Here is a 113,126-nt window from a genome sequence, read left to right on the forward strand (position 1 = left end):
GTGGGTCAGCTCGGTGTGGACCATGCCGACGACCAGGGTGTTCACGCGCACCTGCGGGGCCCACTCCACGGCCATGGACCGGGCGAGATTCTCCAGTCCCGCCTTGGCCGCGCCGTAGGCGGCCGAGCCGGGCGAGGGGCGGCTGCCGCTGACGCTGCCGATCATCACGACCGAGCCCCGCGCGCGCGTGAGGTGGTCGTAGGCGGCGAGGGACACGGTCAGGGGGGCGAGGAGGTTGAGTTCGATCACGCGCGCGTGCCGTTCGGCGTCGGCCTGCGCGAGGGGGCGGTAGGGGGCGCCGCCGGCGTTGTTGACGAGGACGTCGAGTCGGGGCAGCCCGGCGAAGAAGTGCCGTACGGCGTCGGCGTCGCGCACGTCCAAGGGCGCGAACTCGGTTTTCCCGACCGGGGCTTCGGGCGGCCGGCGGGCGCAGACCACGACCTCGGCGCCCGCGCGTGCGAGGGAGCGCGCGATCCCGGCGCCCACTCCGCGGGTGCCGCCGGTGACGACGGCGACCTTCCCGTCCAGCTCCATTCGCTGCTACCTTTCACCTAACAAACGTTTGGTGGAAAGGTAGCTGATGCTTCCATGGGTGTCTCCACCTCGTCCCCCGAAAAGGGGATTTCTGTTGTCACCGTTGACGTTCCGCCCGTCAACGCGCTGCCGGTGAGCGGCTGGTTCGCGCTGGCCGACGCGGTGCGCACGGCGGGCCGTGATCCGGGGACGCGGTGTGTGGTGCTGGCGGCCGAGGGCCGCGGCTTCAACGCGGGCGTCGACATCAAGGAGATCCAGGCACACGGCCCGAGCGCGCTGATCGGCGCCAACCGCGGCTGCTTCGAGGCGTTCGCCGCGGTGTACGAGTGCGAGGCGCCCGTGGTCGCGGCCGTGCACGGCCACTGCCTGGGCGGCGGCGTCGGACTCGTGGGCAACGCGGACGTGATCGTGGCGAGCGAGGACGCCGTGTTCGGGCTGCCCGAGCTGGACCGGGGCGCCCTGGGCGCGGCCACCCACCTGGCCCGGCTGGTCCCCCAGCACCTCCTGCGCGCCCTGTACTACACCGCGCGCACGGTCACGGCGGCCGAGCTGCACGCGCACGGCTCTGTGTGGCGGGTGGTGTCGCGCGAGGAGCTGCGCGCGGCCGCCCTGGCGCTGGCCGGCGAGATCGCCGCGAAGGACGGTGAGCTGCTGCGCCTGGCCAAGGCCGCTCTCAACGGCATCGACCCGGTCGACGTGCGCCGCAGCTACCGCTTCGAGCAGGGCTTCACCTACGAGGCGAGCGTCGGCGGGGTGGCCGACCGGGTCCGCGCCACGTTCGGCCAGGACGCCAAGGACGCCAAGAAGGGCGAGGAAAGGCAGGAGGGGGGATCGGGTGAGTGACAAGACGATGACCGCCGAGGAGGTCGTGTCCCGGCTGCACAGCGGCATGACCCTCGGCATCGGCGGCTGGGGCTCGCGCCGCAAGCCGATGGCCCTGGTCAGGGCGCTGCTGCGGTCGCAGGTCAGCGACCTCACCGTCGTCTCGTACGGCGGTCCGGACGTCGGGATGCTCGCCGCGGCCGGGCGGATCCGCAAGCTGGTGGCCGCGTTCGTCACCCTCGACTCGATCCCCCTCGAACCGCACTACCGCGCGGCGCGCGAGCGCGGGGCCTTCGAACTGACGGAGGTCGACGAGGCGATGTTCATGTGGGGTCTGCGCGCGGCGGCGAACCGGCTGCCCTTCCTGCCGGTGCGGGCGGGCCTCGGTTCGGATGTGATGCGGGTCAACCCGGGCCTGCGGACGGTGACGTCGCCGTACGAGGACCAGGAGACGTTCGTGGCCATGCCCGCCCTGCGGCTGGACGCGGCCCTGGTGCACGTCAACCGGGCCGACCGGCTGGGCAACGGGCAGTACCTGGGCCCGGATCCGTACTTCGACGACCTCTTCTGCGAGGCGGCGGACGCGGCCTACATGTCGTGCGAACGGATCGTCGACACGGCCGAGCTGACGAAGCAGGGGCCGCCGCAGTCGCTGCTGATCAAGCGGCACACGGTGACGGGGGTCGTGGAGGCGCCGAACGGGGCGCACTTCACGTCCTGCGCGCCCGACTACGGCCGCGACGAGGCGTTCCAGAAGCGGTACGCGAGCACGCCCTGGCCGGAGTTCGCGGCACGGCATCTGGCCGGGGACGAACAGGCGTACCAGTCGACGGCCGGGGAGGACGCATGACCACGCGTGCCGAGTACTGCGTGATCGCCTGCGCCGAGGCCTGGCGCGGCGCGGGTGAGATCCTGGCCTCCCCGATGGGCCTGATCCCGTCCGTCGGAGCCCGGCTGGCCCGGCTCACGTTCGCGCCGGACCTGCTCCTCACCGACGGCGAGGCGACGATCGTCCGCGCCGACGGCACCGTCGAGGGCTGGCTGCCGTACCGGCAGCACCTGGCCCTCGTCACCGGGGGGCGACGGCACGTGATGATGGGCGCGAGCCAGATCGACCGGTACGGCAACCAGAACATCTCCTGCATCGGCGACTGGGCGAAGCCGAAGCGGCAGCTGCTGGGGGTGCGGGGCGCGCCGGTCAACACCCTCAACAACCCGACGAGTTACTGGATCCCCAGGCACTCCCGGCGGGCCTTCGTCGAGCGGGTCGACCTGGTGTGCGGGGTCGGGTACGACCGCGCGGCCGGCGCACGCCATCACCGCATCCCGCGGGTCGTCTCCGACCTCGGCGTCTTCGACTTCGCCACCCCCGACCACTCCATGCGGCTCGCCTCGGTGCATCCCGGGGTGAGCGTCGAGCAGGTCCGGGAGGCGACGGGCTTCGAGCTGGTGATCCCGGGGGAGGTGCCGTGCACGCGTGAACCGACGGCACAGGAGCTGCGGTTGATCCGCGAGGTGCTCGATCCGGGGGCCGCCCGCGCGCGGGAGGTCGCCGCCTGATGGAGACGGCACTCACCCGGCTGGTCGGGATCCGCCACCCCGTCGTGCAGACCGGGATGGGGTGGGTGGCGGGTCCGCGCCTGGTGTCGGCGACGGCGAACGCGGGGGCGCTGGGCGTCCTGGGCTCGGCGACGATGACGGTCGACGGGCTGCGGGAGGCCGTACGGGAGGTCAGATCCCGCACCGACGCGCCGTTCGGGGTCAATCTCCGCGCGGACGCGGCGGACGCCGGCGACCGGGTGCGGATCATCCTCGACGAGGGGGTGAGGGTCGCGTCCTTCGCGCTGGCCCCCTCCCGCGAGCTGATCGCCGAGCTCAAGGAGGCAGGGGTCGTCGTGATCCCCTCGGTCGGCGCCCGCCGGCACGCCGAGAAGGTCGCCGCGTGGGGGGCGGACGCGGTCGTCGTGCAGGGCGGCGAGGGCGGCGGACACACCGGCGACGTGGCGACGACGGTGCTGCTGCCGCAGGTGGTGGACGCGGTGGACATCCCGGTCGTGGCGGCGGGCGGCTTCTTCGACGGGCGGGGGCTGGTGGCGGCGCTGGCGTACGGGGCGGCGGGCGTGGCGATGGGGACGCGGTTCCTGCTGACGTCGGACTCGACGGTGCCGGACGCGGTGAAGGCGCGGTATCTGGCGGCGACGGTCAGGGACGTGACGGTGACGCGGGCGGTCGACGGCCTGCCGCATCGCATGCTGCGCACGGACCTGGTGGCCTCGCTGGAGCACTCCTCGCGCGCGAAAGCCCTGGTGCACGCGGTCCGGCGGGCGGCCGGCTTCCGGAAGCTGTCGGGGCTGACCTGGCGTCAGCTGGTCCACGACGGGCTGGCGATGCGGCACGGCAAGGACCTGACGTGGAGCCAGGTGCTGCTCGCCGCGAACACGCCGATGCTGCTCAGATCAGCGATGGTGGAGGGCCGTACGGATCTGGGGGTGATGGCGTCCGGGCAGGTCGCCGGGGTGATCGACGACCTGCCGTCGTGCGCGGAGCTGGTGGAACGGATCATGAAGGAGGCGGAACAGGTCCGGGAGCGGCTGACGCCCCCACGATGAGCGTCACAGCCCCTCCAGAACAGTCAGAGCCTCTCGCCGGCCGTCAAACCCCTCGGCGACCGTCAGGCCTCCCGCTGACCCGTCAGGCCCCTCGCCGGCCGTCAGGCCCCTCGATGACCGTCAGGCCTCCCGCTGACCCGTCAGGCCCCTCGATGACCGTCAGGCCTCCCGCTGACCCGTCAGGCCCCTCGATGACCGTCAGGCCTCCCGCTGACCGTCAGGCCTCCCGCTGACCGTCAGGCCCCTCGGCGACCATCAGGCCCCTCGATGACCGTCAGGCCCCTCGATGACCGTCAGGCCTCCCGCTGACCATCAGGCCTCCCGCTGACCATCAGGCCTCCCGCTGACCGTCAGGCCCCTCGGCGACCATCAGGCCCCTCGATGACCGTCAGGCCTCCCCCTGGCCGTCAGGCCTCCCCCTGGCCGTCAGACGCCTCGCCGGCCGTCAGGCCTCCCGCTGACCGTCAGAGCCTCTCGATGATCGTCACGTTCGCCTGGCCTCCGCCCTCGCACATGGTCTGGAGGCCGAAGCGGCCGCCCGTGCGCTCCAGTTCGTGCAGCAGGGTCGTCATCAGCTTCGCGCCGGTCGCGCCGAGGGGGTGGCCGAGGGCGATCGCGCCGCCGTTGACGTTGACCTTCTCCGGGTCCGCGCCGGTCTCCTTCAGCCAGGCCAGGACGACGGGCGCGAACGCCTCGTTGATCTCGACGAGGTCGATGTCGTGGATCGACAGGCCGGTCTTCTTCAGGGCGTGCGCGGTGGCCGGGATCGGGGCGGTCAGCATGCGGATGGGGTCCTCGCCGCGCACGGAGAGGTGGTGCACGCGCGCGCGGGGCGTCAGCCCGTGCTCGCGCACCGCCTGCTCCGAGGCCAGCAGCAGGGCCGCCGCGCCGTCGGAGACCTGCGAGGAGCAGGCGGCGGTGACGGTGCCGCCGTCGATGACGGGCTTCAGCGCGGCCATCTTCTCCAGGGAGGTGTCCCGGCGCGGGCCCTCGTCGGCGCGGACGTCCCCGTAGGCCACGGTCTCCCGCTCGAACCGGCCCTCGTCGAGCGCGCGCACCGCCCGCCGGTGCGAGCGCAGGGCGAACTCCTCCTGGTCCTGCCGGCTGATGCCCCACTTGGCGGCGATCATCTCGGCGCCGGCGAACTGGTTCACGGGCCGGCTCCCGTACCGCGCGCGCCAGCCCTCGCTGCCCGCGAAGGGGCCCTGGGTGAAGCCGAGGGGCTCGGCGGCCTGCCGGGTGGCGAAGGCGATCGGGATCTGCGACATGTTCTGCACGCCGCCCGCGACCACCAGGTCCTGCGTCCCGGACAGCACGCCCTGCGCGGCGAAGTGCACGGCCTGCTGCGAGGAGCCGCACTGCCGGTCCACGGTCACGCCCGGCACCTCCTCGGGCAGCCCGGCGGCCAGCCAGCAGGTCCGCGCGATGTCCCCGGCCTGCGGTCCTACCGCGTCCAGGCAGCCGAAGACGACGTCCTCCACGGCCGCCGGGTCGACGCCCGCGCAGGCGACCAGTTCCTTGAGCACATGGGCGCCGAGGTCCGCCGGATGCGCCCCGGCGAGTCCTCCCCCGCGCCGCCCGACGGGCGTGCGGACCGCTTCGACGATGTAGGCCTCGGCCATGGCAGACTCCCTCACTGGAACCGGAAAGGGCACTTGGATCGGCTATTCACGTACGGCGATCCCGTCCAGCACCATCGACAGGTACTGCCGGGCGATCTCCTCCGGGCTGTGCTGTCCGCCGGGCCGGTACCAGGACGCGGCGACCCACACCGTGTCGCGGACGAACCGGTAGGCGAGCCTGACGTCGAGGTCGGCGCGGAAGGCCTGCTCGGCGACCCCGCGCTCCAGCGTGGACAGCCACGCCTTCTCGAACCGGCTCTGTGAGTCGGCGAGGAACGTGAACCGTTCCTGCGCCACGAGCTGTCTGCTCTCCTTCTGGTAGATCGCGACGGCGGCGCGGTGCCGGTCGATCTCCCGGAACGACTCGGTGACCAGGGCTTCCAGGGTCTCGCGGGGGCCGAGGCGGGCGGCGAGCACGGCGTCGTAGCCGCCCCACAGCTCGTCGAGGAAGGTGCGCAGGATCTCCTCCAGCATCGACTCCTTGGAGTCGAAGTGGTAGTAGAGGCTGCCCGCGAGCATGCCCGCGTGGTCCGCGATCTTGCGCACGGTGGTGGCGTTGTAACCCTGCTCGGCGAAGACCTCGGCGGCGGTGTCGAGGAGTTCGGCGCGGCGCGCGGGCGCGGCGGTCACCTGGGGCTTCTTCTTCGTAGGAGGCACGGGTCCATTGTCGTCCTAGGCGTGCTGGCTGCTGACGGGGACGACCTCGCCCGTCATGTACGAGGAGTAGCCCGACGCGAGGAACACGATCACGTTGGCCACCTCCCAGGGCTCGGCGTACCGCCCGAAGGCCTCGCGCCGCGTCAGTTCCTCCAGCAGGTCGGGCGAGGTCACCTTCACCAGGTGCGGGTGCATGGCGAGGCTGGGCGCGACGGCGTTGACGCGTACGCCGTACGGCGCGGCCTCGATCGCCGAGCACCGGGTCAGCGCCATCACGCCGGCCTTCGCGGCGGCGTAGTGCGCCTGTCCGGCCTGGGCGCGCCAGCCGACGACGGAGGCGTTGTTGACGATGACGCCCCCGCCGGCCCCCCGCATCAGCCGCAGGGCCGCCCGCGTGCACCGGAACGTGCCGTTCAGCGTCACGTCGAGCACCCGGGACCACTGGTCGTCGGTCATGTCGACGAGGTCCGAAGTGCCGCCCAGACCGGCGTTGTTCACGACGATGTCGAGGCGGCCGTGCAGCCGTGCGGCGGTGTCGAAGAGGGCCTGCACCTGGCTCTCGTCGGTGACGTCGCAGGGGAGAGCCGCCACCGCTCCCTCGAACTCCGCGGCCAGTCGGTCCTCGTGCTCCTTGAGCCGGCGTGCGTGCGCGTCGCTGATCAGCACGCGTGCGCCCTCTTCCAGGAAGCGGCGGGCGGTGGCCCCGCCGATCCCGGCGCCCGCGGCGGCCGTGATGACGGCGGTGCGCCCGCTCAGCAGCCCGTGTCCGGGTTCGTACACCGGACTCTCGACGCCTGTCATAGGCCCACGCTAACCTACCAAACACTTGTTAGGGAAGGACTGCCGCTGATGGACCTCGACCTCACGCCCGCCGAGGAAGCGTTCCGCGCCGAGGCTCGCGCCTGGCTGCACGCGCACGTGCCGTCCGCCCCCCTCCCGTCGCTGGAGACCGAGGAGGGGTTCGCGGCGCACCGCGCGTGGGAGGCCGAACTGGCCGCGGACCGCTGGTCGGCGGTGAACTGGCCCGCGAGCTACGGCGGGCGGGACGCCGGGCTGATCCGCTGGCTGGTCTTCGAGGAGGAGTACTACGCGGCGGGCGCGCCGGGCCGGGTCGGCCAGAACGGCGTCAGCCTGCTCGCGCCGACCCTCATCGACCACGGCACGGAGGAGCAACGCGCGCGCGTGCTGCCGCCGATGGCGACCGGCGAGGTGGTCTGGGCGCAGGCGTGGTCGGAGCCGGAGGCGGGCTCGGACCTGGCCTCGCTGCGGTCCCGGGCGACCCGCGCGGACGGCGGCTGGCGGTTGAGCGGCCTGAAGACGTGGTCGTCGCGGGCGGCCTTCGCCGACCGCGCGTTCGGCCTGTTCCGCAGCGACCCGGCGGCTCCCCGCCCCCACCAGGGCCTGACCTACCTGATGTTCGACCTGCGCGCGCCCGGCGTCACGGTCCGGCCGATCGGCCGCCTCGACGGAAAGCCGGCGTTCGCCGAGCTGTTCCTGGACGAGGTGTTCGTGCCGGACGAGGACGTGATCGGCGCGCCGGGCGAGGGCTGGCGGGTGGCCATGTCCACGGCGGGCAACGAACGGGGGCTGACGCTCCGCTCCCCCGGCCGCTTCCTCGCCGCCGCGGACCGCCTCCACCGCCTCTGGCTGGAGCGGGGCCGCCCCGCCTGGGCACAGGACCGGGTCGCCGACGCGCTGGCCGGCGCCCGCGCCTACCAGCTCTTCGCCTACGCGGCCGCCTCCCGCTTCCTGGACGGCGAGTCGATCGGCCCGGAGTCCAGCCTGAACAAGGTCTTCTGGTCCGAGTACGACATCGCGCTGCACGAGACGGCCCTCGACCTGCTGGGCGAGGAGGGCGAGTCGGCGGACTGCGCCTGGGCCGAGGCGTATGTGTTCGCCCTCGCCGGACCCGTCTACGCCGGCACGAACGAGATCCAGCGCGACATCATCGCCGAGCGCCTGCTCGGCCTGCCGAAGGGCCGCCGCTGATGCGTTTCCTCCTCGACACCGAACAGCGGGCGTTCGCCGACTCGCTGCACGCGATGCTGACGGCCGCCGAAACGCCTTCGGTCGTACGGGACTGGAGCCGGGGCGAGCAGACGAGCGGGCGTGCCCTGTGGGCGCGGATCGCCGAGGCCGGCGTCTTCGCCCTGGCGATCCCGGAGGCGTACCAGGGACTGGGGCTCCGGCCGGTCGAACTGGCCGTCGCCTTCGTGGAGTTGGGGCGGCACGCGGTGCCGGGCCCGCTGGTGGAGACGGTCGCCGCGGCGGCCCTGTTTGCCGATCCGGGCCCGGCCGGGCGGTTCCTCCCGGCGCTGGCAGCGGGCGAGTCGATGGCGACGGCGGCGTACGAGGGGGCGTATGCGCTGGACGGTGACGCGGCGGCCGTGCACCTGGCCCTGGGCGCCGGCGGCCTCCGGCTCGCGCCGGGGCACGACGGCACGGTCCGTCCGTCGCTCGACCCCGCCCGTCGCCTGACCCGCCTGTTGCCGGGCGGCGAGCTCCTGGCCGCGGAGCCGCCCGTGGAGCGCGCCCTGCGCTGGGCCCGCCTCGCCACCGCGGCGCAGGCGCTGGGCGTGGGCCTCGCGCTGCTGGAGCGGACCGTGGCCTACGTCGGGCAGCGCGTCCAGTTCGGGGCGCCCATAGGCTCGTTCCAGGCGGTGAAGCACCGGCTGGCGGACGCGAAGATCGCGCTGGAGTTCGCCCGGCCCCTGGTCCTGGGCGCCGCCGTCACGATGGCCCCGGCGGATGTCGCCGCCGCGAAGGCGAGCGCCTGCGAGGCGGCGTACACGACCGCGCGCGCGGCACTCCAGTTGCACGGCGCGATCGGCTACACGGCGGAGTACGACCTGTCGCTCTGGCTCACCAAGGCCCGCGCCCTGCGTACGGCATGGGGCGCCCCGCAGGACTGCCGGGCGGAGATACTGAACGGCCGCGCATAGCCTCGGCCGGCGCGGCAATCGGTGCTTCAACCGGCGCTTCAGCCGGCGCTTCAGCCCGTCACCTTGGCGATGAACGCGGCGAGGTTCGCCACGGTCCGGTCGATCTTCTCCTCCAGCGTGATCGTCTCGTGCAGCCGCGCCCCGACCCCGGCGTCCCGCTTGCCGCGCACGTACAGCGAGCAGGCGAGGTCGCTGCAGATGTAGGCCCCCACCGAGTTGCCCTGCTGGCCGGCCCGGCCCGCCTTCGGCGCGACCATCAGCGAGACGCCGCCGGAGTGGGTGGTCAGGCACAGCGTGCACATGCTGCGCCGGGTCTGCCAGGAGCCGGAGGCGGAGGAACGCAGCGCGAGAGCCTTCAGCCGGCCGTCCAGCTCGACGGCGAGATAGGCCCGGTCGGGGGCCTGGGGATCCCGCCAGCCGAGGTAGTCCAGGTCGCCCCATGGCTGATCGGCCAGGTCGCGGGGCACGGAAAGGCGCTTGGCCTCCCCCTTGGTGCAGTTCACGAACGCGGCACGGATCTCTTGCTCGGTCATCGGCTTCATAGATGCAGGCTAATTTGCCTAGGCTTCCTAGGCAAATGCTTAATCGCTTTCGCCAGTCCGGCGAGACACGTCAGGGCATGGCAGGGTGGCCTCGGTGATCGAAGCGGGAGGACGGCCATGGGGCGCGTAGGGCTGAGCACGGAACGCCTGGTACGGGCGGGTGCGGAGCTGGCCGACGAGGTCGGCTTCGACCAGGTGACCGTCTCGGCGCTCGCCAGGCGCTTCGACGTCAAGGTCGCGAGCCTGTACTCGCATGTGAAGAACTCCGACGACCTCAGGACCCGGATCGCCCTGCTCGCCCTGGAGGAGCTCGCCGACCGGGGCGAACTCGCGCTGGCCGGGCGGGCGGGCAAGGACGCCCTGACGGCCCTGGCCGACGTCTACCGCGACTACGCCCGCGAGCACCCCGGCCGCTACGCCGCGGCCCAACTGCGGCTCGACCCGGAGGCGGCGGCCGCGAGCGCGGGCGGGCGTCACGCACGCATGACCCGGGCGATCCTACGCGGCTACGACCTCACCGAGCCGGACCAGACCCACGCCGTGCGCCTCCTGGGCAGCGTCTTCCACGGCTACGTCAGCCTGGAACTCGGCGGCGGCTTCAGCCACAGCGCCCCCGACACCCAGGAGACCTGGACCCGGATCCTGGACGCCCTCGACGCCCTGCTGCGCACCTGGCCGCCCAAGGAATGACCGAGCAGGGGGCCGGTCAGCGGGTACGGCCGACGTCAGTTCCCGTGGCCGTGCCCGTGTCCCTGCCCGTGGCCGTGCCCGTCGGTCAGTTCGCGGTACTCCTGGGGCGTCGGCTTCGGGATGTGGCTGTCGGTCCCGAACATGGCCCGGGCCAGCCGCGCCCGCACCCGCTGGGACACCGTGACCGGCCGCCGCACCCCGTTGTGGTCGACGAGCGGCCCGATCTCGTACGGCGGGGCCTGCTCGTGCTGGGTGAGGGTGAACAGCTGGGCGCGGTCCAGGGGCGCGTGGACCTCCATGTACTCGCCGTGCGGGAGACGCTTGATGGTGCCGGTCTCACGGCCGTGCAGCACCTTGTCCCGGTCTTGGCGCTGCAGCCCGAGGCAGATCCGCTTGGTCACCATGAAGGCGACGACGGGCCCGACGAACACGGACACCCGCACGAACCAGGTGATCGAGTTGATGGACAGATGCAGATGCGTGGCCACGATGTCGTTGCCGCCGCCGATCAGCAGCACCACGTACAAGGTCAGCCAGGCCACGCCGAGGCCGGTGCGCACGGGCGCGTTGCGCGGCCGGTCGAGAATGTGGTGCTCCCGCTTGTCGCCGGTGATCCACGCCTCGACGAACGGGTAGAGGCCGATGGCGAGCAGGATCAACGGGAACAGCGAGAAGGGGATGAGGACGCCCAGCTCCAGGGTGTGGCCCCAGGCGTTGATCTCCCATCCCGGCATCACCCGGATCAGCCCCTCGGAGAAGCCGAGGTACCAGTCCGGCTGGGCGCCGGTCGTCACCAGGTCCGGCCGGTACGGTCCGAACGCCCACACGGGGTTGACGCTGGCGATCCCGCCCATCACCGCCAGCACGCCGAAGACCAGGAAGAAGAACCCGCCCGCCTTCGCCATGTAGACCGGCATGAACGGCATGCCGACCACGCTCTTCTGGTCGCGCCCGGGCCCCGGGTACTGGGTGTGCTTGTGGAAGAACACCAGGATGAGATGGGCGACGACGAGCCCCAGCATGATCCCGGGCAGCAGCAGGACGTGGATCGGGAAGAACCGGGAGATGATGTCGTGGCCCGGGAACTCCCCGCCGAAGAGGAAGAACGAGATGTACGTCCCGACGATCGGGATGGACAGGATCGCGCCGTCGGCGAACCGGACGCCGGTGCCGGAGAGCAGGTCGTCGGGGAGCGAGTAGCCGGTCAGACCGGTGAGGATGCCGAGGAACAGCAGCAGCCAGCCGAACAGCCAGTTGACCTCGCGCGGCTTGCGGAACGCGCCGGTGAAGAACACCCGCATCATGTGCACGAGCATGCCGGTGACGAAGACCAGCGCCGCCCAGTGGTGGATCTGCCGGATCAGCAGCCCGCCGCGCACGTCGAAGCTGATGTGGAGCGTCGACTCGTACGCCTTGGTCATCGTGACGCCGTTGAGCGGGGTGTACGAGCCGTGGTAGACGACCTCGGCGCTGCTCGGCTCGAAGAACAGGGTGAGGTAGACGCCGGTGAGGAGGAGGATGAGGAAGCTGTAGAGGCAGATCTCGCCCAGCATGAAGGACCAGTGGTCGGGGAAGACCTTGCGCAGGTTGGCCTTCGCCAGCGCGTACAGTCCCAGTCGGCCGTCGGCCCAGTCGGCGAGCCTCTCGCCCTTGCCGGGCTCTCCCCTCGGCCTCGAACTCCCGCTGTCCGCAGTCTCGTTCACCGTTCGCACGCCGTCACTCATACGTCGCCGCCTCCCCGTCGGACCAACATCAGAGTGGCACGAAGGGCCCGGCAAGCCAACGGTGCGACAGGAGCCGGAAAGCGGCTACGGCCGTACGATCCCCGCTGCCCGGGCGGCCACCAGCCACTTCGGGAACTCGCCCACGAGCCGGTCGTACAGCTCCGCGTCCGTCACCTTCGCCGGATCCGAACCGGCGTGGAAGAACCCGGCGTTGTCGACCGCCCGCTTCCCCGGCACAGGCAGCTCGTCGAGCTTGCGCAGGAAGTCGAACTGCTTGCTGCCCCGGTCGCCGAAGCCGATGAACTGCCAGAACAGGGGCAGCTTCGACGCCTTGCACAGATAGCGTTCCGCGGCGAGCTTGTTGATGGGGCCGCCGTCGGTCTGGAAGACGACGAGCGCCGGGTGCGTCGACCCGCTGTCGAGGTAGTGGTCGATGACGGCGTCCATGGCGAGGTGGTAGCTGGTCTTGCCCATGTGTCCGAGCCCGGCCACGATGCGGTCCACCCGCCCCTGGTGGTCGGCGAGGGCGATGTCGGTGACGGCGTCGACGTCGGTGGAGAAGAAGACCACCGGCACCCGGCCGTCGTCGTCGAGGTGCGCGGACAGCCCCAACACCCGGTCGGCGAGCGCCTGCACGCTGCCGTCCTGGTAGTACGGCTTCATCGACCCCGAGTAGTCGACGACGAGGTAGACGGCGGCCCGCTGCCCGTCGAGACCGTGCTTGGCGAGCGAAACCCCGGCGCTCTTGTACAGGTCGACCAGCGCGGGGGCGGTCTCCTGAACCTTGGTGAGACTGATCGCGACCATGGCGCACAGCCTCCCACACCCACCGGGTTCGCCCTTTTGTTCGGTCAGCTGCGTATTAGTATGGAATGACAAAGAACGCGACATTCCGGCCTTAAAGTGTGCGGCATGAAACGTGCCGCCGCCCTGGTGTGCGCCGCCGTAGCGTCGACGGTGTACCTGCTCGCTCCCGCACAGCCCGCCCAGCCCGCCCAGCCGACGACCGACGTCCTGGTCACCCCGCCGGGCCTCGCCGCCCCGGCGCAGAAGGAACTCGCCCAGCAGATCGTGGCCAGCGCCGAGAACGGCACCCTCGACTGGCGCGCCGCATACGGCTATGTCGAGGACATCGGCGACGGCCAGGGCTACACGGCGGGCCTGATCGGCTTCTGCACCGGCACCCACGACCTGCTCACGCTCGTCGAGGGCTACACCCGCGCGCATCCGGGAAACGCCCTCGCCCGCTACCTCCCGGCGCTGCGCCGGGTCGACGGCACCGCCTCGCACGCCGGTCTGGACCCGGGGTTCCCGGCGGCCTGGCGGGCGGAGTCGACCGTGCCCGCCTTCCGCGCGGCCCAGGACGCCGAGCGCGACCGCGTCTACTTCGACCCGGCGGTGCACCGCGGCCGGGCGGACGGCCTGGGCGCGCTGGGCCAGTTCGTCTACTACGACGCGCTGGTCTTCCACGGCCCCGGCACGGGCCCGACCAGCTTCGACGGCATCCGCGCCCGCGCGATGCGGCAGGCCCGCACCCCCGCGCAGGGCGGCGACGAGGCCGACTACCTCAACGCCTTCCTCGACGCCCGCCGCCGCGCCATGCTGACCCGGCACCCCGGCATCGACACCTCCCGCGTCGACACGACCCAGCGCCGCTTCCTCCACGAGGGCAACCTGGACCTGCGTCCGCCACTGCAGTGGCAGGTGTACGGGGAGACGTACCGGGTGCCCTGACTCGGGACATGCGGCGACGCCTGCCCGGTCGTCCGGTCGGGGACTGTTGGGCAGGCGCCGTCTGTGTTCCGTACGCCTTTGTACGGGACGTCTGTGAAGTGGCCGTCAGACCATCAGCGAGCGGTCCGTCGGGCGGATCGGGGCCGGCAGTTCGCTCGCGCCGGTCAGGAACCGGTCGACGCCACGGGCGGCCGAGCGGCCCTCCGCGATCGCCCACACGATGAGGGACTGGCCGCGGCCCGCGTCACCGGCGACGTACACGCCGGGGACGTTGGTCTGGAAGTCGGCGTCGCGGGCGACGTTGCCGCGCTCGTCGAGCTCCAGGCCGAACTGCTCGACCAGGCCGTTCTCCCGGTCGGTGCCGGTGAAGCCCATGGCGAGGGTGACCAGCTGGGCGGGGATCTTGCGCTCCGTGCCCGGCTTCGGGGTCAGCTTGCCGTCGACGAACTCGACCTCGGTGAGGTGCAGCCACTGGACGTTGCCGTCCTCGTCGCCCTCGAAGTGGGTGGTGGAGACGGAGTAGACCCGCTCACCGCCCTCCTCGTGCGCGGAGGTGACCTTGTACAGCATCGGGAAGGTCGGCCACGGCTGGCCGGCGCTGCGGTCCTCGCCCGGGCGGGGCATGATCTCCAGCTGCGTGACGGAGGCCGCGCCCTGGCGGTGGGCGGTGCCCACGCAGTCGGCGCCGGTGTCGCCGCCGCCGATGACCACGACGTGCTTGCCCTCGGCCGAGACGGGCGACACCACGTAGTCGCCCTCCTGGACCTTGTTGGACAGCGGCAGGTACTCCATGGCCTGGTAGACGCCCTTGAGCTCGCGCCCCGGCACCGGCAGGTCACGGGCGGTCGTCGCGCCGGCGGCGATGACGATCGCGTCGTAGCGCTTCTTCAGGTCGGTCGCCTTGAGGTCGCGGCCGATCTCGATGCCGGTGCGGAAGCGGGTGCCCTCCGCGCGCATCTGCTCGATGCGGCGGTTGATGTGCCGCTTCTCCATCTTGAACTCGGGGATGCCGTACCGGAGGAGACCACCGATGCGGTCCGCGCGCTCGTAGACGGCGACGGTGTGGCCGGCCCGGGTCAGCTGCTGGGCGGCGGCGAGGCCCGCCGGGCCCGAGCCGATGACCGCGACGGTCTTGCCGGACAGCCGCTCGGGGGCCTGCGGGGCGACGTCACCGGTCTCCCACGCCTTGTCGATGATCGAGACCTCGACGTTCTTGATGGTGACGGCCGGCTGGTTGATGCCCAGCACACACGCCGACTCGCAGGGAGCGGGGCACAGACGGCCCGTGAACTCCGGGAAGTTGTTCGTGGCGTGCAGCCGCTCGGAGGCCGCCGTCCAGTCCTCGCGGTAGGCGAAGTCGTTCCACTCGGGGATCAGGTTCCCGAGCGGACAGCCGTTGTGACAGAACGGGATGCCGCAGTCCATGCACCGGCTGGCCTGCTTGCCGATGATCGGCAGCAGCGAGCCGGGGACGTAGACCTCGTTCCAGTCCTTCAGACGCACGTCGACGGGACGGGACTTGGCGACCTCGCGGCCGTGGTTCAAAAAGCCCTTCGGGTCAGCCATTGGTCGCCGCCTCCATCATCTTCTCGGTGATCTCGGACTCGGAGAGTCCCGCCTGCTCGGCGGCGTCCTTGGCGGCGAGCACTGCCTTGTACGCACTGGGGATGATCTTGCTGAAGCGCTCCGCGGAGGCGTCCCAGTCGGCGAGCAGCTTCTCGGCGACCGTCGAGCCGGTCTCCTCGGCGTGGCGGCGCACCACGTCGTGCAGCCACTGCTTGTCGCTGTCGTCCAGCGCCTCGACGGCGCCCAGGTTGCCGACGTTGACGTTGTCGCGGTTCAGGTCGATCACGTAGGCGATGCCGCCGGACATGCCGGCCGCGAAGTTGCGGCCCGTCTCGCCGAGGACCACCGCGTGACCGCCGGTCATGTACTCGCAGCCGTGGTCGCCCACGCCCTCGGAGACGACCGTGGCGCCGGAGTTGCGGACGCAGAACCGCTCACCGGTGCGGCCGCGCAGGAACAGCTCGCCGCCGGTCGCGCCGTAGGCGATGGTGTTGCCCGCGATCGTCGAGAACTCGGCGAGGTGGTCGGCGCCCCGGTCGGGGCGGACGATCACCCGGCCGCCGGAGAGGCCCTTGCCGACGTAGTCGTTGGCGTCGCCCTCCAGGCGCAGCGTGACGCCGCGCGGGAGGAAGGCGCCGAAGGACTGGCCGGCGGAGCCGGTGAAGGTGATGTCGATGGTGTCCTCGGGCAGGCCCGCACCGCCGAACTTCTTCGTCACCTCGTGGCCGAGCATCGTGCCGACCGTGCGGTTGATGTTGCGGATGGAGACCTGGGCGCGCACCGGCTGGGCGTCGGTCGCGGAGTCCGCGGCCAGGGCGTCGGCGGCGAGCTTGATCAGCTCGTTGTCGAGCGCCTTCTCCAGGCCGTGGTCCTGCGCGATGATCTGGTGCAGCGCCGCGCCCTCGGGCAGGGCGGGCACGTGGAACAGCGGGGCCAGGTTGAGGCCCTGCGCCTTCCAGTGGTCGACGGCGCGCTCGACGTCGAGGACCTCGGCGTGGCCGACGGCCTCCTCGATCGAGCGGAAGCCCAGCTCGGCCAGCAGCTCGCGGACCTCTTCGGCGATGAACTTGAAGAAGTTCACGACGTATTCGGCCTTGCCGGCGAAGCGGTCGCGCAGCACCGGGTTCTGGGTGGCGATGCCGACCGGGCAGGTGTCCAGGTGGCAGACGCGCATCATGACGCAGCCGGAGACGACGAGCGGCGCGGTCGCGAAACCGAACTCCTCGGCGCCGAGCAGCGCGGCGATGATCACGTCACGGCCGGTCTTCAGCTGGCCGTCGGTCTGCACGACGATGCGGTCGCGCAGGCCGTTGAGCAGCAGCGTCTGCTGGGTCTCGGCGAGACCGAGCTCCCAGGGACCGCCCGCGTGCTTGAGCGAGGTCAGCGGCGAGGCGCCCGTGCCGCCGTCGTGGCCGGAGATGAGCACGACGTCCGCGTGGGCCTTGGAGACACCCGCGGCGACCGTGCCGACGCCGACCTCGGAGACCAGCTTCACGTGGATCCGCGCCTGCGGGTTCGCGTTCTTCAGGTCGTGGATCAGCTGGGCCAGGTCCTCGATGGAGTAGATGTCGTGGTGCGGCGGCGGGGAGATCAGACCGACACCCGGGGTGGAGTGACGGGTCTTTGCGACCCACGGGTACACCTTGTGGCCGGGCAGCTGGCCGCCCTCGCCGGGCTTGGCGCCCTGGGCCATCTTGATCTGGATGTCGTCCGCGTTGACCAGGTACTCGCTCGTCACGCCGAAGCGGCCGGAGGCGACCTGCTTGATGGCGGAGCGCCGCGCCGGGTCGTACAGCCGGTCCGCGTCCTCGCCGCCCTCACCGGTGTTGGACTTGCCGCCCAGCTGGTTCATGGCGATGGCGAGGGTCTCGTGCGCCTCCAGGGAGATGGAGCCGTACGACATGGCGCCGGTGGAGAACCGCTTGACGATCTCGGAGACCGGCTCGACCTCGTCGATCGAGATCGGCTCGCGGCCGGACTTGAAGCCGAACAGTCCGCGCAGCGTCATCAGGCGCTCGGACTGCTCGTTCACGCGGTCCGTGTACTTCTTGAAGATGTCGTAGCGGGCTGTGCGCGTCGAGTGCTGGAGGCGGAAGACCGTCTCCGGGTCGAACAGGTGCGGCTCGCCCTCGCGGCGCCACTGGTACTCGCCGCCTATCTCCAGGGCGCGGTGGGCCGGCGCGATGCCGGACGCCGGGTAGGCCTTGGCGTGGCGGGCGGCGACCTCCTTGGCGATGACGTCGATGCCGACGCCGCCGATCTTGGTGGCCGTGCCGTTGAAGTACTTCTCCACGAAGGCGTCGTCGAGACCGACGGCCTCGAAGACCTGGGCGCCGCGGTAGGAGGCGACGGTGGAGATGCCCATCTTGGACATGACCTTCAGGACGCCCTTGCCGAGCGCGTAGATCAGGTTGCGGATCGCCTGCTCGGGCTCCAGGCCGTCGATGAAGGTGCCGGCGCGCAGCAGGTCCTCGACCGACTCCATCGCCAGGTACGGGTTGACGGCGGCGGCGCCGAAGCCGATCAGCAGGGCCACGTGGTGGACCTCGCGGACGTCGCCGGCCTCGACGAGCAGGCCCACCTCGGTGCGCTGCTTGGTGCGGATGAGGTGGTGGTGGACGGCCGCGGTGAGCAGCAGCGACGGGATCGGCGCGTGCTCGGCGTCGGAGTGGCGGTCGGAGAGGACGATGAGGCGGGCGCCGTTGTCGATGGCGGCGTCGGCCTCGGCGCAGATCTCCTCGATGCGCGCGGCGAGGGCGTCGCCGCCGCCGTGCACCCGGTACAGGCCGGAGAGCGTCGCGGCCTTGAAGCCGGGCATGTCGCCGTCGGCGTTGATGTGGATGAGCTTGGCCAGCTCGTCGTTGTCGATCACCGGGAACGGCAGGGTGACCGTCCGGCAGGACGCGGCGCTCGGCTCGAGCAGGTTGCCCTGCGGGCCGAGGGAGGAGCGCAGCGAGGTGACCAGTTCCTCGCGGATGGCGTCCAGCGGCGGGTTGGTGACCTGCGCGAACAGCTGGGTGAAGTAGTCGAAGAGCAGCCGGGGGCGCGCGGAGAGCGCGGCGATCGGCGAGTCGGTGCCCATCGAACCGATCGGCTCGGCGGCGGACTTGGCCATCGGCGCGAGCAGGACGCGCAGCTCTTCCTCGGTGTAGCCGAAGGTCTGCTGGCGGCGGGTGACCGAGGCGTGCGTGTGCACGATGTGCTCGCGCTCGGGCAGGTCGACGAGCTCGATCTCGCCGGCCTCGAGCCACTCGGCGTAGGGCTTCTCGGCGGCGAGGTTCGCCTTGATCTCGTCGTCCTCGATGATGCGGTGCTCGGCGGTGTCGACGAGGAACATCTTGCCGGGCTGGAGGCGGCCCTTGCGGACGACCTTGGCGGGGTCGATGTCGAGGACGCCGACCTCGGAGCCGAGGACGACGAGGCCGTCGTCGGTGACCCAGTAGCGGCCGGGGCGCAGGCCGTTGCGGTCGAGGACGGCGCCGACCTGGGTGCCGTCGGTGAAGGTGACGCAGGCCGGGCCGTCCCAGGGCTCCATCATCGTGGAGTGGAACTCGTAGAAGGCGCGCCGGGCCGGGTCCATGGAGTCGTGGTTCTCCCACGCCTCCGGGATCATCATCAGCACGGAGTGCGGCAGCGAGCGGCCGCCGAGGTGGAGCAGTTCGAGCACCTCGTCGAAGGACGCCGAGTCGGAGGCGTCCGGCGTACACACCGGGAAGATCCGCTCGATGGACTTCTCGTCCTGTCCGCCGTGCCCATGGTCGGCGGAGCCGAACAGGTCCGAGACCAGCTGCGACTCGCGGGCGCGCATCCAGTTGCGGTTGCCCTTGACGGTGTTGATCTCGCCGTTGTGCGCGACGAAGCGGTACGGGTGCGCGAGCGGCCACGACGGGAAGGTGTTCGTGGAGAAGCGCGAGTGGACGAGCGACACGGCCGAGGCGAAGCGGCGGTCGGACAGGTCCGGGAAGAAGGGCTCGAGCTGGCCGGTGGTCAGCATGCCCTTGTAGACGATCGTCCGCGCGGACAGCGAGGGGAAGTAGACGCCGGCCTCGCGCTCGGCGCGCTTGCGCAGCACGAACGCCTTGCGGTCGAGGTCGATGCCCTGCGAGGCGCCGTCGGTCACGAAGACCTGGCGGAAGGCGGGCATCGTGGAGCGGGCGGTGGCGCCGAGGAGCTCGGGGGCGACCGGGACCTCGCGCCAGCCGAGGACGGTGAGGCCCTCGTCGTCGGCGATCGTCTCGATCTGCGAGACGGCGTCCTGCAGGCCGTCCTCCGGGAGGAAGGCGATACCGACGGCGTAGCCGCCGGCCTCGGGCAGCTCGAAACCGGCCACCTCGCGGAAGAAGGCGTCGGGGACCTGGGTGAGGATGCCCGCGCCGTCGCCGGAGTCCGGCTCGGAGCCGGTGGCGCCGCGGTGTTCGAGGTTGCGCAGAACGGTGAGCGCCTGCTCGACCAGCGTGTGGCTCGCCTCGCCGGTGAGGGTGGCCACGAAGCCGACGCCACAGGCGTCGTGCTCGTTGCGGGGGTCGTACATACCCTGCGCAGCAGGGCGAGCATCCATGAAAGACCAGTTCTGGCCATTCGCGGAATGCTGGGACGGCTGGCGCGGCGTACGCATCGGCTCTCCCGTCGTCGTCTCAAGTGGCATATCTGGCGTGCGAAGGGACGACGTTGGCCCTCTGCGTGAGCGCAAAATTTCGTGCAGGTTACATGATGGAGCGGTTCTCGGGAACCGGATACTCCGTTCCAACATGCGGACGCCACGAGCTCGCGAAGGGGGTCTCGCGCACGTGGCTGAAAGTTATGGGGACCGGACGGGACGAGATCGATCAGATCGGCGCCTGTCGGCCCGGAGGGCGGGGGGAGCGGCGTCGTTCACCCCGCAAGTGCGCCGCAGGCCTCATTGCCCACAGCGCTTACGGCTCATGCCCGCTGGTTAAGCATCCGAAACCAGTCAGTAACGGCTACTTATGCGGCCCATCGCATAAGTAGCAGCCGATCTATCCTACGGCCGTTCCGAACAAAGTGCCCAGGGCGTACGTCACACCGGCCGCCGCACCTCCGAGCGCGAGCTGCCGCAGCCCACTGAACCACCAGGTCCGCGCGGTCACCCGAGCCACCACGGCGCCGCAGCCGAAGAGCCCGAACAACGCCAGCAGCACGGCCGGCCACAGCGAGGCGGCCCCCAGCAGATACGGCAGGACGGGCAGCAGCGCGCCGAGCGCGAACGCCCCGAAGCTCGACACGGCGGCGACCAGCGGCGAGGGCAGATCCGAGGGATCGATGCCCAACTCCTCACGGGCGTGTATCTCCAGGGCCTGCTCGGGATCGCGCGAGAGCTGCTGCGCGACCTGCCGGGCCAGCGCGGGCTCGACCCCCCGGGACTCGTACAGCGCGGCGAGCTCGGCCTCCTCGTCCTGCGGGTGCTTCCTCAGCTCCCTGCGCTCCACGTCGAGCTCCGCCTCGACGAGTTCACGCTGCGAGGCGACGGAGGTGTACTCACCGGCGGCCATCGAGAAGGCGCCTGCGGCGAGACCCGCCAGCCCGGTGATGACGATGGTCTGCTGCCCGACGGACCCCCCCGGCGACACCGGTCATCAGCGCGAGGTTGGAGACCAGGCCGTCCATCGCCCCGAACACGGCGGGCCGCAGCCAGCCACCGTTGACATCGCGGTGCGTGTGGTTGTCGCGGTGCGCCTCGTGCAGTGTGGCTTCGGTCTCGATGATGGCCATGAAGATCCCCCAGATAGCTAAGGCAAAGCTAACTTTAGACAAGTTCCAATCTCTGACAACGCCAAAGATACGCTTCACCATTCCCACCCGCCAGGAAGGCGAGGATGCCCTAACCTGCACCTTTACCTTCGATCGCTCATTCGATCGGGGGTCCGCCCACATGTCGACCGGGTGACATGAGGAGGTTTCAGGCTCAGGTCAACCGCCGATGGTGGGACACATCCGCAAAGGGTTCCGCGCCCGTGCGGAGCCCCGGAGGAGAGGCCGTGCATGGCATCGATCCGTGAACGGGCCCGCGGCGCCCTGCTCGGCCTCGCCGTCGGGGACGCGCTCGGCGCACCCGCCGAGAACATGAAGCCCTCCGAGATCCGCGCCCGATGGGGCCGCATCACGGGCTACGTCAGCGAGAAGCCGGCCGGCACGGACGACACGGAGTACGCGATCTTCTCCGGCCTGCTCCTCGCCCGCCACGGCTCCGCACTCACCCCGGCCCACGTGGAGGCCGCCTGGCACCAGTGGATCGCCGACCGCGACGAGGGCCCCTTCCGCGGCGCCGGCTTCAGCGAACGCGGCACCCTGGAGAACCTCCGCCGAGGCCTCGCGGCGCCCATCTCGGCACAGCACCGGCACGCCTGGAGCGACGGTCTGGCGATGCGCGCGGCCCCCTTCGGCGTCTTCGCCGCGGGCCGCCCGGCGGAAGCGGCCCGGCTGGTCGCGATCGACGGCGCGGTCAGTCACGACGGCGAGGGCATCTACGGCGGCCAGGCGGTCGCGGCGGGCGTGGCGGCGGCGATGGCGGGAGCGCCGACGATCGCGGTCGTGGCCTCGGCGCTGGCGGTGATCCCCGAGGACTCCTGGACGGCCCGCTCCCTGCGCCGGGCGGTGACGGTGGCCCACCGGGGCGAACGGGCGGTCCGCTCCGCCGTCGTCATCGGCGGCTACCCCTGGACCGATCTGGCCCCCGAAGCCGTCGCCCTCGCCTTCGGCGCCTTCGCGGCGGCCGACGGCGACTTCCGCGAGGCCGTCCTCACCGCCGTGAACATGGGCCGCGACGCGGACACGACGGCCGCGGTGGCCGGCGCGCTGGCCGGCGCGACCCAGGGCGCCTCGGCGATCCCCCCGCAGTGGGCGGCCGCCATCGGCCCGGCCCGGGGCAGCTGCCTGCCCTCGATGGCGGGCCACCACGTCCTGGACGTGGCGGAGCTGCTGGTGCCCGAAGAGGGCGGCAAATGGGGTGAGGGCATGATCGCCGAGGATCTCGTCCCCACCTTGATCACCCTGCCGGCGACCGACAGAACGGAGGCACGACGGTGAGACCACCGGCCCCATGGGACGAGGGAACGACCGGCGCGACCACGACGCTCCCGAACACCCAGGCAGCCGCCGACGGCGAGGACGCCCCACAGGGGCCACCCGCACCCGACGACGAAAGGTCCACGGGCGGTGCGGCGGGGAGCAACGAGGCCGAAGGCGTGGCCGAGGCCGTTTCGGCCCGCACCCACCCTCACCGCGTCGAAGGCCTCCTGCTCGGCCTGGCCGCAGGCGACTCCGCCGGTTGGCCCGCCGCCCGCCACCGAGCCGCCCGCATGCCCGAGTGGACCCGCCGCCTCACCCGGGAACTCGACACCTTCGCCGAACACAACGCCACCACCACCCTCCCCGTCCCCATCGCCCTCAACCAACCCCCCGAGCCCCTCCGCCTGGGCCCCTCCGACGACGCCGAGTGGGCGGCGTTCGCCGCCGAGGCGGTCCTGCGGGCGGGCGACGACACCGCCCTCGGCGACCTCAGCCGGGAACGCCGGATGCGCGCCGCCATCGACCTCACCTGGAACGCGATCGCCGGCGAGGTCGCGGCGGCAGCGGACCGCGCGCCCGAGGTCGAGTCCGCCGTCCTCCCCCTGCGCGCCCGCATCTCCGTCCGCGCCGGCCTCGGCAACCTCGCCGCCGGACTGCGCCCGCCCGCCACCGGCCACGACAACCCCCACTACTTCGACGACGCGGCCTGCGTACGCGCCTGCGTCCTCGCGGTGGCCCACCCCGGCGACCCCCGGCTCGCCGCCGACCTCGCCGAGTTCGACGCCCGCTACACCCAGGACGGCGACGGCGTGCACGGCGCCCGCGCGATGGCGGCGGCCCTCGCGCTGGCCCTCGTCGGCGCGGACCCGGCCCGCTGCGTCACCGCGGCCCTCGCCGAACTCCCCGACCACACCGAGATCGGCCGCAACGCCCGCCACGCGCTCGAACTGGCCCACGACGCCGACAGCGCCTTCGCGCTCATCCCCCTCCTGGAACACCAGATCGTCGACCACGTCTACAGCTACGGCATCGCCGCGGCGGAGACGGTCCCGGTCGCCCTGGCCCTGGTGACGGCGTCCGGCGGCCGTATCGCCGAAGCGGTACCGGCGGCGGCCTGTCTGTCCCGGGTCGCGGACTCGGCCCCGGCCCTCGCGGGCGCGCTGACGGGCGCGTTGGGCGGCGGCCCCGCGATCCCGGCCGCGTGGCGCGACAGCTGCCGCACCCTCTCCGGCTGCGTGCTCCCCCGTCTCACCGGCACCGACCTGGTGGAACTCGCCGAACTCCTGGAAGCCGCACAACCGGCCCCACCAGGAGGATGATTCGGGGCATGAAGCCCAAAGCGCGAAAAAGCACCACAGCGCAAGAAGGCGCCAACGCACCTGAGAGCAACGGCGCGACCCTGGAAGAACGCATCACCGGCGCCCTCGTGGGAGCCGCCGTCGGCGACGCCCTCGGCGGCCCCGTGGAGGGCTACTCCCCCGACCAGATCCTTGAGCGGCACGGCGGCCGCGTCCACGGCGTCGTCGGCCCCTGGAACGGCGACGACTGGCGCACCGCCCGCCCCATCGCCCCGTACCACAAGGGCGACGGCCACGTCACCGACGACACCTTGATGACGCACGCCCTCATCAGGGTCTACGCCACGGTCCGCGACCACCTGGACGCCTACGCGATCGCCGAGCACCTGGTCCCGGACCTGATGGGGAACCCCCGCTGGATCCCTGAACTGGAAGCCGAGGCCCTCCCCCTGCACCGTCTCTTCCTGGCGGAGAAGTGGCTGGTCACGCGGCTGCACTACGGCCATGTCGACCCCCGTGAGGCCGGCGTCGGCAACATCGTCAACTGCGGTGCGGCGATGTACATGGCCCCGGTGAGCCTGGTCAACGCGGCCGACCCGGCGGGCGCGTACGCCGAGGCGCTGGACATCGCGGGCGCCCACCAGTCGTCGTACGGCCGGGAGGCGGCGGGGGTCTTCGCGGCGGCGGTGGCGGCGGCCTGCGCACCGGACGCGACCCCGGAGTCGGTGGTCGCGGCCTGCCTGTCCCTGGCGAAGGACGGCACGCGCGCGGCGATCGAGAGGGTCTGCGAAGAGGCGGCCCGGCACACCGACTTCGAGTCCGCGCTGTCCCCGCTGCGGGCGGCGGTGACGCCGTACGACACCGTGGGCCCCGACTACCGCCGGCCCTCGCTGGGCGCCCGCCGCCCCTCCCGTCTGCACGCGATCGAGGAACTCCCCGTCGCCCTGGGCATGTTGCTGGTGGCGGGCGGCGACTGCCGGCAGGCGGTCCTGGGCTCGGTGAACTACGGCCGCGACTGCGACTCCATCGCGACGATGGCGGGAGCGCTGGCGGGCGCCCTGGGCTCTGCGGTCCCGGACGAGTGGTCGAAGCAGGTCGCCGAGGCCAGCCGCCTCGACCTGCGGGAGCCGGCGGTGACGCTCGCCGAGGTCGCCCGGGAGATCTTCGACCGCGACGTGCGCCGTCGCCGCACCCACGAGCAGGCGTTCGCCGCCCTCGGAGGCCCGCGATGCTCCGACTGACCTGGGTCCAGCCGGAGGACCTCGTCGGCCATGAACTGCGCCAGGCGGCCGAGGACGGCCGGGAACCGTGGGCGATCGCCGCCCGCTGGAAGGCGGCGGGAGGCTGCGAGGCCCCGCCCCGGGCGGGCGCCTCCCCGGGGCGGTCCTCCCGCTACCTGCGTCTGCTCGCGGAAGACCTCCTGGACGAACTGACGGACCTGCCCAGCAGGTTGACGGAGGACGAGCCGACGAAGCTGGAGAAGATCAGGGCCCTGTGCCCCGGGTGGCCGGTCCGACCGACCGATGCGCAGCCCGCGGCCCCTGCCCGGGCCCGTCTGGAAGCGGCCTGGCTGGGCCGGGCCGTCGGCTGCCTCCTCGGCAAACCCGTCGAGAAGCTCCCCCTGGACGCCATCCGCGCCCTGGCCCGCGCCACCGGCAACTGGCCCCTCACCGGCTACTTCACAGCCCGCGGAGTCCCCCAGGACCTGCTCGAAGCCCACCCCTGGAACCGCCGCTCGGCCCCCACCTCCCTCGCCGAGAACATCGACGGGATGCCCGAGGACGACGACCTCAACTACCCCCTCCTCAACCTCCTCCTGCTCCAGCGCCACGGCAGCGACTTCACCACCACGGACGTGGCCCGGCTCTGGCTGGACGAACTCCCCGCCGGCCGCGCCTTCACCGCCGAACGCGTCGCCCTGCGCAACCTCCTGACCGGCATCGAACCCCCGCACACCGCCCGCCACCGCAACCCCTTCCGCGAGTGGATCGGCGCCCTCATCCGCGCCGACGTCCACGGCTGGACCAACCCCGGCGACCCGGCCGCCGCAGCCGAACAGGCCCACCGCGACGCCACCCTCACCCACACCGCCAACGGCGTCTACGCGGCGATGTTCACGGCGGCCGTCATCGCCACGGCAGCGACCGGCGCCCACGACGTCCACGCCTGCCTGCGCACCGGCCTGACCGTCGTCCCACCCCGCTCGCGCCTCGCCCGGGCCATCACCCACGCGATCCGACTGGCGCAGGAACACGCCGACTTCGACACCGTCGTGGACGAACTCCACGCCACCCACAAGGCGCACCACTGGGTCCACGCGATCCCCAACACCGCCCTGATCGCCGCCGCCCTCACCCACGCCGACGGCGACTTCAGCGCCTCCGTCTGCCGTGCCGTGTCCGGCGGCCTGGACACCGACTCCAACGGCGCGACGGCCGGCAGCGTCGCCGCCCTCCTCGCCGGCGACCCGGCCGCCCTCCCCGACCGCTGGACGGCCCCCCTCAAGAACCGCCTGGCCACCTCCGTCGCCGACCTCAGCGGCGTCGGCTTCGACACCCTGGCCCACCTGACCTGGTCCCTCACCCACCGGGAGGCTTCCCGCCCATGACCGACATCGTCGTGCTCGGCAGCACGAACATGGACCTCGTCGCCTACGTCGAGAAACCCCCGCAGCGCGGGGAGACCGTGACGGGACGGGAGTTCCGCACCATCCCCGGCGGCAAGGGCGCCAACCAGGCGATCGCCGCCGCCCACGCGGGCGCCACCGTCTCGATGATCGGCGCGGTCGGCAACGACGCCTTCGGCGCCCGTCCGCGCTCCACCCTGGAGCTCCCCCACTCTCGGCTTCGCTCGAGCGGGGGGACCCCCATCGGCGTGAACACCGACCGCCTGCGCACGGTCGAGTCCCCTTCCGGCACCGCGCACATCGTCGTGGACGACGAGGGCGGCAACGCGATCGTCGTCGTCCCCGGCGCGAACGGCACCGTCGACCACCTCGTCCCCGGCGACGAAGTCCTGATCTCCTCCGCCGACGCCCTCCTGCTCCAGCTCGAAGTCCCCCTGGCGGCGGTCGTCGCGGGCGCCCGGGCAGCCCGCGCCCACGGCGTCCGGACGATCCTCACCCCCGCCCCCGCCCCCGCCCAGCCCCTTCCGCCCGAACTCCTCGCCGCCCCCGCCCTGTTGGTCCCCAACGAGCACGAGGCCACCGCCCTCACCGGCCGCACCGACCCGCGCGAGGCGGCCACCGCCCTGCTGGACGGCGTCCCGGAGGTGGTCGTCGCCCTCGGCTCGGCCGGCAGCCTCTACGCGGCCCGCGGCACAGAACCCCTCACCGTGCCCGCCCCGCACGTCGCCGCCGTCGACTCCACCGGCGCGGGCGACACGTTCGTCGGCGCCCTCGCCGATGGGGGTCCCCCCGCTCGAGCGAAGCCGAGAGTGGGGGACCTCGGCGAGGAACGCCCCGTACGGGAGGCCTTGGCCTGGGCCGCAGCCGCGGCCGCCCTCTCGGTCCAGCGTCCGGGCGCTTCCGCTTCGATGCCGTACCGCTCCGAGATCGACAAGCAGTACGCCTCATGACCGGGACGACCCCTCCCCTGCGCGGGCTTCGCGTCCTCGATCTCGCCACCCTCTTCGCCGGCCCGCTCGCCGCGACCATGCTCGGCGACTTCGGCGCCGAGGTCATCAAGGTCGAGCACCCCAGCCAGCCGGACCCCTCCCGGGGACACGGCCCGTCCAAGGACGGCGTGGGCCTGTGGTGGAAGCTCCTCGGCCGCAACAAGCGCACCATCACCCTGAACCTCTCCCGACCCGGCGGGCGCGCCACCCTCCTGCGTCTCGCCGAAACAGCCGACGTGATCATCGAGAACTTCCGTCCCGGCACCCTGGAGAAGTGGGACCTCGGCTGGGAGGACCTGTCGGCGGCCAACCCCCGCCTGGTCCTCACCCGGGTGACCGCCTTCGGCCAGTTCGGCCCCTACGCGCACCGCCCGGGCTTCGGCACCCTCGCCGAGGCGATGAGCGGCTTCGCCGCGATCACCGGCGAACCGGACGCCTCCCCGACCCTCCCGCCCTTCGGCCTGGCCGACTCCATCACGGGTCTGGCCACCGCCTATGCCGTGATGACGGCCCTCGCCGCCCGCGAGCGCACCGGCGAGGGCCAGGTCGTCGACATGGCGATCATCGAGCCCATCCTCACCGTCCTCGGCCCCCAGCCCCTCTGGTACGACCAGCTGGGCTATGTCCAGGCCCGCACCGGCAACCGGTCGGCCAACAACGCCCCGCGCAACACCTACCGCACCGCCGACGGCGACTGGGTCGCCGTCTCGACCTCCGCCCAGTCGGTCGCGGAGCGCGTGCTGCGCCTCGTCGGCCGGCCCGACCTGATCGACGAGCCCTGGTTCGCGACGGGCGCCGACCGGGCCGCCCACGCCGACGTCCTCGACGAGGCGGTCGGCGCCTGGATCGCCACCCGCACCCGCACCGACGTCCTCGCCGCCTTCGAGAAGGCGGAGGCCGCCATCGCCCCGGTCCAGGACGTACGGGACGTGATGACGGACCCCCAGTACCAGGCCCTCGACACGATCACCGCGGTCGACGACCCGGAGCTGGGCCGGATCCGCATGCAGAACGTTCTCTTCCGGCTCTCCTCGACCCCCGGCGCGATCCGCTGGACCGGTCGCCCGCACGGCGCCGACACGGAGACGGTGCTCACCGAACTCGGCCTGAACCCGACCGAGCTGACGGCCCTCCGCGAAGAGGGCGCACTATGACGATCTCCCCGACGACACCCCCGCTGACCTGGCTGTACGCCCCCGGCGACCGCCCGCAGACCGTCACCAAGGCGCTCGGCTGCGGCGCCGACGTCGTCATCATCGACCTGGAGGACGCGGTCGCCCCGGACCGCAAGGAGTACGCCCGCACGGCCACCGCCGAACGCCTGTCCGACCCCCAGCCGGTCCCGGTCCATGTCCGGGTGAACGCCCTGGACAGCCCTTTCGCCGCGGCGGACCTCCGCAGCGTGGCCGCCCTCCCCGGGGTCGCCGGCCTGCGCCTGCCGAAGGTGACGTCCCCGCACCAGATCACCCGGGTCGCCGAGACCGTGCCCCGGGCCGACCGAGTCACCCCCCTCCACGCCCTCCTGGAAACAGCCCTCGGCATCGAACACGCCTACGCCATCGCCTGCGCCCACCCCTGCCTGCGCGGCATCGCCCTCGGCGAGGCGGACCTGCGCGCCGACCTGGGCCTGCGCGACGACGCGGGTCTCGACTGGTGCCGCTCCCGGGTCGTCGTCGCCGCCCGGGCCGCGGGCCTGGCGTCCCCGCCCCAGTCGGTCCACCCCGACATCCGCGACCTGGAAGGCCTGGCCACCACCTGCGCCCACGGCCGCACCCTCGGCTTCCTGGGCCGCGCCGCCATCCACCCGCGCCAGCTCCCGATCATCGAACGGGCCTACCTGCCCACGGAACGGGAACTGGAGGAGGCCGAGACGATCGTCAAGGCCGCGGCCCGGGACCAGGGCGCCCAGGCCCTCCCGGACGGCCGCTTCATCGACGCGGCGGTGGTCGCGACGGCACGACGCACCCTGTCCCTGGCGCCCCGCAAGGGCTGACCCCCCGCCCCCCGCCGCACACACGACGAGGGCGCCCGGCGAACCCGGGCGCCCTCGTCGTGTGTGCGGTCAGCCGTCAGCTCTTCTTGCCGGCCGACTCGGCTTCGTCCTTGACCTCGGTCTTCACCTCGGCAGGCTCAACGGCCTCGGCCTCGGCCGCGCCCTTCGCTCCGGCGTCGGCCTTGTCCTTCACCTGGGCCTTGTCCTCGCCCTTGGCCTTGGCGCTTCCATCGACCTTGGCCTTGGCGCTTTCATCTACCTCGGCCTCGGACTCTTCCTTGGCCTCCGCCTTGGCCTTGGCCTTTTCCTCGCCCTCGGCCTTGCTCTTGTCCCTGTCCTCGGCCTCGGCCTTGTCCGCGTCCCCGGACTTGTCCTCGTCCTCGTCCTCGGAGACCTCCCCGGCCTCACCGCCGGAGGCGCCCTCGGCGGCGCCCGGTTCCACGACCGCCTCACGCCCCGGCCGCTTCTTCGCCGAGATCACGATGTACGTCACGGCGAGCAGGAACACGACCATCGCGGTCCAGTCGTTCAGCCGCAGGCCCAGGATGTGGTGGGCGTCGTCGACGCGCATGTACTCGATCCACGCCCGGCCCACGCAGTACGCGGCGACGTACAGCGCGAAGGCCCGGCCATGGCCCAGCTTGAAGCGGCGGTCGGCCCAGATGACGAGGAGGGCGACGCCGATGCACCACAGCGACTCGTACAGGAACGTCGGGTGGTAGTACCCGGGCACCCGGCCGTCCGCCGAGGACGTGATGTGCAGGGCCCAGGGGAGGTCGGTCTCCTTGCCGTACAGCTCCTGGTTGAACCAGTTGCCCCAGCGGCCGATCGCCTGAGCGAGGGCGATGCCGGGCGCGATGGCGTCGGCGTACGCGGGCAGGGCGATGCCCCGGCGGCGACAGCCGATCCATGCGCCGACCGCTCCGAGCGCGATCGCGCCCCAGATGCCGAGGCCGCCCTCCCAGACCTTGAAGGCGTCCACCCAGTCACGGCCCTCGCTGAAGTACAGCTCGTAGTCCGTGATCACGTGGTAGAGCCGGCCTCCGAGCAGCCCGAAGGGCACCGCCCAGACGGCGATGTCAGCCACCGTGCCGGCCCGCCCGCCCCGGGCGACCCAGCGCCTGTTGCCGAGCCAGACCGCGACGAAGACGCCGATGATGATGCAGAACGCGTAGCCGCGCAGCGGAATGGGGCCGAGGTACAGCACCCCGTGCGACGGGCTGGGAATGTAGGCAATTTCCATGGCAAGGTCGACGCTACCGTGCCGGACCGGGCCGACGGCAGGCAGCCCGGCTACGGCTCCATAACGGGCAGGTGTGAAAGGGCCTTACCCCTTGTCACCCTTTGTCGGCCTCCTCCACCATCTGCTTCAGCTTCGCCGGCGTCATCGACTGGTCCGCGTAGATGTTCTTGCCGTTGAACAGCACCGTCGGGGTACCGCCGAAGTGGCCGTTCTGGAAGGCCTGGTTGGACTTCACGACCCAGCTGTTGTGCGTGCCGTCCTCGACGCAGGTGCGAAACGCGGGCGTGTCCAGGCCGTCGACCTGGCCCGCGAGCTCGATGAGCTTCGCGTTCTTGGCGTAGGCGTCGTTCGTTTCGTCCGGCTGGTTCTCGTACAGCACGTCGTGGTAGGCCTGGAACTTTCCGGCGTCCTGGGCGCAGGCCGCGGCGTTCGCCGCGTTACGGGAGCCGCTGCCGCCCATGTTGCCGTCGATGAGGGTGGCCAGGTGGTATTCGACCTTGAGCTTTCCGGCCTGAGTCAGCTCGTGGATCGTCGGACGGTACGCCGACTCGAAGGCCTTGCAGGCCGGGCAGCGGAAGTCCTCCCACACGGTGAGCGTGGACTTGGCGCCGTCCTTGCCGACCGGGATCGCCAGCGCGTCCTCGCCCTGGGCCCCTGAGGGCGCCACGACCGGGCCCGCCTTGTCGCTGCTGTCGTCCTTGCCGGAGTTCGCGGCGACGACGCCGATCACCGCCGCCAGACCCAGCACACAGACCACGCTCGCGCCGACGATCAGTGTGCGCCGCCGCCGCTCGGCGGCCTTCTGCTTCTCGCGCTCCGCCGCCAGCCGTTCCCGGGCGTTGCGCTTTCCGTCACGATTCTTCTCGCTCACACCCCCAGAACGAACCGGGGAGGCGCATTGCGCCTCCCCGATCCCAGGTCCACCCGTTCGGGTGAGCGAGCCTCCCGTCACACCTGTCGGCGCACGCCCTTCGCCAGCTCGCCCGCGAGCGCGCGGACGGCCTCGACGCCGGCCGCGTCGTCCGGCGCGTCCAGCATCCGCTTGACGAAGGCCGAGCCGACGATCACGCCGTCGGCGAAGCCGGCCACCTCGGCGGCCTGCGTGGCGTCGGACACGCCGAGGCCGACGCAGACGGGCAGCCCGGTGCCGGTGGCCCGGGTCCGCTCGACCAGGTTCTGGGCCTGCGCGCCCACCGACTCCCGGGTGCCGGTGACGCCCATCAGCGACGCCGCGTAGACGAAGCCGCTGCCCGCCTCGGTGATCTGGGCGAGCCGCGCGTCCTTGCTGCTCGGCGCCACCACGAAGACGGTCGCGAGGCCGTGCTTCTCGGCGTGCTCCCTCCACAGCGCCGACTCCTGCACGGGCAGGTCGGGCAGGATGCAGCCCGCGCCGCCCGCCTCGGCCAGCTCGGCGGTGAACCGCTCGACGCCGTAGCGGTCGATCGGGTTCCAGTACGTCATGACGAGGACCGGCTTCCCGGTCGCCTCGAAGGCCTCGCGGACCGTGCGCATGACGTCCGCGATCCGCACCCCGCCCCGCAGGGCGATGTCGTCGGCGGTCTGGATGACCGGTCCGTCGAGGACGGGGTCGCTGTGCGGCAGACCGACCTCGACGACGTCCGCGCCGCCGTCGAGGACGGCCTTGATCGCCTCGATGCCGCCGTCCACGGTCGGGAACCCGGCCGGGAGGTAGGCGATGAGCGCGGCGCGGCCGTCCGCCTTGGCGGCGGCGAGGGTGTCCGACAGCAGCTGGATGGTGCCGCTCACTTGGCGTCCCCCTCGATCTCGGCGGTGTCGGCGGTGTTGGCGGCGACCTCGGCGTCCACGCCGTTGTCGTACAGCCCGAAGTAGCGGGCGGCCGTGTCCATGTCCTTGTCGCCGCGACCGGACAGGTTGACGATGATCAGCCCGTCCTTGCCGAGCTCCCTGCCGACCTCCAGAGCCCCGGCCAGCGCGTGCGCGCTCTCGATGGCCGGGATGATGCCCTCGGTGCGCGACAGCAGACGCAGCGCCTGCATGGCCGCGTCGTCGGTGACCGCGCGGTACTCGCCGCGGCCGCTGTCCTTGAGGTAGGAGTGCTCGGGGCCGATGCCCGGATAGTCCAGGCCGGCCGAGATGGAGTACGGCTCGGTGATCTGGCCTTCGTCGTCCTGGAGGACGTAGGAGCGCGAACCGTGCAGGATGCCGGGCTCGCCCGCGGTCAGGGTCGCCGCGTGCTCGCCGGTCTCGATGCCGTGGCCGGCCGGCTCGCAGCCGATGAGGCGGACGGAGGCGTCCGGGATGAAGGCGTGGAACAGGCCGATGGCGTTGGAGCCGCCGCCGACGCAGGCGACGGCCGCGTCGGGCAGTCGTCCGGCGCGCTCCAGGAGCTGGCGGCGGGCCTCGACGCCGATGACGCGGTGGAAGTCGCGGACCATCGCCGGGAAGGGGTGCGGTCCTGCGACCGTGCCGAACAGGTAGTGGGTGTGGTCGACGTTGGCGACCCAGTCTCTGAACGCCTCGTTGATGGCGTCCTTCAGGGTGCGGCTGCCGGACTTCACGGCCACGACCTCGGCGCCCAGCATGCGCATCCGGGCCACGTTGAGGGCCTGGCGCTGGGTGTCGATCTCGCCCATGTAGATCGTGCACTCGAGCCCGAAGAGGGCGCAGGCAGTGGCCGTGGCCACGCCGTGCTGGCCCGCGCCGGTCTCGGCGATCACGCGCGTCTTGCCCATGCGCTGGGTGAGCAGCGCCTGACCGAGCACGTTGTTGATCTTGTGGGAGCCGGTGTGGTTGAGGTCCTCGCGCTTGAGGAACATCCGGGCGCCGCCCGCTTCCGCGGCGAAACGGGGGACCTCGGTGAGGGCCGAGGGGCGGCCGGTGTAGTTGACGAGCAGGTCGTCGAGTTCGCGGGCGAACTCGGGGTCGTGCTTGGCCTTGTCGTACTCGACGGCGACCTCGTCCACGGCGGCGACGAGGGCCTCCGGGATGAACTTGCCGCCGAACGCGCCGAAGTAGCCTTCGGCGCTGGGGACTTGACCCTCCGGGTCGGGAATGAAGAACTCGCTGGGCATGCGGAAACCTCACGGTGAGTTTGCGGAAGGAACCAATCGCCGTGGGGGCAGGGGTTGTCGTACGACCTCAGGCCGTCTGTGGCTGGTCGCGCCCGTGCGGCGGTAGCCGCACATCAAACAGAGCCCCGCGCCCCTTGTCGGTCCGCTGCTGCCATCGCATGCCGTTCACTTGGCCCGGCTCGTCTCCGATGACGTACCGCACCCTGCGGCCGTGCACCCTGCGAGCGGGCGCGCGACAGCCACGCGGGCGGCAGCCGCGCGCGAGGCGGGCGTACCGGTCCGCAGTCGTCGCGGGGGTCGTCGGAGTCATCGGAGGCAACTCTACCGAGCCGTCAGCCGCGGCCGTGACGCAGTGCCGGGTGTTCGCCTGCTGCCACCAGGTCGGCGACCGCCGTCTTGGGATCGCGGCCCGTCACCAGGGACTCGCCGACCAGGACCGCGTCGGTGCCGGCGTTGGCGTACGCGATGAGGTCGTGCGGGCCTCGGACGCCGGACTCGGCGACCTTGACGATGCGGGCCGGGATCTCGGGGGCGACGCGGTCGAAGGTGCCGCGGTCCACCTCGAGGGTCTTCAGGTTGCGCGCGTTGACGCCGATCACCTTGGCGCCCGCGTCGACGGCGCGCTCCACCTCGTCCTCGTCGTGGACCTCGACGAGCGGGGTGAGACCGATGGAGACGGCGCGCTCGATGAGCGACTCCAGGGCGGACTGTTCCAGGGCGGCCACGATCAGCAGCGCGAGGTCGGCGCCGTACGCGCGGGCCTCCCACAGCTGGTACGAGGTGACGATGAAGTCCTTGCGCAGCACGGGGATGTCCACGCGCGCGCGTACCGCTTCGAGGTCGGCCAGCGAGCCGCCGAAACGGCGCTGTTCGGTCAGGACGGAGATGACGGCCGCGCCGCCCGCCTCGTAGTCGGCGGCCAGGCCGGCCGGGTCGGCGATGGCGGCCAGCGCGCCCTTGGACGGGCTGGAGCGCTTGACCTCGCAGATGACCTTGACGCCGTCGCCGCGGAGGGCGGCCACGCCGTCCTTGGCGGCCGGGGCCTTCGCCGCGCGCTCCTTGAGCTCGTCGAGGCTGACGCGCGCCTGCCGCTCCGCGAGGTCGGCACGGACTCCGTCGATGATCTCGTCGAGGACACTCACGCGAGCGGCCTCCTTCCGGCAAGCGGTGGAAAACGATGGTCACTGTGATGGTATCCGGAGGAAGGCGAAGGCCTCACATCCGGCTGACGGCGGTCCCAGTACCTGGACATTCGCCGGTTGATCAAGGATGAAGCCAGCCGCCGAACGGCAGGTTCCGGACAACCGTGAAGATCAGCAGCGTCGCGCCCAGCGTCCAGAGCCGCACGGGGGTGAGGTCGACGCGCAGGGGGCGTCCACGGGCCGCGCGGGCCACCCAGACGGTCCACAGCACCGCGAAGGCCAGGTAGGCGGCGACGGCCGGCGCGTTGTCCTGGAGGGCGGCCTGGAAGTCCCCGTGCGCGAAGGCGTGCGCGCTGCGCAGGCCGCCGCAGCCGGGGCAGTACAGGCCGGTGAAGCGCAGGAGCGGGCAGGCCGGGTAGTGGCCGGGCTCGTTGGGGTCGACGGTCGCTACGTAGGCGAAGGCGCCGACGACGGCCGCGAGGATCCCGGCGGGTACGGCGAGTCGTCCCACGGTCGTCGATGTCACCCTCTGGCTGTCGGCGTTCACGCCTCGCATTGTGCCCCGGCAGGGCGCAGCGCGCGCGTGAGGGGCGGCCGGTTCCGCACCGGCCGCCCCTCACGAAGTCGTACGGGACTCAGCCCTCGGCGCCCGCCGGCTCGGGGGTCGCCGCGACCTGGTGCACCGGGTGCACGTCCTTCGACTGTCCGAGGCCCGCGGCGCGCATCGCCAGGCCGACCACACCGGAGAGGGCCACGATCGCCATGCCGGCCCAGAACCCGAGCGGCTCGGCCATCACCATGAACGCGCCCGCGACGGTGAAACCGATGATGGCGATGATGACACCGGTCCAGGCGGCCGGGGTGTGTCCGTGGCTGCTGCCCGCCATGACTTGCTCCTCATTGCTGTCTCTGTGTCCGTCCGAGCCGGACGCTCGTCGTCCATTGTCCCGTACGCACGCGCGTGCCGGACGCGGGGGTGGTATCCGGTCGCGTCTGATTCACCACATCGGGAACCGGGGACGGCGACCTGGTCGGACCGGTTCAGGCCGGGCCCGTGCCGGTGGGGTCCTCGCCGCGGTCCAGGGCCTTCCACATGTCCTCGGGCCGGTCGGGGTCGACGGGCCCCGGCGCACGCCGGGGGCGCGGGGCGCCGTCGCGTTCGTAGCGGCCGGACATGGCGGGCCACAGGCGGCCGTAGCGCAGGGCCAGCAGGCCGGCCAGGAGGATCAGGGCGCCGCCCGCGGCCGCCGCGTAGGGCCAGGCGGTGTGGGTGAACGAGGCGACGGTGGCCGAGGTGTCGCCGGACGCCTTCGCCGCCTGCTCGTCGAGTGCGGAGTCGTCGGAGGCGCCGAGCAGGGCGGCGGTCATGATGCCGGCGCCGGAGAGCGCGAGCAGGGCGGAGACCGCGAAGCGGCCGGCCCTGCGGACGGCGAAGACGGCGACGAGCGCGGCGAGGCCCACTATGGCGAGCGCCGCGGGCACGCCCGTGACGTCGCTGCCCTTGGCGGTCAGGGGAAAGGCGCCGCCGGCCACCGTCGCCGTGCCCTGCGACCAGCGCTGCCGGGTCGACAGCAGGGCCACGGCAGCGCCCAGCGCCCCGCACAGCAGGGCGAGGGCGAGGCTGCGGCGGCCGGACCGGGCGGCGGCGTCGGATGCGGAACGGGGGTGCGGAACAGCAGTCACGTACCCCACTATCGCCTGAACCCCGGGCGAACCGTCACCCGGGGCGCACGTGAGACGCGTCCTACTGTGCGGGAAGTCGTCCGAAGTCGTCCGAAGTCGTCCCGAAGCCGCCCGGAAAGCGCCCTACTCGCGCGCGGGCCGCCCGAGACGGTTGGCGGTGTGGACGGCGCGCAGGACCGCCGCGGCCTTGTTGCGGCACTCCTGGTCCTCGGCGACCGGGTCGGAGTCGGCGACGATGCCGGCGCCGGCCTGGACGTAGGCCGTGCCGTCGCGCAGCAGGGCCGTGCGGATGGCGATGGCGGTGTCGGAGTCGCCCGCGAAGTCCAGGTAGCCGACGCAGCCGCCGTACAGGCCGCGTCGGGAGGGTTCCAGCTCGTCGATGATCTGCATGGCGCGCGGCTTGGGGGCGCCGGAGAGGGTGCCGGCCGGGAAGCACGCGGTGAGGACGTCGAAGGCGGTGCGGCCGGCGGCGACCTTGCCGGTGACGGTGGAGACGATGTGCATCACGTGCGAGTACCGCTCGACGGACATGAAGTCGACGACCTCGACCGAGCCCGGCTCGCAGACCCGGCCCAGGTCGTTGCGGCCGAGGTCGACGAGCATGAGGTGCTCGGCGCGTTCCTTGGGGTCCGCGAGCAGTTCGTCGGCGAGGGCCTGGTCCTCCTGCGGGGTGGCCCCGCGGTGCCGGGTGCCCGCGATGGGGTGGACCATCGCCTGTCCGTCGGCGACCTTGACGAGCGCCTCGGGGCTGGAGCCCACGACGTCGAAGCCGTCGAAGCGGAAGAGGTACATGTACGGGGAGGGGTTGGTGGCCCTCAGCACCCGGTACACGTCCAACGCGCTTGCCGTGCACGGGGTTTCGAAGCGCTGGGAGGGGACGACCTGGAAGGCCTCGCCCGCGCGGATGCGTTCCTTGACGTCCTCGACGGCCTCCTGGAAGTCGGGGCCGCCCCACAGCGCGGTGTACTCGGGCAGTTCGGAGGGCGGGAGGACGGCCGGGGGCTGGGCGACCGGGCGGGAGAGGTCGGCCTCCATGGCGTCCAGGCGGGCGACTGCGTCCGCGTGGGCCTCGTCGACGCCGGTGTCGAGGTCGTTGTGGTTGATCGCGTTGGCGATCAGCAGGACCGAGCCCTCCCAGTGGTCCATGACGGCGAGGTCGCTGGTCAGGAGCATGGTCAGCTCGGGCAGTCCGAGGTCGTCGCGCTCGCCGGGGCCGATCTTCTCCAGGCGGCGCACGATGTCGTAGCCGAGGTAGCCGACCATGCCGCCGGTGAAGGGCGGCATGCCCTCCTGGTGCGGGGTGTGCAGCGCCTCGATGGCAGCGCGCAGGGCGGCCAGCGGGTCGCCGTCCGTGGGGACCCCGACGGGCGGGGCGCCGAGCCAGTGGGCCTGGCCGTCGAGCGCGGTGAGGGTGGCGGCGCTGCGGACGCCCACGAAGGAGTACCGGGACCAGGAGCGGCCGTTCTCCGCGGACTCCAGCAGGAAGGTGCCGGTGCGCTCGGCGGCGAGCTTGCGGTAGAGCGCGACCGGGGTGTCGCCGTCGGCGAGGAGCTTGCGGGTGACCGGGATGACACGGCGGTCGCCGGCCAGCTTGCGGAAGGTCTCGAGGTCCATGGCGGCTGACCTTACTGATCCGAGGCCGGTACGCCGGAATCCGTCCCGACTCTGTCGGCGCCGTCCTTCAGGAGGACGTCGGCGTCGAAGCAGGTGCGGGCGCCGGTGTGGCAGGCGGCGCCGACCTGGTCGACCTGGACGAGCACGGTGTCGGCGTCGCAGTCGAGGGCGACGGACTTGACCCACTGGAAGTGGCCGGAGGTGTCGCCCTTGACCCAGTACTTCCGGCGGCTGCGCGACCAGTAGGTGCAGCGGCCGGTGGTGAGCGTGCGGTGCAGCGCCTCGTCGTCCATCCAGCCGAGCATGAGCACCTCACCGGTGTCGTACTGCTGGGCGATGGCGGGGACGAGCCCGTCGGCGCTGCGCTTGAGGCGCGCGGCGATCTCGGGGTCCAGGCTGCTGGGCGTGGGCGTACTGGTCATGCTGCCATTCTGCCGCGCGCCACTGACAGTGACGGGACGGTGTCCACTGACTGGAAAGGGCGGCGCGGAGCACCTCGGTGAGGGGTGGTGGGCCGGGAGACGGGTGGGCGGACCTTCCGCACGGTCGTAGGCTGACTGCATGTCGACTTTCGCCAAGCGTGAACGGCTTCTGCTCGCCGACCTCTTGGAGACCGCGGGTCCCGAGGCGCCGACCCTCTGCGAGGGCTGGCAGACCCGGGACCTGGCCGCGCACGTGGTGGTGCGCGAGCGCCGCCCGGACGCCGCCGGCGGCATCCTGATCCCGCAGCTCGCGTCCCGGCTGGACAAGGTGATGGAGGAGTTCGCGGCCAAGCCGTACGAGGAGCTCATCCAGCTGATCCGGACCGGTCCGCCGCGTTTCTCGCCCTTCCAGCTCAAGCAGATCGACGAGGCGTCGAACACGATCGAGTTCTACGTCCACACCGAGGACGTCCGCCGCGCCCAGTCGGACTGGACGCCGCGCGAGCTCGACCCGGTGTTCCAGGACGCGCTGTGGTCCCGGCTGGAGCGCACCGCCCGCCTGATGGGCCGCAGCACCCCGACGGGGCTGGTCCTGCGCCGCGCGGACGGCCGTACGGCGGTCGCCAACCGGGGCACGCCGGTGGTGACGGCGACCGGGGAGCCGTCCGAGCTGCTGCTGTTCCTGTACGGCCGGCAGAGCGCCGCCAAGGTGGAGCTGGTGGGCGAGAAGGACGCGATCGAGAAGCTGCACGGCGGCAAGCAGCTCGGGATCTGAGGGCCGCGCCGCTCGTACTCCGCCTCTGCGGGGTGGCGTCAGCGCGGGAGTTCGGCGCGGCGCAGGCCGGGGACGCACAGGGCCACGATCCCGCCGAGGCCGCAGACCGCGGCGCTGCCGACGAACACGGGGCCGGTGCCCCAGGCGCCGATGGCCGCGGCCGACAGCGGCATGCTGAGCGGGGTGAGGCCGAGGCTGACGAGGCTGGAGACGGCGGTGACGCGGCCCAGGTAGGCGGGGTCGGCCTGGGTCTGCAGCAGGGCGCCGCACATGGCGCCGCTGAGGCCGGCGAGAAGCCCGATCAGCAGGGCCGTGCCGACGGCGGCGGCGACCGTCGGCGCGTACGCGAGGGAGCCGATGGCCAGCGAACCGGCCAGGATCGAGCAGCCGGCGACCTGTCCGGCGCGCGGGAGCCGCCCGCGCAGGGTCAGCAGCAGCGAGGCGGCGCCCGCGCCGACGCCGAACCCGGAGAGCACCCAGCCCATGCCGGAGGCGCCCCACCCGCGTTCGTCGGCCAGCAGGGTCAGGCCCACGTTGAGCGGTCCGACGAAGCCGAGGTCGCCGAGGGCGATGGCCGCCATCAGCGGGGCGAGGACCCGGTGGCGGCGGATGTATCCGAGACCGGCCACGAGGTCGGCCCAGGCGGTCGCGTTCGGCGCGGCGTCGGCGGCGGTGGCGGTGGCGGTGGCGTCGTGCGGCGGAAGGTCGCGTATCCGCACGCAGAGGAGCAGCGGCACCGACACCGCGATGAGCAGCCCGGCGATGGCGAAGGCGGCCGCCGCGCCGCCCGCCGCCACGCCGAAGCCGCCGAGCGGGGCGCCGACGACGCTCGCGAACCGGATCGCCAGTCCGCGCATGCCCTGCACGCGCGCGAGCTGGTCACGACGCGTCACGCGCGCGGGCAGGGCGCCCACGGCCGGCACGAACACGGCGTCGACGGCGCCGAAGACCAGCGCCAGCAGGGCCAGCGGCCACAGGCCGGGAGAGGTCGCGTACAGCAGCGCGGCGACCGCGAGGACGGCCGCGCAGCGCACGGCGTCGCTGCCGACGACGACCCGGCGCGGACCCAGCCGGTCGGCGATCACTCCCCCGCCCAGCATCAGCAGGGCCCGCGGCAGAGCGCTCGCCGTCATCACGAGCCCGGCCTGTGAGGGCGTACCGGCCTGTACGGCGGCCCAGGACAGGGCGATGTAGTAGACGCTGTCGCCGACCATCGAGGCGGTGTAGGCGGCGAGCCAGCGCAGCACGTTGGGGTCGCGGTGGGCCGGCGGTTCGGAGGCGATCGGCTGAGCGCTCTCGTGCGCGGTCTCGTGCGCGGTGGCGGTCACGGGCGGCCTCTCTCAGATCCGGAACGGGAACGCGTACGTGTGCACCGCGACGTTCTCGCGGCCTTCGGTGTCGCCGGCGGTCTCGGCGGCCCGGCCCCGCTCGTCGTACTTGTGGAGGAGGGCGAGCATCTCCTGGGTGAGCTCGGCCAGTTCGTTGGCCGTGAGGCGCAGCGTGCCCTCGGCGGACTCGGCCGTCCGGTTCCACTCGGGGCCCCAGTGGGCGCGCTCGTCCAGCCAGCGCCGGTACATGTCCATGCGCTGTTCGGCGAAGAACCTGCTGGCCGCCGTGTGGGCGGCCGCCTTCTCGGGGGCGTCGCGGAAGTCCTCGTCGCGGATGCTCACTCCGTCGGAGGCGGGCTGCCACCAGCGCTCCCGGCCGTCCCCGCTCTGTGGCGCGGCCTCCTCGATCAGGCCGTGCTCGGCGAGCTTGCGCAGGTGGTAGCTGACGAGCGAGACGGCCTCGTCGACCTGTTCGGCGAGCTGGGAGGCGGTGGCGACCCGGGCGACCGTCAGGCCCCGGTACAGCTTCATCCGCAGGGGGTGGGCGAGGGCCTTGAGGGTGCCCAGGTCCGTGATCCGGCGGTCTCTCTCCTTGTCTGTCATGCCCCCACCCTAGACAGGAAAGAAAAGTTGCGCAATTTATTTTGCGCAACTTCTCTTTCTCATCTGGGCACGAGTAAGCCCCGACCACCAGGTGGCCGGGGCTTACCCCACGTCATCACCCGCCCGAAGGCGTCACCGCACGGGGTGTCCCGCCCCCCGCAGCGTGTCCTTCACCTGCCCGATCCGCAGGTCCCCGAAGTGAAACACCGACGCGGCCAGCACCGCGTCCGCGCCCGCCTCGACGGCCGGCGGGAAGTCGGCGAGCCGGCCGGCGCCGCCGGAGGCGATCACCGGGACCGTCACATGCCTGCGCACGGCCCCGATCATCTCCAGGTCATAGCCGTCCTTGGTGCCGTCGGCGTCCATCGAGTTGAGCAGGATCTCCCCCGCGCCCAGCTCGGCCGCCCGGTGCGCCCACTCGACCGCGTCGATCCCGGTGCCCTTGCGGCCTCCGTGGGTGGTCACCTCGAAGCCCCCCGAAGGGGTCCGCCGGGCGTCCACCGACAGCACCAGCACCTGGCGGCCGAACCGCTCGGCGATCTCCTTGATCAGCTCCGGGCGGGCGATCGCGGCCGTGTTCACGCCCACCTTGTCGGCGCCCGCGCGCAGCAGCTTGTCGACGTCCTCGGGCGTGCGCACCCCGCCGCCGACGGTGAGCGGGATGAACACCTGCTCGGCGGTGCGGCGCACCACGTCGTAGGTGGTCTCGCGGTTGCCGGAGGAGGCCGTGATGTCCAGGAACGTCAGCTCGTCGGCGCCCTCGGCGTCGTACACCTTGGCCATCTCGACGGGGTCGCCCGCGTCGCGCAGGTTCTGGAAGTTGACGCCCTTGACGACCCGGCCGTTGTCCACGTCCAGGCAGGGGATGACTCGGATCGCCAGGGTCATGACGGCACTCCCCGGAACGCCTCCACCTCGACCTCGACGACCAGGGACGGGTCCACGAAGCCGGAGACGATGATCATGGATGCGGCGGGCCGGACGGAGTCGAACAGCTCCTTGTGGGCGCGTCCGACGTCGTCCACGTCCCGCGCGTGGGTGATGTACATGCGCGTCCGCACGACGTCGTCGCGTCCGAGACCCAGCTGCTCCAGCGCCGCGAACGCGACGTTGAAGGCGTTGACCGTCTGCTCGTAGGGGCCGCCCCCGGCGATCTCCCCGTCCACTATCGAGGTGCAGCCGGAGACCAGCACCAGGCCGTTCGGCAGCTCCACCGCGCGGGAGTAGCCGAAGGCCTCCTCCCAGGGCGCGCCCGTCGTGACGCGTCGTACGTCGCTCACCGGGCCACCGCCTCCAGGGCCTCTTCCAGGGTGAACGCCTTGGCGTAGAGCGCCTTGCCGACGATGGAGCCCTCGACGCCGAGGGGCACCAGCTCGGCGATGGCCCGCAGGTCGTCGAGGGAGGACACGCCGCCCGACGCCACGACCGGCCGGTCCGTCGCCGCGCAGACGTTCCTCAGCAGCTCCAGGTTCGGGCCCTGCAGCGTGCCGTCCTTGGCGATGTCGGTGACGACGTACCGCGCGCAGCCCTGCTTGTCGAGGCGCTCCAGCGTCTCGTAGAGGTCGCCGCCGTCCCGGGTCCAGCCACGCCCGCGCAAGGTCGTGCCGCGGACGTCGAGGCCGACGGCGATCTTGTCGCCGTGCTCGGCGATGACCTCGGCGACCCACTCGGGCGTCTCCAGGGCGGCCGTGCCCAGGTTCACCCGCGTGCAGCCGGTGGCCAGGGCGGCGGCGAGGGTGTCGTCGTCGCGGATGCCGCCGGACAGCTCCACCTTGATGTCCATCGCCCCCGCGACCTCGGCGATCAGCGCGCGGTTGTCGCCGGTGCCGAACGCGGCGTCCAGGTCGACCAGGTGCAGCCACTCGGCGCCCGAGCGCTGCCAGGCGAGAGCGGCTTCCAGGGGCGAACCGTAAGAAGTTTCCGTCCCCGACTCGCCGTGCACGAGACGGACGGCCTGGCCGTCGCGGACGTCGACGGCGGGGAGGAGTTCGAGCTTGCTCACAGGGTTCCGATCCAGTTGGTGAGGAGCTGGGCTCCGGCGTCGCCGGACTTCTCGGGGTGGAACTGCGTGGCCCACAGCGCGCCGTTCTCCACGGCGGCCACGAACGGCTTCCCGTGCGTCGACCAGGTCACCTTCGGAGCGTGCAGCAGCGGGTTGTGCACGTCCAGCAACCAGTCGTGGACGGCGTAGGAGTGCACGAAGTAGTAGCGCGCGTCCGCGTCCAGGCCGGCGAACAGCTCGGAGTCGGCCGGGGCCTCGACGGTGTTCCAGCCCATGTGGGGCACGATCTCGGCCTGGAGCGGCTCGACCGCGCCGGGCCATTCGTCCAGGCCCTCGGTCTGGACGCCGTGCTCGATGCCGCGCGCGAAGAGGATCTGCATGCCGACGCAGATGCCCATGACCGGGCGGCCGCCGGACAGCCGGCGGCCGATGATCCAGTCGCCGCGGGCCTCCTTCAGGCCCTTCATGCAGGCGGCGAAGGCGCCGACGCCCGGCACCAGCAGCCCGTCGGCGTTCATCGCCGTGTCGAAGTCACGGGTGATCTCCACGTCGGCGCCGGCGCGCGCGAGGGCACGCTCGGCGGACCGCACGTTGCCGAAGCCGTAGTCGAAGACCACGACCTTCTTGGCGGCTCTCGCCTTGCCGGCGGTGCTCAATTCCACACCTCCAGCCTCACCACGCCCGCGACGAGACACATCGTGGCCCCGATCGAGAGCAGCACGATCAGGCTCTTCGGCATCTGCTGCTTGACGAAGGAGTAGATGCCGCCGGCCAGGAAGAGGCCGACGACGATCAGGATGGTCGACAGTCCGGTCATGGCTTTACAGCGCGCCCTTCGTGGAGGGGAGGATGCCGGCCGCGCGCGGGTCGCGCTCGGAGGCGTAGCGCAGGGCCCGGGCCAGCGCCTTGAACTGGCATTCCACGATGTGGTGCGCGTTGCGCCCGTAGGGCACGTGCACGTGCAGCGCGATCTGCGCCTGGGCGACGAAGGACTCCAGGATGTGCCGGGTCATCGTGGTGTCGTACTCGCCGATCATCGGCGCCATGTTCTCGGGCTCGGTGTGCACGAGGTAGGGGCGGCCGGACAGGTCGACGGTCACCTGGGCGAGCGACTCGTCCAGCGGGACCGTGCAGTTGCCGAAGCGGTAGATCCCCACCTTGTCGCCGAGGGCCTGCTTGAAGGCGGCGCCGAGCGCGAGGGCGGTGTCCTCGATGGTGTGGTGGGAGTCGATGTGCAGGTCGCCGTCGGTCTTCACGGTCAGGTCGAACAGACCGTGGCGGCCGAGCTGGTCGAGCATGTGGTCGTAGAAGCCGACACCGGTCGACACATCGACCTTGCCGCTGCCGTCGAGGTTGATCTCGACGAGGACCGAGGTCTCCTTGGTGGTGCGCTCCACGCGTCCAACGCGGCTCATGAGCTCTGCTCCTTCTTGACTTCACGGACCGCGTCGAGGAACGCGTCGTTCTCTTCGGGGGTTCCGGCGGTGACCCGCAGCCAGCCGGGCACGCCGTTGTCCCGGACCAGGACGCCCCGGTCGAGGATCTGCTGCCAGCCGACGTGGGCGTCGGCGAACCGCCCGAACTGCACGAAGTTGGCGTCGGACGCCGTGACCTCGTACCCGATCGCGAGCAGCTCGCGCACCAGCCGGTCCCGCTCCGACTTCAGCTGCTCGACGTACTTCAGCAGCGTGTCGGTGTGCTCCAGGGCGGCCAGCGCGGTCGCCTGCGTGACGGCCGACAGGTGGTACGGCAGCCGGACGAGCTGGACGGCGTCCACGACCGCCGGGTGCGCGGCCAGGTAGCCGAGGCGCAGGCCGGCCGCGCCGAAGGCCTTCGACATCGTCCGCGAGACGACGAGATTCGGCCGGCCTTCGAGCAGCGGCAGCAGCGAGTCGCCGTGGCTGAACTCGATGTACGCCTCGTCGACCACGACCATCGACGGCTTCGCGGCCTGCGCCGCCTCGTACAGCGCGAGGACCGTGGCGGCCGGGACCGCGGTGCCGGTGGGGTTGTTGGGGGTGGTGACGAAGACGACGTCGGGCCGGTGCTCGGCGATGGCCTTCTCGGCCGCCGCGAGGTCGATCGTGAAGTCCTCGTGGCGCGGGCCCGAGATCCATCCGGTCCCGGTGCCGCGCGCGATGAGCCCGTGCATCGAGTACGACGGCTCGAAGCCGATCGCGGTACGACCCGGTCCGCCGAAGGTCTGCAGCAGCTGCTGGAGGACCTCGTTGGAGCCGTTCGCCGCCCACACGTTCGCCAGGCCCACCTCGTGCCCGGCGGTGTCCGTCAGGTACTTCGCGAGCTGGGTGCGCAGCTCCACCGCGTCGCGGTCCGGGTAGCGGTTGAGGTCGCGGGCGGCCTCGCGCACCCGCTCCGCGATCCGCTCGACCAGCGGCTCGGGCAGCGGGTAGGGGTTCTCGTTGGTGTTCAGCCGTACGGGGACGTCCAACTGGGGCGCGCCGTAGGGGGACTTGCCGCGCAGCTCGTCCCGTACGGGAAGATCGTCGATTCCGAAGCTCACTTGCTCTCAGGCACCTTCCAACCGAACCTCGCCTTGACCGCCGCGCCGTGCGCGGGCAGGTCCTCCGCCTCCGCCAGCGTCACCACGTGATGCGCGACCTCGGCCAGCGCGTCCCGCGTGTAGTCGACGATGTGGATGCCCCTCAGGAAGGACTGCACGGACAGGCCGGAGGAGTGGCAGGCGCAGCCGCCCGTGGGGAGCACGTGGTTGGACCCCGCGGCGTAGTCGCCCAGGGACACCGGCGCCCAGGGGCCGATGAAGATCGCGCCCGCGTTGCGCACCCGGTCGGCGACCGCGGCGGCGTCGGCCGTCTGGATCTCCAGGTGCTCGGCGCCGTACGCGTCGACGACGCGCAGGCCCTCGTCGATCCCGTCGACGAGCACGATCGCCGACTGCCTGCCGCTGAGCGCCGGGACGATCCGGTCCTCGATGTGCTTGGTGGCCGCGACCTGCGGCTCCAGCTCCTTCTCGACCGCGTCCGCCAGCGCGACGGAGTCGGTGACCAGCACCGCCGCCGCCAGCGGGTCGTGCTCGGCCTGGCTGATCAGGTCGGCGGCGACGTGCGCCGGGTCGGCGCTGTCGTCGGCCAGGACGGCGATCTCGGTCGGGCCGGCCTCGGCGTCGATGCCGATCTTGCCGGTGAAGTAGCGCTTGGCGGCGGCGACCCAGATGTTGCCGGGGCCGGTGACCATGTCTGCGGGCGGGCAGGACTCGGTGCCGTACGCGAACATCGCGACGGCGGTCGCGCCGCCGGCCGCGTACACCTCGTCGATGCCGAGCAGCGCGCACGCGGCGAGGATCGTCGGGTGCGGCAGGCCGTCGAACTCGGCCTGGGCGGGGGAGGCGAGCGCGATGGACTCGACGCCGGCCTCCTGCGCGGGCACGACGTTCATGACGACCGAGGACGGGTAGACCGACCGGCCGCCGGGCGCGTACAGCCCGACCCGGTCGACCGGCGCCCACTTCTCGGTCACCGAACCGCCCGGCACGACCTGGGTCGTGTGCGTCGTGCGGCGCTGTGCGCGGTGGACGAGACGGGTGCGGCGGATGGACTCCTCCAGGGCCGCGCGCACGGCCGGGTCGAGCCGCTCCAGCGCGTCGGCGATCGCCTGCGCCGGGACCCGTACGGATTCCAGCCGCACTCCGTCGAACTTCTCGGCGAAGTCGATCAGCGCCGCGTCGCCCCGATGATGTACGGCCTCGCAGATCGGACGCACCTTCTCCAGGGCGGCCGAGACGTCGAAGTCGGCTCGGGGCAGCAGGTCGCGCAGGGCGGGTCCCTCGGGGAGGGCGTCGCCGCGCAGATCGATTCGGGAGATCACGCGGTCAATTCTCTCAGACCGGGATCGAGCGTCGTCCGCGCGTATCAATGGCTGATACAGAACCTGGCCGGAAATCGGAAGATCACCTTCACTGGGGGCGTTCGGGGGGTCACTCAACGGGCATGAACAGCTGTGCGAAACCTGTGAGTAACGACAGAAACGAAGTGGGGTGAACCGTGTGACCGAGGGGGCGGGCATCCGTGCCGGGGACGCCGCCGGAGACCTGCCGGACGACCTGACCGCCGCCGAGGCCGGCATGTGGCAGGCCTTCCGCAACGGCAGCGCGTACGACCTGAGCAGCGGGGACACGGTCGTCGACGACCCGCACGGCGGGCATCCCTGGGGCGAGTCGCGCACCGTGCGGGCCCGCATCGTCGCCTGGCTGCTGCTGGCCGGTCCGCCCGCGCTGGCCGGCCGGGTCTCCTCGCTGAAGCTGGTCGGCGTGCAGGTCAGCGGCACCCTGGACCTCGCGGGCGGCACGGTGGTGCCGTATGTGGAGATGAAGCGCTGCCGGTTCGAGCGGGAGGTGCTGCTGCCGGAGGCGCGGTTCACGACCCTGCGGATGGTGGACTGCCAGGTGCCGCGCCTGGAGGCGGCCCGGGTGCACACCGAGGGCGATCTGCACCTGCCCCGCTGCCGTTTCCACAACGGCGTGCGGCTCACCGACGCGCACATCGGCACGGACCTGCTGCTCAACCAGGCGATCGTCTACCGCGACCGCTCCGGCCGCTCGATCGCCGCCGACGGCATGACGGTCGGCCAGGACCTCCAGGCGGAGCTGCTGGAGTCGCACGGCGAGCTGAGTCTGCGCAGCGCCCAGATCGGCGTGTCGCTGAGCCTGCGCGGGGCGCGGCTGACCAACCCCTACACGCGGCTCGCACTGAACGCGCCCCAGCTGACCGTGGAACGCTCGCTGTACCTGACCCCGGCCGGCGTCGGCGGCCAGGCGCTGAGCGGCACGACGCCCGCGCGCGGGACGCGCATCCAGCGCTTCGAGTGCCGGGGCGGGGTGCGGCTGGACGACGGGCGGTTCGGGGACGCCGTGGACCTGGAGCGGGCCCGGTTCACCTTCACGGAGGACCAGGAGCTGTCGCTGCGCCGGGTACAGACGCCCGAGCTGCGCTTCCTCGGGGAGCGGCCGAGGCGCGGCAAGGCAGTGCTGTCGGGCGCCCGGGTGATCAACCTGGTGGACCGGGCGAGCGCCTGGCCCGGCCCGGGCAACCTGCACATGGGCGGCTTCGCGTACGAGAACCTGGTGCCGCAGGGCCCGTTCCCGCTGGCCGAGCGGCTGCGCTGGGTGGCCGCGGCGACCGCCGAGTACGCCCCGGAGCCGTACGAGCGGCTGGCGGCCGTGCTGCGGGCCGGCGGGGAGGACGAGGACGCCCGCGAGGTGCTGCTGGCCAAGCAGCGCCGCCGCCGGGAGACGCTCCCGCCGGCCGCGAAGGTGCTGGGATACGTCCAGGACTGGACGGTCGCCTACGGATACCGGCCGGGCCGGGCGGCGGTGTGGATGGCGGTGCTGTGGGCGGCGAGCTCCCTGGCGTTCGCGCACGCCCCGCATCCGCCCGTCGACCGCGCCGGGCACCCGCCCTGGAACCCGGCGCTCCTCGCCCTCGACCTGCTGCTGCCCGTCATCGACCTGGGGCAGGCCGGCCAGTGGCAGCTGCGCGGCGGCTGGCAGTGGCTGTCGGCGGCGCTGATCCTGCTCGGCTGGATCCTGGCGACGACGGTGGCGGCGGGGGCGACGCGACTGCTGCGCCGGGGCTGAGCACCCCGCCACCCGCCTTTACCGTCCCTTGACCCGGGGCCGTACAACTTTCCACAGGTTGCCCCAACCCTCTGGCGCAATGTGAACCAGCGGCTTTTCAATAGTCGGCACCATGGCTCTGCTGCCCCCGTTCATCCGCGCCTCCCGGTTCTCCCGGACGGCGCGGACCGCCGCCCCCCACAGCGCCGCCGGGCTCCCCGCCGACGACGAGGTGCTCCTCGACGTGCCCGACGACCGGCTCGGACCCGCGCTGGTCGCCGCCGGCCTGGGCGCCTACGCGCCCGCCGCCGAACTGCTGGCGCACACCCGGGAACGGGCCGAGTGGGAGTACCGCGACCGGTACGTGACCCGGCTGGCGTCCTTCGCGCGCTCGCGTCCGGAGTGGTTCGACGAGTGGGGCGCCGCCGCCCCGCGCGACCCCGACGTCCTCCTCGTCGCCGCCCAGCTCGCGGTGGCGCGCGCCTGGCAGTCGCCGGCCCGGGCCGAGCTGCTGCGCGAGGTGAGCCCGCTGATCACGGCGGCCGCGCAGAGCGACGTCCGCGACCCGGTGCCGTGGCGGATCGCCCTGGACCACGCGCGCGGGGCGCGGGCCGGGCACAAGTACTTCGGCGAGCTGTGGGCGGCCGCGGTCCGCCGCGCCCCGCACCACTACGGCTGCCATGTGGCGGCCAAGCGCTATCTGGCCGAGTCGTGGCACGGCTCCCACCGGGAGTGCTTCGACTTCGCCGACCGGGCCGCGCAGGACGCCCCGGCCGGCTCCCTCGTCCAGGCGCTGCCCGCGCGGGCCGCCTTCGCGTACCTCACCGACGGCTGCGGCCCCGAGGTGCCGCGCGAGCGGCTGGACGCGGCGGCCGACCGCGCCGTCGCGCTCTCCGCGCGCTTTCCCGCCGCCGACCCGTGGCCGGCCGAGATCCGCAACGTCCTGACGTACGTCCTGGCCCGGCTGGGCCGCCGCGACGACGCCCTCGCGCAGCTGCGCCTGATCGGCCCGTACGCCACCTCCTTCCCCTGGGGCCGGCTGTCCGACGACCCCCTCGGCCACTTCCTGGCCGTCCGCGAGGAAGTGCGCTCGGGGCCGTCGGGGCAGCCCCCGTGGCATCCGGGGAACGGGCACGGCGGACGAGCCCGTCCGCTGGACCACTAGGCTTCTGCGTCGTGACCACCGTCCGCCTGCCGCTCTTCCCCCTGAACTCGGTGTTGTTCCCGGGACTCGTGCTCCCGCTCAACGTCTTCGAGGAGCGCTATCGCGCCATGATGCGCGACCTGTTGAAGACCCCCGAGGACGAATCGCGCCGGTTCGCCGTCGTCGCCATCCGCGACGGCCACGAGGTGGCGCCCACCGCCCCGGGGCTGCCCGACCAGACGGCGCTGCCCGAGCGCGGCCCCGCGGCCGGTTTCGGGGACGACCCGGTCAAGGCGCTGCACGGCGTCGGCTGTGTGGCCGACGCGGCGACGATCCGCGAGCGGGCCGACGGCACGTTCGAGGTGCTGGCGACGGGTACGACCCGCGTGAAGCTGCTGTCGGTGGACGCCTCGGGCCCGTTCCTGACGGCCGAGCTCCAGGAGCTGCCGGAGGACCCGGGCGACGAGGCGGGCGCCCTCGCGGAAGGCGTGCTGCGGGCCTTCCGCCAGTACCAGAAGCGCCTGGCGGGCGCCCGCGAACGCTCCCTGGCCACGGGCGCGGACCTCCCCGACGACCCGTCCGTCGTGTCGTACCTGGTGGCGGCCGCGATGATGCTGGACACCCCGACCAAGCAGCGCCTCCTCCAGGCCCCCGACACGGCCTCCCGGCTGCGGGACGAGCTGAGACTGCTGCGCGCGGAGACGGCGATCATCCGCAGCCTGCCCTCGCTGCCCGCGTCGGATCTGACGCGAGGCCCGACGAGTCTCAACTGAAGACACCTCAAGGCGACTGAAGGCCCGAGCATGGCGAAGAAGCCGAAGAAGCAACAGCACCGAATCGGGGCGCGCGAAGCGCATTCGAACAGGGATGGTGGCGGGCGACGGGTGGGCGGCACACCGGCGACGGTGGCCCTGACCGCGGCGGGCGTGGACTTCACGGTCCACGCCTACGACCACGACCCGAGCCACCCGTCCTACGGAGAGGAAGCGGCCGAGGCGATGGGCGTCTCCCCCGACCGGGTCTTCAAGACCCTGGTCGCGGACGTCGACGGCGCCCTCACGGTGGCGGTGGTCCCGGTCGCGGGCTCCCTCGACCTGAAGGCCCTGGCCTCGGCCGTCGGCGGCAAACGAGCGGCCATGGCCGACCCGACCCTGGCGGAACGCACCACGGGCTACGTCCGGGGCGGCATCTCCCCCCTCGGCCAGCGCAAGAGACTCCCCACGGTCCTCGACGACTCGGCGACGACCCACCCCACGATCTGCATCTCGGCGGGCCGCAGAGGCCTGGAGGTGGAGCTGTCGGGGACGGACCTGGCCAAGCTGACGGAAGCGGTACTGGCCCCGATCGCCCGAGGGTGAGCTCTCAGCCCGCCCGGCACGCCCAGCCCGTCCGGCGTTTGAGGACGAGGCCCCTTCAGGGCCGAAAGGGGGGTCTGGGGGCGCAGCCCCCAGGGATGGGAACGGGTAGGGGCGGCGGGGGCGACATCCCGCCCTAAGCCGCAGGCGCCCCGTACCCGTCCTTGGGCGGCACAGCCCCCTGCGCCTGATACGGATCAGGATCCCGAGGCCCGAACAGCGCCGTGAGCCCCAGATGCACCAGCGACCCGGCCAACGACCACGCCAGCAACGCCCCCTTCGCCCCGAGCTTCAACGGCGCCGAGAACGTCACCCCCTTGCCCGCGGCCCGCGCATGCGCCAGCACATCGGAGTCGGGCCCGAGCCACAGCCCCACCCGCCACGCCAGCAACGACCCGAGAAACCCGCCGAGCGCCAGTGCGACGACGAGCGGCACTCCCCCACGCCGCCGCCAGGCGAACGCCGCCACCGCACTCACCGCGCCGAACGCCAGAGCGAGCAGCGTGAACGTTCCGTCCACCCCGATCGCCTGCTCCCCCTCGGTGTCCTTGAAGTAGACGACCCAGTTGCCCTCCACCACGTCCCCCACCAGGGGCACCTTCGGCGCCAGCCACACCCACAGCAGCCCGAGCAGCACCCCGGTGAGTGCGACGCCCACCGTGATCACGGCGGCTTCCCGCAGTTCGGTCTTCATCCCGGGCCCGTCCTGTCCGTACGGCGCCTCGTGGGGCGCGGCGGCCATCCCCGCGTACCCTCCGGGCGACGGCGGCCACGCCTCGTGCGGAGACGGTTCGCGCCGGGACGGTTCACGCGGGGACGGTTCGTGCGGCGGCGGAGGCGGAGTCAGCGGTGCGGTCACCCTGCCATCGTGCCAGGCCCGCCTGTGCGGCGCGTCACCGGACGGCGGCCCGGCGGTACGCCCAGGTGGCGACGGCGAGCGACACGACGCCCACCCCCGCGCACACGGCGAGGTCCCCGAGGACGAACGCCCAGTCGGGATCCGCGCCGAACGTCCGCGCGAAGGCCTCGACGCCGTACGTCGACGGCAGCAGGTCGCGGGTGAAACGCACCGCCTCCGGCATCCGGTCCGGCGGCAGCACGCCCAGCAGCAGCGCGGCCGACATGCCGAGCTGTCCCAGCACGGTGGCCAGCTCCGGCCGCGGCGCGAGCAGCCCGAAGGCCGCCCCGAGCCCGGACAGCGCGGCGCCCGCCAGCGGGATCACGGCCGCGAGCACCCACAGGTGCGTCAGCGGCAGCCCGAACAGCACGCACCCGAACACGGCCGTCACCAGCGTCCCCGGCACGGTGAACGAGGCGTACGCCCCGGCCGCGCCCAGCACCACGGCCGCCGGCGGCACCGGAAGAGTCGCGTAGTGGTCCAGCCCGCCGCTCGCCCGCAGCTGTCCGAAGTACTGCGCGAGCAGGTTCAGCGCGACGAAGGCGACGACCAGCACGGCCGACCCCGCGACGACGGCCTCCGCCTCGCGGCCTCCGTCCACCACGCCCCGCATCATGATCAGGATGCCGACCGACTGGAAGGTCGCCACGAACAGCAGCGGAATGCGCGCCACCCGCGCCCGGGACAGCTGCGCCCGGTACACGGCCACGAGCGACGGCCACAGCCGCGCGCGCGGCGCCAGCTCGGCGACGGCGCGGCGGGCCGGCTCCGTGACGGCCCCGGCGCTCCCGGGCAGAACCTCGGCGGGTACGACACTCACGTGACGCTGCTCCTCTTCCCTACGGTTCTCATACCGTCCCATACGGAGACGACGGCCCTCGCGCTCATGCCCGCACCAGCCCTTGCCGCGCCGCCCCGCCCAGCGCCAGGTAGACGTCCTCCAGGCTCGGGGTGGCCAGCGTGAAGTCGTCGAGCGCGGCGAAGGCGGCCCCGCCGGTGACGGTGGCGACGATGGCGCGGGCCTCGTCGGGGGCGAGCCGCAGCGTCCAGCGGCGCCCCGACTCCACGGCCCGCTCGCGCAGGGCGGCGACCTCGGGCACGTCCAGCGGCGCCCGCTCCCGCCACACCAGCTCGACCCGCACCTCCCCGGCGACCTGCTCCTTGAGCCCGGAGGGCGTGTCACAGGCGATGACCCGGCCCTGGTCGAGGACGGCGACCCGGTCGAGGACGGTCTCCGCCTCGATGACGTTGTGGGTGACGAGCAGCACGGTCGCCCCGCGTTCGGCCCGCCGCCGGTCCACAGCGGCCCACACCGCCCGGCGTGCGACCGGGTCCATCCCGGTGGTGGGCTCGTCCAGCACCAGCAGGGGCCGCTCCCCCACCAGGACGGCCGCGAAGCAGGCCAGCCGCCGCTGCCCGCCGGACAGCTTGCGCAGCGGCCGCCCGGCGATCGGCGTGAGGCCCAGCTCGTCGAGGACGGCGTCCCGCTCCCGGCGGGCGGCGCGCACGTCGAGGCCGCGCAGCCGTCCGGTGGTCTCGGCGGCGAGGGAGACGGTGAGTTCGTCGAGGGCGGTGGACTCCTGACCGAGGTAGGCGAGGATCCGCGCGGCCCGCTCGGGGTGGCGCACGATGTCGTGGCCGAGGATCTCCACACTGCCCGTGTCCGGCCGCATGAGCCCGGTCAGCTGCCGGACGAGGGTGGACTTGCCGGCCCCGTTCGGCCCGAGCAGCCCGAAGATCTCACCGCGCCGGATGTCCAGCCGTACGTCGTCGGTGGCCCGGACCTCGGGAGTCGCGGGGGTGCCGCGCCGGCCCCGGACCGCCGGATAGGTCTTGGTCAGCCCGCGCACGGCGCACACGACCTCGTCCCCGTGCCGAGTCACCGGTGCCGCGCGCGTACTCACAAGGCACGAGACTACGGGGTCGGGGACCTCCGCTCGCCGTCGGGGGCGTCCCGAGTGCCCGGTTCAGTCCCCCGCCGGAGCGTGCTCCGCCGCCGTCCGTACGTCGACCTCACGCCAGAAGCCCGCCCGGATGGCGTACCGGTCGTGTTCGTCGATCTGGTCGTCCTTGTGGGCGAGCAGGCCGAAGCGGGCCGCGTACCGCAGCAGCTCGCCGTCGATGCGGTGCGGGATCCGCGGGTACATGCCCGACAGCTTCTGCAGATGGCCCTGGTCGCCGAGGCGTCCCATCCACCGGCGGGCGAAGACCTGCCCCACCTCGTAGGGGTCGCCGCCGACGGTGGTGATGTCCTCCTCGCGGTCGGCCCACCGCTGCTCCGCCGTGGTGACCTGCGCGAGCGTCGGCATCGCGGCGACCTCGGAGGGTTCGGCGGCGACGCCGGGGCGGTCGACCCAGCCCTTGTCGGAGGACCAGCGCAGGGTCGCGGTGGTGGGGTGCTGGACGGGCCGCTCGCCGGGTGCGCGCAGCGCCGCCAGGTCCTTGGGGGTCGGAACGCCCTTGGGCGCGGGGACGCGCTCCTGTGCGCCGTTCTGGGAGCCGCCGGCCGCGGAGGCGTGCTCGGCCTCCTCGGCGGTCCGCTCGGCGGCGGCGAGGCCGGAGTCGGGCAGCGGCGCGGAGAGGATCGCGGCGATCTCGGGCCGGGGCGCGGGCGGCGGGGCGCAGATCCCGCCGATCTCCTTGGCGCGGACCGCCTTGGTGATCCACGTACGGTCCAGGACGCGCCGTTCGTCGGCCTCGGCGACGAGGTCCTCGGACTGGTTGTAGTCGCCGTCGGCGGCCTGGACGGCCCACAGGTGGACGGCGACGCCGTGCTCCTTGGCGGCCATCATGCCGGGCAGCAGGTCGCCGTCGCCGGTGACGAGGACGACGTCGGAGCAGGCGCGGTTGCGGGCCAGCTCGGTCAGCTCGGCGTGCATGGCCGCGTCGACGCCCTTCTGGGCCCAGCGGCCGTCGCTGCGGGTCAGCGCGCCCAGCCGGACGGTCACCCGGGGCATCACGCGCAGCCTGCGGTGCTCGGGCTGGGGGACGCGGTCCGGCGCGCCGTCGAACCAGTAGATGCGCAGCAGTGGCCGCTCGGTCTCGGACTCGGCCTGTTCGCGCAGGCCCTGGACGAGGGCGGCGTGATCGACGGTGATCCGGGATCGCGAGGGCTCTCCGGCGAGGAGACTGGCGGCGGCCCCCAGCAGATACCCGGCGTCCACCAGGACGATGCAGCGGTCCACACGACTCACCCTCTTTACGGGAGGTTTGCTTTGGGCTTCCTTCGAGTCTGCCCGACCTGACGGGGGTTAACGGCCCGAACTCGATCTTCGGCGTGGCGTTTCAGGCACTTCCGCTCCGACAACCCCTGTTACAGACGGTAATTATCCGAAATGCGTCGTAAGTCAGCCTATGTGAATCTGGTCCCGTCTCTGGCCCTCAGATCCCCCCAGGAGGCAGATCACCATGGCCAAGAACAAGAAGCAGGATCGTAAACAGCCGCAGTCCGAGCGTGGTCAGCAGCAGGCCCAGCAGTCCTCGATGCAGGACCAGGCCGAGCAGCGCATCTCGCAGGTGACGCCTGCCGATGTCGCCCGCAAGGGCCGGCAGAAGCGCTTCGGCCACAACTGACGTCCTCAGGGCGGGCTGTTGCAGCCCGGGCACACCGAGGGGCGCATCCGAAACCGGATGCGCCCCTCGCGCTTGAGTCGCGTCAGCCTCGGCTCATCAGCCCGTCAGGCCGTCAGGCCGTCAGCCGGCCAGGCAGGACGGGCCGAGCAGCACCTTCAGGTCGCCGAACAGCGCGGGGTCGGGCTTGACCCGGTGCCGGTCCAGGCGCAGCACCGTCGTCTTCGTCGGGCCCTGGAGCTTGATGCGGACCTCGCTGTCGCCCTTGTGGTGGGTGAGGATCTCGCCGAGGCGGTTGATCATCGGCGGGGTGACCCGGGTGGCCGGGATGGTGAGGATCACGGGCGCGTTGGTGCCCGCGTTCGACAGGTCCGGCACCTGGAGCTCCATGGCGACGAGCCGCGGCACATCCTCCCGCTTGTCGAGGCGGCCCTTGACGAAGACGACGGCGTCCTCGACGAGTTGGGTCGACACGAGCTGGTAGGTCGCCGGGAAGAACATGCACTCGATGGAGCCGGCGAGGTCCTCCACGGTGGCGATCGCCCAGGCGTTGCCCTGCTTGGTCATCTTGCGCTGGAGACCGGAGATGATGCCGCCGATGGTCACCACCGCGCCGTCCGCGTGCTCGCCTCCGGTGAGCTGGGCGATGCCCGCGTCGGCCTTGTCGGACAGCACGTGCTCCAGGCCGAACAGCGGATGGTCGGAGACGTACAGACCGAGCATCTCCCGCTCCTGGGCGAGCAGATACGTCTTCTCCCACTCGTCGGTGGTGAACTCGACGTCGAGTCCGAAGCCGGGCTCGCTCGTCTCCTCCTCGCCCATGCCGCCGAAGAGGTCGAACTGGCCCTCGGCCTCCTTGCGCTTGACCGCGACCACGTTGTCGATCATCGGCTCGAACTGGGCGGTGAGGCCCTTGCGGGTGTGCCCGAGGGTGTCGAAGGCGCCCGCCTTGATCAGGGACTCCGTGGTGCGCTTGTTGCAGGCGACCGCCTCGACCTTGTCGAGGTAGTCGGGGAAGGAGGCGTACTTCCCCTTGGCCTTGCGGCTCCTGATGATCGACTCCACCACGTTGGTGCCGACGTTGCGGACGGCTTCGAGGCCGAAGAGGATCACGTCGTCGCCCTGGGCGGCGAAGTTGTGCACCGACTCGTTGACGTTCGGCGGGAGCACCTTGATGCCCATGCGCCGACACTCGTTGAGGTAGACGGCAGACTTGTCCTTGTCGTCCTTGACGGACGTGAGCAGCCCGGCCATGTACTCGGCGGGGTGGTTCGCCTTCAGATAGGCGGTCCAGTACGAGACCAGGCCGTACGCGGCGGAGTGCGCCTTGTTGAAGGCGTACCCGGCGAACGGGACCAGCACGTCCCACAGGGCCTGGATCGCCTCGTCGCTGTAGCCGTTCTTCTTGGCGCCGGCCTGGAAGATGGTGAAGTTCTTCGCCAGTTCGTCGGGCTTCTTCTTGCCCATCACGCGGCGCAGGATGTCGGCCTCGCCGAGCGAGTACCCGGCGATGATCTGGGCGGCCTTCTGCACCTGCTCCTGGTAGACGATCAGGCCGTAGGTGACGGCCAGGACCTCTTCCAGGGGCTCCTCCAGCTCCTTGTGGATCGGGGTGATCTCCTGGAGCTTGTTCTTGCGGAGCGCGTAGTTGGTGTGCGAGTCCATGCCCATCGGGCCCGGACGGTAGAGCGCGGAGACGGCGGAGATGTCTTCGAAGTTGTCGGGCTTCATCAGACGCAACAGCGAGCGCATGGGGCCGCCGTCGAACTGGAAGACGCCGAGGGTCTCGCCGCGCTGGAGCAGTTCGAAGGTCTTCGGATCGTCGAGCGGCAGGGCCAGCAGGTCGAGGTCGATGCCCTTGTTGGACTTCACCATCTTGACGGCGTCGTCCATGATCGTCAGGTTGCGCAGGCCGAGGAAGTCCATCTTCAGCAGGCCGAGCGACTCGCACTGCGGGTAGTCCCACTGGGTGATGGTCACGCCGTCCGTGTGCCGCACCCAGATCGGGGCGTGGTCGACGATGGGCTCGCTGGACATGATCACGCCGGCGGCGTGCACGCCCATCTGCCGGACCAGGCCCTCGACGCCCTTGGCGGTGTCGATGACCTTCTTGACGTCCGCCTCGTTCTCGTACATCGCGCGGATCTCGCCTGCCTCGCTGTAGCGGGGGTGCGAGGGGTCGGTGATGCCGTTGAGGTCGATGCCCTTGCCGAGGACGTCGGCGGGCATCGCCTTGGTGAGGCGGTCTCCCATGGCGTACGGGTAGCCCAGCACGCGCGCGGAGTCCTTGATCGCGTTCTTGGCCTTGATCTTGCCGTAGGTCCCGATCATGGCGACCTTGTCGGCGCCGTACTTCTCCGTCACGTACCGGATCACCTCGACGCGCCTGCGCTCGTCGAAGTCGATGTCGACATCCGGCATGGAGACGCGCTCGGGGTTGAGGAACCGCTCGAAGATCAGACCGTGCGGGATGGGGTCGAGGTCGGTGATGCCCATGGCGTAGGCGACGATCGAGCCGGCCGCGGAGCCTCGGCCGGGGCCGACCGCGATGCCGTTCTTCTTGGCCCACATGATGAAGTCGGCGACGACGAGGAAGTAGCCCGGGAACCCCATCTGGATGATGACGTCCATCTCGTACTCGACCTGCTTCTGCCGGTCCTCGGGGACGCCGCCGGGGAAGCGGCGGTCCATGCCCCGGCGGACCTCCTCCTTGAACCAGGTGACCTCGGTGAAGCCGTCGGGGATGTCGAACTTCGGCATGAGGTTCTTCGCCTCGAACATGCCGGCGGTGTCGATCTGCTCGGCGACCAGGAGGGTGTTGGCACAGCCCTCCTGCCAGGCGTCCGAGGAGTCGATGGCGTACATCTCGTCCGTGGACTTCAGGTAGTAGCCGGTGCCGTCGAACTTGAAGCGGTCGGGGTCGGAGAGGTTCTTGCCGGTCTGGATGCACAGCAGCGCGTCGTGCGCGGTCGCCTCGTGCGCGTACGTGTAGTGCGAGTCGTTCGTCACCAGCGGCGGGATGCCGAGCTTCTTGCCGATGTCGACGAGGCCGTCACGGACCCGGCGCTCGATCTCGATGCCGTGGTCCATCAGCTCCAGGAAGTAGCGGTCCTTGCCGAAGATGTCCTGGTAGTCGGAGGCCGCCTTCAGCGCCTCGTCGTACTGGCCGAGGCGCAGCCGGGTCTGGAGCTCGCCGGAGGGGCAGCCGGTGGAGGCGATGAGCCCCTCGGACCACTGGGCGATGGTCTCCTTGTCCATCCGGGGCCACTTCTGCAGCCAGCCCTCGGCGTACGCGTCGGAGGACAGCCGGAAGAGGTTGTGCAGGCCCGTCGCGTTCGCCGCCCAGATCGTCTTGTGGGTGTAACCACCCGAACCGGAGACGTCGTCGCGCTTCTGGTGCGGCTGGCCCCACTGGATCTTGCGCTTGTTGCGCCGCGACTCGGGGGCGACATACGCCTCGATCCCGATGATCGGGGTGACTCCGGCCTTCTTCGCGGAGTGGAAGAAGTCGTACGCCCCGTGCAGGTTGCCGTGGTCGGACATGGCGATATGGGTCATGCCCATCTCGTTGCACGCGTTGAACATGTCCTTCAGCCGCGCGGCACCGTCCAGCAGCGAGTACTGGGTGTGGACGTGCAGGTGCGTGAACGGCGGCTTTGACACGGCGTGGCCTCCATGGGGCGGTGCTGCGGCGCGAAGCGCCTCGTTGAGGGGTGGCGGTCGGGCGACGGGTGGGCACTCGGCGACAGGCTGGCGGACAGTCTGGGGGACAGCGTCGAAGTCTATGCCTCGGCACTGACACCCGGGCCGCTTCGCCGCGTACCTTCACTGCGGGGTGCGGGCACTTTCGTCCGACCCCGCCCGTTGGAGACGACAGAAACGCTGTCGTACATGTCATGCACCAGGAGGCACCCAGCGATGTCGGTTCCGCAGCTCAACGACGAGCACCGCGGCGAGGAGATCCTCGCCGTCTTCGACACCGCGTTCGGCGAGCTCCTGGCCGCCGACCCGGCCGCGTTCCGCGTGAAGTTCCGGAAGATGGCGGCCTCGGCGTTCGCGTTCTACCGGGGCACGGCGGGCCTCTTCTATCACGACCTCGACGCGGAGAAGCGGGGCGGCCCGTTCCTGGACGAGCGCACCTCGCGCGTGTGGATCCACGGCGATCTGCACGCGGAGAACTTCGGCACGTACATGGACGCCAACGGTCGGCTGATCTTCAACGTCAACGACTTCGACGAGGCGTACGTCGGCCCCTTCACCTGGGACCTCAAGCGCCTGTCCGCCTCCCTCGCCCTCATCGGCTACGCCAAGGCGCTCAGCGACGAGCAGATCAGCGAGCTGGTGGAGGTGTACGCGGGCGCGTACCGCGAGCGCATCCACGCCCTGGCCACCGGCGCCAAGAGCGACGAGGTGCCGCCGTTCACCCTGGACACCGCCCAGGGCCCGCTGCTCGACGCGCTGCGCGACGCCCGCTCCCTGACCCGCTTCGGACTGCTGGACTCCATGACGGAGATCCGTGACTTCGAGCGCCGCTTCGCGCCGGGCGGCGGCTCCATCGAGCTGGACGCCGCGACCCGCTACAAGGTCCTCGCGGCCTTCGACGGCTATCTGGAGACGCTGCCGGAGACGTCGCTGGCCCGCCCGGACTCCTACCGGGTGAAGGACGTCGTCGGCCGCCGTGGCATCGGCATCGGCTCGGCCGGTCTGCCGTCGTACAACATCCTTCTGGAGGGCCACAGCGACGCCCTGGAGAACGATGTCGTGATCTACATCAAGCAGGCCCAGACCCCGGCCGTCTCCCGGCACATCACCGACCCGGCGATCCGTGACTACTTCCAGCACGAGGGGCACCGCACGGTGATCTCCCAGCGGGCCCTGCAGGCGCACGCGGACCCGTGGCTGGGCTGGACCGAGCTGGACGGCGCGGGGCAGCTGGTCGCCGAGGTCTCGCCGTACGCGGTCGACCTGGACTGGGGCGACATCGACGACCCGGAGGAGATCGCCGGCGTCGTCGCCGACCTGGGCCGCGCGACGGCCACGATGCACGCGGCGGCGGACGACACCTCCGGCGAGTCCCTGGTCCCCTTCTCCACGGAGCGGGCCATCGACGCGGCGATCGCTGCCGACGAGGAGGGCTTCGCACCCCTGCTGGTCGACTTCGCGCACGCCTACGGGGCACGCGCGCGCGCCGACCACCAGATCTTCGTCGACCTGTTCCGCAACGGCCGGATTCCCGGCCTCTGACAACAGCTCTCTAACAGTCCGCCTTCTCACAGGGACCCTTTAGGGGTCTCTTACCGGAGCGCGTGACACACTTCCTCCGCTATGGACATATCCGGGACCCGCCTCAGAGCCGTACGCGCGGCGCTGTTCACGGCACTCGTCGTGACGCTCAGCACCGCGTCGCACGTGCTGCTGTCGCGGGCTCCGCTGCCGCTCAACACGGTGGCCGCCGTCGCGGCCGCCGTGTTCGCACTGGCGTACACGCTGGCGGGCCGCGAGTGCGGCTTCGGACGGATCGCCGCCCTGCTGATCCCGCTGGAGCTGGCGGCCGACACCGTCTTCACCACCGGCCAGCACGTCTGCTACGGCCGGGCCGGCGGCCCGGTCGCCGGCCCGCTCGCCTCGGTCGGCTGGGACGTGCTGTGCGGCAACGGCACGCCCGTCGGCAGCCCGCTGGCCCAGGTCACCGGCACCGACACCGACAAGCTCGGCGGTCTTCTCGCCCACGCCGACCCGGCCACCGCATGGCTGCTGCTCGCCGCGCACGTCACCGTCGGCCTGATCGCGGCCGCCTGGCTGCGCCGGGGCGAGCGGGCGCTGGCCCAGCTGCTGCGGGCGGCGACCGCGACCACCTTCCGCCCACTGCTGCTGGCCGTGGCCGCGGTGACCGTACGACGCGCCCCGGCGGCCCGCCGCCTGCCGCGGACCACGCGCCGTGCGACCACCGTCCGCGAGCGGATCCTCGTGCACTCCCTGGGGCGGCGTGGACCGCCGTGCTCGGCCGCCGCGCTCTGACCGGACCGTCCGTCCGACCAGGCTCGCGCACATGAGCGCCTGAGCACCCACCAGCAGTCCCCACACACACTTCCGCGCACCCCCTGTGCGCGTCCCCTTTTGGAGAACACCATGAGCAAGCGGAACAGCGCGGCGGCGAAGACGGCGGCCCGCGAGCGGCTGCGCATCGAGCGCGAGCGCGAGGCCAAGCGCGCCAAGGTCAGGCGGCAGATCATCGTCGCCTGCTCGGCCGTCGGCGTCCTGGCCGCGGCCGGCGGCATAGGCTACGCCGTCGTCCAGGCCAACAAGCCCAGCTACTGGGACGAGGCGAAGGACGCCAAGGTCGTCGCTCCCGCCAACACGACGGGCGCCGACGGCACCACCGTGGTCATCGGCAAGAGCACCGCGAAGAAGACCCTCAAGATCTACGAGGACCCGCGCTGCCCCGTGTGCGCGCAGTTCGAGCAGACCGTCGGCTCGACGGTGAAGAAGGACATCGACGACGGCAAGTTCAAGTTCCAGTACATCGGCGCCACGTTCATCGACAACAAGGACAACGGCGAGGGCTCCAAGAACGCGCTGAGCGCCCTGGGCGCCGCGCTGAACGTCAGCCCCGAGGCGTTCCTCGAGTACAAGACCGCGCTGTACTCGGCGAAGTGGCACCCGGACGAGTCGAGCGACGAGTTCAAGGACGACGCCTACCTCATCAAGGTCGCGAACACCGTCACCGCGCTGAAGAACAACACGAAGTTCCAGGACGCGGTCAAGAAGGGCACCTACGACGCCTGGGCGATGGCCATGTCGAAGACCTTCGACACCAACAAGGAGGGCGTGAACGGCACGCCGGGCTTCGTCATGGACGGCAAGCAGCTCAACAACGGCACCCCGCTGCTGACGGTGGCCGACTTCGACAAGGTGGTGGGCGAGGCCCTCAAGGGCTGACGCCGACGGGGAATCCAGCCGCCGCGTGAAGAGCGGGCGAACTTTCCGAGTTCGCCCGCTCTCTGCGCATACCGATCAGTAACCTGATCGGTCGTGACCAGTCGATACAGATCATCCGAGGCGCCTCAGGGCCCCAACTCCCTTTCGCCCCGCCGCCGTACGGTCGTCAAGGCCGCGGCGGCGACCGCTGTTCTGGCCGGCCCGCTCGCCGCCGCGCTCCCGGCCCGCGCCGCCGCGGACACCCCGGCCTTCCTGCACGGCCTCGCCTCCGGCGACCCGCTGCCCGACGGCGTGCTGCTGTGGACCCGCGTGACGCCCACCGCCGAGGCGGTACCCGGTTCCGGGCTCGGCCCCGACACCGAGGTGAGCTGGGTCGTCGCCAAGGACAAGGCGCTGACGAACATCGTGGCCAAGGGCTCCACCACCGCCTCGGCCGCGACCGACCACACCGTCAAGGCCGACATCCGGGGCCTTGCGCCCGCGACCGACTACTACTTCCGCTTCTCGGCCGGGGGCGCCGACTCCCCGGTGGCGCGCACCCGCACCGCGCCGGCGGCGGACGCGGCCGTCGCCTCCTTGCGCTTCGGCGTGGTCTCCTGCGCCAACTGGGAGGCCGGCTACTTCTCCTCGTACCGTCATCTCGCGGCCCGCGGCGACCTGGACGCCTGGCTGCACCTCGGCGACTACATCTACGAGTACGGCACCGGCGAGTACGGCGCCCGCGGCGTCGTCGTCCGGCAGACGGCGCCCACGCACGAGATCCTCACGCTCGCCGACTACCGCACCCGGCACGGCAAGTACAAGACGGACCCGGACCTCCAGGCCCTGCACGCCAAGGCGCCGGTCGTCGCGATCTGGGACGATCACGAGTTCGCCAACGACACCTGGTCGGGCGGCGCGGAGAACCACACCGAGGGCGCCGAGGGCGCCTGGTCGGCCCGTCAGGCGGCTGCCAAGCAGGCCTACTTCGAGTGGATGCCGGTCCGCCCGGCCCTCGCCGGCACCACCTACCGGCGGCTGCGTTTCGGCAAGCTCGCCGACCTGTCCCTGCTGGATCTGCGCTCGTTCCGTTCGCAGCAGGTCAAGGTCGGCAACGGCACCGTCGACGACCCGGACCGCACGATCACCGGCCGCGCCCAGCTCGACTGGCTGAAGGCCGGGTTGAAGGCGTCCGACACCACCTGGCGGCTGGTCGGCAACTCGGTGATGATCTCGCCGTTCGCCATCGGCTCGCTCTCCGCCGACCTGCTCAAGCCGCTCGCCAAGCTGCTCGGTCTGCCGCAGGAGGGCCTCGCCCTCAACACCGACCAGTGGGACGGCTACACCGACGACCGCCGCGAACTCCTCGCCCATCTGCGCTCGAACGCCATCGGCAACACCGTCTTCCTGACCGGTGACATCCACATGGCGTGGGCCAACGACGTGCCGGTGGACGCGGGCACCTACCCTCTGTCGGCCTCGGCCGCCACGGAGTTCGTGGTCACGTCGGTGACCTCCGACAACCTCGACGACATCGTCAAGGTCCCCGAGGGCACCCTCACCGCGCTGGCCTCACCGATCATCCGGGCCGCCAACCGGCACGTCCATTTCGTCGACACCGACCGGCACGGGTACGGCGTCCTGGACATCACCGCCGAGCGCGCGCAGATGGACTACTACGTCCTGTCCGACCGCACGAAAGCCGACGCGACCTCGGCCTGGGCCCGTTCGTACCGCACGCGCACCGGCACGCAGAAGGTCGAGCGCACCTACGACCCGGTGTAGAAAACAATTCCGGGCGGGGTCGGGAAGATCTTGGTAGCGTCGCGCACATTGTCGGATCGTCACACTGGCGACCCGTCAGTTCCACCAGGATTGGAGTCACATGGCCACCCCCCAAAGTGTCCTGACGAAGACCGCAGTGCTCGGCGCTGCCCTGGCCCTCGCCGGCCTCACCGCCACCTCCGCCCAGGCGCAGGAAGCCTCGGCGGCGGCCCCGGCGTTCGTCAACCTGACCACGGCCGAGAGCTCGCCCATATATTCGCAGCCCTCCTCGTCGTCGACGAGGTACCGCACGGAGCCGCGGGGCACGACCCTGCGGATCCAGTGCTCGACCACCAAGACCCCGTCGGGGAACCTGTGGTACCGGATCTACGACTCCCAGCCGACGGCCTGGGTGTGGTCCGGCCACTTCCCGTCGCAGGTGCACCGGCCCAAGGAGTGCTTCCCGGGCTAGGGTCTTCGACGTTCCGCTACAGCGAGTCGAGGAAGCCGAGCGCCACCCGCCAGGTGGCCTCGGCGGCCTCCTCGTCGTAGTCGGGCAGGTCGGGGTCGGTGTACAGGTGCCCGGCGCCCGCGTACCGGTAGATCTCCACATCGGCGCCGGCTCTGCCCATCTGCAGATACCAGGCGCTCAGCCAGTCGTCCGTCTCGAACTGATCCGGCTCCGCGACATGCAGCTGCACCGGCAGGTCGTCCACCGAGACGTTCGGCGCGAGGTCCGAGGTGCCGTGCAGGAGCAGCAGACCCCGCGCCTTGTCGTCGCCGAGGGCGAGGGTCTGCGCGATCGACGCGCCCAGCGAGAACCCCGCGTACACGAGCCCGCGCTCCGAGTAGGGCGCGGCGGCCAGGACGGCTCTCTTCAGCAGCTCGTCCTTGCCGATCTCCTCGTTGTGCGCCATGCCCTCCTCGACCGTGTCGAACGTGCGCCCCTCGAAGAGGTCCGGCGTCCACACCTCGTGCCCGGCGGCGCGCAGCCGGTCCGCCGCCGCGCGCACCGCGGGCCGAAGGCCATAGGTCGAGTGAAAGAGCATGATGTTCATGCGCCCATGGTGCCAGCCTGCACTGACAACGCCGTGCGTGCGCCTCTTCACAGAAGTCGCATGTTCAAGGTCCCGCCCGTCCGGTTACGTTCGAAGGCATGGAGAACCTGCTCCGCCCCGTGATCGTGGTCGGCGGTTCGGTCGTGCTGACAGTCCTCATCGGCTGGGCCACCGACCGTCTGCTGTCCAAGGCCGACCTGCGCCACCCCGAGACCCCGATGTGGGGTCTGCTGCGCCGTGGCCGCATCCCGTACCAGCTCGTGCTGTGCGCGGCGATGCTGAGAGGGTCCTACGACGCCGCACAGATGCTGGAGGACCACCGGACCGGCATCGGCCAGGCCCTCACCCTGGTGCTGATCGGCTCGGCGGCGTGGCTGGTGATCCGGATCGCGGCGGCGATCGTGGAGACGTCGTACTCGCGCTACGCGCGCATGCACCGCGATCCCGCACGGGTGCGACGGGTGCGGACCCAGGTGTCGCTGATCATGCGGGTGGTGGCGGCCGTCGTCGGCGTGGTGGCCGTGGCCGCGATGCTGCTGACGTTCCCCGCCATGCGCGCCGCGGGCGCCTCGCTGCTGGCCTCGGCCGGCATCCTCGGCATCGTCGCCGGTGTGGCCGCCCAGTCGACGCTGAGCAACATGTTCGCCGGGCTGCAGATCGCCTTCGGCGACATGGTGCGCATCGGCGACACCGTGGTGGTGGACGGCGAGTGGGGCACGGTCGAGGAGATCACCCTGACCTTTCTGACCGTCCGCACCTGGGACGAGCGCCGGATCACCATGCCGGTGTCGTACTTCACCTCGAAGCCGTTCGAGAACTGGTCGCGCGGCACCCCGCAGATGACCGGCATCGTCTACTTCCACGTCGACCACACGGCGCCGATCGACGCGATGCGCGAGAAGCTGCGCGACATCCTGCGCGAGTGCCCCGCCTGGGACGGCCGCGCCTGCGGCCTGGACGTCACCGACACCACCCCGAACACCATGCAGGTGCGGGCCCTGGTCACGGCGAAGGACGCCGACGACATCTGGACGGTGCGGGTCACGGTCCGCGAGCAGATGGTCCGCTGGCTGGCCCGGGAGCATCCGTACGCGCTCCCCCGGGTCAACACGGCGGACGCGACCCCACCGCCGGGCGGCCGCATCCCGGGCCAGTCCTCCTCCTCGAGGGACGGAGCCGCCTCCCCGGACGGGGCCGCCCGCCGCGGGTGAGACGGGCCGGTCGGTCGCCGCACTCGGCACCGCGGTCGGCCTGTCCGCGGGTGGGGGATCACCGCAGGCTGCGGACGTCCAGGTGCCGCAGCACCCGGTCCACGATCTCCGGATCCGCGCCCGGCTCGCTGCGCGCCGCCACCACCTCGTGCCGCGCCGCGCTCAGCATCTCCCCCTGGATCCGCCGCACCCGCTTCAGCCGCCGCACCCGGTGCTCGTGCGCCTCCCGCCGCTCGTCCTCCCCGACGTCCGGGCTGATCCGCAGCCCGATGTCGAAGGCCCGCCGCAGCATCTGCTCGGACAGCTCCTCCGGCAGATCCTCCTCGGCCTCGATCTCCCGCAGCCGCCGCTTCGCCGCCTTCGCGGCCCGCACCGCGAGCTCCTTCTCGAACTCCTTCTCGTGGTCGGCGTCCGACTGCACGTCGAGCCGCTTGACCAGCCACGGCAGGGTCAGCCCCTGCAGGATCAGCGTCGCCATGATCACGCCGAACGCGATGAAGATGATCTCGTCCCGGTCGGGAAAGGCGCCCCCGTCCTCGGTCTTCAGCGGAACGGCCAGCGCCAGCGCCACCGACGCCACCCCACGCATCCCGGACCACCACATGACGACGGTCTCCCGCCAGCCCATCGGAATGTCCTCGTCGTGGTCCCGTCGGGCGTGCAGCCGCTTCGTCAGCCAGGTCGCCGGCATCAGCCACAGCAGCCGTACGACGACGACCACGGCCACGATCACCCCGGCCCAGCCCAGCATCTCCCCCCAGCGCCCGGACGCCGTGCGGATCGCGTTGTGCAGCTCCAGGCCGATCAGCCCGAACGCGACTCCCGTCACGAGGGTGTCGATGATGTCCCAGAAGGTGTGACCGGCCAGCCGGGTCAGCACGTCGTCGGGGTCGGTGGCGTACTCGGCGAGGAACATCGCGGTGGTCAGCACGGCCAGCACCCCGGACCCGTGGAACTCCTCCGCCAGCACGTACGAGGCGTACGGCACCAGCAGCGTCAGCCCGATCTGCAGGGTCGTGTCGCCGAGCACGTCCAGCAGTCTGTTCGCGCCCCACCCGAGCGCGACGCCGACCGCCACCGCCACCACGGCGGACAGCACCAGGTCGAGCCCGGCCCGCCACGGTGAGAACGTCCCGCTCACGGCCGCGGCGATCGCGACGTGGTACAGCACGATGGCCGTCACGTCGTTGAACAGCCCCTCGCCCTCCAGGATGGACACCAGCCGGCGGGGCAGCCCGAGCTGTCCCGCCACGGCGGTGGCGGCGACGGGATCGGGCGGCGCGACCAGAGCCCCGAGCGCGACGGCCGCGGCGACCGGCAGCCCCGGCACGATCGCGTGGGCCACGGCCGCCACGCACACCGTCGTGACGAACACCAGCGCCACGGCGAGCAGGATGATCGGCCGCACGTTCGCCGCGAACTGCCGCCAGGAGGTCCGCCGTACCGCCGCGTACAGCAGGGGCGGCAGCAGGAGGGGCAGGATGAGGTCCGGCGGAATGTCCACGTTGGGCACGAAGTCGAGCACCGCGAGAACGATCCCGAGCAACGTCATGAGCACCGGCGCGGGCAGCCCCAGCCGGTCGCCGACCGGGACGCTCACCACGGCCCCGAGCAACAGGATGAACAACAGGGCCAACTGATCCACGGTCAGGCTCCGGGGTCTAGACGATCAGGAGCATCCAGACCTCAAGCGTCGCACGGCCACCTGGTGCTACAGCGAACGCCGCATCGACCGGTGCGCGATCCCCGCCTCCAGGTCCTCCGGCCCGTACGCCACGTACCCCAGCCGCTCGTAGAAGCCCAGTGCGTGCGTCTGCGCGTGCAGGTCCACGGCCGTGAGCCCACGCGCGCGTGCCGCCTCCTCGACGGCCCGCACCAGCGCCACCCCGACGCCCAGCCCGCGCGCCTCGCGCGTCACGGCGAGCCGCCCCAGCGAGCCCACCGACGGATCGCCGTCGGTCCTGGCCGCGGCCGCCTCGCCGTACAGCAGCCGCCCGGTCCCGAGCGGCAGGCCGTCCTCCCGGACCGCCAGCACGTGCACGGCGCCGGCGTCGTGCGCGTCGTACTCCAGGTCCTCCGGCACGCCCTGCTCGCCGACGAACACCTCCTTGCGCACCGCGAAACACGCCTCACGGTCGGCGGGGTCCTCGGCGACGCGCACCGTGTACGCGCGCGGGGCGCTCATCCGTAGGTCTCCTCGCGAACCTGGTCGAGGGCCTTCTGCAGATCCTCGGGGTAGTCGCTGGCGAACTCCGCCCACTCCCCGTCCCCGGGGTGCTCGAAGCCCAGCCGGACGGCGTGCAGCCACTGCCGGGTCAGACCCAGCCGCTTGCCGAGCGTCGGGTCGGCGCCGTACGTCAGATCACCGACACAGGGGTGGCGGTGGGCGGCCATGTGGACGCGGATCTGGTGCGTACGGCCCGTCTCCAGCTTCACGTCGAGCAGGGAGGCCGCGCGGAACGCCTCGATCAGGTCGTAGTGCGTGACGGACGGCTTGCCCTCGGCCGTGACGGCCCACTTGTAGTCGTGCTGGGGGTGCCGGCCGATGGGCGCGTCGATCGTGCCGCTCGTCGGGTCCGGGTGGCCCTGGACGAGCGTGTGGTAGCGCTTGTCGACCGTGCGCTCCTTGAACTGGCGCTTCAGCGACGTGTACGCCCGCTCCGACTTGGCGACCACCATCAGACCGGACGTGCCGACGTCGAGGCGGTGCACGATGCCCTGACGCTCGGCGGCGCCGGAGGTGGAGATGCGGTAGCCGGCCGCGGCGAGCCCGCCGATGACGGTCGGCCCGCTCCAGCCCGGCGACGGGTGCGCGGCCACGCCGACCGGCTTGACGATCACGACCACGTCCTCGTCGTCGTGCACGATCTCCATGCCCTCGACCGGTTCGGCCACGATCTGCACGGGCGCGGGGGCCTGCGGCATCTCGACCTCCAGCCAGGCCCCGCCGCTCACCCGCTCGGACTTCCCGACCACCGAGCCGTCGACCGAGACCTTCCCCGCCGCGGCGAGCTCAGCGGCCTTGGTACGGGAGAAGCCGAACATGCGGGAGATGGCGGCGTCGACGCGCTCGCCCTCCAGGCCGTCCGGCACGGGCAGGGTACGGATCTCGGGAATCGTGCTCACCCGTCGAGTATGCCGGACGGGTCGGACGCCCCCGAACGCACGCTCAGTCCTTGTGGACGGTGCCGTCCGGGTCCAGCCCCTTGAAGGACAGCAGCACGATCAGGATGCCGCCGCACACGATCGCCGAGTCGGCGAGGTTGAAGACCGCGAAGTGCTTCGGTGCGATGAAGTCCACGACCGCGCCCTCGAAGACGCCCGGCGCGCGGAAGATCCGGTCGGTGAGGTTGCCCAGCGCGCCGCCCAGCAGCAGGCCCAGCGCGATCGCCCAGGGCAGGCTGTAGAGCTTGCGGGCGAGCCGGGCGATCACCACGATCACGGCCGCGGCGATCACCGTGAAGATGATGGTGAAGGCCTCGCCCATGCCGAAGGCCGCGCCCGCGTTGCGGATGGCCTCGAACTTCAGCCAGTCACCGACGAGCTCGATCGGCGCGTGGTGCTCCAGCTTGGCGACCACGATCATCTTGCTGACCAGGTCGAGTACGTACGCGAACGTGGCCACGGCGAAGAGCACGGCGATCCGGCGCTTGCCCCTGGGCCGTGCCTCGGTGCTCTCCTGCTCGCCCGGGCCGGACGACTGCTCCGGCTCGGACCCCGCCTCTGGGGTGTCCGGCGTACCGATGACGCGCTCCGCCTCTGCCACGTGAGTCCCTCAACTTAGGTACCTGACTGAGGACGAGGGTACGGCACGCCCCCCGACAGCCAGGAGATCAGTACCGGCGCTCCTGCTTCTGCTTGCACTCGACGCACAGCGTGGCCCGTGGGAAGGCCTGCATCCGGGCCTTGCCGATGGGTTTGCCGCAGTTCTCGCACAGGCCGTAGGTACCCGCGTCCAGCCGTTCCAGTGCGTGCTCGGTCTGGATCAGCATCTCGCGCGCGTTGGCGGCCAGCGCCAGTTCGTGCTCGCGCGTGATGTTCTTCGTCCCGGTGTCCGCCTGGTCGTCGCCGGCGCCGTCCCCCGAGTCCCGCATCAGCCCGGCCAGGGCCGTCTCGGACGAGGCGAGCTCCGCCCGCAGCCGCGCCTGCTCGGACTCGAGGTCCGCGCGGGCCTCCTCGACCTCCTTAGGCGTCCACGGCTCCTCGCCGGGGCGCACCGCGAGCTCGCCCGGCTCCACCGCGGCGAGGCGCGCCTTGGGGACGGCGGTCTTCGCCGCCGTGGCCGTACCCGGAGTCTTCTTCGCAACCACAGTCGTGGCTCCCGTCTGCTCCGCGGCCGAGGCCGCGCCCACCTTCTTGGCCGTGCTCTTCCTGCCCGCGCTGGTCGCGGCCACGCCCTTGGCGCCGCTGTTCTTCTTGGCGGCCGTCTTCTCGGCGGTGGCTTTCCTGGCGGCCGCCTTCTTCGCGGTCGTCTTCTTCGTGGCCGCCTTCTTGGCCGGCCTCTCCCTCTCAACGGGTTCCGCCGCCTGCTCCACAGGTCTTCGGTCCACCGGCTTCTTGGCCGCCGGCTTCTTGGCCACCGCCTTCTTCGCGGTCGTCTGCTGGCTCGTCTTCTGGGTCGTCTTCTCGGCGAGTGCCTTCTTGGGCGCCGCCTTCTTCGTCCCCTTGAGGGCGGACGACCGCACCGTCTTCACGGCCTTGGCGTCCTTGGCGTCCTTGGCGTCCTTGGCCGCACCGCCGGAGGCGCCCCTGGACCTGCCGGACGCCGACTGCTGTACGGCGGTCTTCTTCGCCACCATGGCCGCGGCCCCTTCACATATTGTGATCTTGCACGCGAATCGTGCTGGGACGATAAATCGACTTGGAGCCCGCGGCAACGGGGCACACCGCCCGATTCGCCCGCCTCGCGCACGCCGCGCGGCAAGCCTGCATGCGTTGTGCCCAGCTCCCCGCCGGGTAATCCGCCGAGCCCGGCATCCCGTAATGCGAACATGCACACCTCCACATTTAGCCACCATTCGGGGCATTCCGGGCACGGCTGGAGGCAGCGCCCGACGGCCCCGTAAACCGGTCGGCCGCTGTCGTCGTGGAGCCGTACACTGGGCGGAGCGAAAAGCGTGGATGGGGACGAGTAGCGGCGTACGCAGCCCAGAGCGACCCGGGGACGGTGGAAGCCCGGGGGCGAGCGCGACGCGAAGATCACCCCGGAGCCGCCGGAAGAGGACCCTCCCCGGGTCGGTAGAACCGGCATCGCGACCCCAATGAGGGGGCTCACCGGCGCGTAGGGCGCACCGGAGGGCCAAGGAGGGTGGTACCGCGGGAGCGCGCCGCACACGGCGTAGACATGCAAGAAGGCTCTCGTCCCTCCGACGGAAGGCAGTACGTCCGCCGGAGGAAGATCGATGACGCAGTACCGCCAGGTGCCCGCCCAGGTCGACCTGCCCGCCCTCGAGCACGCGGTGCTCGACTTCTGGCGCGAGCAGAAGATCTTTGCCAAGAGCCTGGAGCAGTCCGAGGGCCGCCCCGAATGGGTGTTCTACGAGGGCCCGCCCACCGCCAACGGCATGCCCGGCGCCCACCACATCGAGGCACGCGTCTTCAAGGACGTCTTCCCCCGCTTCCGCACCATGCGCGGCTACCACGTGGCCCGCAAGGCCGGCTGGGACTGCCACGGCCTCCCGGTGGAACTGGCGGTGGAGAAGGAGCTCGGCTTCGCCGGCAAGAAGGACATCGAGGCGTACGGCATCGCCGACTTCAACGCCAGGTGCCGCGAGTCCGTGCTCCGCCACACCGACGCCTTCTCCGAACTGACGACCCGCATGGGCTACTGGGTCGACCTCGACGACGCGTACGTCACGATGGACCCCGAGTACATCGAGTCGGTCTGGTGGTCGCTCAAGGAGATCTTCGACAAGGGCCTGCTGGTCCAGGACCACCGCGTCGCCCCCTGGTGCCCGCGCTGCGGCACCGGCCTCTCCGACCACGAGCTGGCCCAGGGCTACGAGACGGTCGTCGACCCTTCCGTGTACGTCCGTTTCCCCCTCACCTCCGGTCCGCTCGCCGGCCAGGCCGCCCTCCTGGTGTGGACGACGACCCCCTGGACGCTGGTCTCCAACACGGCCGTGGCCGCGAACCCCGACGTGACCTACGTCGTAGCGACCGACGGCAAGGAGAAGCTCGTCGTCGCCGAGCCGCTCGTCGCCAAGGCACTCGGCGAGGGCTGGGAGACCACCGGCCAGACCTTCACCGGCGCCGAAATGGAGCGCTGGACCTATCAACGTCCGTTCGAGCTCGTGGAGTTCCCGGCGCCGGCCCACTACGTGGTCAACGCCGAGTACGTCACCACCGAGGACGGCACGGGTATGGTCCACCAGTCCCCCGCCTTCGGTGAGGACGACCTCTTGGTCTGCCGCTCCTACGGCCTGCCGATGGTGAACCCGGTCCGCCCGGACGGCACCTTCGAGGAGTCCGTCCCGATGGTCGGCGGCGTCTTCTTCAAGAAGGCGGACGAACAGCTCACCGACGACCTCCAGCAGCGCGGCCTCCTCTTCAAGCACATCCCGTACGAGCACAGCTACCCGCACTGCTGGCGCTGTCACACCGCGCTCCTCTACTACGCGCAGCCGTCCTGGTACATCCGCACGACGGCCGTCAAGGACCGCCTCCTCCAGGAGAACGAGAAGACCAACTGGTTCCCGGACACGGTCAAGCACGGCCGCTTCGGCGACTGGCTGAACAACAACATCGACTGGGCGCTGTCCCGCAGCCGCTACTGGGGCACCCCGCTGCCGATCTGGCGCTGCGAGGAGGACCACCTCACGGTCGTCGGCTCGCGCGCGCAGCTCAGCGAACTGACCGGCGCCGACCAGTCGGAGCTGGACCCGCACCGCCCGTTCATCGACGCCGTCACCTTCGCGTGCACCCACGACGGCTGCGAGCGGACGGCCACCCGCGTGCCCGAGGTCATCGACGCCTGGTACGACTCGGGTTCCATGCCGTTCGCGCAGTGGGGCTACCCGTACAAGAACAAGGAACTCTTCGAGTCCCGCTACCCGGCGCAGTTCATCTCCGAGGCCATCGACCAGACCCGCGGCTGGTTCTACACGCTGATGGCCGTCGGCACGCTGGTCTTCGACAAGTCGTCGTACGAGAACGTCGTCTGCCTCGGCCACATCCTCGCCGAGGACGGCCGCAAGATGTCCAAGCACCTGGGCAACACCCTGGAGCCGATCCCGCTCATGGACCGGCACGGCGCGGACGCGGTGCGCTGGTTCATGGCGGCCGGCGGGTCCCCGTGGGCGGCCCGCCGGGTGGGCCACGGCACGATCCAGGAGGTCGTCCGCAAGACGCTCCTCACCTACTGGAACACGGTCGCCTTCCAGGCCCTGTACGCCCGTACGTCCGGCTGGGCGCCCAGCGAGGCCGACCCGGCTCCGGCGGACCGGCCCGTCCTGGACCGCTGGCTGCTGTCCGAGCTCCACGCCCTCACCGACCAGGTGACACAGGCGCTGGAGGCCTACGACACCCAGCGCGCCGGCAAGCTGCTCTCGGCGTTCGTCGACGACCTCTCCAACTGGTACGTCCGCCGTTCCCGTCGCCGCTTCTGGCAGGGCGACAAGGCCGCGCTGCGCACCCTGCACGAGGTCGTCGAGACGGTCACCAAGCTGATGGCCCCGTTGACCCCGTTCATCACCGAGCGGGTCTGGCAGGACCTGATCGTGCCGGTCACCCCGGGCGCCCCGGAGTCGGTCCACCTCTCCTCCTGGCCGGAGGCCGACCTCTCCGCCATCGACCCGGAGCTGTCGAAGCAGATGGTCCTGGTCCGCCGCCTGGTCGAGCTGGGGCGCGCCACGCGCGCGGAGTCGGGCGTCAAGACGCGCCAGCCGCTGCAGCGCGCGCTCATCGCGGCCACCGGCTTCGACGCCCTCTCCCCCGAGCTGCACACGCAGATCACGGAGGAGCTGAACGTCGAGTCACTGGCGTCCCTGTCGGAGGTGGGCGGCAGCCTGGTGGACACCACCGCCAAGGCCAACTTCCGGGCCCTGGGCAAGCGGTTCGGCAAGCGCGTGCAGGACGTGGCCAAGGCCGTCGCGAACGCCGACGCGGCCGCGCTGTCCCTCGCGCTGCGCGAGGGCACGGCGTCCGTGGAGGTCGACGGCGAGACCGTCACTCTCGCCCCCGACGAGGTGATCATCACGGAGACCCCGCGCGAGGGCTGGTCGGTCGCCTCCGACTCCGGCGCCACGGTCGCCCTGGATCTGGAGATCACCGAGGAGCTGCGCCGGGCCGGCCTGGCTCGTGACGCGATCCGGCTGATCCAGGAGGCCCGCAAGAACAGCGGCCTCGACGTCGCCGACCGCATCGCGCTGCGCTGGACCGCGACGGACCCGGCGACCGTCGACGCGCTGGCCGGTCACTCGGCCCTGATCGCCGACGAGGTCCTCGCCACGGACTTCGCCCAGGGCGAGGCGGACGACGCCTACGGCGTCCCGTTCACCGACGAGGGCCTGACGCTGACGTTCCGCCTGCGCAAGGCGTAACGGCGGACGAGAAGGGCCCGGTTCCCTGGGGAACCGGGCCCTTCGACATCTCCGGTCGACATCTCCGGTGACTTCGTCAACATCGTCAACACGCGTAAAAAGGGCGGGACCCCGGATCGAAAATCCGGGGTCCCGCCCTTTGAACGCTGCCGACGCCTAAGGCGTACTACTGGCCGTCAGTTGTCGTCCTCGTCGATGAGGAAGCCGCGCATCGGCGAGGGAGCCTGGCCCATCGGGGAGGGGCCCTGCTGCGGTCGCACCGGCGCCATCGGCTGTGTCATGGCCGGGGACATCTGCTGCTGGCCGCCGTAGGACGGAGCGGCCGGGCTCGGCGCACCCATGCCCGGGTTGCCGCCGTAGGACGGGGCGCTCGCGCCGGCCGGAGCCATCGAGGGCGCCGGGGACGGCGGCAGGGAGGCCGTGGCCGGAGTGCGCGGCGGCGCGAGCGAGTCGTCCGCCTGGGTCTCCAGCTGACGGAGCTGCGACTCCAGGTAGGACTTCAGTCGCGTGCGGTACTCGCGCTCGAAGCCACGCAGGTCCTCGACCTTGCGCTCCAGCGTCGCGCGGGCGGACTCCAGGGAGCCCATGGCGACGCGGTGCTTCTCCTGCGCGTCCCGCTCCAGGGCGTCGGCCTTGGCACGGGCGTCACGCTCGAGACCCTCGGCACGCGAACGCGCCTCGCCGACGATCTTGTTGGCTTCGGAGCGGGCCTCGGCGATCGCCTGGTCGGCGGTCTGCTGGGCCAGCGAGAGGACACGGGCGGCGCTGTCGCCACCGGGGCCCTGACCGGGGCCGCCCATCGGACCGCCCATGGGGCCGCCCATCGGACCACCCATCTGCTGCTGCATGGGGGGCTGGCCGCCCATCGGACCCTGACCCATGGGGCCCTGGCCCATCGGACCCTGACCCATCGGGCCGGGACCCTGGGGACCACCCTGACCGCCGCCGGGACCGGCGGGCAGCTGCGGGGCACCGCTCGGCAGCTGGGGCGGGCCACCCATGGGGCCGCCCATCTGCTGCTGCGGCGGGCCCGATATGCCGGCGGGCACCGGGCCGCCGGGACCTCGCATGCCCTGCTGCGGCATCCCCTGCGGAGGCATCCCCTGCTGGGGCATGCCGCCCTGCTGCATACCGCCCTGCTGCATACCCTGCTGCTGCATGCCGCCCTGCTGCATGCCCTGCTGCTGCATGCCACCCTGCTGCTGCATGCCGCCCTGCTGCTGGTCCTGCTCCGGAGGCTTGCGCATGTTCTGCTGGTTCTGGGCAGCAGCACGCGTCGCCGCGGCCAGTTTGGCGCGCAGGTCCTCGTTCTCCCGGAGCAGGCGGGTCAGTTCGGCTTCGACCTCGTCGAGGAAGGCATCGACCTCGTCCTCGTCATAGCCTTCTCGGAGGCGGACGGTCGTGAACTGCTTGTTCCGCACGTCCTCGGGGGTCAACGGCATCTCTTCACCTCAACGTAGTCGTCGGCATCGGCAAGACGGTAGTTCACATCGCTCACAGCCGGCTCACGATCGAGATCAGGATGTAGACGATGATCATCAGTACGAAGAAGGACAGGTCGAGCGCCACGCCCCCGAGACGCAACGGCGGGATTACCCGCCGCAGAAGCTTGAGCGGTGGATCGGTGACAGTGTAGGTGGCCTCCAATACGACCACCATCGCCTTGCCGGGCTGCCATGAGCGGGCGAACTGGAAGACGTAGTCCATGACCAACCGGAAGATGAGCACGATGAGGAAGACCATCAGCGCGATGTAGACGACATCCAGGACCACGCTCATGTTCGGTGCTTCCCTCTCCCCTGTTCCGTGCTGCTGATCTGTACTGCTCTGTACTGCTTTTCCGGTCTTGCGTCTCAGCTCTGGTTGAAGAACCCGCCCTCTGCGATGCGGGCCTTGTCCTCCGCCGTGACATCGACGTTAGCAGGCGACAACAGGAACACCTTCTGCGTCACCCGCTCGATGCTGCCGTGAAGACCAAACACCAAACCGGCCGCAAAGTCGACAAGTCGCTTCGCGTCTGTGTCATCCATCTCAGTCAGATTCATGATCACCGGGGTGCCCTCACGGAAGTGTTCCCCGATGGTACGGGCCTCGTTGTAGGTCCGGGGGTGAAGCGTGGTGATCCGGTACGGCTCTCGTTCCGACACGACCTTGGGCATGATCACCGGTGCGTTCTTCTCCAGGGACTGACGTTCTTGTGTGATGGATGCCACGGGCGCGATCCGCGCCGGACGCCCGGATTCCGCGGCGAGCGAAGCGGACCGGGCTACCGGCTCGCGGGGCGCGGGCGGCTGCACGATTCGCACCTCTTCGTCCCTTTGGGACTGATGTGCACCGTGGGACTGGTGGGCCGGCTCGTGCCGCCGGTGGTCCCGCTCGGGCTCAGGATCGAGCTCGGGTTCGAAGTCGTCGTCGGGATCGAATCCCCGGCCGTCGTACCCATCGTCCTCCACGAGGCCGAGGTAGACCGCCATCTTGCGCATCGCGCCGGCCATGCTCTGAGTCCTCCGCTCTGTGGTGGATCGACTTCCGACTGCCAAGTCCCGCGATCCACGTGGCCGTTATACCCGCCTTTCGGCGGTAATGACCATATTTTCTGCTGTGGTCCGACTTCCTGGCGACGTTACCCGAGCCTGGGGCGGACTCCGAGTACCGCGGTGCCGACGCGTACATGTGTCGCTCCGGCCGCCACGGCCTCCTCGAGGTCCGCACTCATCCCTGCCGACACCATGTTCGCAGCCGGATGGCTTCGGCGCAGGTCAGTCGACAAATCCATCAACCGCCCGAACGCCTCTCGTTGGCGTCCCGCGTACTCGCCGGTCAGAGGTGCGACGGTCATCAGTCCGTCGAGCCGCAGCCCCGGGGAGCCGGCGACCAGAGCCGCCAACTCCTCGACGCCGTCGGGGGCCACGCCGCCCCGCTCGCCCCGCCCGCCGCCCCCGGCGTCGAGGGCCACCTGGATCAGGCAGCCCACCTCGCGGCCGGCGCGCACGGCCTCCTTCGACAGGGCCGTCACCAGCCTGGCACGGTCGACCGACTGCACGACATCCGCGTAACCGACCACGGATCGCACCTTGTTGGTCTGCAACTGGCCGACGAAGTGCCACTGAAGGGGCAGGTCCGAGCAGTCGGCCGCCTTGGGCGCCGCGTCCTGGTCCTTGTTCTCGGCGACATGGCGCACGCCGAGCTCCGACAGGATCCGCACGTCGCTCGCCGGGTAGGTCTTGGTGACCACGATCAGGGTCACCTCCTCCCGCCCCCGGCCGGCGGCCGCGCACGCGGCGGCGATGCGCTCCTCCACCTTCGCCAGATTTCCGGCGAGTTCGTCCTTACGGTCCGTCATGTCCGATCAGTCCAGCCAGACATATCCCGCGAGTCGCCCCGTGGTGCGATCGCGGCGGTACGAGAAGTGATCATCCGACTCCCGTGTGCACACCGGCGACCGCTCCCGGTCGTGCACTCCGAGCCGGTCGAGCTGCGCGTGCACCCCGGCGGTGACGTCCACGGCGGGGGTGCCCCAGCTCGTCTCGGCGTGCGCCGACGGCTCGACGGCGGCCACCTCGGCGCGCATCGCCTCCGGCACCTCGTAGCACCGGCCGCAGACGGCGGGTCCGGTGCGGGCGACGATCCGGGCGGGGTCGGCGCCGAGCCGCACCATGGCCCGTACGGCTTCGGGAACGATCCCGGCGACCATGCCGGGCCGGCCCGCGTGGGCTGCGCAGGCCACCTTGGCGACCGGGTCGGCCAGCAGGACCGGCACGCAGTCGGCGGTGAGCACGGCGAGAGCGATGCCCCGCCCGGCCGTCACCACCGCGTCGACCTGCGGCACGTTCTGCACGTTCCACGGGCCGTCGACCTCGGCCACCTCGCTGCCGTGCACCTGGTTCATCCAGACGACCAGACCCGGGTCGAGCCCCAGCGTCTTGGCGGCCAGCTCGCGGTTGGCGCGTACGGCCTCGGCGTCGTCGCCGACCGCTCCACCGAGGTTGAGCTCCGCATACGGAGCGGCGCTCACCCCGCCCCACCGGTCGGTGAAGGCGAAGTGCGCGCCGCTCACGCTCTCGCGCTGTCCTATCACTTCAGGAAGTCCGGGACGTCCAGTTCCTCGGCGGCGCTGTCCGAGTAGGTCCGCGACGGCGGCACCGGCGGGGAGACCGGGAGGTCGGCCACCGGCTCGGGCGCCGGCTCCGGCTCCTCCTTCGGCGTCACGCTGCCGAGCGAGCCGAAGGACGGGCGGCTCTCGGGCTGGCGTACCGGGGTGGGCTCGTCGCGCCGGGCCGACGAGGAGGACGACCCCATGACCGTCTCGCGGCGGGCCGGCGGCTGCCCGCCGTCGAAGCCGGCCGCGATGACGGTGACCCGGACCTCGTCGCCGAGCGCGTCGTCGATGACCGCGCCGAAGATGATGTTGGCCTCGGGGTGGGCGGCCTCGCTGACCAGCTGGGCGGCCTCGTTGATCTCGAACAGGCCGAGGTCGGAGCCGCCGGAGATGGAGAGCAGCACCCCTCGGGCGCCGTCGATGGAGGCCTCCAGGAGCGGCGAGGAGATCGCCATCTCGGCGGCGGCCACCGCGCGGTCGTCGCCGCGGGCCGAGCCGATGCCCATGAGGGCCGAACCGGCCTCGGACATGACCGACTTCACGTCGGCGAAGTCGAGGTTGATCAGACCGGGGGTGGTGATCAGGTCGGTGATGCCCTGCACGCCGGAGAGCAGGACCTGGTCGGCCGACTTGAAGGCGTCGAGCACCGAGACCTGGCGGTCCGAGATGGACAGCAGCCGGTCGTTGGGGATGACGATGAGGGTGTCGACCTCTTCGCGGAGTTCGGCGATGCCGTCCTCGGCCTGGTTGGCGCGGCGCCGGCCCTCGAAGGTGAACGGGCGGGTGACCACGCCGATGGTGAGGGCGCCCAGCGAGCGGGCGATGTTGGCCACGACGGGCGCGCCGCCGGTGCCGGTGCCGCCGCCTTCACCGGCCGTCACGAAGACCATGTCGGCCCCCTTGAGGACCTCCTCGATCTCCTCGCGGTGGTCCTCGGCGGCCTTGCGGCCGACGGCCGGGTTGGCGCCGGCGCCGAGTCCGCGGGTCAGTTCGCGGCCGACGTCGAGCTTGACGTCGGCGTCGCTCATCAACAGCGCCTGCGCGTCGGTGTTGATGGCGATGAACTCGACGCCCTTGAGACCGACCTCGATCATCCGGTTGATGGCATTGACACCACCGCCGCCGACACCGATGACTTTGATGACTGCGAGGTAGTTCTGCGGTGCTGCCACGTCGAAGGCCTCTCGCCTCGAGTTACGTGTCGCCGCCTCGCGTGGTCGCGCGATCCGACGACTGATGCCGAATGGGACGGTCCGTTTCGCCGACCCGAACCCTAACGCTGAAGTTTAGGGTTACCAGTGTGTCTGTTCCTTGAAGTCTTCTGAACAGGACACTAAGTCGACAAGTGGCGCCCGTTCAACGAACACGCCGAACCTCCCGTTTTTCTTTTCACCCTATGTGATCAGCCGTGTCACTGCCCAACCAGGGTGCTGGCCTGCGCGGATGTGCGTCAACTCCCTGATGACGCAGGGGCGGTGGGAGCACTGACATCGAAGTGCCGTGCGGCCGGGACGGCTTTCATGAGAGCGGTGAGTGCACGGCCCTTCGCGGCGCCCTTCTCGGCGCTCCCCCACGTGACCGTGCGGCCGTCGCTCAACTCCAGCGAGATGTCGTCGTAGGAACGGACCTTGACCGCCCGGGTGTTCCGCGCGACGGCGGCCGGGAGGGAGCCGGCGGCCTTCACGGCCTCCCGCACCAGTCGGTCCTCGCCGAAACGGCGCAGGCTCGCGGCGGCCGAACGCGAGGAGGAAACGGCCATTTCGAGAAGCGGAACGCCTTTCGGAGCCTCGGAAACCGTGGCGAAACGGACGCCTTCGTCGTCCACTTCCACGAACTTCGCCCCTTTTTGAACCAGCAGAACCGGCGTACGTTCGGTCACTTTCAGGCCGATTCCATGGGGCCAGGAACGGACCACGTCGACCGAGCCGATTCGGGGCAGTTCCGTACGGAGTCGGGCTTCGATCGCATCGGTGTCGACAGAAATCAACGGCGATCCGACCGGCACGTCGGCGGCTTCGCGCACCTGCTGCGGCGTCAGCACGTTCGTGCCGGAGACCGTGACGCGCTCCACCCGCAGCCACTGCGAGCCGTACACCACCCAGACCATGCCCCCGCCGAGGAGCACGACGACCAGCGCGAGAATGATGATCATACGAAGTCGGCGTGGCCCCAACCGCCGGACGAGGGGCGGGCCGGACGACTCCTGCTGGCGTGCCCCGCGCTCGGCGGTGGCGGATCCGGCCACGCTCCCTGTCCTTTCGTCACCCGCGCCTATCGGTGTGCACGAGAGGCCGCGATCGCCTCGTACACCATGCCGACGAGCAGGTCGTCGGCGTCCCGGCGGCCGAACTCGCTGGCCGCGCGGGACATCTCGTACAGCCGGTGCGGGTCGGCGAGGACGGGCAGGACGGTCTCCCGGACCCACTCGGGGGTCAGTTCCGCGTCGTCGACCAGCAGTCCGCCGCCCGCCTTGACCACCGGCTGGGCGTTCAGCCGCTGTTCGCCGTTGCCGATGGGCAGCGGGACGTAGGCGGCCGGGAGCCCGACGGCGGAGAGTTCGGCGACGGTCATCGCGCCCGCGCGGCAGAGCATCATGTCGGCGGCGGCGTACGCGAGGTCCATCCGGTCCACGTACGGTACCGGGATGTAGGGGGGCATTCCCGGCATCTGCTGTACGTGCGGCAGTTCGTTCTTCGGGCCGACCGCGTGCAGGATCTGGATGCCGGCCTGCTGCAGCCAGGGCGCGACCTGCTGGACGACCTCGTTGAGGCGGCGGGCGCCCTGCGAGCCGCCGGAGACCAGCAGCGTGGGCAGGTTGGGGTCGAGGCCGAACATGTGCCGGGCCTCGGGACGCATGGCGGCGCGGTCCAGGGTGGCGATGGAGCGGCGCAGCGGGATGCCGATGTAGCGGGCGTCCCGGAGCTTGCTGTCGGGCGTGGAGACGGCGACCCGGGCCGCGTAGCGCGAGCCGATCTTGTTGGCCAGGCCGGGGCGGGCGTTGGCCTCGTGCACCACGATCGGCACGCCGAGCCGCTTGGCGGCGAGGTAGCCGGGCAGGGCCACGTAACCGCCGAAGCCGACGACGGCGTCCGCCCGGGTGCGCTCCAGGATCTGCTCGGCGGCCTTGATCGTGCCGCGCAGCCGGCCCGGGACGGTGATCAGCTCAGGGGTGGGCTTGCGCGGCAGCGGCACGGCGGGGATCAGCGCGAGCTCGTAGCCCCGCTGCGGAACGAGCGTGGTCTCCAGGCCGCGCTCCGTGCCCAGGGCCGTGATCCCCACCGAGGGGTCCTGCCTGCGCAGGGCGTCCGCGAGGGCGAGCGCGGGCTCGATGTGGCCGGCGGTCCCCCCACCAGCGAGTACGACATGCACCGAAATTCACCGCTCTCCGGACGGGCGCGCCGCCGAGGCACGCCGTCGCATCGTGTTCCATCTCCGGGAGACTCCGGCCGGCCTTCTGGACCGGGCAGAGCCCCCCGCCCCCCGTTTTCTACCAAAACGGGGTTGTCGCATCGCAAGCGACGCCCGCGCAGCGGGCTCGTCGCGTGCGAAGGCGATCAGCAACCCGATGGCGAACATGGTCGGCAGCAGGGCGGAACCCCCGTAGGAGAACAGCGGGAGCGGGACGCCGGCGATCGGCAGCAGGCCGAGCACCGCACCGATGTTGATCACCGCCTGAGCGGTGATCCAGGTGGTCACGCCTCCCGCGGCATACCTCACGAAGGGGTCCTCCGTGCGTCCGGCCACGCGGATACCCGCATAGCCTAGAGCCGCGAACAGGGCGAGCACCGACAGCGTCCCCGCCAGGCCCAGTTCCTCACCGGTGACGGCGAAGATGAAGTCGGTGTGCGCTTCGGGGAGTTGCCCCCATTTCTCCACACTCGCGCCGAGCCCCGAGCCGAAGATCCCGCCCGAGGCCAGGGCGTAGATCCCGTGCACGGCCTGCCAGCAGGCGTCGCCCGGACCGGGGTCGGTCGCGCCGATGCACTGCAGCCGGGCCATGCGGTTCGGGCTGGTCTTGATGAGGATCACGCCGAGGGCAGCGGCGATCGACAGCACCCCGACGAAGAGCCGGGTGGGCGCTCCCGCCAGCCACAACAGGCCGAACAGGATCGCCGTCAGGATGATCGCCGTGCCCATGTCGCCGCCGAGCATGATCAGCCCGAGCAGCATGAACGCGACCGGCACGAGGGGCACCAGCATGTGCTTCCACTGCGTGAGCAGCTTCTTGTCCTGTTTGCGGGCGAGCAGGTCGGCGCCCCACAGCACCAGCGCGAGCTTGCCGAACTCGCTGGGCTGGATCTGGAAGGAGCCGCCGAGCGAGATCCAGTTCTGGTTGCCGTTGACCGACATCCCTATCCCCGGCACCTGCACCAGGGCCATCAGGAAGACGGCCCCGGCGAGGATCGGGTAGGCCAGCGCGCGGTGCAGCTTCACCGGCATCCGGGAGGCGACCAGCAGCAGCACGGCCCCGATGGCGGCGGCCAGGAACTGTTTGCGGAAGAAGAACGATCCCGGCAACGACATCTGCAGCGCGGTGATCTGGGAGGCCGAGTAGACCATCACCAGGCCCAGCACGGTGATCAGCAGGCTGCCGCCGAAGATCAGGTAGTACGCGGTCAGCGGCCGGTCCCAGGCCCTTTGCGCACGTGTGTACAGCTGGCGCAGGGGGTTGTCGCGGCGCGGCCGCGAGGCCGCGGGTCTGCGGACGGTCCGCTGGACGGGCGGACGCCCGGTACGGCTACCGGGCATCCGCTGCTCCGCTGCACGCGGTGCGGGCGCCGCGCCCGCTTGCTGCGCCGTACGTCGGCCGTGACGGTCCCACGCGTCCCTCCCAAGGTCGCCCGGCAGGCGGCCGGGTCAGGTTCCGAGTTCGCCAACCGCCTGAGCGAACGCGTCACCGCGCTGGTTGTAGTTGACGAACATGTCCATGGAGGCGCAGGCCGGGGCGAGGAGCACCGTGTCGCCTTCGACGGCGAGGCGCCGGGCCTCCTGGACAGCCGCGAGCATCGCCCCAGTGTCGGTCCGGTCGAGGTCGACGACGGGTACTTCCGGGGCGTGTCGCGTCAGGGCTTCGTGGATCAGGGCACGATCCGCGCCGATGAGCACGACCCCGCGAAGTCGCTTTGCCGACTTGGCGACCAGTTCGTCGAAGGTCGCGCCCTTGGCCAGCCCGCCCGCGATCCAGACGATCGACTCGTACGCGGCCAACGAGGCTTCCGCGGCATGTGTGTTGGTCGCCTTGGAGTCGTCGACGTAGGCGACGCCGTCCAGGTCCGCCACGAGGGCGATGCGGTGGGCGTCGGGGGTGAAGGCCCGCAGACCGTCCCGGACGGCCTTGGGGGGCACCCCGAAGGCGCGGGCGAGGGCCGCCGCGGCAAGGGCGTTGGCGATGTTGTGCGGGGCGGGCGGGTTGACGTCGGAGACCTCGGCGAGCTCCTGGGCGTTTTTCTGCCGGTCCGCCACGAAGGCCCGGTCGACCAGGATGCCGTCCACCACGCCGAGTTGGGACGGGGCGGGCGCGCCGAGGGTGAAGCCGATGGCCCGGCAGCCCTCCTCGACGTCCGCCTCGCGCACCAGGTCCTCGGTGGCCTTGTCGGCGACGTTGTAGACGCAGGCGACCCGATTGCCCTCGTAGACACGGCCCTTGTCCTTGGCGTACGCCTCCATGGAGCCGTGCCAGTCCAGGTGGTCGGGGGCGAGGTTGAGGACGGCGGCGGAGTGGGCGCGCAGCGAGGGCGCCCAGTGCAGCTGGTAGCTGGAGAGTTCCACGGCGAGGACGTCGTAGCGCTCCTCGCCGAGGACGGCGTCCAGCAGGGAGACGCCGATGTTGCCGACGGCCGCCGTGCGCAGGCCGGCCGCCTTCAGGATCGACGCCAGCATCTGGGTGGTGGTCGTCTTGCCGTTGGTGCCGGTGACGCACAGCCAGGGGGCCGCGTCGGGTCCCCTGAGCCGCCAGGCCAGTTCGACGTCGCCCCAGACCGGCACGCCGGCTTCGCGGGCGGCCGTGAAAAGGGGCTTGTCGGGCTTCCAGCCGGGTGCGGTGACGATGAGTTCGGCGCCCTCGGGCAGGGTCGCCCCGTCGCCGAGGCGCACGGTGACGCCCAGGGCCCGAAGCTCGGCGGCCTGCTCCCGCGCGCGCGTGTCGTCGCCGTCGTTGACGACCGTGACGTTCGCGCCGAGTCCGTGCAGCACCTTGGCCGCCGGGACGCCGGAGACGCCGAGCCCGGCGACGGTGACGTTCTTCCCCTGCCAGTCGGTCACTTGTCCGCTGCCCATCCCGCGTAGAAGAGGCCCAGTCCGACGATCACACAGATGCCCTGGATGATCCAGAAGCGGACCACCACCAGAACCTCGGACCAGCCCTTGAGTTCGAAGTGGTGCTGGAGTGGCGCCATCCGGAAGACGCGCTTGCCGGTGAGCTTGAAGGAGCCGACCTGGATGACCACCGACATGGTGATCAGGACGAACAGGCCGCCGAGGAGGGCGATCAGCAGCTCGGTGCGGGAGCAGATGGCCAGGCCCGCGAGGACGCCGCCGAGCGCCAGCGAACCGGTGTCGCCCATGAAGATCTTGGCCGGCGAGGTGTTCCACCACAGGAAGCCGAGGCAGGCGCCCATCAGCGCGGAGGCGATGACCGCGAGGTCCAGCGGGTCGCGTACCTCGTAACAGGCGCTGGGGTTGGTCAGGGTCTCGCCGTTGGCGCAGGACTCCTGGAACTGCCAGACGCCGATGAACGTGTACGCGCCGAAGACGAGCACGGAGGCGCCGGTGGCGAGGCCGTCCAGACCGTCCGTCAGGTTCACGCCGTTGGACATCGCGAGAATCATGAACAGCGCCCAGACGACGAACAGCACCGGGCCGATCGTCCAGCCGAAGTCCGTGATGAACGACAGCTTGGTGGAGGCGGGCGTGTTGCCGCGGTTGTCCGAGAACTGCAGTGACAGCACAGCGAAGGCGATGCCGACGATCAGCTGGCCGGCCATCTTCGCCTTGGCCCGCAGACCCAGCGAGCGCCGCTTGACGATCTTGATGTAGTCGTCGAGGAAGCCGACCAGGCCCATGCCGCACATCAGGCCCAGCACCAGCAGACCGGAGTAGGTCGGCGGCTTGCCCGTGATCACCTTGGACAGGAAGTACGCGGCGACCGTCGCGAAGATGAAGGCGATACCGCCCATGGTCGGCGTACCGCGCTTGCTGGCGTGCTCGCGCGGGCCGTCGTCGCGGATGTACTGGCCGTAGCCCTTGCGCGCCAGCAGCTTGATCAGCAGTGGCGTGCCGACCAGCGTCAGGAAGAGGCCGATCACACCCGCGAACAGGATCTGATTCATCATCGGGCGGCGACCTCACCCTCGGCGCCGGTCGCGAGCAGCGCCTGCGCGACGCTCTCGAGGCCGACCGAACGGGACGCCTTCACGAGCACGACGTCCCCCGGGCGCAACTCGCTGCGCAACAGGTCGACCGCCGCCTGTGCGTCGGACACGTGCACCGACTCCTCACCCCACGAACCCTCGTTATATGCGCCCAGTTGCAGCCAGGAGGCTTCCCTGCCCCCGACCGCGACGAGCTTGCCGACATTGAGCCGGACGGCGAGCCGTCCGACCGCGTCGTGCTCGGCGAGCGCCTCGTCCCCGAGCTCGGCCATCTTGCCGAGCACCGCCCAGGTCCGCCGCCCCTTGCCCATGGCCGCCAGCGCGCGCAGAGCGGCTCGCATGGACTCGGGGTTCGCGTTGTAGGCGTCGTTGACGATCGTCACGCCGTCCGGGCGCTCGGTGACCTCCATCCGCCAGCGGGAGAGGGAGCCCGCCTCGGAGAGTGCGGTGGCGATCTCTTCCACGGACATGCCCAGCTCATGGGCGACGGCGGCCGCGGCGAGCGCGTTCGACACGTGGTGCTCACCGTACAGGCGCATGGTCACGTCGCTGCACCCGGAGGGTGTGCGAAGGCTGAAGACGGGCTGTCCGCTGTCCGTGAGTCGTACGTTCTCGGCGCGTACGTCCGCTTCGCCGGACTCTCCGAAAAGGACCACCTTCGCCTGCGTACGGGAGGCCATGGCCCGGACCAACGGGTCGTCGGCGTTGAGGATCGCCGTGCCGCCCTCGCTCGCCGGCGGCAGGCTCTCGACGAGCTCGCCCTTTGCCTGTGCGATCTGTTCGCGGCCGCCGAACTCGCCGATGTGGGCGGTGCCGACGTTGAGGACGAGGCCGACCTTGGGGGGTGTCAGATCGGCGAGGTAGCGGATGTGTCCGATGCCTCGGGCGCCCATCTCCAGGACGAGGAACTTCGTCTCCTCGGTGGCGGACAGGGCGGTCAGCGGCAGTCCGATCTCGTTGTTGAGCGAGCCCGGCGTGAAGACGGTCGGCGCCCTGCGCCGCAGGACCTGGGCGATGAGGTCCTTGGTGCTGGTCTTGCCGGCCGAGCCGGTGAGCGCGACGAGCGTCGTGCCGAGCTTGTGCACGACGTGCCGGGCGAGGGCGCCGAGCGCCGCCTGGACGTCGTCCACGACGATCGCGGGGACGCCGACGGGCCGCGAGGCCAGTACGGCCGCCGCGCCCGCCTCGACGACCGCGGCCGCGTAGTCGTGGCCGTCCGCGTGTTCGCCGACGAAGGCGACGAAGAGGCTGCCGGGCTCCACCTCGCGGGAGTCCCGGACGACCGGTCCGGTGACCTGCGCGGACGGATCCGGTATGTCGTGCGTCTGCCCGCCGACGACTGCTGCGATCTCGGCGAGGGAGAGGGCGATCACAAGTTCATCCCTGGGTCTGCTGGATAGCTTCGCGAAGCACCTGGCGGTCGTCGAACGGACGGACGACGCCGGCGATGTCCTGGCCCTGCTCATGGCCCTTGCCCGCGACCAGCACGGTGTCCCCGGCGTGCGCGCGGGCGACGACGGCGGCGATCGCCGCGGCCCGGTCCTCGAACAGCAGGACCTCGCCGCGCTCGTGCGCGGGCACGGACGCCGCGCCCTCGAGCATGGTCGCGAGGATCGCGAGGGGGTCCTCGGAGCGGGGGTTGTCGGAGGTCAGCACGGCGGTGTCGGCGTGCCGTGCGACGGCGGCCCCCATCGGGGCGCGCTTGGTGCGGTCCCGGTCGCCGCCGCAGCCGAGGACGACGTGCAGCCGGCCCTTGGTGACCTTGCGCAGCGCCTTCAGGACCGACTCGACGGCGTCGGTCTTGTGCGCGTAGTCGACGACCGCGAGGTAGTCCTGGCCGGCGTCCACGCGCTCCAGGCGGCCCGGCACGCCCGGCACGGCGGCGACGCCGTCGGCGGCGGTCTGCGGGTCGAGGCCGGCGACGGCGAGGGAGACGATCGCGGCGAGCGTGTTCGCCACGTTGAAGGAGCCCGACAGCGGCGACCTGGCCGCGACCCGCACGCCTTCGGGGCCGACGACGGTGAACGTCGAGTCCATCGGTCCGACCTCGACGTCCACGGCGCGCCAGTCGGCGTCGGGGTGGCCCTCGGCGGAGAAGGTGACGACGGGGACCTCGGCCTCCTGGACCAGCCGGCGGCCGTACTCGTCGTCGAAGTTGACCACGCCGAGTTTGCTGCGTTTCCGGGTGAACAGCTGCGCCTTGGCCCCGAAGTAGTCCTCCATGCCGGAGTGGAACTCCATGTGCTCCGGGCTGAGGTTGTTGAAGACGGCGATGTCGAAGACGCAGCCGTCGACCCGGCCGAGGACCAGCGCGTGGCTGGAGACCTCCATGGCGACCGCCTCGACGCCGCGCTCGCGCATGACGGCGAACAGCGCCTGGAGGTCGGTGGCTTCGGGGGTGGTGCGCTCGGACTTGATGCGTTCGTCGCCGATGCGCATCTCGACGGTGCCGATGAGCCCGGCGGATCTGACGGACTTCAGGCCGCCCTCGACGAGGTAGGCGGTGGTGGTCTTGCCCGAGGTGCCGGTGATGCCGATCTGCAGCAGGTCGCGGCCGGGGTGGCCGTAGATCGTGGCCGCCAGCTCGCCCATCCGCCCGCGCGGGTCGTCGACCACCAGGACCGGCAGGCCGGTCGCGGCGGCGCGCTCGGCGCCGGTGGGGTCGGTCAGGACGGCGACCGCTCCGAGGCCCGCGGCCTGCGTGACGAAGTCGGCGCCGTGCAGGCGGGCGCCCGGGAGGGCGGCGTACACGTCACCGGGGCGGACCGCGCGCGAGTCGTGGGTGATGCCCGTGACCTCGGCGGCGCTCTCCGGCCGCTCTGCGTCCAGCTGATCGGCGAGCTCCGCGAGGGGTGTGGCGGAGACCTGGGCCGGCCTGGGCGGTCCCGGATATGTCACGGAAGCGCCCTTCTGGGTGATTTGGGACTGATCAGCGTGTGGCACGGCGGTGAGCGTACCGGGCGCACCGCCCTGCGGGCGAAGCGAGGGCGCACTGGGCGCCGCGGGCGGTGCGTGGTTCCCGGGGTCGGGAGTGATCATGGTCACGGGTCGGTTCCTGGCTTGTTCGGCGCTGAACAGGGGCGGGCGGGGGTCGGAGGCGGGCGGGGGACGAAGGGTGCGGGCGGTCAGGGCGTGAAGGAGACCGGGAGGTTCGCGGCCTTCGCGCCGGTCGGCGGGACCTGCAGGGTCTTCAGGGCGAACTCCATGACCTGCTTGAAGACGGGACCGCAGATCTGGCCGCCGAAGTAACTGCCCTTGGTGGCGTTCTGGATGGCGCAGTACACGGTGACGCGGGGGTTGTCGGCGGGCGCGAAGCCGGCGAACGACGAGGTGTAGCCCTTGTAGGTGCCGGTGGCCGGATCCACGCGGTTTGCGGTGCCGGTCTTGCCCGCGACGCGGTAGCCGGGGATGCGCGCCTTGGCGCCGGTGCCCTGCTCGTCGTCCACGACCGACTCCAGCATCTGGGCGAGGGTCTTCGCCGTCTTCTGGCTGACGACACGGGACTTGGCGGGCGCCTCGGCGGGGGTGAAGCGGCCGTCCGGACCCTTGGTGCCGCGCACCAGGGTGGGCTCGACGCGGACGCCGCCGTTGGCGATGGTCGAGTACACGGAGGCCGCCTGCAGCGCGCTCAGGGACATGCCCTGGCCGAAGGGAATCGTGTACTGCTGCGAGGTCGACCACGCGGCGGGCGCGGCGAGGATGCCCTTGGTCTCGCCGGGGAAGCCGAGCCCGGTGGGGCCGCCGATGCCGAACTTGCGCAGGTAGGAGTAGAGGACCCGGTTGGCCTCGGCCTGCGTCTTGCCGAGCTGGCCGGTGGCCAGGATGGTGCCGATGTTGCTGGACTTGGCGAGCACGCCGTTGAGGGTGAGGTACCAGGTGGGGTGGTCGATGTCGTCCTGGAAGAGCCGGTCGCCGCGGTGCAGCCGGTTGGGCACGGTGACGTGCGTCAGCGGCGTCGCGGCGTTCTCCTCCAGCACGGCGGCCATCGACATGACCTTGGCGGTGGAGCCGGGCTCGTAGGCGTCCTGGACGGCGGCGTTGCCCAGGTCCGCGGAGTGGGCCTGGGAGAGGTCGCCCGGGTCGAAGCCGGGCGAGTTGGCCATGGCGAGGATCTCGCCGGTGCGGGTGTCCTGGACGATGACGTAGCCGCGGTCCGCCGCGGACTCCTTCACCTGCTCGGTGATGGCGTTCTGCGCGGCCCACTGGATGTCCCGGTCGATCGTCAGCTCGACGTCGGAGCCGGGCACCGCGGGGGTCTCGGTGGAGCCCGCGGTGGGCACCTGACGCCCACCGGACTGGGCGTAGCGGATCTTGCCGTCCTGACCGGCCAGGGTCGTGTTCAGCTGCTGCTCGATGCCGCCGCCGCCCTTGCCGTCGGCGTTGACCCAGCCCAGTATCCCGGCGGCGAGCTCGCCGTTGGGGTACACGCGCTTGGTGCTGGGGACGGCGAGCACGCCCGCGAGGACGTTGACCGTGGAGCTGTCCGCCTCCGCCTTCGTGGCGAGCGCCGACTTCAGGTCCTTGATCTGCTTCCAGACCTGCGGGGTCTGCCGGCCGGCGAGCATCGTGTACCGCGCGGTCGGGTCCTTGGGCCGCAGCTTGCGCACGAGCGCGGACTGCTCCTGGCCGAGGATCGGCGCGAGGAGCGCGGCCGCCTGTTCGGGGCCGTCGCCGACCTTCAGCTGCTTGCGGTTGAACATCGTGGGGTCGGCCGTGATGTCGTACGCGTCCTCGCTGGTCGCGAAGGAGATGCCGCTGCGGTCGGTGATCTCGCCGCGCTCGGCGGGCAGCACCCGGCCGATGTACCGGTTCTGCTCGGCCTTGGCGGTGTAGGTGCTCGCGTCGACGGCCTGCACCTGGAGCAGGCGGACGACGAAGGCGAGGAGGACCAGGGCGAGCGCGAGGCCCACCATGCGCAGCCGGGGGCGGGGGCTGCCGAGCCGGATCACGGGCGCGGGTCGGGGGGCGGGGGCGGTCGGACGGCGGGCCGGGCGGGCGCCGGGTCCCGGGCGCCGCTGGGCGGAGGCGGGGCGGGCGGGCCGGGCGGGGCCGGGCACGCGCCGGCGGGGCGGTTCCCTGTCGGACACTTCCGTCACCTGCCGGGGGTCTCGGGGGCGGCTGCGGTCGGGGCGCTGTTCTGGGCCGGAGGGTCGCTCGGCGCGGAGGACGCGGAGGACGTGGGGGTCGTGGGGGTCGCGGAGGACGGCGACGCGATCGTCTGGGAGAGCGTGATGGCCTCCGGCGGCCGTACGACGACCGGAACGTCCTGCGCGGACTGCTGGGCGGCGGCCGAGGGGACGCCCTTCACGGTGCCGTCGGGGTTCAGGAACGCCGGGTCCCCGCCCGGGACCATGCCGAGTTCGCGTGCGCGGCGCTGGAGGGCGTCCGGGGCGGAGTAGGAGTCGATGTCCCGCTGGAGCGCCTGCTCCTCGTCGGTGAGGCTCTTGGTGTCCTTCTGGAGGTCGTCCATCCTGAACGAGCCCTCGCTGAGCGCGGAGTTCATCACGAGCAGTCCGATGAGGCCGCCGCCGAGGAGGAGGACGACGAGGAGGACGAACGGAGTGCGGGCCGCCTGCTGCGGGCCGGCCGGAAAGAGCCGCGCGAGCCGGGCGGCCCTCCCCTTCAGTTCGGGTTTCCTGTTCACACGCCCACCCCCAGGTGGAATTGCGGACCCTCGGCTCACGCCCGTCATTCGATGGACTCCCTGATTCGCTCGGCCCCGCGCAGTCGCGCCGGGGCGGCGCGCCGGTTCTCGGCGACCTCTTCCTCGGTGGGAAGTTCGGCACCACGGGTGAGCAGCTTGAGTCGCGGCTGGTAGCGCTCGGGCACGACCGGCAGTCCGGGCGGCGCGGTGTTGGCGGCGCCGGCCGCGAACACCTGCTTGACCAGCCGGTCTTCGAGCGAGTGGTACGACAGGACGGCGATCCGTCCGCCCACGTCGAGCGCCTGCACGGCGGCCGGGATCGCCCGCTCCAGTACGGAGAGTTCGCCGTTGACCTCGATGCGCAGCGCCTGGAAGGTGCGCTTGGCGGGGTTGCCGCCGGTGCGCTTGGCGGCCTGCGGCAGCGCGCCCCGGATCAGCTCGACGAGGCGCGCGCTGTTGGTGAACGGCTCCTTGTCGCGCTCGCGCACGATCGCCGAGACGATCCTCTTGGCCTGCTTCTCCTCGCCGTACGCCCGCAGGATCCTGACGAGTTCGCCGGGCGGGTAGGTGTTGAGGACCTCGGCGGCGCTGATGCCGGTCGTCTGGTCCATGCGCATGTCGAGCGGGGCGTCCTGGGCGTAGGCGAAGCCGCGGTCGGCCTCGTCGAGTTGCATGGAGGAGACGCCGAGGTCGAACAGGACGCCCTGCACGCGCGCGAGGCCGAGCCGGTCCAGTACGTCGGGGAGTTCGTCGTAGACCGCGTGCACGAGGGTGGCGCGCTCGCCGAAGGGAGCGAGGCGCTCACCGGACAGGCGCAGGGCCTCCTTGTCGCGGTCGAGGGCGACGAGCCGGGCCTCGGGGAACTGCGTCAGCAGGGCCTCGCTGTGCCCGCCCAGACCCAGCGTGCAGTCGACGACGACCGCTCCGGGCCGCTGCAGGGCGGGGGCCAACAGGTCCAGGCACCGCTGGAGCATCACCGGGACATGTCGACTCTGGCTCAAGGGGCCCTCTCAGATCCGGCGGGGATACGCACCACCGGTCCCCGCCCTCCGGTGAGGGGAAGGCCTGCCGGCGCGGGTTGGAATCCAGCGGTGAGATCGCCGAAGTGATGGCCGCCTCCCGCTTCGCGCCACTTTAGTCCACGGTGTCTCGCGGTCAATCAACCGGCCTGCGCGTCGCCGGGGCGGGGGTGGCCTACCTCACAAAACACGCGTGATGACGCTCTTTTTCCCTTCTCACAAGAGGCTTGCACGGCCTGTGACCAGTAACGTCATGGTTATGACGACTTCCGCATCCGTACCCGCAGAGTCCGAAAGCGCCATACGCGGCGGCACCGTGACCGACCGGCTCGTCGACGCGAACGAGCGGTACGCCGCCGCGTTCACCGATCCCGGCATGGACGCCCGTCCCGTCCTGCGCGTGGCCGTCGTGGCCTGCATGGACGCCCGTCTCGACCTGCACGCCGCGCTGGGCCTGGAACTCGGCGACTGCCACACCGTCCGCAACGCGGGCGGGGTGGTCACCGACGACGTGATCCGCTCGCTCACCATCAGTCAGCGCAAGTTGGGTACCCGCAGCGTCGTACTGATCCATCACACCGGCTGCGGTCTGGAGGCGATCACCGAGGAGTTCCGTACCGAGCTGGAGATGGAGGTCGGTCAGCGTCCGGCCTGGGCCGTGGAGGCCTTCCGGGACGTCGACCAGGACGTCCGGCAGTCGATGCAGCGGGTGCGCACATCGCCGTTCCTGATGCACACCGACGACGTGCGGGGCTTCGTGTTCGACGTGAAGACGGGCCTGCTGCGCGAGATCGACCCCTCGTGATCACTGTCATTCCGCTGTTGATTTCCGCCCCTCGGATGCCCAAACAGCCATAACACCGACATATCACGGACAGTTGTCCACAGGCGAGTGACACGAATCGGTAACGGCAGCAAGAATGCGGGTGTGACGCCACGCTGAGCACTTTGCGAACGGCGTCCGTGATTCGGGGTGGGCCGGTTTGCCGCACAGAGCGTCGGCCCGGAGAAAGTTTTGGGCCGAGGAGGGCCGGGTGACGACCTATGACGAACGAGCGAGCCTCACAGATCTGACCGCCACTGTGGAGCGCGTCCGCAGTTCGGTGGAAGGAGTGATCGAGGGCAAGCCCGAGGTCGTACGGCTTTCGCTGACCGTGCTCCTCGCCGAGGGGCATCTGCTGATCGAGGACGTGCCGGGCGTCGGCAAGACGATGCTCGCCAAGGCGCTGGCGAAGTCCATCGACTGCTCGGTGCGCCGTATCCAGTTCACGCCCGACCTGCTGCCCTCGGACATCACCGGTGTCTCCATCTGGGACCAGCAGCGCCGGGACTTCGAGTTCAAGCCGGGCGCGATCTTCTCGCAGATCGTGATCGGCGACGAGATCAACCGCGCCTCGCCCAAGACGCAGTCGGCGCTCCTGGAGTCGCTGGAGGAGCGCCAGGTCACCATCGACGGGACGACGTACGAGCTGCCCAGCCCGTTCATGGTGGTGGCCACGCAGAACCCGGTCGAGATGGAGGGCACCTACCCCCTGCCCGAAGCGCAGCGCGACCGCTTCATGGCCCGCGTCTCCATCGGCTACCCGAGCCCCGAGGCCGAGCTGCAGATGCTCGACGTGCACGGCGGGGTCAACCCCCTGGACGACCTCCAGCCGGTCGCCCACGCGCACGAGATCGTGAAGCTGATCGACGCCGTCCGCGGCGTCCACGTCGCCGACTCGGTCCGCCGCTACGCGGTCGACCTGGTCACCGCCACGCGCACCCACCCCGACCTCAGACTCGGCGCGTCCCCGCGCGCGACGCTGCACCTGGTGCGCGCCGCCAAGGCGACCGCCGCCCTCAGCGGCCGGGACTACGCACTGCCGGACGACGTCCAGAACCTCGCCGTGGCCGTGCTGGCCCACCGTCTGCTGCCCACCGCGCAGGCCCAGCTGAACCGCCGCACGGCCGAGCAGGTCGTCGAGGAGATCATCCAGCGCACCCCGGTACCGGCCACCCCCCAGCAGCACGGGTACGGGCTGGGCCACGGCACACAGGCGTACGGCCAGCAGCAGCCGCGGAGGCTGTGATGACCACCGGGGGGACCGGACAGCCGTCGACCGGCCGCGGCGAGGGCGTGAAGAACGGTGCGCGGACGGCCCTGGCCGGGCTGACCACCCGCGGCCGCTCCTTCCTGGCCGCCGGCATCGCCGCCGCCATCTGCGCCTACGTGCTCGGACAGCCCGACCTGCTGCGGGTCGGGCTGCTGCTGGCCGCGCTGCCGCTGATCTGCGCGGCCGTCGTCTACCGCACCCGCTACCGGGTGGCCGGCAGCCGCCGGCTCTCCCCCGCGCGCGTGCCCGCCGGCAGCGAGGCCCGCGTCCATCTGCGGATGGACAACGTCTCGCGGCTGCCCACCGGCCTGCTGATGCTCCAGGACCGGGTGCCGTACGTGCTCGGCCCGCGCCCCCGCTTCGTCCTGGACCGGGTGGAGGCGGGCGGCCGTCGCGAGGTGTCCTACCGGGTCCGCTCCGACCTGCGCGGCCGCTACCCGCTGGGCCCGCTCCAGCTGCGGCTGAACGACCCGTTCGGCATGTGCGAACTGACCCGCTCCTTCTCGACGTACGACACGCTGACGGTGATCCCGCGCGTCGAGGCGCTGTCCCCGGTCCGGCTGACCGGCGAAGCCAAGGGGTACGGCGACGGGCGGCAGCGCTCGCTGGCGCTGGCCGGCGAGGACGACGTGATCCCGCGCGGCTACCGCTACGGCGACGACCTGCGCCGCGTGCACTGGCGTCTCACCGCGCGCTACGGCGAGCTGATGGTGCGCCGCGAGGAACAGCCCCAGCGCTCCCGCTGCACGGTCCTCCTGGACACCCGGGGCCTGGCCTACCAGGGCTCGGGCCCGGACTCGGCCTTCGAGTGGGCGGTCTCGGGCGCCGCGTCCGTGCTGGTGCACATGCTGGAGCGGGGCTTCTCGGTACGGCTGCTGACGGACACGGGCAACTCGGTGCCCGGCGAGGGCGCCGACGGGTTCGCCGGGGCCAACCAGGAGTCGGCGGACGCGGCCGGGCTGATGATGGACACCCTCGCGGTGGTCGACCACTCCGACGGCACGGGCCTGTCCCGGGCGTACGACGTGCTGCGCGGCGGCAACGAGGGGCTGCTGGTGGCGTTCCTCGGCGACCTCGACGAGGAAGAGGCGGCGGTTGCCGCGAAGATGCGCCAGCGCAGCGGAGGCGCGGTCGCCTTCCTCCTGGACGGCGACAGCTGGGTGCGTGAACCGAACAGCGGGCCCGATCCGATGAACAGGCAGGAGGAGCGGCTGCGGATGCTGCGCGAGGCGGGCTGGACGGCCCTGAGCGTGCCGCGGGGCGCTTCGCTGAACGAGCTGTGGCGCCAGGCGGACCGCGACCGGGCGGGCGTGCTGACGGCGGGCGCGGCGAGCGGCGGGGAGGGAGGCGCATGAGCGGGCGGGCTCGACTGACGCTGTGCTCCGCGGCGGCGACGCTGCTGGCCTCGTGCGCCCTGCTGCCCCTGGTGGAGCCGGCTACGTGGCTTCTGCAGGCGGCGTTCCTGCTGGCGATCCAGTCCGGGGTGGGCGCGGCGACCCGGCGGGTGCCGTTGGCCCGGCCGCTGACCGTGGCCGCCCAGGCCCTGGTCACGCTGGTGCTGCTGACCCTGGTCTTCGCCCGGGAGCACGCCCTGGCCGGTCTGATCCCCGGCCCGGAGACGTTCCGGTACTTCGGCGATCTGCTCCAGACGGGCGCCGACGACGTCGGGCGGTACGCGATCCCGGCCCCGCTGTCCGACGGCATCCGGCTGATGGTGATCGGCGGGGTGCTGGTCATCGGCCTGGCGGTGGACACCCTCGCGGTGACGTTCCGCAACGCGGCCCCGGCCGGACTGCCGCTGCTGGCGCTGTACTCGGTCGCCGCGGGCCTGTCCGACGGGGCGGCCGACTGGCTGTGGTTCCTGGTCGCCGCCGCCGGCTATCTGATGCTGCTGCTCGCCGAGGGCCGGGAGCGGCTCTCGCAGTGGGGCCGGGTCTTCGGCGGGGCTCCGCGCGCCGCGGGCACGCCGCCCGGCCCGGTGGCCCCGGTGCGCACCGGCCGACGCATCGGCATGGCCGCGCTGGGCGTCGCCCTGGTGGTGCCGCTGCTGCCGCTGCCGGCGATTCAGGGCGGCCTGCTGGACGGGGCGGGCACGGGCGTCGGCGCGGGCAACGGCAGCGGGGGCACGATCTCCGCGGTGAACCCGCTGGTGTCGCTGCGCGACAGCCTGAACGTGGACGAGGACCGCACGGTCCTGACCCTGCGCACCGACACCAGCAACACCTCGGACCTGTATCTGCGGATCGTGTCCCTGGACGACTTCGACGGCACCACGTGGAAGCCCGCGAAGCGCCACATCGTCGCCGTGCCGGACAAGTTCCCCACGCCCACCGGCCTGGGCTCCGAGATCAAGCGCGCGGAGATCACGACCCGGATCGCGGCCGCCTCCGGCTACGCCCAGGACTGGCTGCCGATGCCTTACCCGCCCAGCAGCGTGCAGATCAAGGGCAACTGGCGGTACGAGCCGGTCGGCATGACCCTGGTCGGCGACCACGGCCAGAACACCAGCGGCAAGACGTACCAGGTGACGAGCCTCGACGTGCAGCCGACGGCGGAGCAGCTGGCCTCGGCTGCCAAGGCGCCCGGCTCGATTCGGAGGGACTACACCAAGGTCCCCGACTCCCTGCCGAAGATTGTGGGGGAGCAGGCCGGTGAGATCACCAAGGGCGCGACGAGCGACTACGAGAAGGCGGTCAAGCTCCAGGACTACTTCGCGGTGACGGGCGGCTTCGAGTACGACACCCAGGTCGAGGTCGGCAGCGGGCCGGGCGCGATCGCCCGCTTCCTGCGGGACAAGCAGGGATTCTGCGTGCACTTCTCCTTCGCGATGGCCGCGATGGCCCGCACGCTGGGCATACCGGCGCGGGTCGCGGTGGGCTTCGCGCCGGGGTCCCCGCAGGCGGACGGCTCGGTGGCGGTGAGCCTGAAGGACGCGCACGCCTGGCCGGAGCTGTACTTCGAGGGCGTGGGCTGGACCCGCTTCGAGCCGACCCCGACCCGGGGCACGACGCCCACGTACACGCTGCCGGACACCTCGGGCACGACGGTCCCGGACCTGCCGCAGGCCTCGCGCTCGGCGAACGCGGCGCCGTCGGCCCAGCCCTCGGCGAGCACCAGCTGCTCGGCCGAGGACAAGAAGCTCGAGGGCTGCGCCGCCGCGCTGCCGGTGGACCAGGCGGGCCAGGGCGGCGGCGGTACCCCGTGGTACGAGATCGCCGGCTGGACGCTGCTGGGGGCCTCGGCGCTCGCTCTGCCGCTGCTGCCGATGCTGTGGCGGCTGAGGCGGCGTTCGGTGCGGCTGGCGTCCGCCCAGCACTCCGCGTCCGCGGCGTCCGGGGCTCCCCCGGCCCGTCGCAAGGGCCGCGACGGGCGGCAGGCGGACGACGCCGGTCCGGCGGTGCTGCTGGACGTGCCGGCGCAGGAAGCCGGTGAGGCGGCCGTGGGGCACGTCCTGGCGGTGTGGCGCGAGCTCACCGACACGGCATGGGACTACGGCATCGAGCCGGACGAGGCGCTGACGCCGCGGCGTGCGGCGGCGCGGATCGTCCGGACCGGGGAGCTCGACGACACGGTGGGCCGTGCGGTGCACCGGATCGCGGGCGCCGTGGAGCAGGTGCTGTACGCCCCGGAGCCGAGGGCCGAGGCCGGGCTGGCCGACGAGGTCCGCAAGGTCCGGGGGGCTCTGCGGGAGAAGGCCGACTGGACCACGCGCGTCCGTGCCGTCGTGGCGCCCCGATCCGCCGTCCGCGCGGTCTGGGACCTGAGCGACCGCTGGACGGCCCTCAAGGCGTCCTGGGCGGCCCGTCTGACGGCTCTGGTGCGCCGGCCCTCCGGCCAGCAGAGCGGCTGACCTCCGGCCGCAGAACGGCTGGGCACCGGCCGCAGAACGGCTGGGCTCCCGCCGCTCTGCGGCAGGGGAAGGGCGTCTGCGGCAGGACATGCGCGAGGGGGCAGTACACACGTTGAGGGGGCGACCACCCGGCCGGGTGGTCGCCCCCTCAACGTCGTTCGGGTACGGGCGGTGTCAGTGGCCGCCCTGCTCGTCACGCCGGCGCTGCCAGCGCTGCTCGATCCGGTCCATCATCGAGCGCTTCTGCCGAACCTGACCGCGGGTGTGCGGGGTGCCCGAGACACCGGCCGCGGGCTGTTCGCCCGGCTTGGGCGCCTTGCGCCAGCCGGTCACGGCGAGCACCGCACAGCCCAGCATGACGAGGAAGCCCACCACGCTCAGCCAGACCTGTTTCGCGACCATACCGGCCATGAGGAGCGCGATTCCCACGAGGAAGCCAGCGACCGCCTGGTAGACCCGCCGCCGGGTGTACGTACGCAGCCCGCTTCCCTCGAGCGCCGACGCGAACTTGGGATCTTCGGCGTACAGCGCTCGCTCCATCTGCTCGAGCATGCGCTGCTCGTGCTCCGAGAGCGGCACGGAGTCCTCCTCATCGTGCAGTCGCCGGGGCGACCCGGGGGGTCCCTTCAGGATAGGCAGGGAATCGCCCCCGTGAAACCCGCCCCTCTACGCCAATTGGCCAACCGGAGCCCGTCATGGACGTCCCGGCTCGCTGAGGTTTCCATTCCCCGGCGGCCGACCCGTCATGCCGGGCGGTCTCCCTCGATCATACGGCGCACAGCGCCGGAACGGGGGGCCTGTGGCGTACTCCATGCCCAGCCAAGGCCCTGATCAGGGGTGCGCCCCGGGAGGCGCTCAGGCCCCTTCGGTCCCCCGCGTCTCACCGAGCACATGGAGCTGGGTGGCCACGGAGTGGAATGCGGGGAGTTCGGCGGCGGCCTCCTCCAGCTTCAGCAGGGCCTCCAGGGCGCCCGGCTCGGTGTCCACGAGCACGCCGGGGACGAGGTCGGCGAAGACCCGCACGCCGTGGACGGCGCCGACCCGAAGGCCCGCGCCCTCGACGAGTTCGGTGAGCTGCTCGGCGGTGAAGCGCCGCGGCACGGGGTCGCCCGCGCCCCAGCGGCCGTCGGGGTCGGCGAGGGCCTGGCGGGCCTCCTTGAAGTGGCCGGCGAGAGCTCGCGCGAGCACGGCGCCGCCGAGGCCGGCGGCGAGGAGGCTGAGGACGCCCTCGGAGCGCAGGGCGGCCACCGCGTTGCGGACGCCCTCGGCCGGGTCGTCGACGTACTCCAGGACGCCGTGGCACAGAACGGCGTCGTAGCCACCGCGGTCGACCACGTCGAAGAGTCCGTGGGCGTCGCCCTGGACGCCCGTCACGCGGTCGGCGACGCCGGCCTCGGCGGTGCGGCGTTCCAGGGCGAACAGCGCGTTGGGGCTGGGGTCGACGACGGTGACCCGGTGCCCGAGGAGGGCGGCGGGCACCGCGAAGTTGCCGCTGCCGCCGCCGGTGTCGAGGACGTCCAGCGACTCACGGCCGGTCGCCTTCACCCGGCGTTCGAGGGCGTCCTGAAGGACCTCCCAGACCACGGCGGTACGGAGAGAGGCGCGGGGTCGAGGGTGGGAGGCGGGCGGGCGCATCGGGTCCGACACGGCAGTTGACTCCTCGGCGCGGCACCGCCTCTTGCGCGGCGGAGCGAACGGGCTGCCTCCCCGGAACCGGTCCGGCCCGGGGTTCGGGCGGGCCGCGGGAAGGCTTCAGGCGCCTTCCACCTTATTGCCTCCGCCTCGGCTCCCGCGCCCTGCCCGGGCCTGGTGGCGCGGCACGGCGGCGGGCCGCGCCGGCCCGCGTCCGGCAGGGCGCCTCAGCCCGCGTCCGGCAGGGCGCGCTCCGCGCCGGAGCCGCCCGGATCGCCCTCTTCCCGGCGCCCTTCCTGGCGTGGCTGGGGCAGGATCGGCTGGAGCACCAGCATGCGTTCGACGAGGCGGAGGAACATCGCCACGTCACGGATCAGGTCGTCGGCGTCCCGGCGGCTCGCCGCGCCCTGGATGCCCGCCTCGGCCCGGGCACGGCGCCGGGCCCCGGAGGCGAACAGCGCGCTCCACTCGGTGAGTTCGGGCGCTATCTCGGGGAGCACTTCCCAGGCGCTGCGGATGCGGGCCCGGCGGCGGGGGGAGGGTTCGGGGCGGCCCCGGGCGGCGAGCACGGCTGCCGCGGTGCGCAGGGCCGCGAGGTGGGCCGTGGCGTAGCGCTCGTTGGGGGTTTCGAGGAGGGCCGCCTCGTCCAGCCCGGCGCGGGCCTGGGCGAGGAGGTCGAGGGCGGCGGGCGGGGCCGTGGTGCGGCGCAGCACGGGGTGCACGTCGCTCGCGGGGCCGGTCAGTGAGGGGGCAGGGCCGGTGGCGCGGCGCCGGTGTGCGGCGGCTGCGTGGTGGTGGGCCATGACGAGCCTCCTGTCGTCTGTTGACGGCACGTCCTCATACGGGGGTGCCGTATGTGCCCATCGTGCGGTATGCCACTGACAATCCGTTCTGACCTGGGCTTTTGCTTCACTCGAAGGTTCGGGTTAGTTTTTGCACTGACCAGTCAGTTCAAATTCGGGTTCTCAGGGGGACCAGTGGACGGAGTCGGTGTCACAGCCGACGGCTTCGGGCTCCGAGGCCCTCGCGGGTGGGTGTTCCGCGGCATCGGCGTCGACGCGGAGCCGGGCTCGCTGATCGCGATCGAAGGGCCGTCCGGCTCCGGCCGGACGAGCCTGCTGCTCGCCCTCACCGGACGGATGAAGGCCACCGAAGGGACGGCGACCGTGGGCGGGGCACGGCTGCCGAGGCAACGGGCGGCCGCGCGGCGCGTCGCCGGACTCGCGCACGTCGCCGGGGTCACCGACCTCGAACCGGCCCTGACCGTCGGGGAGCACCTGCGCGAGCGGGCGCTGCTGGAACGGAGGTTCGGCGGCTCCGTACGGGAATTGCTGCGCCCGCGCGCGGAGCGGGTGACGAGGGCGCGGCTGCGGATCGAGACCGCGCTCGCCGCCGCCGGGCTCGACCCCGAGGCCCTGCCCAAGGGAACGCGGACCGCCGTCCGGGATCTGGAGCGCCTCGAAGCGCTGCGGCTGTCCGTGGCGCTGGCGCTCATCGGGCGTCCCGGCCTGCTCGGCGTCGACGACGTCGACCTGAAGCTGACGGCCGCCGAGCGGGAGGAGGCCTGGTCGCTGCTCAGGTCCCTCGCCGAGGCGGGCACAACGGTCCTCGCGGTGTGCGGCGAGGCCCCTGAGGGCGCCGTCCCGCTCTCCACGCGCACGGACGCCGTCCCCGCCGACCAGGAGGCCGACACGGCGGCCGAACAGGAACCCGCCTGGTCGCTGCTCAGGTCCCTCGCCGAGGCGGGCACGACGGTCCTCGCGGTGTGCGGCGAGGCTCCCGAGGGCACCGTCCCGGTCGCCACGCGCGCGGACGCCGTCACCGCCGGCCAGGAGGCCGACACGGCGGCCGAACAGGAACCCGAGAAGGAACCCGAGCAGGGAGAGGAGAAGGCGGATGCGCTCGCCGAGACTGGCCGCGCTTGAGCTCCGGCGCTTCGGCCGGGGCCGACTCCCCCGGGCCGCGCTCGTCGCGCTCTTGCTGCTGCCCCTGCTGTACGGCGCGCTGTACCTGTGGTCCTTCTGGGACCCGTACGGCAGGCTCGACCGGATTCCCGTGGCGCTCGTGAACGACGACCAGGGGGCGACCGCCGACGGGAAGCGGATCAGCGCCGGGGACGACCTCGCCCAGGGCCTGCGCGACAGCGAGGTCTTCGACTGGCACGAGGTGAGTGCGGCCGAGGCACGCGCGGGCGTGGAGGACGGCCGGTACTACCTGTCGCTGACCATGCCGGCCGACTTCAGCCGGCGCATCGCCTCCAGCGCGGGCGCCTCCCCCGCCACGAGCGCCCTTCAGGTGCGCACGAACGACGCGAACAACTACATCGTCGGGCAGATCTCGCGGACCGTCTTCAACGAGGTGCGCACGGCCGCGTCCACGAAGGCCTCGCGGTCCTTCCTGGACAAGATCTTCGTGTCGTTCTCCGACATTCACGGCGCGACCGCGAAGGCCGCCGACGGGGCCGACGACCTCAAGGGCGGCATCGGGAAGGCCGAGGCGGGCTCCAAGGACCTCGCCGACGGGCTGAGCGACGCCAAGGACGGCAGCGGCAAGCTGACGAAGGGGCTGACGAAGCTCGACACGGGCGCCGACAACCTGCAGGACGGCTCGCAGAAGGTCGCGGACGGCACCCAGACGCTCGCCGACAAGGTCAACGGGGTCGCCGATGCGGTGGGGCCTTACCTGAAGGACAACGAGAAGACCATCGGGAACACCGCCCAGCTGGTCGCCGACTCCGCCAAGGTGATCGGCGACAACCTGGACACCCTGGTGAAGGCGGCGCCGACCGCCGCCGAGGGCGCCCACACGGCCTCGGACACGCTCGCCACCGTCCACAAGGCCCGCTGCGAGACGCAGCTGCTGCCCGACCCCGCCTGCGCCGACCTGGCGAAGGCCAAGGACGCCGCCGCCGACGTGGCGAAGGTCGCCGACGACCTCAACACGCTCATCGCCGACCAGGACGGCGACCTGAAGACGCTCCGCACGAACCTCACCACCCTCCAGACGCAGGCCCAGGCCCTCGCCGACAGCGCCCCGCACCTGTCCGAGGACCTCGCCGACGCCGTGTCCAAGGTCAACGCGCTGAACACCGGCGCCGCGAAGGTCGCCAAGGGCGCCGAGAAACTGAACACCGGGCTCGGCACGGCCAAGACGGGCTCCGTCGACCTGGACGCGGGCGTCGGCAAGCTGGAGACGGGCGCCGAGGACCTCAACGGCGGCATGTTCAAGCTCTCCGACGGCTCCGGGAAGCTCGCCGACGGCCTGCACGACGGCGCCGAGCAGATCCCCGACTACGACCGACGGCAGCGCGACGCGCGCACCGCCGTCATGGCCGACCCCGTGCAGCTCGCCTCCCAGGACCTACACAAGGCGCCCAACTACGGCACCGGCTTCGCCCCGTACTTCATCCCGCTGTCGCTGTGGGTGGGCGCGATGGTGGCGTACATGCTGATCGCGCCGATGAACCGGCGCGCCCTCGCCGCGGGCGCCCCGGCCTGGCGGATCGCGCTGGCGGGCTGGCTGCCGGTGGTCGCGGTCGGGGTGCTGCAGACGACGGCGTTGATGGCCGTGCTGCACTGGGCGATCGGCCTGGAGACGGCGCGGGCGGCCGGCACGGTGGGCTTCCTGTTCCTCGTGACGGCGTGCTTCGCGGCCCTCGTGCAGTGGCTCAACGCGCGCTTCGGAGCGGCGGGCCGGATTCTCGTACTCGCGCTGCTGATGCTGCAGTTGACGTCGGCGGGCGGCACGTATCCCGTGCAGACCAGCCCCGGCTTCTTCAACGCGATCCACCCCTACCTGCCGATGAGCTACGTCGTCGAGGCCCTCAGGAGGCTCATCACGGGCGGCGGCCTGGAACCGGTGTGGCACGCGTGCGTGGTGCTCGTCGCCTTCACCGCGGGCGCCCTGGCGCTGACGGCCCTGTCGGCGCGCCGCCGCCAGGTGTGGACGATGGACCGGCTGCACCCGGAGCTGAGCCTGTGAGGATCAGGCGTCCGGGAGGCCGCGTTCCTGTGACAATCAGGACCATGGAAAGCAGCACCGCCCCGGGCGGCCGCACCCGCCGCGAGACCACCCGGCAGAAGCTCTACGAGGCGGCCGTCACCCTCATCGCCGAGCAGGGTTTCTCCGCGACCACGGTGGACGAGATCGCCGAGCGGGCCGGCGTGGCGAAGGGCACCGTCTACTACAACTTCGCGAGCAAGTCGGTCCTCTTCGAGGAGCTGCTGAGGCACGGCGTGGGCCTCCTCACCGCCTCGCTGCGGGAGGCCGCCGAGCGGACGGCGCGGGAGGGCGGCAGCAAGGTCGACGCGTTGGACGCGATGGTCCGCGCGGGCCTCGTCTTCATCGACCGCTACCCGTCGTTCACGCAGCTCTACGTGGCCGAGCTGTGGCGCACCAACCGGGCCTGGCAGTCCACGCTCATGGTGGTCCGGCGGGAGGCGGTGGCCGTCGTGGAGGGGGTGCTGCGCGAGGGCATCGAGAACGGCGAGTTCAGCGAGGAGATCGACGTGCAGCTGACGGCGGCCGCGCTGGTCGGCATGGTGCTGGTGGCCGCCCTGGACTGGCAGGCCTTCCAGCCGGAGCGGTCCCTGGACGACGTCCACTCGGCGCTGTCGCGGCTGCTGCAGGGGCGGGTCAGCGGCCACCGCTGACGGGGCCCGCGCGCGTGCGGCCGGTAGGGACGGCACACGCGCGTGCACACGAAAGCGCCGGTCCGTGGTGGCCACGTCCCCCGTGGGCCGCCTCGAACCGGCGCTTCCTCGTGCTCCCCCGTTTCCCCCGATCCCCCGTTGAACCCCCGTTCGGTCTTCCCCCGGGGTGCCCCCCGTGCCTCGCTCCCGCCGAACTGGCCGGCGGAAGGAGCGGATCGAGGGCCGCTCCGTTCCGGCGCCCCGTGTCGCCGGTACCGGAGCCGCGCCCCTTCTCCGTGCCTCCACTCTCCCGTTCGCGCAGGTCGGCCCCCATCCGCGCGCGTACTCAACTCACCCCCTAGGTACGCGTACTCAGGCCTGCGCACTCATCCCCAGGACGCCGCACGGCCGACTGGTTACGATCGCGTCCGTGTCCGTACTCCCCCTCGTGTTCACCAGCGGCTGGGCCAGCGGCGTCAACGCCTACGCGGTGGTGCTGCTCCTCGGCGTCTTCGGTGCGACCGGCCTGAGCGACGACATCCCGCAGACGTTGCAACGCCCCGAGGTGCTCGTCGCCGCGGGCATCCTGTTCCTGTGCGAGGCGGTCGCCGACAAGATTCCCTACGTCGACTCGGCGTGGGACTCGGTGCACACGGTGGTCCGGCCGCTGGCCGGGGCCTGGGTGGGAGCGCTCCTCGCGGGGCAGAGCGGTTCGCTCTCGGACGTGGCGGCGGGGCTGCTCGGCGGTTCGACGGCGCTGGCCAGCCACACCGTCAAGGCGGGCGCCCGGATGGCGGTCAACGCCTCCCCGGAGCCGTTCAGCAACGTGATCGTGAGCCTGGCCGAGGATCTCGGGGTCGGCGGGATCGTGACGTTCGCGATGTTCCACCCGGGCGCGGCCGCGATCATCGCGGGCGCCCTGCTGCTGGCCGGACTGACGGTCCTGTTCTTCCTCGTCTCCCGGATCCGCCGCTTCCTTCGGCGCCGGGCGCAGCGGCGGGAGGAACGCCGCCTGACGGCGCGGACGGAGTCCCCGCCCTGGTGAGACGCCGCTGGTCACGGGCCCGCGACGGCGCTGTCAGTGGCGGCCGATAAAGTCGCGGGCATGGGACGGATTGCGGTGATCGGCGCCGGGATGGGCGCGCTGTCGGCGGCCGCCCGGCTGGCCGTGGCAGGCCACCGGGTGACGGTGTACGAGCGGACTGAGACGTACGGCGGTGCGGTGCGCCGCTTCGAGCGGGCCGGCTTCGGCTTCGACACCGGGCCGGGTCTGCTCCCCCTCCCCGCCGTCTACCGCGACCTGTTCGTCAAGACCGGCAAGGAGCCGCTGGAGGCCTGCGTCGAGCTGGTCCAGGTCGACCCGTCCGCACGGCATGTGTTCGCGGACGGCGCCGAGGTGTCCCTGCCGAACGCCTCGCGCGCGGGGGTCGTCTCGGCGCTGGACGAGGCACTGGGGGCGCGGGCCGGGCAGCGCTGGGGCGACTTCCTGGTCCGGGCCCGCGAGGCGTGGGACCGCACCCGCCGCCCGCTCCTGGAGGAACCCCTGTGGTCGAACTGGTCGGTGCTGGCCGACCGCGAGCCCTACCCGGCGGTCCCGCACAAGCGGCTGCTGCGCACCCGGCAGGCGGGCACCCTCGCCGAGGTCGGCGCCTGGGAGCTGCGCGACCCCCGGCTCACCGCATTGTTGGAGGGCCACGCGCTCGCGTACGGCCTGGACCCGCGGGTCACCCCGGCGAGCGCGGCCGTCCTGCCGTACATGGAGCACGCCTTCGGCACGTGGTACGTGCGCGGGGGGATGCGGGAGCTCGCCCGCGCGGTGTACGAGCGGTGTCTGGCGCGCCGGGTCGCGTTCGTGTTCGGCGCCGAGGTCACGCGGGTTCTGGAGAAGGACGGCCGCGTGGGGGGTGTGGAGTTGGCCGAGGGCGCCTCCCAGGCGTTCGGCTCTGGGGGAGGTGCGGTGGCGGAGGCGGACTTCGTTGTCGCCCCCGGCGGTGTCGAGGGCCTGCCCGCGCGCGCGGACGGCGAAGTGGTGCCTCAGCAGGGCCTGCCCAGCCGGCTGACCGTGCTGCTCGCGCTGCGCGGCGCCCGGCCGGAGGGGGCCGCGCACCGGACGGTGGTGCACACGGCGGACCGCGAGGGGGAGTTGGAGAGCCTGTTCGGTGCGGCGCCGTCGGTGCCATCGCGGCCGACGGTGACCGTGCTGCGGCCCGACGACCCCGCGCTGGTGCCCGACGGCCACCATGAGGCGGTCACGCTCAGTGCCGTCGTTCCCGCCGGGGCGGAGATACGCGACGCGCACGTGGACGCGCTGCTCGCCGTCGCCGAGCGGGCCGTCCCCGGTCTGCGGGACCGCGTCCTGTGGCAGGAAGTGCGCACCCCCGCCGACATCGCGCGGGAGACCGGCGCGGCGGGCGGGGCGGTCCCGGCGCCGGCGCTGGCCGCGGCCGGGGGGCGGCTGCTGCACCCCGCCAACTCCACGGGCCTGCACGGCCTGTTCACCGTCGGCGGCTGGTCGCACCCGGGCGGCGGACTGCCGCACGCGGGTATGTCGGGCGCGCTGGTGTCCGGCCTGATCGTGGAGGGACCGGAGTTCCGGGGCTCGCAGTGAGGCCCCGATAGCCGTCGGGCGGGGGCGTCCCGAGGCGGACGGCGGCCGTCAGAACCGATACTGCTGCTCGTCGAAGCCGTTCCCCTGGCCCTGGCCCTGCCCCTGCCCCTGCTGGTGTCCGTCGCCCGGGTACGGGTACGGGTGCTGCTCGGACGGGAGTTCACCGCCGAGCGGGTCGTCGGTGTTGCGCTGCTGCGGGACCCAGACGCCGCCGGCCGGGGTCTCCCCGTAGCCGCCGTTGCCGTACTGCTCCTGGCCGTAGCCCTGTTGCCCGTACTGCTGCTGGTAGCCGGCGTCGTAGGAGCCGCCGCCGTAGGTCTGGGTGCCGATGTACGGGTCGGAGTAGGCGGCGTACTGCTGCTCGCCGGTGGCGTCGTAGCCGTACTGCTGCTGGTGGTATCCGGCGTACGTGTCGTAGCCGTAGTTCTGGTCCGCGCCCTGGCCGGCCGCCGCGTACTGGTCCTGGGGCTGGGCCTGGCCGTTCGCGGCGGCGTACGCGGCATCGCTGTATACGCCGTACGAGCCGGTCTCGTCGGGCATCGGCTGCGGCTCGTAGACGGAGGTGGTCTCGGCGGCCGTCGGGTCGCCGCCCCGGGCCGCGGGCGTGAAGACGTCGTCTTGGTCGTAGTCGTCGTCGCCGAACGTGTTCCGGTCGCCGAAGGCGTTGTCGTTCCGGCCGAACGCGTCGCTGTCGGGGCCGTACGGGCCGTCGGGGCCGGCCCCGGCCGCCTCCATGCCGGTGACGTCGAACGCCGGGTCCTGCTGCTCGGCCTTGCCGCGACGGCGCTTGGGCAGCTTGCCGACGAGGCCGCTCGCGCCACCGGCGTCCGCCCCTGCGTCCGTGTCCGTGCGCCGGAAGGCCCAGCCCTCGGCGAACCCGCGCCGGAACGAGAGCGTGACGTAGGTCTGGCCGACCGCGAAGGCGACAGCGCCCAGCGCGATGACGACGACCGACGGGATCAGGACGCCGAGGACGACGCCGAGGAAGCCCACGAAGGCCAGCAGTCGCCAGCGCAACCGCGCCTTGTACTGCAGCAGCACCTCACCGAGCAGCCACAACGCGACGATGCCGAACGCGATGTAGAGGACCGTCCAGCCCATGTACGCCCCTCTCCCAGTGGCCGCTACGCAGTGTGTCGTATATCGGTGCGACCGGTCTAGGCCTGCGGCGGGTGGTGCAGACCCAGGTTTTCGTAGATTTCCAGCGTCGCCGTGGAGTTGTTGAGCGTGATGAAGTGCAGTCCGGGCACTCCCTCGGCCAGCAGCCGGGCGCAGAACTCCGTGGCGAAGTCGATGCCAATGGAGCGTACAGCGGCCGGATCGTCTTTGGCTGTGAGGATCCGCTCTTTCAGGGCGTCCGGGAAGTGGGCGTTACTGAGCTTGGGCAGGCGTTCCAGCATCTTCACGCTCGTCACCGGAAGAACCTCGGGAATGACCGGAGTCACACAACCGGCCCCCGCGACCCGGTCGCGCAGCCGCAGGTACGACTCGGGCTCGAAGAACATCTGCGTGATGGCGTAGTCGGCGCCGGCCCGGCACTTGTCGACGAAGTGCGCGACGTCCGTGTCCCAGTCGCCGGAGCGCGGGTGCATCTCGGGGAAGGCGGCGACGCCCACGCAGAAGTCGCCCGACTCCTTGATGAGCCGGACGAGTTCGGCGGCGTACGTCAGACCGCCCGGGTGCGGGACCCAGGCGCCCATCGGGTCGCCGGGCGGGTCGCCGCGCACGGCGAGCATGTTGCGGATCCCGGCGTCGGCGTACTGGCCGATGATGTTGCGCAGTTCGGCGATGGAGTGGTCCACGGCGGTGAGGTGCGCGACCGGCGTGAGCGTGGTGTCCACGACGATCTGCTGGGTCTCCTTGACCGTGGTCGTCCGCGTGGTGCCGCCGGCGCCGTACGTCACCGACACGAAGTCGGGGGCGACGGCCTCGACCCTGCGCAGCGCGTTCCACAGGCTCCGCTCACCCTTGGGCGTCTTCGGCGCGGTGAACTCGAACGAGCACGTCGTCTTGCCGGTCGCGAGGATGTCGCGCACGGTGCGCGCGCGGTCCGTCCTGGTGGATGCGGTTCCTAGGGCCATACCCGCAGGTTAGCCAGGGGTGGACGGTCCCCCAACCGGATGGGGTAAATTTGCCCGAATTGTCGCCTTGTTGTCCATCCCTTGGACAACCGCACGAGCTCTACGCGCAGCTCAGTCGCTTCGCGAACTCCGCCGCCGCGGCGCCGGGGTCGTCGGCCTCCGTGATCGCCCGGACGACGACGACCCGGCGGGCGCCCGCCGCCAGCACCTCGTCGAGGTTGCCGAGGTCGATGCCGCCGATGGCGAACCAGGGGCGGTCGGCGCCCAGCGAGGCCGTGTGCCGGACCAGGTCGAGGCCGGGGGCGAACCGGCCGGGCTTGGTGGGGGTGGGCCAGCACGGGCCGGTGCAGAAGTAGTCCACGCCCTCCTGGACGGCGGCGGCCTCGGCTTCCGCCTCGGAGTGCGTGGAGCGGCCTATGAGGACGTCCTCGCCGAGGATCGCGCGGGCCGCGGGGACCGGCAGGTCGGCCTGTCCGAGGTGGAGGACGGCGGCGTCGGCGGCGTGCGCGACGTCGGCGCGGTCGTTGACCGCGAGCAGCTTGCCGTGCCGGGCGCAGGCGTCCGCGAACACCTTCAGGTGCTCCAGCTCCGCGGCCGCCTCCATGCCCTTGTCGCGCAGCTGGACGATGTCGACGCCGCCCGCGAGGACCGCGTCCAGGAACTCGGGAAGGTCGCCCTGGCGGGTGCGGGCGTCCGTGCAGAGGTACAGACGGGCGTCGGCCAGGCGGCCGCGGGCGGTGTCGGGCATACGAAGTCCCCCCAGGGTGGTGGCGTACGAGGGCGGGCGAGCCCCCGTACGCCGGGTGATGGTGCGAATCCTCGGCTCAGACGGCGAGCGCCTGGGCGCGGCGCTTCACCTCCGTGCCGCGATTCTCACTCAGGGCCTGGGCCGGCGTGCCGGGCAGGCTCGGGTCGGGGGTGAAGAGCCACTCGAGCATCTCCTCGTCCGTGAAGCCGTCGTCCCTCAGCAGGGTCAGGGTCCCGGACAGGCCCTTCACCACCTTGTCCCCGTCGATGAAGGCGGCGGGAACGTGCAGCGCGCGGTTCTCGCCACGCCGTACGGCGATGAGCTGGCCCTCCTTGACCAGCTGCCGGACGCGCGTCACCTCGACATCGAGCATTTCCGCGATGTCGGGCACGGTGAGCCAGGCGGGGACGAGAGCATCGATCTTTGCGTCAATCTCGGTCACGGGAACAAGCCTGCCATCTGCCACTGACAGTCGGAAGCCGGGCCGGTCCGACCAGGTGCTCACGCGGAGGCCGTCGCCGCCTTCAGCGGACGTGCCGGGTCCGCCAGAAGCCGTGGGTTCATGGGTGTGGCGGCCTCGATCAGCCGTCTGCCCTGGGCGAGGTCGCGGGGGCGCCCGACGGCCAGCAGGGCGACCAGGCGGTCCTCGCGCAGCCAGCACACCGTCCAGGCCGGTCCCGACGGGTCGCCGCGCCACAGCGTGCGGTCGGCGCCGGTGTGGTGGCCCGCGTACTGGACGAAGCGGCCGAACTGCTCGGACCAGAAGTACGGCACCGGGTCGTAGACGGCCAGGGGCTCGCCGGTGGCCTCGCCGAGGATGTTCGCGGCGACCGTGCGCGGCCCCTGGAGGGCGTTGTCCCAGTGGTGGACGAGGAGCCGCTCGCCGTACCGTCCCGAAGGGAAGGAGGCGCAGTCGCCGACCGCGTACACGTCCGGCACGGAGGTGCGCAGGCAGGCGTCGGCCACGACCTCGCGGTGCGCGCCGAGCTCGACGCCGGAGCCGGCCAGCCAGGCGGTGGCGGGGCGGGCGCCGATGCCGACCACGACGGCGTCGGCGGGCAGCCGCGAGCCGTCGTCGAGGACGACCGCTCCGGGCTCGACGCGCTCCACGCGCGCGTGGGTGCGCAGCTCCGTGCCGCTGTCGGCGTACCAGGCGGCCATCGGGGCGGCCACCTCTGCGGGCAGCGCTCCGGCCAGCGGCCGGTCGGCGGCCTCCACGACGGTGACCGTGCAGCCGGCCTCGCGCGCGGCCGTGGCGAACTCCGCGCCGATCCAGCCGGCGCCGACGACCACGACGTCATGCTGCCGGGCGAGCACGGGCCGCAGCCGTTCGGCGTCGTCCAGGGTGCGCAGCAGGTGCACGCCGGGCACGCCCTCGGCGCCGGGCAGCCGGATCGGTTCGGCCCCGGTGGCGAGGACGAGGACGTCGTACGGGACGGGCCCGGCCTCGGTGTCCAGCTCGTGGTCGGCGGGGCGCAGGCCGAGGACCTCGCGGCCGAGGACCAGCTCGATGCCGAGGCCGTCGAAGTCGACGTCGAAGGCGGAGCCCTCGGACTTGCCGAGCAGGACGGCCTTGGACAGCGGGGGCCGGTCGTAGGGCTGGTGGGGTTCGGCGCCGATCAGCGTCACGGTGCCGTCGAAGCCCTGTTCGCGCAGGGCGACCGCGGTCTGCACGCCGGCCATGCCCGCGCCGACGACCACCACGCGCCGCCCGGCCGGGCTGCCTTCTTCCTGCCTCTGCTCACTCACCTGATCACCTTAGACAACTGACTATTCGTCAGTCAGCCGTCGTGTTCCGTGACCTGCTCCACAACGCTGGCGCCGCTGCCCGGCTGCGACTCCCACTCCCAGGTCTCCTCCAGGCGCACCCGCCCGTCCGGCAGCTCCACGACCGTCGACACGCAGTGCCCCGAGGACGTCGTCGCGTCCTGCTTGAGCTGGACGTACCGGAAGTCGAGCCGGTCTCCCTGCCGGGTACCCACCAGATGGCCGCGTACGACGTCGCCGCCCGCGTAGTCCGCCCAGATCACGCCGTCCTGCTCGCGGTAGGCGAAGCGGGTGCGG

Annotated in this window: 103 protein-coding genes and 1 pseudogene (2 of these 104 running past the window's edge); 37 read left to right on the top strand and 67 right to left on the bottom strand. The window is 71.8% G+C overall.

Translation table 11 applies throughout. The features are described from left to right. A protein-coding gene (locus tag ACIBAF_RS00265; RefSeq protein WP_399460845.1) for an SDR family oxidoreductase crosses the window boundary here: on the bottom strand, window positions 1-534 show its 5' portion. Its footprint begins 207 nt before the window's first position; only the first 534 of its 741 coding nucleotides appear in the window; the start codon lies at window positions 532-534; its stop codon lies off the left edge, out of view. 54 nt (window positions 535-588) lie between these two features. On the opposite strand from ACIBAF_RS00265, the gene ACIBAF_RS00270 reads away from it, so the two are divergent. From ACIBAF_RS00270 to ACIBAF_RS00285, 4 genes are read left to right on the top strand one after another with little or no spacing between them, the layout of a single operon-like run. Beyond that, the gene (locus tag ACIBAF_RS00270; RefSeq protein ID WP_399460846.1) at window positions 589-1,377 is read left to right on the top strand and encodes an enoyl-CoA hydratase family protein; all 789 of its coding nucleotides are present in this window, start codon (window positions 589-591) and stop codon (window positions 1,375-1,377) included. Next, window positions 1,370-2,206 (top strand): CoA transferase subunit A, encoded by an 837-nt coding sequence (locus tag ACIBAF_RS00275; RefSeq protein ID WP_399460847.1) that lies wholly within the window; start codon window positions 1,370-1,372, stop codon window positions 2,204-2,206. Before ACIBAF_RS00270 ends, ACIBAF_RS00275 begins: the two co-directional genes overlap by 8 nt. After that, the gene (locus tag ACIBAF_RS00280; protein WP_399460848.1) at window positions 2,203-2,916 is read left to right on the top strand and encodes a CoA-transferase subunit beta; all 714 of its coding nucleotides are present in this window, start codon (window positions 2,203-2,205) and stop codon (window positions 2,914-2,916) included. Before ACIBAF_RS00275 ends, ACIBAF_RS00280 begins: the two co-directional genes overlap by 4 nt. Beyond that, complete coding sequence (locus ACIBAF_RS00285; RefSeq protein ID WP_399460849.1) at window positions 2,916-3,965, top strand: NAD(P)H-dependent flavin oxidoreductase; 1,050 nt, start codon at window positions 2,916-2,918, stop codon at window positions 3,963-3,965. The genes ACIBAF_RS00280 and ACIBAF_RS00285 overlap by 1 nt, the downstream gene beginning before the upstream one ends. 464 nt (window positions 3,966-4,429) lie before the next feature. Here ACIBAF_RS00285 and ACIBAF_RS00290 read toward each other — a convergent pair whose 3' ends face one another. From ACIBAF_RS00290 to ACIBAF_RS00300, 3 genes are read right to left on the bottom strand one after another with little or no spacing between them, the layout of a single operon-like run. Further along, entirely contained in the window at window positions 4,430-5,587 is a 1,158-nt protein-coding gene (locus ACIBAF_RS00290; protein WP_399460850.1) for an acetyl-CoA C-acetyltransferase, read from the bottom strand. 42 nt (window positions 5,588-5,629) lie between these two features. Further along, complete coding sequence (locus ACIBAF_RS00295) at window positions 5,630-6,244, bottom strand: TetR/AcrR family transcriptional regulator (protein WP_399460851.1); 615 nt, start codon at window positions 6,242-6,244, stop codon at window positions 5,630-5,632. A 15-nt stretch (window positions 6,245-6,259) separates the two neighbouring features. Beyond that, on the bottom strand, window positions 6,260-7,045 hold the full coding sequence (locus ACIBAF_RS00300; protein WP_399460852.1) for an SDR family oxidoreductase: 786 nt from the start codon (window positions 7,043-7,045) through the stop codon (window positions 6,260-6,262). Between the two features lie 48 nt (window positions 7,046-7,093). Between ACIBAF_RS00300 and ACIBAF_RS00305 the strand changes: the two genes are divergently transcribed. Together ACIBAF_RS00305 and ACIBAF_RS00310 are read left to right on the top strand one after the other, a co-directional pair. Next, window positions 7,094-8,233 (top strand): acyl-CoA dehydrogenase family protein, encoded by a 1,140-nt coding sequence (locus ACIBAF_RS00305; RefSeq protein ID WP_399460853.1) that lies wholly within the window; start codon window positions 7,094-7,096, stop codon window positions 8,231-8,233. Next, complete coding sequence (locus ACIBAF_RS00310) at window positions 8,233-9,186, top strand: acyl-CoA dehydrogenase family protein (protein ID WP_399460854.1); 954 nt, start codon at window positions 8,233-8,235, stop codon at window positions 9,184-9,186. Before ACIBAF_RS00305 ends, ACIBAF_RS00310 begins: the two co-directional genes overlap by 1 nt. 50 nt (window positions 9,187-9,236) lie before the next feature. On the opposite strand, the gene ACIBAF_RS00315 is transcribed toward ACIBAF_RS00310, so the two are convergent. Next, on the bottom strand, window positions 9,237-9,728 hold the full coding sequence (locus ACIBAF_RS00315; protein WP_399460855.1) for an FBP domain-containing protein: 492 nt from the start codon (window positions 9,726-9,728) through the stop codon (window positions 9,237-9,239). Between the two features lie 117 nt (window positions 9,729-9,845). On the opposite strand from ACIBAF_RS00315, the gene ACIBAF_RS00320 reads away from it, so the two are divergent. Further along, window positions 9,846-10,418, top strand: coding sequence for a TetR/AcrR family transcriptional regulator (locus ACIBAF_RS00320; protein ID WP_399460856.1), 573 nt, complete (start codon window positions 9,846-9,848; stop codon window positions 10,416-10,418). A gap of 35 nt (window positions 10,419-10,453) precedes the next feature. On the opposite strand, the gene ACIBAF_RS00325 is transcribed toward ACIBAF_RS00320, so the two are convergent. Then, a complete protein-coding gene (locus ACIBAF_RS00325; RefSeq protein ID WP_399460857.1) occupies window positions 10,454-12,142 on the bottom strand; it encodes a cytochrome bc complex cytochrome b subunit in 1,689 nt (562 codons plus the stop codon). Between the two features lie 84 nt (window positions 12,143-12,226). Then, window positions 12,227-12,949 carry a vWA domain-containing protein gene (locus ACIBAF_RS00330; protein ID WP_399460858.1) on the bottom strand — a complete coding sequence of 241 codons (723 nt, stop codon included), beginning with the start codon at window positions 12,947-12,949 and terminating at the stop codon, window positions 12,227-12,229. 105 nt (window positions 12,950-13,054) lie between these two features. Here ACIBAF_RS00330 and ACIBAF_RS00335 point away from each other — a divergent pair, with 105 nt between their 5' ends. Further along, window positions 13,055-13,876, top strand: a complete 822-nt coding sequence (locus ACIBAF_RS00335; RefSeq protein WP_399460859.1) for a chitosanase — start codon at window positions 13,055-13,057, stop codon at window positions 13,874-13,876. A gap of 105 nt (window positions 13,877-13,981) precedes the next feature. On the opposite strand, the gene ACIBAF_RS00340 is transcribed toward ACIBAF_RS00335, so the two are convergent. The 3 genes and pseudogenes from ACIBAF_RS00340 to ACIBAF_RS00350 form a co-directional block, all read right to left on the bottom strand. Then, window positions 13,982-15,442 carry a glutamate synthase subunit beta gene (locus tag ACIBAF_RS00340; RefSeq protein WP_399460860.1) on the bottom strand — a complete coding sequence of 487 codons (1,461 nt, stop codon included), beginning with the start codon at window positions 15,440-15,442 and terminating at the stop codon, window positions 13,982-13,984. Continuing rightward, a complete protein-coding gene (gltB, locus tag ACIBAF_RS00345; protein ID WP_399460861.1) occupies window positions 15,435-20,057 on the bottom strand; it encodes a glutamate synthase large subunit in 4,623 nt (1,540 codons plus the stop codon). Before gltB ends, ACIBAF_RS00340 begins: the two co-directional genes overlap by 8 nt. Before the next feature lie 382 nt (window positions 20,058-20,439). Continuing rightward, window positions 20,440-21,172, bottom strand: a pseudogene (locus ACIBAF_RS00350) (VIT1/CCC1 transporter family protein). Window positions 21,173-21,442: 270 nt separating this feature from the next. On the opposite strand from ACIBAF_RS00350, the gene ACIBAF_RS00355 reads away from it, so the two are divergent. From ACIBAF_RS00355 to ACIBAF_RS00385, 7 genes are read left to right on the top strand one after another with little or no spacing between them, the layout of a single operon-like run. Further along, entirely contained in the window at window positions 21,443-22,486 is a 1,044-nt protein-coding gene (locus ACIBAF_RS00355) for an ADP-ribosylglycohydrolase family protein (RefSeq protein WP_399460862.1), read from the top strand. Beyond that, window positions 22,483-23,787 carry an ADP-ribosylglycohydrolase family protein gene (locus ACIBAF_RS00360; protein WP_399460863.1) on the top strand — a complete coding sequence of 435 codons (1,305 nt, stop codon included), beginning with the start codon at window positions 22,483-22,485 and terminating at the stop codon, window positions 23,785-23,787. The genes ACIBAF_RS00355 and ACIBAF_RS00360 overlap by 4 nt, the downstream gene beginning before the upstream one ends. An 8-nt stretch (window positions 23,788-23,795) precedes the next feature. Continuing rightward, window positions 23,796-25,007, top strand: a complete 1,212-nt coding sequence (locus ACIBAF_RS00365) for an ADP-ribosylglycohydrolase family protein (protein ID WP_399460864.1) — start codon at window positions 23,796-23,798, stop codon at window positions 25,005-25,007. After that, window positions 24,995-26,374, top strand: a complete 1,380-nt coding sequence (locus ACIBAF_RS00370; RefSeq protein ID WP_399460865.1) for an ADP-ribosylglycohydrolase family protein — start codon at window positions 24,995-24,997, stop codon at window positions 26,372-26,374. Before ACIBAF_RS00365 ends, ACIBAF_RS00370 begins: the two co-directional genes overlap by 13 nt. Next, window positions 26,371-27,342 carry a ribokinase gene (locus ACIBAF_RS00375; RefSeq protein WP_399460866.1) on the top strand — a complete coding sequence of 324 codons (972 nt, stop codon included), beginning with the start codon at window positions 26,371-26,373 and terminating at the stop codon, window positions 27,340-27,342. Before ACIBAF_RS00370 ends, ACIBAF_RS00375 begins: the two co-directional genes overlap by 4 nt. Beyond that, window positions 27,339-28,535 (top strand): CaiB/BaiF CoA transferase family protein, encoded by a 1,197-nt coding sequence (locus ACIBAF_RS00380; RefSeq protein WP_399460867.1) that lies wholly within the window; start codon window positions 27,339-27,341, stop codon window positions 28,533-28,535. Before ACIBAF_RS00375 ends, ACIBAF_RS00380 begins: the two co-directional genes overlap by 4 nt. Continuing rightward, a complete protein-coding gene (locus tag ACIBAF_RS00385; RefSeq protein ID WP_399460868.1) occupies window positions 28,532-29,374 on the top strand; it encodes an HpcH/HpaI aldolase/citrate lyase family protein in 843 nt (280 codons plus the stop codon). Before ACIBAF_RS00380 ends, ACIBAF_RS00385 begins: the two co-directional genes overlap by 4 nt. Before the next feature lie 76 nt (window positions 29,375-29,450). Here ACIBAF_RS00385 and lgt read toward each other — a convergent pair whose 3' ends face one another. From lgt to hisI, 11 genes are all read right to left on the bottom strand, one after another. Beyond that, the gene (lgt, locus tag ACIBAF_RS00390; RefSeq protein WP_399460869.1) at window positions 29,451-30,617 is read right to left on the bottom strand and encodes a prolipoprotein diacylglyceryl transferase; all 1,167 of its coding nucleotides are present in this window, start codon (window positions 30,615-30,617) and stop codon (window positions 29,451-29,453) included. Window positions 30,618-30,711: 94 nt separating this feature from the next. After that, window positions 30,712-31,488 (bottom strand): thioredoxin domain-containing protein, encoded by a 777-nt coding sequence (locus ACIBAF_RS00395; RefSeq protein ID WP_399460870.1) that lies wholly within the window; start codon window positions 31,486-31,488, stop codon window positions 30,712-30,714. A 77-nt stretch (window positions 31,489-31,565) separates the two neighbouring features. Then, window positions 31,566-32,384, bottom strand: a complete 819-nt coding sequence (trpA, locus tag ACIBAF_RS00400) for a tryptophan synthase subunit alpha (protein ID WP_399460871.1) — start codon at window positions 32,382-32,384, stop codon at window positions 31,566-31,568. Then, window positions 32,381-33,670, bottom strand: coding sequence for a tryptophan synthase subunit beta (gene trpB / locus ACIBAF_RS00405; RefSeq protein ID WP_399460872.1), 1,290 nt, complete (start codon window positions 33,668-33,670; stop codon window positions 32,381-32,383). Before trpB ends, trpA begins: the two co-directional genes overlap by 4 nt. A 67-nt stretch (window positions 33,671-33,737) precedes the next feature. Continuing rightward, window positions 33,738-33,980, bottom strand: a complete 243-nt coding sequence (trpM, locus tag ACIBAF_RS00410; protein ID WP_399460873.1) for a tryptophan biosynthesis modulator TrpM — start codon at window positions 33,978-33,980, stop codon at window positions 33,738-33,740. A 22-nt stretch (window positions 33,981-34,002) separates the two neighbouring features. Further along, window positions 34,003-34,812 (bottom strand): indole-3-glycerol phosphate synthase TrpC, encoded by an 810-nt coding sequence (gene trpC / locus ACIBAF_RS00415; RefSeq protein WP_399460874.1) that lies wholly within the window; start codon window positions 34,810-34,812, stop codon window positions 34,003-34,005. 121 nt (window positions 34,813-34,933) lie between these two features. After that, a complete protein-coding gene (locus ACIBAF_RS00420) occupies window positions 34,934-35,368 on the bottom strand; it encodes a DUF2752 domain-containing protein (protein WP_399460875.1) in 435 nt (144 codons plus the stop codon). Window positions 35,369-35,447: 79 nt separating this feature from the next. Continuing rightward, window positions 35,448-35,699, bottom strand: a complete 252-nt coding sequence (locus tag ACIBAF_RS00425) for an HGxxPAAW family protein (protein ID WP_399460876.1) — start codon at window positions 35,697-35,699, stop codon at window positions 35,448-35,450. A gap of 154 nt (window positions 35,700-35,853) precedes the next feature. Continuing rightward, on the bottom strand, window positions 35,854-36,504 hold the full coding sequence (locus ACIBAF_RS00430; RefSeq protein WP_399460877.1) for a TIGR02234 family membrane protein: 651 nt from the start codon (window positions 36,502-36,504) through the stop codon (window positions 35,854-35,856). A 114-nt stretch (window positions 36,505-36,618) separates the two neighbouring features. Next, the gene (locus ACIBAF_RS00435) at window positions 36,619-38,109 is read right to left on the bottom strand and encodes an anthranilate synthase component I (protein WP_399460878.1); all 1,491 of its coding nucleotides are present in this window, start codon (window positions 38,107-38,109) and stop codon (window positions 36,619-36,621) included. A gap of 11 nt (window positions 38,110-38,120) precedes the next feature. Then, entirely contained in the window at window positions 38,121-38,531 is a 411-nt protein-coding gene (hisI, locus tag ACIBAF_RS00440) for a phosphoribosyl-AMP cyclohydrolase (protein WP_399460879.1), read from the bottom strand. Between the two features lie 139 nt (window positions 38,532-38,670). Between hisI and ACIBAF_RS00445 the strand changes: the two genes are divergently transcribed. Next, the gene (locus ACIBAF_RS00445; protein ID WP_399460880.1) at window positions 38,671-39,306 is read left to right on the top strand and encodes a TIGR03085 family metal-binding protein; all 636 of its coding nucleotides are present in this window, start codon (window positions 38,671-38,673) and stop codon (window positions 39,304-39,306) included. Between the two features lie 38 nt (window positions 39,307-39,344). On the opposite strand, the gene ACIBAF_RS00450 is transcribed toward ACIBAF_RS00445, so the two are convergent. From ACIBAF_RS00450 to hisD, 10 genes are all read right to left on the bottom strand, one after another. Beyond that, window positions 39,345-40,634, bottom strand: coding sequence for an MFS transporter (locus tag ACIBAF_RS00450; protein WP_399460881.1), 1,290 nt, complete (start codon window positions 40,632-40,634; stop codon window positions 39,345-39,347). 12 nt (window positions 40,635-40,646) lie between these two features. Continuing rightward, a complete protein-coding gene (locus ACIBAF_RS00455; protein ID WP_399460882.1) occupies window positions 40,647-41,237 on the bottom strand; it encodes an ArsR/SmtB family transcription factor in 591 nt (196 codons plus the stop codon). Window positions 41,238-41,369: 132 nt separating this feature from the next. Next, window positions 41,370-42,125, bottom strand: coding sequence for an imidazole glycerol phosphate synthase subunit HisF (hisF, locus tag ACIBAF_RS00460; RefSeq protein ID WP_399460883.1), 756 nt, complete (start codon window positions 42,123-42,125; stop codon window positions 41,370-41,372). Next, the gene (locus ACIBAF_RS00465) at window positions 42,122-42,517 is read right to left on the bottom strand and encodes a RidA family protein (RefSeq protein WP_399460884.1); all 396 of its coding nucleotides are present in this window, start codon (window positions 42,515-42,517) and stop codon (window positions 42,122-42,124) included. The genes hisF and ACIBAF_RS00465 overlap by 4 nt, the downstream gene beginning before the upstream one ends. Further along, on the bottom strand, window positions 42,514-43,239 hold the full coding sequence (gene priA, locus ACIBAF_RS00470; protein WP_399460885.1) for a bifunctional 1-(5-phosphoribosyl)-5-((5-phosphoribosylamino)methylideneamino)imidazole-4-carboxamide isomerase/phosphoribosylanthranilate isomerase PriA: 726 nt from the start codon (window positions 43,237-43,239) through the stop codon (window positions 42,514-42,516). The genes ACIBAF_RS00465 and priA overlap by 4 nt, the downstream gene beginning before the upstream one ends. Then, entirely contained in the window at window positions 43,236-43,895 is a 660-nt protein-coding gene (gene hisH, locus ACIBAF_RS00475) for an imidazole glycerol phosphate synthase subunit HisH (protein ID WP_399460886.1), read from the bottom strand. Before hisH ends, priA begins: the two co-directional genes overlap by 4 nt. Continuing rightward, complete coding sequence (locus ACIBAF_RS00480) at window positions 43,892-44,056, bottom strand: hypothetical protein (RefSeq protein WP_329216336.1); 165 nt, start codon at window positions 44,054-44,056, stop codon at window positions 43,892-43,894. The genes hisH and ACIBAF_RS00480 overlap by 4 nt, the downstream gene beginning before the upstream one ends. A 4-nt stretch (window positions 44,057-44,060) precedes the next feature. Continuing rightward, on the bottom strand, window positions 44,061-44,654 hold the full coding sequence (hisB, locus tag ACIBAF_RS00485; RefSeq protein ID WP_266395948.1) for an imidazoleglycerol-phosphate dehydratase HisB: 594 nt from the start codon (window positions 44,652-44,654) through the stop codon (window positions 44,061-44,063). Continuing rightward, on the bottom strand, window positions 44,651-45,760 hold the full coding sequence (locus ACIBAF_RS00490) for a histidinol-phosphate transaminase (protein WP_399460887.1): 1,110 nt from the start codon (window positions 45,758-45,760) through the stop codon (window positions 44,651-44,653). The genes hisB and ACIBAF_RS00490 overlap by 4 nt, the downstream gene beginning before the upstream one ends. Next, on the bottom strand, window positions 45,757-47,082 hold the full coding sequence (gene hisD / locus ACIBAF_RS00495; protein ID WP_399460888.1) for a histidinol dehydrogenase: 1,326 nt from the start codon (window positions 47,080-47,082) through the stop codon (window positions 45,757-45,759). Before hisD ends, ACIBAF_RS00490 begins: the two co-directional genes overlap by 4 nt. A 178-nt stretch (window positions 47,083-47,260) precedes the next feature. Here hisD and ACIBAF_RS00500 point away from each other — a divergent pair, with 178 nt between their 5' ends. The 4 genes from ACIBAF_RS00500 (at window position 47,261) to ybaK (ending at window position 51,331) form a co-directional block, all read left to right on the top strand. Then, a complete protein-coding gene (locus tag ACIBAF_RS00500) occupies window positions 47,261-48,850 on the top strand; it encodes an oxidoreductase (RefSeq protein ID WP_399461318.1) in 1,590 nt (529 codons plus the stop codon). Between the two features lie 100 nt (window positions 48,851-48,950). Next, window positions 48,951-49,994 carry a hypothetical protein gene (locus ACIBAF_RS00505; RefSeq protein ID WP_399461319.1) on the top strand — a complete coding sequence of 348 codons (1,044 nt, stop codon included), beginning with the start codon at window positions 48,951-48,953 and terminating at the stop codon, window positions 49,992-49,994. An 11-nt stretch (window positions 49,995-50,005) separates the two neighbouring features. Then, the gene (locus ACIBAF_RS00510) at window positions 50,006-50,746 is read left to right on the top strand and encodes an LON peptidase substrate-binding domain-containing protein (RefSeq protein WP_399460889.1); all 741 of its coding nucleotides are present in this window, start codon (window positions 50,006-50,008) and stop codon (window positions 50,744-50,746) included. Window positions 50,747-50,776: 30 nt separating this feature from the next. Beyond that, window positions 50,777-51,331 carry a Cys-tRNA(Pro) deacylase gene (gene ybaK / locus ACIBAF_RS00515; protein WP_399460890.1) on the top strand — a complete coding sequence of 185 codons (555 nt, stop codon included), beginning with the start codon at window positions 50,777-50,779 and terminating at the stop codon, window positions 51,329-51,331. 133 nt (window positions 51,332-51,464) lie between these two features. Here the strand turns inward: ybaK and ACIBAF_RS00520 are convergent, their stop codons facing one another. The 4 genes from ACIBAF_RS00520 to ACIBAF_RS00535 all read right to left on the bottom strand — a co-directional run bounded on the left by ACIBAF_RS00520 (window position 51,465) and on the right by ACIBAF_RS00535 (window position 55,411). Continuing rightward, a complete protein-coding gene (locus tag ACIBAF_RS00520) occupies window positions 51,465-52,187 on the bottom strand; it encodes a hypothetical protein (protein WP_399460891.1) in 723 nt (240 codons plus the stop codon). A 34-nt stretch (window positions 52,188-52,221) separates the two neighbouring features. Further along, window positions 52,222-53,046 carry an ABC transporter permease gene (locus tag ACIBAF_RS00525; protein WP_399460892.1) on the bottom strand — a complete coding sequence of 275 codons (825 nt, stop codon included), beginning with the start codon at window positions 53,044-53,046 and terminating at the stop codon, window positions 52,222-52,224. A 64-nt stretch (window positions 53,047-53,110) separates the two neighbouring features. Beyond that, window positions 53,111-54,085, bottom strand: a complete 975-nt coding sequence (locus tag ACIBAF_RS00530) for an ABC transporter ATP-binding protein (protein WP_319671268.1) — start codon at window positions 54,083-54,085, stop codon at window positions 53,111-53,113. 108 nt (window positions 54,086-54,193) lie between these two features. Then, window positions 54,194-55,411, bottom strand: a complete 1,218-nt coding sequence (locus ACIBAF_RS00535) for an NYN domain-containing protein (protein WP_399460893.1) — start codon at window positions 55,409-55,411, stop codon at window positions 54,194-54,196. A 223-nt stretch (window positions 55,412-55,634) separates the two neighbouring features. Here ACIBAF_RS00535 and ACIBAF_RS00540 point away from each other — a divergent pair, with 223 nt between their 5' ends. Beyond that, window positions 55,635-55,799 carry a hypothetical protein gene (locus tag ACIBAF_RS00540; protein ID WP_099937555.1) on the top strand — a complete coding sequence of 55 codons (165 nt, stop codon included), beginning with the start codon at window positions 55,635-55,637 and terminating at the stop codon, window positions 55,797-55,799. A 120-nt stretch (window positions 55,800-55,919) separates the two neighbouring features. On the opposite strand, the gene dnaE is transcribed toward ACIBAF_RS00540, so the two are convergent. Further along, entirely contained in the window at window positions 55,920-59,459 is a 3,540-nt protein-coding gene (gene dnaE / locus ACIBAF_RS00545; RefSeq protein WP_399460894.1) for a DNA polymerase III subunit alpha, read from the bottom strand. Window positions 59,460-59,714: 255 nt separating this feature from the next. Here dnaE and ACIBAF_RS00550 point away from each other — a divergent pair, with 255 nt between their 5' ends. The 5 genes from ACIBAF_RS00550 to ACIBAF_RS00570 all read left to right on the top strand — a co-directional run bounded on the left by ACIBAF_RS00550 (window position 59,715) and on the right by ACIBAF_RS00570 (window position 64,950). After that, window positions 59,715-61,040: a DUF2252 domain-containing protein gene (locus ACIBAF_RS00550; RefSeq protein ID WP_399460895.1), complete on the top strand. Its 1,326-nt coding sequence runs from the start codon at window positions 59,715-59,717 to the stop codon at window positions 61,038-61,040. Between the two features lie 81 nt (window positions 61,041-61,121). Then, window positions 61,122-61,814: a hypothetical protein gene (locus ACIBAF_RS00555; RefSeq protein WP_399460896.1), complete on the top strand. Its 693-nt coding sequence runs from the start codon at window positions 61,122-61,124 to the stop codon at window positions 61,812-61,814. Window positions 61,815-61,925: 111 nt separating this feature from the next. After that, entirely contained in the window at window positions 61,926-62,735 is an 810-nt protein-coding gene (locus ACIBAF_RS00560) for a thioredoxin domain-containing protein (protein ID WP_399460897.1), read from the top strand. 93 nt (window positions 62,736-62,828) lie between these two features. Next, complete coding sequence (locus ACIBAF_RS00565) at window positions 62,829-64,499, top strand: alkaline phosphatase D family protein (RefSeq protein WP_399460898.1); 1,671 nt, start codon at window positions 62,829-62,831, stop codon at window positions 64,497-64,499. A gap of 100 nt (window positions 64,500-64,599) precedes the next feature. Then, window positions 64,600-64,950, top strand: coding sequence for an SH3 domain-containing protein (locus tag ACIBAF_RS00570; RefSeq protein ID WP_399460899.1), 351 nt, complete (start codon window positions 64,600-64,602; stop codon window positions 64,948-64,950). A gap of 16 nt (window positions 64,951-64,966) precedes the next feature. On the opposite strand, the gene ACIBAF_RS00575 is transcribed toward ACIBAF_RS00570, so the two are convergent. Next, complete coding sequence (locus ACIBAF_RS00575) at window positions 64,967-65,536, bottom strand: dienelactone hydrolase family protein (RefSeq protein WP_079662930.1); 570 nt, start codon at window positions 65,534-65,536, stop codon at window positions 64,967-64,969. 98 nt (window positions 65,537-65,634) lie between these two features. On the opposite strand from ACIBAF_RS00575, the gene ACIBAF_RS00580 reads away from it, so the two are divergent. Next, window positions 65,635-66,747: a mechanosensitive ion channel family protein gene (locus ACIBAF_RS00580; RefSeq protein ID WP_399460900.1), complete on the top strand. Its 1,113-nt coding sequence runs from the start codon at window positions 65,635-65,637 to the stop codon at window positions 66,745-66,747. Window positions 66,748-66,805: 58 nt separating this feature from the next. Here the strand turns inward: ACIBAF_RS00580 and ACIBAF_RS00585 are convergent, their stop codons facing one another. The 5 genes from ACIBAF_RS00585 to ACIBAF_RS00605 form a co-directional block, all read right to left on the bottom strand. Next, window positions 66,806-68,392 carry a Na+/H+ antiporter gene (locus ACIBAF_RS00585; protein WP_399460901.1) on the bottom strand — a complete coding sequence of 529 codons (1,587 nt, stop codon included), beginning with the start codon at window positions 68,390-68,392 and terminating at the stop codon, window positions 66,806-66,808. Between the two features lie 66 nt (window positions 68,393-68,458). Next, window positions 68,459-68,932 carry a GNAT family N-acetyltransferase gene (locus ACIBAF_RS00590; protein ID WP_399460902.1) on the bottom strand — a complete coding sequence of 158 codons (474 nt, stop codon included), beginning with the start codon at window positions 68,930-68,932 and terminating at the stop codon, window positions 68,459-68,461. After that, entirely contained in the window at window positions 68,929-69,873 is a 945-nt protein-coding gene (locus ACIBAF_RS00595; RefSeq protein ID WP_334580907.1) for an RluA family pseudouridine synthase, read from the bottom strand. The genes ACIBAF_RS00590 and ACIBAF_RS00595 overlap by 4 nt, the downstream gene beginning before the upstream one ends. Before the next feature lie 43 nt (window positions 69,874-69,916). After that, complete coding sequence (gene lspA / locus ACIBAF_RS00600) at window positions 69,917-70,513, bottom strand: signal peptidase II (protein ID WP_399460903.1); 597 nt, start codon at window positions 70,511-70,513, stop codon at window positions 69,917-69,919. Between the two features lie 67 nt (window positions 70,514-70,580). Next, a complete protein-coding gene (locus ACIBAF_RS00605) occupies window positions 70,581-71,546 on the bottom strand; it encodes a TraR/DksA C4-type zinc finger protein (RefSeq protein ID WP_399460904.1) in 966 nt (321 codons plus the stop codon). Between the two features lie 603 nt (window positions 71,547-72,149). On the opposite strand from ACIBAF_RS00605, the gene ileS reads away from it, so the two are divergent. Beyond that, window positions 72,150-75,287: an isoleucine--tRNA ligase gene (gene ileS / locus ACIBAF_RS00610; RefSeq protein ID WP_399460905.1), complete on the top strand. Its 3,138-nt coding sequence runs from the start codon at window positions 72,150-72,152 to the stop codon at window positions 75,285-75,287. Between the two features lie 176 nt (window positions 75,288-75,463). Here the strand turns inward: ileS and ACIBAF_RS00615 are convergent, their stop codons facing one another. The 16 genes from ACIBAF_RS00615 to rsmH all read right to left on the bottom strand — a co-directional run bounded on the left by ACIBAF_RS00615 (window position 75,464) and on the right by rsmH (window position 93,401). Continuing rightward, on the bottom strand, window positions 75,464-76,729 hold the full coding sequence (locus ACIBAF_RS00615) for a DivIVA domain-containing protein (RefSeq protein WP_399460906.1): 1,266 nt from the start codon (window positions 76,727-76,729) through the stop codon (window positions 75,464-75,466). 52 nt (window positions 76,730-76,781) lie between these two features. Next, on the bottom strand, window positions 76,782-77,066 hold the full coding sequence (locus tag ACIBAF_RS00620; protein ID WP_020129925.1) for a YggT family protein: 285 nt from the start codon (window positions 77,064-77,066) through the stop codon (window positions 76,782-76,784). 74 nt (window positions 77,067-77,140) lie between these two features. After that, window positions 77,141-77,782: a cell division protein SepF gene (locus ACIBAF_RS00625; RefSeq protein ID WP_079662921.1), complete on the bottom strand. Its 642-nt coding sequence runs from the start codon at window positions 77,780-77,782 to the stop codon at window positions 77,141-77,143. Between the two features lie 128 nt (window positions 77,783-77,910). After that, complete coding sequence (locus ACIBAF_RS00630; RefSeq protein ID WP_399460907.1) at window positions 77,911-78,630, bottom strand: YggS family pyridoxal phosphate-dependent enzyme; 720 nt, start codon at window positions 78,628-78,630, stop codon at window positions 77,911-77,913. A gap of 6 nt (window positions 78,631-78,636) precedes the next feature. After that, a complete protein-coding gene (pgeF, locus tag ACIBAF_RS00635) occupies window positions 78,637-79,365 on the bottom strand; it encodes a peptidoglycan editing factor PgeF (protein WP_399460908.1) in 729 nt (242 codons plus the stop codon). Next, window positions 79,362-80,558 (bottom strand): cell division protein FtsZ, encoded by a 1,197-nt coding sequence (gene ftsZ / locus ACIBAF_RS00640; RefSeq protein WP_399460909.1) that lies wholly within the window; start codon window positions 80,556-80,558, stop codon window positions 79,362-79,364. The genes pgeF and ftsZ overlap by 4 nt, the downstream gene beginning before the upstream one ends. A 278-nt stretch (window positions 80,559-80,836) precedes the next feature. Beyond that, a complete protein-coding gene (locus ACIBAF_RS00645; RefSeq protein WP_399460910.1) occupies window positions 80,837-81,631 on the bottom strand; it encodes a cell division protein FtsQ/DivIB in 795 nt (264 codons plus the stop codon). A 26-nt stretch (window positions 81,632-81,657) separates the two neighbouring features. After that, window positions 81,658-82,755 carry an undecaprenyldiphospho-muramoylpentapeptide beta-N-acetylglucosaminyltransferase gene (murG, locus tag ACIBAF_RS00650; RefSeq protein WP_079662916.1) on the bottom strand — a complete coding sequence of 366 codons (1,098 nt, stop codon included), beginning with the start codon at window positions 82,753-82,755 and terminating at the stop codon, window positions 81,658-81,660. A 6-nt stretch (window positions 82,756-82,761) separates the two neighbouring features. Further along, window positions 82,762-84,135, bottom strand: coding sequence for a putative lipid II flippase FtsW (gene ftsW, locus ACIBAF_RS00655; protein ID WP_399460911.1), 1,374 nt, complete (start codon window positions 84,133-84,135; stop codon window positions 82,762-82,764). Between the two features lie 108 nt (window positions 84,136-84,243). Then, window positions 84,244-85,662: a UDP-N-acetylmuramoyl-L-alanine--D-glutamate ligase gene (gene murD / locus ACIBAF_RS00660; RefSeq protein WP_399460912.1), complete on the bottom strand. Its 1,419-nt coding sequence runs from the start codon at window positions 85,660-85,662 to the stop codon at window positions 84,244-84,246. Next, window positions 85,644-86,717, bottom strand: coding sequence for a phospho-N-acetylmuramoyl-pentapeptide-transferase (gene mraY, locus ACIBAF_RS00665; RefSeq protein ID WP_069772583.1), 1,074 nt, complete (start codon window positions 86,715-86,717; stop codon window positions 85,644-85,646). Before mraY ends, murD begins: the two co-directional genes overlap by 19 nt. After that, a complete protein-coding gene (gene murF / locus ACIBAF_RS00670) occupies window positions 86,714-88,129 on the bottom strand; it encodes a UDP-N-acetylmuramoyl-tripeptide--D-alanyl-D-alanine ligase (protein ID WP_399460913.1) in 1,416 nt (471 codons plus the stop codon). Before murF ends, mraY begins: the two co-directional genes overlap by 4 nt. 4 nt (window positions 88,130-88,133) lie before the next feature. Continuing rightward, window positions 88,134-89,801, bottom strand: a complete 1,668-nt coding sequence (locus tag ACIBAF_RS00675) for a UDP-N-acetylmuramoyl-L-alanyl-D-glutamate--2,6-diaminopimelate ligase (RefSeq protein ID WP_399460914.1) — start codon at window positions 89,799-89,801, stop codon at window positions 88,134-88,136. A gap of 80 nt (window positions 89,802-89,881) precedes the next feature. Continuing rightward, complete coding sequence (locus ACIBAF_RS00680) at window positions 89,882-91,843, bottom strand: peptidoglycan D,D-transpeptidase FtsI family protein (RefSeq protein WP_399460915.1); 1,962 nt, start codon at window positions 91,841-91,843, stop codon at window positions 89,882-89,884. A gap of 5 nt (window positions 91,844-91,848) precedes the next feature. Further along, window positions 91,849-92,400: a septum formation initiator family protein gene (locus ACIBAF_RS00685; RefSeq protein ID WP_399460916.1), complete on the bottom strand. Its 552-nt coding sequence runs from the start codon at window positions 92,398-92,400 to the stop codon at window positions 91,849-91,851. 44 nt (window positions 92,401-92,444) lie between these two features. Beyond that, window positions 92,445-93,401 (bottom strand): 16S rRNA (cytosine(1402)-N(4))-methyltransferase RsmH, encoded by a 957-nt coding sequence (rsmH, locus tag ACIBAF_RS00690; RefSeq protein WP_079662908.1) that lies wholly within the window; start codon window positions 93,399-93,401, stop codon window positions 92,445-92,447. Window positions 93,402-93,615: 214 nt separating this feature from the next. On the opposite strand from rsmH, the gene ACIBAF_RS00695 reads away from it, so the two are divergent. From ACIBAF_RS00695 to ACIBAF_RS00710, 4 genes are all read left to right on the top strand, one after another. Beyond that, window positions 93,616-94,224: a beta-class carbonic anhydrase gene (locus ACIBAF_RS00695; RefSeq protein ID WP_399460917.1), complete on the top strand. Its 609-nt coding sequence runs from the start codon at window positions 93,616-93,618 to the stop codon at window positions 94,222-94,224. 229 nt (window positions 94,225-94,453) lie between these two features. Beyond that, a complete protein-coding gene (locus tag ACIBAF_RS00700) occupies window positions 94,454-95,488 on the top strand; it encodes a MoxR family ATPase (protein WP_334580883.1) in 1,035 nt (344 codons plus the stop codon). Further along, complete coding sequence (locus tag ACIBAF_RS00705; protein WP_399460918.1) at window positions 95,488-96,867, top strand: DUF58 domain-containing protein; 1,380 nt, start codon at window positions 95,488-95,490, stop codon at window positions 96,865-96,867. Before ACIBAF_RS00700 ends, ACIBAF_RS00705 begins: the two co-directional genes overlap by 1 nt. Then, window positions 96,864-99,362 carry a DUF3488 and DUF4129 domain-containing transglutaminase family protein gene (locus tag ACIBAF_RS00710; protein ID WP_399460919.1) on the top strand — a complete coding sequence of 833 codons (2,499 nt, stop codon included), beginning with the start codon at window positions 96,864-96,866 and terminating at the stop codon, window positions 99,360-99,362. The genes ACIBAF_RS00705 and ACIBAF_RS00710 overlap by 4 nt, the downstream gene beginning before the upstream one ends. A 174-nt stretch (window positions 99,363-99,536) precedes the next feature. Here ACIBAF_RS00710 and ACIBAF_RS00715 read toward each other — a convergent pair whose 3' ends face one another. The 3 genes from ACIBAF_RS00715 to ACIBAF_RS00725 form a co-directional block, all read right to left on the bottom strand. Next, the gene (locus tag ACIBAF_RS00715; protein WP_399460920.1) at window positions 99,537-99,941 is read right to left on the bottom strand and encodes a DUF3040 domain-containing protein; all 405 of its coding nucleotides are present in this window, start codon (window positions 99,939-99,941) and stop codon (window positions 99,537-99,539) included. A 276-nt stretch (window positions 99,942-100,217) separates the two neighbouring features. Further along, window positions 100,218-101,009 carry a methyltransferase gene (locus tag ACIBAF_RS00720; protein WP_399460921.1) on the bottom strand — a complete coding sequence of 264 codons (792 nt, stop codon included), beginning with the start codon at window positions 101,007-101,009 and terminating at the stop codon, window positions 100,218-100,220. Window positions 101,010-101,221: 212 nt separating this feature from the next. Then, window positions 101,222-101,797, bottom strand: a complete 576-nt coding sequence (locus ACIBAF_RS00725) for an SAV_6107 family HEPN domain-containing protein (RefSeq protein WP_399460922.1) — start codon at window positions 101,795-101,797, stop codon at window positions 101,222-101,224. A gap of 174 nt (window positions 101,798-101,971) precedes the next feature. Between ACIBAF_RS00725 and ACIBAF_RS00730 the strand changes: the two genes are divergently transcribed. The 5 genes from ACIBAF_RS00730 (at window position 101,972) to ACIBAF_RS00750 (ending at window position 108,233) form a co-directional block, all read left to right on the top strand. Then, window positions 101,972-102,919: an ATP-binding cassette domain-containing protein gene (locus ACIBAF_RS00730; protein ID WP_399460923.1), complete on the top strand. Its 948-nt coding sequence runs from the start codon at window positions 101,972-101,974 to the stop codon at window positions 102,917-102,919. Beyond that, on the top strand, window positions 102,891-104,975 hold the full coding sequence (locus ACIBAF_RS00735; protein WP_399460924.1) for a YhgE/Pip family protein: 2,085 nt from the start codon (window positions 102,891-102,893) through the stop codon (window positions 104,973-104,975). The genes ACIBAF_RS00730 and ACIBAF_RS00735 overlap by 29 nt, the downstream gene beginning before the upstream one ends. Window positions 104,976-105,019: 44 nt before the next feature. Further along, a complete protein-coding gene (locus ACIBAF_RS00740; RefSeq protein ID WP_399460925.1) occupies window positions 105,020-105,646 on the top strand; it encodes a TetR/AcrR family transcriptional regulator in 627 nt (208 codons plus the stop codon). Between the two features lie 409 nt (window positions 105,647-106,055). Next, a complete protein-coding gene (locus ACIBAF_RS00745) occupies window positions 106,056-106,670 on the top strand; it encodes a DUF4126 domain-containing protein (RefSeq protein WP_399460926.1) in 615 nt (204 codons plus the stop codon). A gap of 60 nt (window positions 106,671-106,730) precedes the next feature. Next, window positions 106,731-108,233 carry a phytoene desaturase family protein gene (locus ACIBAF_RS00750; RefSeq protein ID WP_399460927.1) on the top strand — a complete coding sequence of 501 codons (1,503 nt, stop codon included), beginning with the start codon at window positions 106,731-106,733 and terminating at the stop codon, window positions 108,231-108,233. Window positions 108,234-108,281: 48 nt separating this feature from the next. On the opposite strand, the gene ACIBAF_RS00755 is transcribed toward ACIBAF_RS00750, so the two are convergent. The 6 genes from ACIBAF_RS00755 to ACIBAF_RS00780 form a co-directional block, all read right to left on the bottom strand. Beyond that, window positions 108,282-109,334 (bottom strand): hypothetical protein, encoded by a 1,053-nt coding sequence (locus tag ACIBAF_RS00755; protein ID WP_399460928.1) that lies wholly within the window; start codon window positions 109,332-109,334, stop codon window positions 108,282-108,284. A 56-nt stretch (window positions 109,335-109,390) separates the two neighbouring features. Beyond that, window positions 109,391-110,314, bottom strand: coding sequence for a methylenetetrahydrofolate reductase [NAD(P)H] (metF, locus tag ACIBAF_RS00760; protein WP_399460929.1), 924 nt, complete (start codon window positions 110,312-110,314; stop codon window positions 109,391-109,393). A gap of 100 nt (window positions 110,315-110,414) precedes the next feature. Then, window positions 110,415-111,062: a thiamine phosphate synthase gene (gene thiE / locus ACIBAF_RS00765; protein WP_399460930.1), complete on the bottom strand. Its 648-nt coding sequence runs from the start codon at window positions 111,060-111,062 to the stop codon at window positions 110,415-110,417. Between the two features lie 76 nt (window positions 111,063-111,138). Continuing rightward, complete coding sequence (locus tag ACIBAF_RS00770; protein WP_079662893.1) at window positions 111,139-111,504, bottom strand: Rv2175c family DNA-binding protein; 366 nt, start codon at window positions 111,502-111,504, stop codon at window positions 111,139-111,141. 59 nt (window positions 111,505-111,563) lie between these two features. Beyond that, window positions 111,564-112,811 (bottom strand): NAD(P)/FAD-dependent oxidoreductase, encoded by a 1,248-nt coding sequence (locus ACIBAF_RS00775; protein ID WP_399460931.1) that lies wholly within the window; start codon window positions 112,809-112,811, stop codon window positions 111,564-111,566. Window positions 112,812-112,843: 32 nt separating this feature from the next. Next, window positions 112,844-113,126: the 3' portion of a hypothetical protein gene (locus ACIBAF_RS00780; protein ID WP_399460932.1), read on the bottom strand. Its footprint extends 68 nt past the window's final position; 283 of the gene's 351 nt are visible here — the last part of the coding sequence; the start codon falls outside the window, past its right edge; its stop codon occupies window positions 112,844-112,846.

Origin of the sequence: Streptomyces sp. NPDC051677, from assembly GCF_044453465.1 — a bacterium.
In the GTDB taxonomy this organism is placed as follows: domain Bacteria; phylum Actinomycetota; class Actinomycetes; order Streptomycetales; family Streptomycetaceae; genus Streptomyces.

Bases quoted from the DNA above. Each gene is read 5' to 3' on its own strand.
- metF (WP_399460929.1), bottom strand. From the start codon at position 110,314: ATGGCCCTAGGAACCGCATCCACCAGGACGGACCGCGCGCGCACCGTG.
- ACIBAF_RS00280 (WP_399460848.1), top strand. From the start codon at position 2,203: ATGACCACGCGTGCCGAGTACTGCGTGATCGCCTGCGCCGAGGCCTGG.
- ACIBAF_RS00305 (WP_399460853.1), top strand. From the start codon at position 7,094: ATGGACCTCGACCTCACGCCCGCCGAGGAAGCGTTCCGCGCCGAGGCT.
- ACIBAF_RS00550 (WP_399460895.1), top strand. From the start codon at position 59,715: ATGTCGGTTCCGCAGCTCAACGACGAGCACCGCGGCGAGGAGATCCTC.
- ACIBAF_RS00590 (WP_399460902.1), bottom strand. From the start codon at position 68,932: ATGAGCGCCCCGCGCGCGTACACGGTGCGCGTCGCCGAGGACCCCGCC.
- ftsW (WP_399460911.1), bottom strand. From the start codon at position 84,135: ATGCCCGGTAGCCGTACCGGGCGTCCGCCCGTCCAGCGGACCGTCCGC.
- ACIBAF_RS00445 (WP_399460880.1), top strand. From the start codon at position 38,671: ATGTCGACTTTCGCCAAGCGTGAACGGCTTCTGCTCGCCGACCTCTTG.
- ACIBAF_RS00285 (WP_399460849.1), top strand. From the start codon at position 2,916: ATGGAGACGGCACTCACCCGGCTGGTCGGGATCCGCCACCCCGTCGTG.
- trpM (WP_399460873.1), bottom strand. From the start codon at position 33,980: ATGACTCCGACGACCCCCGCGACGACTGCGGACCGGTACGCCCGCCTC.
- ACIBAF_RS00355 (WP_399460862.1), top strand. From the start codon at position 21,443: ATGGCATCGATCCGTGAACGGGCCCGCGGCGCCCTGCTCGGCCTCGCC.
- ACIBAF_RS00620 (WP_020129925.1), bottom strand. From the start codon at position 77,066: ATGAGCGTGGTCCTGGATGTCGTCTACATCGCGCTGATGGTCTTCCTC.
- ACIBAF_RS00270 (WP_399460846.1), top strand. From the start codon at position 589: ATGGGTGTCTCCACCTCGTCCCCCGAAAAGGGGATTTCTGTTGTCACC.
- ACIBAF_RS00750 (WP_399460927.1), top strand. From the start codon at position 106,731: ATGGGACGGATTGCGGTGATCGGCGCCGGGATGGGCGCGCTGTCGGCG.
- ACIBAF_RS00425 (WP_399460876.1), bottom strand. From the start codon at position 35,699: ATGGCGGGCAGCAGCCACGGACACACCCCGGCCGCCTGGACCGGTGTC.
- ACIBAF_RS00380 (WP_399460867.1), top strand. From the start codon at position 27,339: ATGACCGGGACGACCCCTCCCCTGCGCGGGCTTCGCGTCCTCGATCTC.
- ACIBAF_RS00455 (WP_399460882.1), bottom strand. From the start codon at position 41,237: ATGACAGACAAGGAGAGAGACCGCCGGATCACGGACCTGGGCACCCTC.
- ACIBAF_RS00705 (WP_399460918.1), top strand. From the start codon at position 95,488: ATGACCACCGGGGGGACCGGACAGCCGTCGACCGGCCGCGGCGAGGGC.
- ACIBAF_RS00630 (WP_399460907.1), bottom strand. From the start codon at position 78,630: ATGACGGACCGTAAGGACGAACTCGCCGGAAATCTGGCGAAGGTGGAG.
- murD (WP_399460912.1), bottom strand. From the start codon at position 85,662: ATGGGCAGCGGACAAGTGACCGACTGGCAGGGGAAGAACGTCACCGTC.
- ACIBAF_RS00375 (WP_399460866.1), top strand. From the start codon at position 26,371: ATGACCGACATCGTCGTGCTCGGCAGCACGAACATGGACCTCGTCGCC.
- gltB (WP_399460861.1), bottom strand. From the start codon at position 20,057: ATGCGTACGCCGCGCCAGCCGTCCCAGCATTCCGCGAATGGCCAGAAC.
- ACIBAF_RS00560 (WP_399460897.1), top strand. From the start codon at position 61,926: ATGAGCAAGCGGAACAGCGCGGCGGCGAAGACGGCGGCCCGCGAGCGG.
- hisI (WP_399460879.1), bottom strand. From the start codon at position 38,531: ATGACCAGTACGCCCACGCCCAGCAGCCTGGACCCCGAGATCGCCGCG.
- ACIBAF_RS00290 (WP_399460850.1), bottom strand. From the start codon at position 5,587: ATGGCCGAGGCCTACATCGTCGAAGCGGTCCGCACGCCCGTCGGGCGG.
- ACIBAF_RS00310 (WP_399460854.1), top strand. From the start codon at position 8,233: ATGCGTTTCCTCCTCGACACCGAACAGCGGGCGTTCGCCGACTCGCTG.
- ACIBAF_RS00365 (WP_399460864.1), top strand. From the start codon at position 23,796: ATGAAGCCCAAAGCGCGAAAAAGCACCACAGCGCAAGAAGGCGCCAAC.
- ACIBAF_RS00480 (WP_329216336.1), bottom strand. From the start codon at position 44,056: ATGACCGGACTGTCGACCATCCTGATCGTCGTCGGCCTCTTCCTGGCC.
- ybaK (WP_399460890.1), top strand. From the start codon at position 50,777: ATGGCGAAGAAGCCGAAGAAGCAACAGCACCGAATCGGGGCGCGCGAA.
- ACIBAF_RS00385 (WP_399460868.1), top strand. From the start codon at position 28,532: ATGACGATCTCCCCGACGACACCCCCGCTGACCTGGCTGTACGCCCCC.
- hisF (WP_399460883.1), bottom strand. From the start codon at position 42,125: ATGACCCTGGCGATCCGAGTCATCCCCTGCCTGGACGTGGACAACGGC.
- ACIBAF_RS00555 (WP_399460896.1), top strand. From the start codon at position 61,122: ATGGACATATCCGGGACCCGCCTCAGAGCCGTACGCGCGGCGCTGTTC.
- ACIBAF_RS00340 (WP_399460860.1), bottom strand. From the start codon at position 15,442: ATGGCTGACCCGAAGGGCTTTTTGAACCACGGCCGCGAGGTCGCCAAG.
- trpB (WP_399460872.1), bottom strand. From the start codon at position 33,670: ATGCCCAGCGAGTTCTTCATTCCCGACCCGGAGGGTCAAGTCCCCAGC.
- ACIBAF_RS00735 (WP_399460924.1), top strand. From the start codon at position 102,891: ATGCGCTCGCCGAGACTGGCCGCGCTTGAGCTCCGGCGCTTCGGCCGG.
- ACIBAF_RS00580 (WP_399460900.1), top strand. From the start codon at position 65,635: ATGGAGAACCTGCTCCGCCCCGTGATCGTGGTCGGCGGTTCGGTCGTG.
- ACIBAF_RS00540 (WP_099937555.1), top strand. From the start codon at position 55,635: ATGGCCAAGAACAAGAAGCAGGATCGTAAACAGCCGCAGTCCGAGCGT.
- ACIBAF_RS00755 (WP_399460928.1), bottom strand. From the start codon at position 109,334: ATGGGCTGGACGGTCCTCTACATCGCGTTCGGCATCGTCGCGTTGTGG.
- ACIBAF_RS00370 (WP_399460865.1), top strand. From the start codon at position 24,995: ATGCTCCGACTGACCTGGGTCCAGCCGGAGGACCTCGTCGGCCATGAA.
- ACIBAF_RS00300 (WP_399460852.1), bottom strand. From the start codon at position 7,045: ATGACAGGCGTCGAGAGTCCGGTGTACGAACCCGGACACGGGCTGCTG.
- ACIBAF_RS00575 (WP_079662930.1), bottom strand. From the start codon at position 65,536: ATGAACATCATGCTCTTTCACTCGACCTATGGCCTTCGGCCCGCGGTG.
- ACIBAF_RS00740 (WP_399460925.1), top strand. From the start codon at position 105,020: ATGGAAAGCAGCACCGCCCCGGGCGGCCGCACCCGCCGCGAGACCACC.
- ACIBAF_RS00625 (WP_079662921.1), bottom strand. From the start codon at position 77,782: ATGGCCGGCGCGATGCGCAAGATGGCGGTCTACCTCGGCCTCGTGGAG.
- lgt (WP_399460869.1), bottom strand. From the start codon at position 30,617: ATGGAAATTGCCTACATTCCCAGCCCGTCGCACGGGGTGCTGTACCTC.
- ACIBAF_RS00320 (WP_399460856.1), top strand. From the start codon at position 9,846: ATGGGGCGCGTAGGGCTGAGCACGGAACGCCTGGTACGGGCGGGTGCG.
- ACIBAF_RS00335 (WP_399460859.1), top strand. From the start codon at position 13,055: ATGAAACGTGCCGCCGCCCTGGTGTGCGCCGCCGTAGCGTCGACGGTG.
- mraY (WP_069772583.1), bottom strand. From the start codon at position 86,717: ATGATGAATCAGATCCTGTTCGCGGGTGTGATCGGCCTCTTCCTGACG.
- ACIBAF_RS00710 (WP_399460919.1), top strand. From the start codon at position 96,864: ATGAGCGGGCGGGCTCGACTGACGCTGTGCTCCGCGGCGGCGACGCTG.
- thiE (WP_399460930.1), bottom strand. From the start codon at position 111,062: ATGCCCGACACCGCCCGCGGCCGCCTGGCCGACGCCCGTCTGTACCTC.
- ACIBAF_RS00420 (WP_399460875.1), bottom strand. From the start codon at position 35,368: ATGCGAGGCGTGAACGCCGACAGCCAGAGGGTGACATCGACGACCGTG.
- ACIBAF_RS00315 (WP_399460855.1), bottom strand. From the start codon at position 9,728: ATGAAGCCGATGACCGAGCAAGAGATCCGTGCCGCGTTCGTGAACTGC.
- hisB (WP_266395948.1), bottom strand. From the start codon at position 44,654: ATGAGCCGCGTTGGACGCGTGGAGCGCACCACCAAGGAGACCTCGGTC.
- ACIBAF_RS00325 (WP_399460857.1), bottom strand. From the start codon at position 12,142: ATGAGTGACGGCGTGCGAACGGTGAACGAGACTGCGGACAGCGGGAGT.
- ACIBAF_RS00725 (WP_399460922.1), bottom strand. From the start codon at position 101,797: ATGGCCCACCACCACGCAGCCGCCGCACACCGGCGCCGCGCCACCGGC.
- ileS (WP_399460905.1), top strand. From the start codon at position 72,150: ATGACGCAGTACCGCCAGGTGCCCGCCCAGGTCGACCTGCCCGCCCTC.
- ACIBAF_RS00435 (WP_399460878.1), bottom strand. From the start codon at position 38,109: ATGGACCTCGAGACCTTCCGCAAGCTGGCCGGCGACCGCCGTGTCATC.
- ACIBAF_RS00570 (WP_399460899.1), top strand. From the start codon at position 64,600: ATGGCCACCCCCCAAAGTGTCCTGACGAAGACCGCAGTGCTCGGCGCT.
- ACIBAF_RS00605 (WP_399460904.1), bottom strand. From the start codon at position 71,546: ATGGTGGCGAAGAAGACCGCCGTACAGCAGTCGGCGTCCGGCAGGTCC.
- ACIBAF_RS00615 (WP_399460906.1), bottom strand. From the start codon at position 76,729: ATGCCGTTGACCCCCGAGGACGTGCGGAACAAGCAGTTCACGACCGTC.
- ACIBAF_RS00695 (WP_399460917.1), top strand. From the start codon at position 93,616: ATGACGCTCTTTTTCCCTTCTCACAAGAGGCTTGCACGGCCTGTGACC.
- ACIBAF_RS00330 (WP_399460858.1), bottom strand. From the start codon at position 12,949: ATGGTCGCGATCAGTCTCACCAAGGTTCAGGAGACCGCCCCCGCGCTG.